This window comes from Bacteroidales bacterium, assembly GCA_035299085.1.
In the GTDB taxonomy this organism is placed as follows: domain Bacteria; phylum Bacteroidota; class Bacteroidia; order Bacteroidales; family UBA10428; genus UBA5072.
Map to the genome: position 1 here is coordinate 1 of DATGXG010000052.1, position 115,343 is coordinate 115,343.

Consider the following 115,343-nt stretch of genomic DNA (forward strand, 5'->3'; position numbering starts at 1 on the left):
ATTTTGTTCATAGTGGTAAGAGTAATAAATGAGTAATAAAGTTAAGAAATATTTGATTTTGGGTACCTCTTAATGTATATTTATTTTATGGAATTGCCTATAAAACAAAAGGATTGAAGTTTATTACTTCAATCCTTTATAATCCTAAGAGGTCTCTGGCGGATTTGAACCGCCGTACGCGGTTTTGCAGACCGCTGCCTAACCCCTCGGCCAAGAGACCAATCAATAAGGTAATCGCGGCAAAGATAAAAATTAATTTGATTTGGAAGTCCGTTCACGGAATTTCAAAAGCACTCCATCAATTTTCTTTGGTTATTGGCCTCTTAATTACTATTATTGAGCAGATTCCGGTTCCATTTCACTTTCATCACATGAAAAAATTAACCTTTCTTTTCGTCCTGTGCTCTTTGTCGGTTTATGCATTCTCTCAACCTGCACCCGACTGGAATGGAAAGGTGATGACAGTCCGCGGTCTCATTTCACCGGATTCTATGGGAATCACACTTCCCCATGAACACCTCATCATCGTTCATAAATATAACTACCTCGACCTTACCGATGAAAACATTGCCATTGAAGAACTCGGATATTTCACCGGTGCCGGAGGAAAAACAGTGGCTGACGCTTCCGCAATCGGTATCGGAAGAAACCCTGAAAAACTGAAAACGATTTCCACGGCCACCAATACCAATGTGATTATGTGCACGGGCTACTATAAAGACCAGTGGATTCCCGATTCGATAAAATGCAAATCAGTTGAGCAATTAACTGACATCATCATTAACGATATTTTCAATGGCATTAACGGCATTCATGCGGGTTTCATCAAAATCGGCATAAGTAAGCCGATCACCGATTTTGAAGAAAAGGCCGTCAGGGCTGCAGCACGAGCACAGAAAATTACCGGAGCCGCTGTAGAACTTCATTTCGACGGTGACAGGGCAACCTTTGCAGAAAGAAACCATGTACTCGATGTGATCGAAAATGAAGGCGCCGACCTGCACAGGGTTATTATGAATCATTGCGTACCCTATGTTTACTGGGTAAATGATTATATTACCATAGCCAACCGGGGTTGTTATATTGCCTTTGACATGATCGGGCTTGAAGTGCGTGTAGGTTACATTGATGTGCTCAGGTTGCCTGAAACGCTGAATGCATTGATTGACGCAGGTTATCTGGATCATCTGCTGATCTCACAGGACGTCTGCTTTTCGGTATGCTACGTCAGAAACGGCGGTTACGGGTACGGGCATATCTTGAACGATATTGTCCCTGAATTAAAAGCAAGCGGGATTACAGATGATGAGTTGCATACTATTATGGTGGATAACCCCAAACAAATATTCCCTTTCAAAAGTACTCCTGATGCCGGTGGTTGCGTTTCAGCAACATACACAACCACTTCGGGAAATGTTACCGACAACAGCGGTGCATCGGATTATACCAATAATCTGACCTGTTCCAAGCTGATCCAACCGGAAAACAGTGGATCGGTAACCCTGTTTTTTAATTCCTTTAATACGGAACCTGATCATGATGTGGTCAGGGTTTACGACGGTGAGACTACATCATCACCCCTCATCGGACAATTCAGCGGTAATTCACTTCCACCAGCCATTACTTCTTCCGGAAGCAGTATGCTGGTTGTTTTTACCACCAATGGAAGCGTTACCCGACCGGGATGGAGCGCAACCTATTACGGCAATGCCCCTGTTGGTTATAACGGGCCCTGCGTAAATCAGTTTTTTGCTGAAGAAACCGGTGTAATAACCGATAACAGCGGAGGTTTGAATTATTATACGAATATGGCGTGCCAGAAGCTGATAAAAGTTCAGGAGGCATCAGGAATCGAACTGAAATTCGGTTCTTTTGCTACTGAGTCAGGATATGATATTGTGAGGGTATATGACGGTGAAACAATTTCTTCGCCTTTACTTGGAGAATTCAGCGGTACAAGCATACCTCCCGACGTTACCTCTTCAGGGAACAGTATGCTGATTACCTTTACTACTGATGGCGGAGTTGAACTGGCCGGATGGAGCGCTACATACACTGCCAAATTATTAAAGTTCCGTCCAGTTTCTGATACTGTGGGTGCGAATTCAGGAACAACAACTGTTTCTGTTCATTCAACCGTCGATTGGTCACCCTCTGAAAATGAATCCTGGTTGAATGCAGTAAAAACAAATGATACCACATTTTCTGTGGTGTATGATGAAAATTTCAGCCTGCAACCCCGCTCAGCGATCATTATGATTTCAGGAGACGGGGTGAATCCATGCCTTTTTACAATCAATCAGAAGGGAGCCGAGCCGTCGATTTCCGTATCCCCCGATTCACAAATCGTGGATTATCATGAAGGTAATACTCAATTTTCGGTCGTGTCAAATATCGAATGGACCGTTAATGAAACTGCTTCGTGGTTAACGGCTGGAAAATCAGGTAACAATATTACTGTTGAGTTTGAAGAAAACAAAACAATCTCCGAACGCTTGGCTGAAATAATTGTAAGTGGCGAAGGTGCCGAGTCACAAGTGGTAACTGTTACACAGCAGGGAGGCCCTCCTTTCCTGGAAGTGAGCCCGGACACACAAACAGTTGCATGTGATACTGGAAGAATACTATTTTCTGTTGAATCCAATATCGACTGGTTTGTAACCCCGGAAACTGAATGGATTCTTGCTGAAAAAGTAAATGACAGCACGATACTCGTAAAGTTTACGGCCAATCCCCTGGTTTTGAACCGGAATGCGGTGATATGGGTTGGTGGTGAAGGCGTTTCATCGCAGGCATTTGTACTGGTACAATCCGGTGCCCTGCCTGCACTGAGTGTTTTACCGGCGTCCAGATCAGTTGAATCTCTTTCAGGAACCACCAGTTTTATGGTTTCATCCAATATCAACTGGAATGTTGAGGATAAGGCAGGTTGGCTGGCCGCATTAAAGCAGAATGATACCACAATCAGTATCATATTCCAGGAAAACCCGGATACCGCTAACCGGTCTGCTGAAATTCTGGTGACCGGTGAAGGAGTGGATACGGTTTCATTGCTTGTTGTACAGGACGGAGCGTTACCGGATCCGGTTGTGTCTGAGGATGCTGACCATTCGCTAAAAGTCTATCCTAATCCTGTTTCGGGTAGTGCATGGTTCGTATATGAAAGCGGAGTGGCAGTGATGATTGCCTTATATGATCCGGCAGGTAAAATGATCATGCAGGTGAATGATGAAGATAGTAACGGTGCCTCGGAAATTGATCTTTCAGACTTAAATCCGGGGATATATATATACCGCGTTACAGGCGGAAAGGGAGGAATAAGTACAGGCAAAATTGTGAAGAAATAATTCAGAACGCCACAGTGTCAACTCTGCGGCTCTGCGAGGAATTTCTCGCGTGAGTTACTTAGAGCAATACTTCTGATACCTGCGGCATCGTTGGATTTCTCGCAGAGTCGCAGAGTCGCAGAGTATGTGTGCTTCGCACACATCGAAGAGACGCAATTATATACTCAGTGAAAACGTAGAGTTTCTAAATTTTATATTTATATTCTTATGTTAGAAAATGAGTTATCAGGAATGATAGTTGATTGCTGCTATCGTATTCATTGCGAACTTGGCCCGGGTTTGCTGGAATCTGTTTATGAAAGCGCGTTGTGTTATGAATTAAAACAATCCGGATTTAATTTCATTCAACAACAACCTATTCCGGCTTTTTACAAAGGTGTAAATCTAAATCTTGGTTTTCGGGCGGATATTATAGTAGAAAATAAAGTTCTGATTGAGATAAAAAGTGTAGAAATCCTGATGCCAGTGCACAAAAAGCAGTTGCTCACGTATCTGAAATTGTCCCGTCTAAAACTTGGTCTGTTAATCAACTTCAATGAAGTGCTGATTAAAGACGGAATTACCAGAATTGTCAATAATCTGTAAATTATCCAACATCAAGACGCCGCAGACGTCAACTCTGCGTCTCCGCAGCTCTGCGAGGAATTTCTCGCGAGAGTTACTTGGAGCAATACTTCTGATGCCTTCGGCATCATTGGATTTCTCGCAGAGCCGCAGAGGCGCAGAGTATGTGTGCTTCGCACACATCGCAGAGACGCAAATATTATTATTCAAATAATTTCTGGTAGAATTTAAGAGAATATGCGAGTTAAACTGAGACGCCGCAGGCGTCAACTCTGCGTCTCCGCGGCTCTGCGAGAAATAAAGTGCGCAGAGCCGCAGAGGCGCTGAGAAAACGCAGAGTATTAATTACTCTGTGAGATAAATGTGCTAACTTGGAGTATAATTCTGAACCTATGAACCGGTCAATATTATTACTCCTGGTAATCCTCTTTACCGGCTGCTCCCGCGAGAAAAAACCCGCCCTCTACCTTCAGAACCGGGCACCCCTCATTGAAAAAACCTATCTCGAACTACCCCTTGGCGCTATAAAACCCCGGGCATGGCTACTCGACCAGCTCATCCGCCAAAAGAACGGCCTTACCGGACACCTCGACGAAGTGTATTCACAGGTTGTTGGTCCCCGTAACGGCTGGTTAGGGGGCCACGGTGACGGATGGGAGCGCGGTCCTTACTGGATCGACGGTCTCCTGCCTCTCGCCTATATTCTCGATGACTCTGTGCTTAAAGCCAAAGTAAAACCCTGGATCGAATGGACACTCAATAACCAGCGCGAAGACGGTTACCTCGGCCCTGTTCCGTTTAAAACGGAACCTCCCTTTGAACCGGGACTGCAGAAAAGCCAGCGCGAGGACTGGTGGCCCAAAATGGTGATGCTGAAGGTACTGATGCAATATTACAATGCTACATCCGATCCCAGGGTTATCAAAGCCCTTACGGCCTACTTCCGGTACCAGTTGAAGACACTGCCGGAGACTCCACTGGATCACTGGACTTTCTGGGCTAACCAACGTGGAGGCGATAATATGATGGTCGTTTACTGGCTGTATAATATAACCGGTGATCCGTTTCTGCTTGAACTGACTGATTTGCTTGCCAAACAGACTTTTCCATGGACAACGGTTTTTTTAAACAAAGAAAATTATACAGAACTGACGTCCCCCTGGCAATATTTCGACCTTAAAACCTATCCGTTTGACACGGCCCAGATCAACAGCCTTACCGTTTCACAGATGGGCGGAATGCACGGTGTTAACCTTTGCCAGGGCATTAAGGAACCGCTGGTATATTACCAGCAACATCCGGACAGGAAATATTACAACTCGGTAAAGAAAGCATTCCTGGATATCCGTAAATATCACGGCCAGCCGCAGGGTATGTTTGCCGCTGATGAAGGCCTTCATGGAAAAAACCCTGTGCAGGGAATTGAATTCTGCTCCATCGCCGAAATGATGTTCTCTCTTGAAACCATGCTGGCTATTACGGGCGACATGGAATTCGCCGACCAGGTCGAAAAGATCGCTTACAATGCACTGCCAACCCAGGCATCCGATGATTTTAATACCCGGCAGTATTTCCAATCGGCCAACCAGGTGGAGCTTTCCGACAGGCTGTCGGTTTCCTATCTTACAACCGGTCATCAATACACCGATTATGTTTTTGGATTGCTCAGCGGGTATCCCTGCTGTACTTCAAACATGCACCAGGCATGGCCCAAGTTTGTGCAGAATATGTGGTATGCCACTACCGACAGGGGAGTGGCAGCATTGCTCTATGGGCCGAGTGAAGTCAGTCTTCTGGTGGGCGACAGTATCAAAGCTCATATCATAGAAACCACCGGCTACCCGTTTTGGGATAATATACGTTTTTCAGTGAAACTTGACAAAAGCGGTAGATTTCCTTTTCATCTCAGGATGCCGTCATGGTCTGCAAAAGCAGAAATTTCAATTAATAACACCCCCTGGAATGGAGAAATAGTGAACCATGTGGCGATAATAGATCGGGAATGGAAGAACGGTGATGAGATTTACCTTAAACTTCCTATGCAGATGAAATGCTCAAGGTGGTACGATTTTGCTGCTTCCATAGAAAGAGGACCGCTTGTTTATGCATTGAAAATTGATGCGGAATCAAAAATCAGGGACAGGAAAGATCAATTCGGGCCGTTTACAGAATTTTACCCGACAAGTAAATGGAATTTTGCTCTGTATAGCAGCGACCTGCTGCATGCTGATTCAGTTTACCAAATACAAGAACGTCATTGGGAAGGCGACGTTTATCCCTGGAACCTCGAAAACTGCCCGGTATCGATAATTGCCCGGGCTGCCGATTACCCCGAATGGCAATTGCAGAATGGAATTCCTGTCTTCCCTGCATGGTGGGGACGAAAGGCAGATGAAAAGGAATTGGTGCCCGTAACGCTTGTGCCCTATGGATGCACAACGCTGAGGATTACGGAATTTCCGGTGTTTGAACGAAGCAATTAAGGAATTAAGTTTTTAAGGCCTAAGAGATCCGGTAAATGCTGGGAATAAATGGTAGCTGTGCTAGGCGAAGTTTTCAACTTCGTCTGAACGGAACATCATTTATAAGTTAATTAACTTTCTGTTACGTATAGACGAAGTCACAGACTTCGTTTAGCACTGGTATAGAAGAATCGCTCCGTTCGGCCGAGGTTCTACCTCGGTCGGACATATCTATTCAGACTACGCCTGAATTTAATTGATTTAATCAGGCAGAGCCTGATAAGATATGTTCGACTAAGGCAGAGCCTTAGCCGAACGTGGGGGTATAGACGAATCGCTTAGCACAGACAATGGTCCTTTGAAATGGTTTGCCTGTGCGGGCAGATTGCTTCTGACCGTAGGAACCGGTCATCGCAATGACGGCTGGCTTAACGTTTCTCTCACTTCCAGATTCACTTTCCTCACCCGTTCCTCATTCAGCTTTATTACTTTGCGGTCATAGGTCATCAGGCCGTTCACTTCGATTTCCACATCAGTGGTTTGGGTGTAAATAGCGGCTGAGTAACAGGTCGGCACAAGCGCTTTCAGTTTTTCTGCAAGCTTTACATAGGCATCCGTGGCTTCTTCGGAAGTCTTATATTGAACATATCCCCAGTTACGGCCGGTTTCCCAGAGATGACCTTCCAAAGCGAGCCCAATACCGCCGTACTCACCCAGCACGCAGGCACGTTTGCCATCGAACATGGCCATTACCGGATCAGGATAATTGTGAATGTCGAGCATGTCACCGGTGTCATAATGATTGCCGCCACTTGCGGGATTCACAAGACGTGAAGGATCATAGATCTTTGTCCATTCCACAATTTCAGGGGTTTTAAACTGGCCCCAGGCTTCGTTAAATGGAACCCAGGTTACCACACATGGATTCGAGTAACACAAATCGATGATCTCTTTCCATTCTCTCCTGTAATTTTCTTCAGACACGGCTGAGCGCTGCATTTCCTTTCCATTGAAGTAATTTCTTGTCTGCCACTCCGGGGAGTCATCACCACTAGGCATATCCTGCCATACCAGCATGCCAAGCCTGTCGCAATGATAGTACCAACGGGCCGGTTCAACCTTCACATGTTTGCGGATCAGGTTAAATCCGAAATCCTTTGTCTTTTGTATGTCGAATGCAAGAGCTTCATCGGTAGGCGCGGTATATAAACCATCCGGCCACCATCCCTGGTCGAGCGGCCCGTACTGAAAATAGTTTTTATTGTTAAGCTGTAACCTCACCACTCCCTTGTCATCTCTTTTAACCGAAATCTTACGCATGCCGAAGTAACTTTTCACCAGGTCGGCGGCAACTCCGTTCCTGATCAGTGAAACCTGGAGATCATAAAGAAATGGGGTCTCAGGGCTCCAGAGTTTAGCCCCGGGAACGGTGACAAGTACTTCCTGACCTACGGCTGCTTTAGCCGTGCTAACCAGCTTTCCCTGGTCCAGGATTTTTACTTCCACTAAATCTCCGGGCATCATGCCCTGAATTTCAGGCTTCACAGTCAATGTACCGCCGTCAATATCCGGAACTGTTTTGAGACCTGAAATATAGGCAGTATTCACCGGTTCAATCCACACCGTCTGCCAGATGCCGGTAACCGAAGTATACCAGATGGATTGCGGCTTTTTAACCTGCTTTCCATGAGGCTGGTATCCCTCATCCGAAGGGTCCCACACTCTTACAACCAGCTGTTGATTCCCGGTTTTATTCAGCCATGGGGTGAGATCTATTGAAAAGGGCGTATAACCTCCTGAATGCGATCCGATCTTCACATTGTTGAGCCACACATCGGCTTTCCAGTCGACCGCTCCGAAATTTAACATGATGTGTTTCCCTTTCCATGGGGCCGGAACTGTAAAAGAACGACGATACCACAATTCGTTTTCAGGTCCCACCTTACCCTGGACCCCCGAAAGGCTCGATTCAATGGCAAATGGTACCAGAATACTTCCTTCATATTTCTCAGGTGTACCGTGCCCTTTCGGAAGCACGGCGAAATCCCATAAACCGTTCAGGTTTTGCCACTGATCCCTTACAAGTTGGGGCCTCGGATACTCAGGCAGGGGATTGACGGGATCAACTTTATCTGACCATATTGTCCGGATTCTTGTGCCGACGGGTTTCCACTGTTGGGCGGGTGTAACTAATGCAAGAAATGAGAAGAACATGAAAAGCAGGATACGCAATGAGTTCATTGTATAATAATTAAATTAAGGGTTGAGGAATGAGGGATTGGACATCGAATATAGTGAAAAAACAGATACCGGATACTGGATATTTGATACTGGATGCCTTCGGTCTCATACGTCCCAAAGGTCACATAGGTCCCAGAAGAAACACCAAACACCGAACACTGATTTTTGATTTAAGAAGTTTTGGCTGGATGCAGGCAAAAAAAGGGGACCACATGGTCCCCCTTTCTGCAAATAAGCCACTAAAAACCAGGTTCATTACGGAACCATTACTTTCTGAACTTTATTATCTACACGGATGATGTATACACCTGTGTTTAATGAACGCGACATGAAAGTGCCCCGGGTGCGGACATTTTGTAATACGCGTCCCTGGATGTCAATTACGGCTACGTCTTTTTCAACACCTTCTACAACCACACTACCATTCTTTACATAAATATGATTGGTAACATTATCGGTTTCCTGAACAGGGGTAGGAGTTTCATATACGGCCTTCCAGAAGGCAACTGTAATGTCAAAAGTAGGTCCGTCAAGGAATGATGCAGTGCGATCGGCAACTGATTCTCCTGCTTCATTTTTGGCTTCTTCCCAATCCCAACCCGGATGATTGTATACTTTGAACGAAATATCAGCTGCATGAATCGTAATAGTGTATGTTGTATCCGTTACTTTAGTTGCCTGTACAGCATTGTCGGGATTCCAGCTTACAAAATCGCCAATGATCCAAACTTCAGGAGTTCCTTCGGGAACTTTGATGTTCAGAACAATATCTCCTACATTATTAGGATTGAATATAGCGTCGAATTCCTCGCATGTAACCACATTCCCGTCCATGTATTTATAATTGGCGTCATTCGATTGCTGATATGACCATCCTGGTCCTGCAACAAATTTGAATTCTAAGGCTGTGGTATCGAGTGTATAAATTTTAAGCATGAATTCCTTGCCATCAGCAGTAGAATCTACCATTTCCATAGGATTGGCAATTGGATCCCATCCATTAAAATTTCCGGTAAGATTCAGCTGAAACACTTCAGCAGGCACCAGAACATCAATGGTTACAGAATCGGCAAGGGTTGTGTCATAATATGCCTTAAATTCATCAACACGTGTAATACTGTCAGTAGAATACCTGAAATTAGCAGCCTGAACCTGCTCATACTTCCAGGCCGGACCTGTAAGGAATTTGAACTCAATACCTGCTGTGTCGGCTGCTTCAAAATCGTATGTGAACGTTGTATCGGTTACCCGCGTCATCAGGGTACCCGGCTCACTCCAGTTGTTGACTGTACCGGCAATGTAAACTACCTGTACGCTATCGGCAACAGTCACCTGTATCTGGCGTGACTGTGCAAAGCTCATTGTGGTGAGCAGCGTTAAAATCAAAAATGGTAAAATTCTTTTTTTCATGTTTAATGGATTTTTAGTTAGTAAAAGGAATTAGTAAAAAATTATTTTTTCCACCTGCATGAGGCAATGCTCTTCGGCGGAATGGTTATCGGAAATGAATGACTACCGTCTTCAATCGTCATTTTAACCTGACTTGCATTTTCGTTCAGCAATACCACACCATAGGTACCATCCGTATTTTCAGCCGCCGTCATAGTCAATCCGTCAGCTTTGTAACCATTAAAGCCAATCCGGTGTGCACCAGTTGATATAGCCTTCGATAAGCCGGCAATAACATAAAAATGGGTTTTCCGGTCAAGTGTGGCATAGTCTGATGACCTGATCTCTATGGCGCCGAAACAGGTGTTACAACCGCCGGGCCGGTTAGGAGCACCGTTTTCATCAAGAAGAAGATTCCATACAATCACAGCTTTGTTGAAATTATTAAGGGTGCCAATACCCAGTTCACGCATACTCCAGATCAGGTCGCCCTCAAAGGAGTAATTCCAGGTGCCGATTGACATTTCTGTGAAGTATAAGTTTTTATCCGGAAAGGCATTATGGACATCAAGCATTTCAGCCTTATCACCGCCGTAGGCATGATATGCTGCGCCATCCACGTATTTGGCCGCATCAGCAATGGCATATATTTTCTTGGGGTAATCGATCTGATCGGCCACATTATCGTAGTTGTAATTGTGATCAAAGACAATGATTTTTGTTTTAATCCCTGCCTCTTCAAACTTCGGGCCCAGTGCGCTTTTTATAAATTCAGCCTGTTCCTGCCAGGTCATGTAAAGTGACATGGAATTTCCCCGGTTCAAGGGCTCATTCTGAATGGTGATGGATTCAATGGGAATCCCTTCCTGTTCCATAGCCTGGATGAATTTTACGAAATACGTAGCGTAATCCTGGTAATAGGCAGGATTCAGCTGACCGCTTGTCCAGTGATCATAAGGCTGTTTATCAGCCAGGTTGTTCACTTTCATCCATTTGGGACAACTCCAGGGAGAACCCATAATCTTTAACCGGGGATTGATGGCAAGGATTTCTTTCAGAACCGGGATCAGGTCACGTCTGTCTAATTCAGGCATCTTGAAATTATCAATTCCCGGAGTATCCCACCATGTATATTCATTGAGCGAAAAGTCGGATGCTCCAATGGAGATCCTTACATAACTGAAGCCGGCGCCATTCACTGTATCAAAAACTTCATGAAGAAGTTTGGAACGGTTTGCTTCAGTCATATGAAGAAGGTTATAACACGTTGAACCTGTAATCGCTGCTCCGAATCCGTCAATTTCCTGGTAACGGTTAGCCGGGTTCAGTGTCACAGTGGTGGCAATGTCCATATTGGGTGTAGTGTTGAAATGCAGGTCAACAGTATCGAACAACCGTGATTTATCAGCGGAGGTTATATACATTTTGCCGTCGGACTTTACCTCAGGATCATTACCACTATTTCCCTTGTCATTTCCCCGTTCACAGGTCGGTGAAAGCAGACCGACAAAGGCAATAAGACTGATAATCAGAAAATTCTTCATTGAGCTATAATTAATTAATCTTTACAGGAGTCATTGTCTTATTATTCATGTCAAGGGTTACACGGTATACCCCTTCGAATGCTGTTGTCCCGCCATTCACGTTTCCGTATTTCCCTTCAACCCATAAACCGTAAAGTGGTTCACCGACAGTATACAGTGAGGCGTTAATTTCGTGGTCGGCATCCCACCAACCCCGTTTAAAGAAGTATTTAAAATCGAGGGTGCCATAGCTTCCATCCGGAGTGTTTTTCATATAAGCCGTAAACTGGTAAACGCCTTCGGAAATCCTGACGCAAGGCACGTAATCAAACGGTGTGTTCCAGTTCCAGCTCGTGGTTATGGTGTACGGAGATGAAGGCCTGCCAAGTCCGGTACCGCATACCCACAGAGCTTCGGGATAAATTACCTCGGATTGGGGTTCAACATACAGGTAATTGCCGTCGACATAATAGTAGGCTTTATAAATGCCTGTGGGACCAATGAATTTTGCGGTGTTATCACCTGTGACTTCAAAGTAATCCGGAGCCAGGCTGTTACTAAGGTTTGTAATTCCGGTAAAGGTTATTTCAAGATCTTTGCCGAAATAAACATTTCCGCCTTTAAAGTTTTTTCCCGCCATTAACATCGATGACAAATCGTTGCTGATATCCAGTGTTGTCACCGGTTCAAGCGGCTTTCCGGTGAAAGTGGTTGTCAGTGCAATGGCATCAAATGTGATTTGAGTTATGCTTATCAATCCAGGGTCAGAAATTTCGATATAGTCGTCATCAATAGTAACGAGGTTGATCCCCCCGTCTTTAAACCCGAATACGAGACCGGTCCAGTCGACTTTATTGAATTTATTGATCTTTGTGGCCAATCGGAATTTAAGGGTCGAACCATATGACATGTTGGTGCCCCTGAAGATTAAGTTTGCAGAATCCACCAATGCCATTTTATAGGTGGTTCCTGTTTCCGGAACAATATACAACTGTGTAATCACCGGGCGTTTCGCAACCGTGCTGCTGATGATGGTGTCTGTTGTGTAACCGTCAACATTTATCGAGGTGAGGTAAACTTTCACTGCAGAGTTGTCAAGCGCATCGGGACCAAACGGTATTTTATACTTTCGGGTAACCTGGCTTTCATTTCCTTTGGTTCTGACACTTTCCTGAGTAACTACCTCATTGTTCAGTACAACCTGTACCTCAAGCGTTGAAAGAGGGGTTACCCTGTCGGAAAGCTGAACGGATAGTGTTATTGAATCATTATAATTTATGGTTGATTCCGCCACTTCGGCCTGTGTAAAGACAGGGAAGGATTTGGGATAGGTCACCAGTTCCGGGTCTTTTTCACAACCGGCAATGAAAATCGCCAGAATTAACAATGCAGTCGCCTGGTATATATTTTTCATAAAATGTTGATTTATTCGTTAATTTCTAATATCCCGGATTCTGAACAAGAGATGGGTTGATATCAACCTGCGATTGAGGGATCGGTAAATAGATTGAGTTTTCGGTAACCGGATCCATGGCTAACCTGCCCGGATCACGCTGGTTCAGTGTATTCAGCACATCATAAACCTTTCCGGTTCTGACAAGGTCAAACCAACGCTGGCCCTCAAATGCAAGCTCAAGTCTCCTTTCGTTGAGCACAGCATTCATCATAGCGTCCTGAGTGCCTGTTTGTGCGGATCCTAAAGGTCCAAGCCCCACCCTGGCTCTTATTCTCCTTACAATATCAGCAGCTGCGGTTAAATCTCCAAGAGCCGTATAAGCTTCAGCCTTTAAAAGCAGGATATCGGCAAGCCTGAGTTTGATTATGCTGTTGAATTTTGAAGGGAATTTATGCATGAACCAGTATTGATCGGATGGATAATGATTACTCCATGCAACACTGGCTTGTACCATTGTAATACGTTTTCTGACTATATCACCCTGTTTATCGAAAGCAGCAATCAAATCACGGGTAGGCGTCATCCATTTTGCCCAATCGTATACACTGGCCGGATCGGTTTCATCCACTCCAAACATCCAGGTATTCCAATTGCCACCGTCTGCAAACGTGATTTCAAAGATTGACTCTGACGAATTTCTTAACCGTACGTCGGTCTTTGAATCATTCACCAGGAACAAGTCACCGTAACTTGATACAAGAGAAACATCGGGTTCAACCAGTTCACAGTATTCAATAACTTTATTGTAATCTCTTACCGGCTGTTCAGCATACACCTTAGCCAGCAGGGCATTTGCAACTGTTCTTGAAAATTTGAATTTATTCGAAGGATCTATTGGCGGCGCTCCACCCGGTTCAAGGGCTGTTTCAAGGTCCGAAATAATCTGTGCATAAACTTCCTCAACAGTGTTTCTTGGAGGGTAATAAAGCGGATACACTTCCTCGATATTGCGGGAATTAATGGCAGGGGGCTCTGTCAGAATCATCGGAATTCCACCCCAGAGCCTTACCATATCAAACATGATCCAGGCACGCAGAATAAGTGCCTCTGACTTCCATTGTTTACGTTCTGCTGCAGTTAATGCAGGATCCGGCACCGAATCCACGTATACAATCACACTGTTTGCGTTACTGATCATTTCAAGGTAAGCTTTCCAGTCGCGTTCAATGTTTTTATTGATCCCATTCTGTTTTTGTTGTTCAAGCTGTGTGAGCTCTGCATCTGTTGCACCCCGGTATGCGTTATCAGAATGAGTCTCGGTATATACAAGGAAGTCGAGATTCCAGTTTTCAAGACCGTGATTTCCTTTAAGCTGGTTATAAACACCCTGGTACTGGGTAAACATATCCGCCCTTGTCCTGAACTTTAGTGTTCCCGATGTATCCTGACTGCCAAATACTATTTCACTGTAATCTGAAATAGGATCCTCGTTGAGGGAGCAGGACAAAAAGGGAGTTGCCAGAATGAAGATAAGTATATAATTAAATGTGTATTTCATCTCAATCCATTTTAGAATTCAAAATTTAAACCGAATACATAGCTTTTTGAGTGGGGATAGGTGCCCCAGTCGATTCCTTGCACGGTGGCATTGTCGGCATACTGGTTTACCTCAGGGTCAAAACCCTTGTAATTGGTGAAGGTGATCAGGTTTTCCGCAGTAAAATAAGGCTGAACATAAGAGAATCCGATTTTCTTAAGAAGCTTGCCTGTATACATGTAGGATATAGTTAAAGTTTTCACCCGGAGATAACTGCCATCCTCAACAAAGCGGGTGGATGCCACCAAATTGTCTTTTGCCGATGTGGCCTTTGGCATATAAGTTATTTGTCCGGGCCGGCGCCAGCGGTCGAGTACTTTTGTCGACTGGTTTTTGGCATCATACATGCCTTCCGTTTCCATGCGTGAAGCATTGTAAATATCATTTCCCTGTGATCCCTGAAGTAAAATCATTAACGATATTCCTTTCCATGAAAAATTATTGGTCATTCCATAAATGAAATCAGGATTGGGATCACCGATATAAGTCTTATCCGAGAGAGTGATCTTACCGTCATGATTGATGTCCCTGAACTTCAGATTACCTGTTTCCGGATCAACGCCGTCGCTTATAAGGCCCCAGAATTTACTAATGGACTGTCCCGGAGTCATCCTTATGACATACTCACTCGTTGCTTCAGAGGTGTTTCCATAATAATACACCGGCTGAAGATGGAATTTTTCAACTTTGTTTCTGTTGAATGAAATATTGAAATCCGTTTCCCATTTAAATGCGTTCACAGAATTCTTTGTATTCACAGAGAATTCAATTCCTCTGTTTGACATCTCTCCTTCATTACGCAGGAGTGGATCCCAGGGTGCAGCCATTATGATATTGAACAGAAGGTTCTTCGTATATTTATAATATGCATCGGTTGACATAGTGAGCCTTCCTTTTAACAGGCTTATGTCCAATCCGAGGTTTGTTGTTGAAGTGGTTTCCCAGGTAAGATCAATGTTCTTCATATTGCTTCTAACCGGGTTAGGCACTGCATTGCTCTGTCCGGTATCCCACCATGCTCTTCTTTCAATACTATACATTTCAAGATAACCGTAATCGGGCAGCCCTGACTGATTACCGGTCTGTCCCCAACCTCCCCGTAGTTTCAGATCATGAAGCCAGGTGAATTGCTGCATGAAAGGCTCGGATGATATACGCCAGGCTGCTGAGAATGATGGAAAATATCCCCATTTATGACCCGGTGCAAGCTTAGAGGAGCCATCTGCCCTGAAATTCGCCGTAAACAGGTATTTGCTGTCGAAGTTATAGGTGAGTCTTCCTAAATACGACATAATATCCCAGTTGGATCCCGTAGTTCCTGTTCCCCACGGATCGATCTTGTTCCCTGCATTGAGTGTTTTAATCGCAGAATTCAGAAAATGAGAGGCCCCCATGTAACTCAATGACCATTTCGAAGACGTCCACGAAGTCCCAGCCATCAATCCGAGAGTGTGTTTGCCAAAAGCTTTGTCGGCAGTCAAAATATTGTCAAAAGTCAGCACAGTGTTAAGAGAACGGTTATCGGTGGCATTGCCGTACAAGCTCCTTCCATACGAAGTCTTTTTTGGATCAAGGAATGTTGAACCATGATTATATATCCGGTCGATGGCCATCGTGGATTTAAAATTCAGCCACGACGCAATTCTGAAATCTCCGCTAAGCGATCCGACAAACTGATTGTTGCTGTCTCTGTCATCTTCAGTTCTTGACATATTCTCAACTGGATGTGTAACCTGCGCCCCGTAAAAATTATTATAATATTGTCCGGGATTATTCGCGTCCCAAATAGGGGCGTATTTCGGAGTGTTTATAACAGACAGAATAACACCTGCCCTGTTTGAACCCGTTCCGGAAATGATTCCATTTTTTGCGTAATCGGAATAAGCTATATTGGAACTTACTTTGAGCCAGCTTTTTAACTGATTTTCGAAATTGGCTTTGAAATTGTACCTTGAAAAATAGGCTACTTTGATAACGCCAACTTCATTCAGATAACCTCCTGACAGGTAGTAGTTCATTTTTTCATTTCCTCCCGTAAATGAAATCTGGTAGTTCTGCACGGTTCCAAGGCGGTAAGTTTCATCAAACCAGTCGGTCTGATCGGTAAGTCCTTCGGGGATTGTAGCAGCCCCTATTTCATCCATGAGATCCTTATACTGTTGCGTATTTAACGACTTTATTTTCTCCTGTACCTGATTGAAGCCAAGACTGGAATTGAATGTGACAGAATTCCTGCCCCGCTTACCGCTTTTTGTAGTTATCAGCACTACGCCGTTGGCAGCTCTCGAACCGTATATTGCAGCAGATGAAGCGTCCTTAAGGATCTGCATCGATTCAATGTCATTCGACGACAAAAAACTGATTTCACTCATCGGAATCCCATCAACCACGTACAGAGGGTCATTGCTCGCGTTAATAGACGTATTGCCCCTGATTCTTACAACCAGCCCGGCTCCTGGTTCGCCGCTTGGCGACATCACCATGACACCTGCGGCTTTTCCCTGTATGGCAGAAGCAGCTGAAGACATTGGCCTCTCCTGGAGGTCGGATGTCGAAACCACCGCAACAGAGGTAGTGATATCTTTTTTCTTAACGGTTCCATAACCGATTACTACTACCTGTTCAATTTCATTTACTGCTTCAGAAAGAGTTACGTTTATATCTGCACTTCCATTAACAGTAATTTCCCTGGTTGTGTAACCGATCATTGAAAATGAAATGATGCTCTGATCAGGTACTGTAAGCGAAAATTTACCATTGATGTCTGTGATTTTCCCGTTATTGGTGCCCTTCTGAACAACAGTAACACCAATAAGAGGTGCATTGGCAGTGTCTTTGACCGTACCGCTAACCGTTACCTGCTGGGCAATAATTGAAGCGGACAGAAAGATGAATAAAAGAAAGAGTATATTTCTTTGCATAGACTTAGATTTATTTCAAAAAATCAAGAACGGTCGGGTTAATGGTTACAGTAAAACCGGATTTTTATAAAGGTAGAAGCGTCCCCACCGGTTTCAGTTTTCAGGTGGCTGAAATATAGATTTTTTGAACCCTTAACGAATATAACAATCAAGCAAAGAAATAGTTATTAGAATGGCAATATAGATTTTCTATAAAAGAAAGATGGGGAGAATTGGAGAGTGGGAGTGTGGGAGTCAGGGCCTGAATAGGGTGATCAGTAATATCGGTAATCGGTAGTTGTAAAATTCGTTTGTATAACAAGGACAAAAAAGATCAGAAGACCAACAGACCAGAAGACCAACGGACCAGGAGACAATTACGCTTCAACATTGATCCCTATCATTTTTACCTTTCGTTCAAAATCATCCCTGGGCATCAGGGCTTTGTTACGGATGCGTGTTCTATAATTATAAATGGTGTTCACCGAGTAACGAAGGAAGCTGGCTATTTTAGAACTGTCGGTGACACCCAGCCTGATGAGTGCGAATATACGCAGCTCGGTTGTCAGAAGCTCGTCATTCTTAATTTCAATCCTTTCGTTTTCAAGCAGAAGGGCATTAAACTGCTCTACAAAATTCGGAAAGAGGTGAAGGAAAGTATTATCAAAATTGCTGTAAAACTCTTTCAGTTCGGAATCAAAATAGTGGCTTGATTTCGTTACCTTGAAAAGATCTTCATTTTGTCCTGATGTTACTTTCCTGTGTACGAATTTCCTGAAGTCATCGAGCTTGTCGATATACGTAGAACACAGGTTCAGGAAGAAACCGATGTGTTCTTCCTTTGTACGGTTCGATTCGAGTAATTCGTGGTTCAGCGATTTCAGCTGGGCATTTACCCGTATGAGATCCTCATGCAGTTTCTGCATGGTAAGGTTGGCATCCTGTAAACTTTGCCTTGCCTTTGAAAGCCTTTTCATCTGGCTGTAAAGAAATATACTGGCGATTATAAGCGATATAGCCAAAAGAGTTATTACCAATGCATATAAACGAAGCTGCCGTTGCTGCTTTTCATTTTTAAGGCGGAAAGACTCGCTGATAAGGGGAAGGATCTTTGAGATCTCCACATACCGGAGCCGTGAATTGTAAAATTTGGCATCCTCAAGGGAATACATGATATAACGGTAAGCCAGGTCGATATCGTTTTTTTCATACAGGAGCACGGCCAGCAGGGTAAGGGAGACATTGTCCTTCACCGCGTTTTTTATATCCGAAATAGCAGATTTGATCAGGTACTTTTCCTCATCGACCGTATTTCCCTGTATCCGGAATGAAATGGCCCTGAGAAAAGCATACAGGGCATAATCTTCGCTTCCTTCCTTAACTCCGGAAATGAGGCGTGAATTAATCTTACGCGATTGTTCGAAATCACCTTTGTCCTGTAAGATCGCGGCCTGCCAGCGCAATGATTCTGATGATTTCGGATCGAGCAGGGCTACCAGGGTGTCGCGATAGGCGAAGGAAAGGATGTTGTATTTTTCAGCATTTGCCGGTAGGGCACTGTACAGGCCTAATTCAGCATATAATTGCTGCATGCATGCATAGTAATCGGTCAGTTGGCCGGGATTGAGATCCTGCTTCTTTACCTGTTTCAACACGTCAAGCGCTTCGAAATACATTCCGGAACCTGAAAATATCCGGGAAAGAGCGAAGCGTGATTCGTTGATGAGATCCGTGCGTTTCACTGATTCCGCCAGTTCAAGGTTTTTATTCATATAATGAAGGGCCGAATCGAATTTAAATTTGAGGTATTCTTTGTAAAGAAGTGAGTTTATGGCATAATGCTGCTCGGGCGACTGTTGTTTTGTTTCGAGCAGGGCATAAAGGCTTTTCAGCCGGCTTTCTTTCTGATGCATGTAAGTTCCGGCTGATTCCATTGTTTTATCCAAAACCTTAAGCAGGGAATCAACTTCGGATTGGCAAAAGCCTGCGCCGGACGAAAAAATCAGCAGCGTCAAAATTGCAACGGTTCTGAACATGTTACCGCAGTTTGAAACAAAGATATTTCTATTTTTAAAAGTTTAGAAGTTTAGTAGTTCAGAAGTTCATGCATTCAGTTCTCCATATCACTTCTTAATTCAGACGCTGACAGGCTTCCATAATCCAGACGCTGACAGGTCTTCGACGCTGTCAGGTCTTCCTCCGTACTCCCTACTCCCTACTATACTTCCCTAAACACTGGGGGCAAAGGCAATCCTTATAGGTATTCATGATCTCTTTCATCTCTTTGGCATGAATCCTTACCTTCTCGCACCAGCAGTCATCCTCACCCTGGCAGGTGAAAAACCGGCCACAGGCCGGGCACCGTTTCAACTTACCTTTATCTACTTTCATTTTGTAATGATTACGCTGAACCGGCTCATATGTCCCCCGATAGCGGGATTGAGCTTGGATACGGTAGCGGAGACTTTTTGAATATTTCCCGACACAGCATATACAGCATCCACAATCCGGGCAGCCAGGTGCTCCAGCAGGTTTGACGGAATGGCCATCTGAGCTTTCACTGCTTCGTATATTTTACTATAATCCACTGCATCATCCAGGTTATCCGATTCAGCAGCTTTTGTAATATCGGTATCGATTACCAGGTCAACACTGAACCGTCCACCGATAATCTGTTCCTCCTTAAAATGGCCATGATGAGCATAAAATTCCAAATTTTTCAATACAAGCTGTCCCATTTCCGGCATGATTTTTATACAGATACAAAAATAAACTTTTATTTACCGGAAATCGGTGATGAGTTTTTTTTACTTTTGTTCGCTTACAAACGCTGTTAATCATTCATATATATGGACTCCGATAACTCAAAGACGCTTAATTTTATTGAAGAAATTGTTGAAGAAGACCTTCGGTCAGGTAAAAACGGGAGCAGGATTCATACCAGGTTCCCCCCTGAACCTAACGGTTATATCCATATCGGTCATGCCAAGGCAATCTGCCTGAGTTTCGGAATAGCCAGGAAATATAATGGAAAATGCAACCTGCGCTTTGATGACACCAACCCGGTTACCGAAGATGTGGAATATGTCGATTCAATTAAAGAAGATATTCAGTGGCTTGGATTTAACTGGAACGGCGAGGCCCGCTACGCATCCGATTACTTTGACCAGCTTTTTGATTGGGCTGTTAAGCTCATAAAAATAGGAAAAGCCTATGTAGATGAAGGTTCAGCCGATGACATCTCCGCCGAAAGAGGCACTCCCACACAGGCCGGTAAAGAAAGCGCCTATCGGAACCGGTCGGTTGAAGAAAACCTGGACCTTTTCATACGCATGAAAAATGGTGAATTTCCCGACGGATCCAAGATCCTCAGGGCAAAGATCGACATGACCTCACCGAATATGCATATGAGAGATCCTGTTATGTACAGGATTAAACACGCCCATCATCATCGTACAGGCGATAAATGGTGCATCTATCCTATGTACGACTGGGCTCACGGGCAGTCGGATTACATTGAAGGCATCACGCATTCATTATGTACCCTTGAGTTTGAAGTCCACAGGCCGTTGTACGACTGGTGCCTCGACCAGATCGTGGAAGGCGAATACAGACCGCGACAGATTGAATTTGCGCGACTTAACCTGAATTACACCATCATGAGCAAACGCAAAATGCTTCAGCTGGTGAATGAAAAATATGTGAGCGGCTGGGATGATCCCCGGATGCCCACAATCTGCGGTCTCAGAAGAAGAGGATTCACACCCGAAGCACTCAGGAATTTTGCTGAAACCGTAGGCATTGCCAAACGCGAAAATATAATTGAACTGGCCCTCCTGGAACATATTCTCAGGGAAGATCTGAATAAGTCAGCTCGTCGCGTGATGGTGGTTTCCAATCCCCTGAAAGTGATCCTTGAAAATTACCCTGAAGGAAAAGTGGAATTCATGCAGGCTGAAAACAATCCGGAGGACGAAAGTGCAGGTTTCCGCGAGATTCCGTTCAGCCGGGAACTTTACATTGAACAGGAAGATTTCATGGAAGATCCCCCGAAGAAATTCTTCAGGTTGTCACCTGGCAACGAAGTAAGGCTTAAAAACGGGTATATCATAAAATGCACCGGTGTGGTAAAAGATCCTGCCACTGGAGCCATTCAGTATTTAAAATGCACTTACGATGAAACCACCCGCAGTGGTCTTGAAGGTGCCAACCGTAAAGTAAAAGCCACTATACATTGGGTTTCCGCGGCTCATGCCCTGGATGTGGAAGTAAGACTTTATGACAGGCTGTTTTCGGTTCCTGATCCGGATGAAGTAGAAGAAGGAAAGGACTGGAAGTCGAACCTGAACCCGGATTCACTTAAAGTAATTACGGCTAAAGCTGAACCCGGTGTGAAGGAAGCCAAACCGCTTGAAAAATACCAGTTCCAGCGTACCGGATATTTTTGTGTTGACAAAGATTCAACTCCTTCCAAAATCATCTTCAACCGCACGGTAACGTTGAAGGATGACTGGGCTAAAATAGCTGCAAAGGCTTAGTGGGATCGCTGCAGTGTTCCCGCTCATGGTTAATCAGCCATCGTTTTCGTTCTAACCCGCCTCCGTAACCGGTGAGTTTACCGTTTGAGCCGATGACCCGGTGACAGGGGATAATAATGGCAATTTTATTAAGTCCGTTGGACGCTGCCACGGCCCTTACTGCAGCGGGCATTTGCAGAGTAGTGGCCTGTTCCATATAAGATACCGTTTTTCCGTAGGGGATATCCATCAAAATCGTCCAGACCTTCTTCTGGAAATCGCTTCCTATCGGGTCGAGGGGCACATCAAAATGCTGGCGGGTGCCGGCAAAGTATTCTTCGAGTTCTTTTTTAACTTGTCGGGTGTATTCATTTTCACCCGGGATAATCCGGGCATTCAGTGATTTCTGGAGATCTTTCAGTTCCGTTTCAAGCATCCGCCTGTCGGTGAATTCAAGCATGCAAACCCCTTTATCGGTAACGGCAACAAACATCGGTCCAAGGGGAGAAGCCAGCCGGCTTATTAAAATGATTTGTGTTTCAAGACTTTTCATAGGTGATCGGCCAATATATTTCTTAAAAGTATAACCAAAACCGCTTAATGATTCGTAACCCGAATCGAAAGCCGAATGGGTAATTTTCGTGCCTGTTTTGAGTTCGGTAAAGGCGTTGTTGATCCGGTACATACGCTGGTAGGCGTGGAAAGTCATGCCGTAGTTTTTCAAAAACCAGCGTCTGATTTGTTCGGGGCGGATATTGTTTTCCCTGAGCATATAATCGGGTATCTTTTGTTTGGGGTTTGAGCGGATGAGGTGAAGTGCCTGTTTAACCGGTTCGGGTGATTCAAAGGCGTTTTCAGCGGGACGGCAGATTTTGCAGGGCCGGTATCCGTGGTCAAAAGCATCCTTGACCGAAGTGAAGAACTCAATGTTTTCCGGCTTGGGCTTACGGGCTCGGCAGTTCGCAATGCAAAAGACCGAAGTGGTTTTAACCCCGGCGTAGAAGATGCCGATATAGCTGTCGTCGCGGTTAAAGAGGGCCGTATAGTAGGTGTCGATTGTTTTCTTATCCGTCACGAGCATATTCCTTAATCTTTAATCCTGATGTAAAATTGAGGAATAAAAAGAGGCTGAGCAACCGAAAAACAAACAAGTAATTTTTCTTTTGGGAATTCAAAATTACTTTATACTTTTGCGTCTCTTAAAAAAGTTACTGCCCTGTAGTGTAATTGGCTAACACGTCTGACTCTGGATCAGAAGAGTCTAGGTTCGAGTCCTAGCAGGGCAACAGAAACATGAGATAAGCGCTTGAAAATCAAGCGCTTTTTGTTTTTGTGGTGGCAAAGTTGGTGGCAAATTATATAGTATAACTCCAATTGTCAAGAATTAAATTGAAATTTTTTACTTTTTAATTATTTTGGCTTCAAAGTTTAAAGAATCATTGAATAGGTGAATGATGTATAGACCGGCTTTAAGGAAAGTCAGATCGATTGTGTTTAAGCCCTTTTCAAGGGATTTGGATAAAACCGGCTTCCCGTTCAAGTCATATATAATCATATTGTTCTTAACTTCCAATTCAATATAAATAAGTGAATTTGATATGTTGGGATAAAGGTTTATAACACATTTTGGTATATCATTATTACTAATAGTATTTATTGGAAAATATTCATAAGATTTGTTCCTAACAACCCAATTATTATCTTCATTAAAATCATAAAAAATAGTGCAATTGAGCTTTTTGACATCATCATAACTACAAGCCGTTTTATTAGCTACTTCCCATATTGAGTTTCGAAACATATAATGTAGTTCAAGAATAAGGTTGCCTTTCTCATCGTATTCATATTCGACCTTATCCCAATAATCCCAGCGATTATTCGATACGTTCCATAAATATCCAAACTGAAGTTTATGTAGTTTACCTTCAAAATTCTTATACTCAATTTTTGAGGCATAATAACCATTATACCAAGATTGGTAACATTGTTCAATAAGATTACCCTTATCATCACTAATTTCTGAATAAACGTCATAAAGAATCCATTCAGATAATTGTTCATTCCAAGATTTTGTTGTGTCCACATATAAACGACCATCATCAAAATTTGAATATTTTTTATCTTTAATCCAAGTTGATAAATCATAATCCCAATGTGAACATATTGATGTACTATCAAATTGATTGATAAATATTTCAAATCTGTTTTCTGAAATTACAAACCAAAAGTTAGAAATATTATCCTTTTGATAGGTAGTCTCAAAAAATACTTCTGAAGAATCACGGTTAAATACTATTTTTTGATAGAGGAACCACACATTCTTTATAGTATCCCAATTTGAAATATATTGGGTACTTAAGTTACCATAATCATCATATTCAAAATTAGATTTAAATTTACCTTTCCAGTTGTTTTGGAAAATATCCCACTCAAAACAAGTGTAAACAGTATTCTTACCACATTGATTCCATTCACGATCTTCCCTAAAATTTCCCCTCCACTTTTTTCTGATATCGTCCCACAAATAATAGGCTTCCATTTTTACCTTGCCATCTTGATTCCAATTGTATACTACTTTCGTATTCGGAATTGAATCTTTATTGGTCAAGAATGTATAATATACGCATGAATCAGGCTTTTCAGAAGGAAAGCTTTGATTAGTTGAGTTTGTATTAGATTTAAAATTATTATAATGTAAGTGGTGGAAGTTATCAGGCTTTTTCACTTGAGCATTTAAGATACAATCTATTGAAAGCAATGAGATAACTGAGAAAAAGTAAACAATTGAAATTTTCATGGAAGTTGAAATTTTAATAAATATGATAATATATCTATTGTTAAGACAATCCTAAAAAAACCTATATATATAAAATTTAATTTATTAGTTTTTATTAAAGCCATTTCAAGCCAATAAATTTTCATTTGTTAAAATAAGAAAAAGTTTCAGACTAGAAGAAGATAATCTGTGAGCAATTCAATTTTTAGAAATTGCTCTACGGGCAAATTATAACTCTTATCAAAATGGAGGGAAAGCTAACCACTATGAATATTGTTAAACAACTAATCCGGTTATCACAAAACGGAGAAAGTAAACAAGGGATATATATTTTGAATTGAATCTGATTAAGTTCAATATAAGGATGATCTATCTTGGCCTTATCTTATTAGTTTATAAGTTTATAAGAATTGTTTTGATAAATTTATTTATCTTTATAATTCGCATAAAACAATATTACAGATGAAAATTTCCAACCCTACCTATAACATCTTTATTTCCTATCCAAGTAGCGAATTGGTAATTGTCACTCAATTTTATGAGATACTGACAAATCTAAATTATAATGTTTTCCTTGATACTAACTCGTTACAATGCGGAGATAAATGGCGGGAACAAATTACTAAGGCTCAGAAACGGTCCTCCATTACTCTTATCCTTATTTCTGAAGAATCAGCAAAATCTCATTATCAGCAAGAAGAGATAATATTAGCTATTGAATTAATGCAAAATTCAAATCATAAAATTATCCCAATATATTATATATCAGATAAAAGTTTTAAGGAGATTATTCCATTTGGCCTTCATTCTATTCAAGGAATCATTGTTCAAAAAGATTCTATAAGTTCATTCAATAATGGATGCATTAAGTTGAAGAAATTATTGCAGGAACAAATAAGAAACCCTAAAGGAATTAAACTTAAGAGCAAAAGCTCATTTTATAGTGGTGAAGAATTTATTTTTCAAAAAGATCCTCATTTTAAGGAAAAAGCGGCTTTTAATTTTACACAAAATCTATCGGCTTTCTTCAATTCTCAATTATTTACAACCATTTTTAATTCTACAATGATTTATGTTGATATTGATCGTTTTGGAGCAATAAATCAGAAATATGGAAACATTTGCGGTGATACGGTTATAAGTGAAATACTCCAAATTATGCATCTCGCTTTTAATCGGGAGAATGAAATCAATAATAACGTTTTTATCAACAGAATTTGTGGTGATCAATTTGTCATTTGTCTGTTAAACTTTTCTGATGATCTGATTCAAGTTTATACAAATAATTTATTGAATAATATCAGAACCTATAATTGGGATAGTGTTACGTATTCTTTATTTGTAACGGTCAGTATTGGGGTCGCTAAGATTATTGTGAATAAACGAATTGTCGATTCTTCTGATATGGATTTCAATCCACTGATAAATGAATCTATGCAGAGATCAATGGCTTGCTGTCAAATATGTAAAAGACAAGGTGGTAATATTATTAATTATGCACCAGCCGTAACATGTTCCAATTTAGTTAGCTCCTATAATTGGTATTATGATCTGTCGTAATATTCATGATGTGTTCTTGTTTACCCCATCCTCCAACTTCATTCTTGGCATGAAAATCTATACAGCAGCGTATCTTTGAGCTTATGCATGTTTACATATTTCTTTTGTTTAATTTAGTCAGTCAGTCAGTTGATCTGTTAGTCTGATTATTGTCGAGGTAATGCCACCTCAATCAGCAACCAGAATCGTATATCAATCAATAATAAAGCATAAATTTTTTCTGACTATTCCCTGATCCTCGGAGCATTTGATTTATACCCGTTGAAATCAATATTTGCTGAGTTTACCAAACCGTCATTACTAATAATAAACCATACCCGGGCATTAACTTCTTTTGGAAAGAATTCGGTTTCTGATACAGGAAGAAGCTGACAAACCGGAAGTCCCGGAGTTCTTCCAAACAACTTATCGCCTTCTTTATAAACCTCAATAATCTGATTGTTATCACCCATGTATTTTCCAACGTATTTATCATAAATTACCGGATCCACTTTTATAATATTTTCATCAGACAGTCGCACTGGCTCAAACTGCATTCCATTCTGACGGTGAACGAGGTGGATAACCTTTCCGGTCTCATCTTTTATAAATTTCAAATGTGCTTCAACCACTTTAAGAAAGAACTCATCTTCTGATGACGGGAATATGGGCAATTCGGGCTGACCTGTATATTGAATATACAATTGACCATCTTTATATGCTATAATACTGATTGTGCCATCTGTATAAGCATACCGGCCCACATAGGATTTTAAAATGCCTGAATCTACTTTTATTTCCTGATCCTGATTGTTGGTTTGTCCCCACACTGAAGACATTCCGTATACCATACCAGAACAAAGAAGAAGCACAAGAAATAATTTTTGGGTTTTCATAATGGATGTGTTTTTTTTTGTTCTATAGATGCACGGAATGTTTTATTTCCATAATCAGTCTGTAAGTCTTTTAATATTTTACCTGATACCGAAAACTCCATTTGGTCATCACCTGAAATGGTCGCAGACTGACTAGCCTGCGACCATACTGGTATAATTTAATTAGTTTCAATTATAGGATAAGCCATCCCCGAAATTGAAAGCCTTATTAGGGGCATCAAAAGGAACGTCCTCTTTTTGATTTTTAACATCTTCCATGGATGCCGGGATTTCAAACGGAAGTTTCCCTTTTGGATTGAAGACGCCAAATACCACATCCAATAAAGCATTATCAAGTGCATCGAAAACCATGATCGAGCCATTCGTCACCTCTTTCAGGTCGCCGGGAAGCACAACGCTGGATCCGCTAGGATTGAACGCGACAACTATTGGTTTTCCGGTCTGATGTAATCTTTTAATATTTCCCCAGATTTTATCAGGAAGGTTAAGATTTACTTCTCTTTCATTCATTCTTTTCATCGCTTCTTTCATCATTTTCTCCATCTCTTCCCTGGTAGGCTGTTTCCCATCTTTAGCTGCACCCCCAAATCCCGGGAATCCCGTATCTTCGGCAGTGCCTGTCCGGACAAGAATAAGATCTGCATCTTTCGGATTCTCCACAATAGTTCCATAATTGGCTGCTATTTGCTTATCGATACCTTCGGTATATAACTTAATACCCTTTTTTGCAGGAAGCAGTCCGTCGTTTGTTAGCAGTACAATCGATTCAAGCTGGGCCTGGTAACCGTCCTTCTGATTCTTTTCACTTTGAAGTATTTTAACAGCAGCATCCGGATCAACATAAGGATCCTCAAATAATCCTAATAGGAAATGCCATTGAAGAATGTGTTTTGCCGCACGATTGATCCGATCTTCTGTTACTCTGCCCTCCTTTACCAATTCTATCAGTAGTTCGTTTTCAGTCTCACTTCCCATCTGGTCGACACCTGCATTGACAACCATTGCCATATTGTCTTTAAGGGTTGTTTTACCGGCGAATCGTGGATTCATCGGACCTACGCGTCCTACAACACCCCAATCCGTGCAAATGGCACCCTTGAAACCCAGTTGATCGTACAGGACCTTGGTTGACCAGTATGGAGAGAAACAAACATTGAAAGTGTCCACATAAGTCCCGCTGTAGTACCCCATAACCGCCAGCGCTCCTTTTTCAATGCCCTTTTTCCATGGCAGGAGCTGGTAATCCAGGTTGTTTCCCGGATAAACAAGCCATTCTCCTTTGCCGTCTTTGTGCGGACCTGATCCCGGCCAGTGTTTTAAATGAACCAGAATTTTGTCCGGACCTACTTTTGCACCCTGGGCTCCGTCCATAAATGCGGCCAGCATTTCAGCAGTCAATTCAGCATCCTCTGAAAAGCAACCCATATTACGGCTCCACCGGGGTTCGGTCATAAGATCTATCTGGGGCCCGAGGATCATATGAAGTCCGACTGCCCTGTATTCTTCAGCAACAGTTTCTCCGAATTTCTTAAGAAGTCCGGTATCTCGGGATGCAGTGATTCCAACCTGCCCTTCCTTACTGGGCCATTGTGAAAAATACTGTTTGCCGCTGACATGTGCACCTAAAGTGGCGCCATGACGGGGATCCGTGGAGAACATGATAGGAATGCCCAACCGCGAAGCCTCGGCATATTCCTGCATCGAGTTAGACCAAATGGCAAATTCTTTGGGAGGTGCAACCCCGTTGTTCAGGATATTGCGAAAGTTCTTTTCTTCAATGAAAGTTTTAGCATCAGCGCCAACCTGCATCTGACCCATACCCATTGCTTTGCCACCCTGACCTCCTGGGCCAACAGGGCCGGCATAGGCTTCATTTCCCAATTCTTTCCTTGAATCATAAACTACTTTACCATCGGCCGGAACCGCTATGTTTGGATGAAACATCAAACCAACCTTTTCTTCCAGTGTCATCAGGCTAATGAGGTTATCGATGCGCTGATCAACCGGTAAACGCCAGTCTTCGTAAGGATCTAACTTCTCATTTTTATTCAGATCCTTAAATTCATATCCTCCTTCTTTTATTATGGGGGCTTTTCTAGCCTCCAGTTTTACCTGCGTAAACTCGGGTTTACCGGTACAATTGTACAGTACGCCAAGTGAAAGGATTCCCGCATAAAGAATTGATTTTCTCATTTTGCATTGTTATTAATAGTAAATAGGATATCATCGATACAAAATCCAACAATATTAGATTTATGAAAAAAATTATATGTCTCTGATGTACTTGCTTATCGCCTTTTTAAATAACTTTTTAGGGTCTTTCCCTTCAAAGCCCGGCGGAAGCCCCATTTGTTTCACGTTATATATATATCCCTGCTGTAAACACATATAGCTGAACATCGCCTCAGGTGCGATTTTTTCATCGCCAACCAATTCCGTGAATATGGCATGGAATTTTTGAATCAATGAAATCACTTCCTTATCCGGAATTTTGCTGTTAAGACTGAACATAAGCTGGTACAATTCCTTATTTTCAAATGCAAAATCCCAGAATTTCATTGAGAAAATCATCAGGATCTTCCTGGAATCCGTTTCATTCCCTATAGCGAGAATTGCACTGTCCGTCAGTCTGCGATGACCTAACAGAACCAATTCATTAAAAAGATCTTCTTTATTTTTAAAATGTTCATAAACTATAGGGGGCGTATATTCAATGGCATCAGCAATCTTTCTGATTGTGACGGCTTCCCAACCTTTTTTAGTGGCAATATTAAGAGCGGATTCAATAATTCGCTTCCTGATTCTCTCTTTCTCTCTTATCCTTCGTTCAATATGTCCCATTCGATGTTATAAAATCTAACATTGTTAGATAAAAGTAGTATTTATTTCTATTTTATTTCAAATGCCTGAAAATATTTTAGTGAATTTGTGGAATTACCAACCCTCTGTCATCTATAATTCACTAACTTCTTGCCCTCAACCACTAATGATTAAAATCAATGAAAACGAAAGCTTTTAAATTGCTCATTGCAGCCACACTGCTTGGCTGTTTCTATCTTACCTCGAATGCCCAGATCCCCGATGCATATCTCGGAAAATGGAAATGGAATGATCCCTCCCTGGGTGATGCAGCTACCGGATACCTGGAATTGAAGAAAGATACCATCCTCGTTAAATACGATGCCATTAATGAATTCATCACCGCTTATGATCTCCAGGTGAAAAGTGATTCTGTCCTTTTTAAATATTCATTTAGTGGTTCAGAGGTTAGAGCCATCCTTGTATTGGATGATTTGAAAAAAATCAATGCTTATGCAACCAATGATTACGGGAGTTTCATCGTGGCGCTCATAAGGGAAGAGTAGGGACTTTAGGGACAATAGGGACGCCAGGGACAGGGAGGGGATCCGGAGTTCAGAGTACGGTTGTGCTAATTTTGCCCAAATAGTTGACTTTGGCGATACATTGCCGTACATTTGATCAAACTAACTAAATCCCTGAATCATGAAAAAATTAACCCTTCTGATGATCATCCCGATCATTCTTTTGTCTTTTAAGGCTGAAACCCCAAAAGTTCTTATGTTTATCCAGGATAATTCCTATGATACCGGGTATATGCTGAAAAATGAGGCGGGTCTGATGAAACAAATTCTCCAGGAATCAGGCTTCACTGTTGAAATAGCTACCCTTTCAGGTGAATTATTAAATTCAGATTCAATTTCAATTCAACCCGATTTAAAGCTAAGTGAGGCGAATGTTAAGAACTATGCGGGTTTCATTATTCCATGCATGGCAGCTAAGGATACGGTAATTACACCTGAAGAGAGAAGATTTGTAAAAAGTATTACCGAACAGAATAAACCTCTTGCTGCTGAAACGGGAGCTGTTTTAATCCTTGCCAAAGCCGGACTGCTTAAAGGTAAGAAGTATGCTTTCGTTGAATCTTATGTCAATCAATGGAAGACTGATTTTGAAGGCGCAATATTCAGCGGAGAAGGAGTTATACGGGACGGAAATATTATGACTTCAGGAATTTGCCCGATGCAGACAAAAATGTACGGGAAAGCCAACGGAACGGCAGAACTAACTAAGATGCTGGTGGAGGCGATGAAGGCAGAGAAATAGTCTGCTGGTCTGATGGTCTACTGGTCTGTTTGTCCAGGGACTATAGGGACTTTAAGGACTTTAGGGACACTAAAGACAACCAGTCACCAGTCACCAGTCACCAGTTACTGTCACCAGTCACTGACTACAATCCTGCGAAAAGTAAACATTCGGACTGCCTTCCATATTCAATATAAATCCGATCGGCGGGAAAGGCGTTCTGAACACACATACTTTTTCGAGTGTGGGCATATTGCTTATGTCCAGGTAAGCTCCGCCACCACAGCCACCTGATTCTCCAAGCCCGATCGAAAGATTTTTTGAGATATCAAGAGATGTAAGCTGGTTGCCCCCGCAATACAAAAACAGCAGGCCGGTATTCATTGATACATCCAGGTTAGTAAGCTGGTCACCGGTACAATCGAGTATCGTAAGTGCTGCATTACCTGTAAGATCAAGGCTGGTTATCGGGTTATACGAGCAATTCAACCAGTCGAGACGCTTAACCCCGCATAAATTCAGTGTGGTTAGTGATGTATGATCACAGAAAAGTGAGAAAAGGGAATCATTGTCAAGTTTCAGCGTTGTGATCGGGTTGTAGGAGCACCCCAGAAAACTGAGTTTTGAATTATACGTATTCGAAACTGTTATAGAAGTGATTTTATTTTGGGAACAGGAAAATCTCTCCAGAACCGGGTTATCGGTTATGTCAATTTCCGTCAATTCATTGGCGTCACAATATAAGTTTTCCAAAGCCAGATCACCCGAGGCATCCAGGGAGGTTAACCTGTTATATGAACAATCAAGATATTCCAGCTTTGCCTTGTTTTCAGTCTGAAGAGTTTTTAATTCATTGTTGTGACAGCTTAATGTATTCAAGTCAGAATTATGCGATACATCCAGCGACGTGAGCTGATTGTAACCGGTATATAAATACCTGAGTTCCGTGTTTTTTGAAATATCCATTTCGGTTAATTTGTTGCCTTCACAGGCAAGCGTTGTCAAAAGGGGATTATGTGAAACATCGAGACTGATCAGTTGATTATAATAACAAATTAAAACTTTCAGATTCGGATTTCCTGAGAGGTTTAGCCGGGTTAACTGGTTACTGCTGCAATAAAGCGTATCGAGGTTAATGAACTGCTCAATGCCGCCCAGATCCATAATCCCATAGCCTGCCGCATCTATTGTTTTCACAGCAGCAGCTTCCTGTAAACTGATTTTATTATCATGGTTTACATCAATTCCTGATTGAATCAGAACATTAAAAAAAACCGAATCTGTAATCCCGGAAACGGAATCGATATCTTCCTTTTTGCACTGTGTGAAACAAACCAGCATAGCCAGAAAAATAAAGGATCGCAGGCTCATATCTGTAAAATTAAAAATTACACTCTGTTGAAAACTGAATGTTCGGACTGCCGGAGAGATTTACTCGAAAACCGGGATAAGGGAAAGGCACTGACCAGACACATACTTTTTCAAGGCCGGGCATATCGTTCAATTCCAGAAAGTACGGAATTCCTATATAGACACCTATACCCAGGTAATAATTTTCAGAAAGATCGAGACTTGTAAACTGGTTTCCGCCGCAGGCAAGAATTCGTAAGCCGGGAAGGCCAGATGTAATCAGGTTTGTCAGCCGGTTATTCTGACAATAGAGGTTCATGAGATCTATGTTTTGCGAAATATCCAGGGATGTGAGATTATTGTTATTGCAATGCAGATATACCAGATTCGTATTTTTTGAAACATCCAGTGTTGTCAATTGATTGTTCTGGCAGTATAATGAATACAATTGGGATTGATTAGAGATATCCAGCTGAGTTAACTGATTGCTGTCACATCGCAGAAGTTGCAACTGGGTTAAGTTCGGAATAGAAAGCTCCGTCAGCTCGTTATTGCGACATTCCAAAGATAACAATCCGTTCTGATGACTAAGTTCGAGGGAGGCAATGGTATTATCATTACAATTCAATTCGTATAACGAAGATAGGTTGCTGAGATCAAGGGATGTGAGATGGTTGTAACTGCAAAAAAGACTTGAAATATTTTTATTTTCAGACAAATCAAGTGTACTCAAATTATTCCCTCCACACCAAAGTGATATCAAATCCTTATTATGTGACAGATCAAGGCTGCTGATCCGGTTATTTGTGCAATTCAAATTGGATAGCCAATGGTTCTCTGACAAATCAAGTGATGTAAGATGCATATTCCATATGCCCAGATAACTTAATAGGTTATTATGTTTTACATCAAGAACTGAGATCGGGTTATATCCTATAGTAAGATCAGCAAGGGCATAATTTTTCGAAACATCAATAGTTGTAAGTTTATTCCCACTTAAATTCAGACTTGAAAGATTTCCCAAGGCAGTCAAGTCTATGGATGCTATCTTATTATAACTGCAATCCAAAAACTTCAATGCCGGATTTTGTGAAACGTCCAGTCGGGTAAGGAGGTTGCCTTCACAATAAAGATATTCCAATTCTGGAAGTGCTGATATGTTAATGGTTGTGATCTGGTTATAGCTGCAGATCAGATCTTTAAGGTGAATAAACATCTCAATACCGCTCATGTCGTTTATACCCTTCGACTGCAAATACAGTGAAGTAATTTTTGAGGCTTCAGCCGGACTTATGATACTGTCGCCGTTTAAATCGATGTTCAGATCAAGCAGGGAGTGAAGTAAGTTTACATCTTTAATGACATAATTGGATTGAATGTCCTCGTCTTCTTTTTTGCATCCGTTGAGAAGGAATAAAAAAAGAACCAGAAAAGCGAAGAAGGTTTTCACGTTGTGGGAGTTGGGAAAAGAAAGATAGTAAAAATTTACGATTTAACGATTTACGAATGAGAAATAGTGAATGGTGACTGGTGACTGGTGATTGGTGACTGGTGATTGGTGACTGGTGACTGGTGATTGGTGACTGGTGACTGGTTGTCCTTAGTGTCCCTAAAGTCCCTATGGTCCCTATAGTCCCTGGACCAGAAGACCAGAAGACCAGAAGACCAAAAGACCAACCTCAAACCTCCTTAATCATCCATATGTTGCAATTGAAATGGCCACTGTTGCCCAGTCTGCAGGAGAGGTACCGGAAACCGGCTTTTTCATACATGCCAACGGCCTTTGATAATTCAGGCAGTGTTTCAAGGTAAAGCTGGCGGTACCCCATTTCTTTTGCCGATTCAAAGCACTTTTCCATCAGTTTTAATCCTATGCCCTTTCCACGGTATTCGGCAGATACATATAATTTCACCAGTTCGGCACATCCTTCAGGAAGGCCCGGAGTGGGGTAAATTCCGCAGCCGCCGAGCATTTTTAATTGTATATTGTTCGACAACGCTGACAGGTATGGCGACGCTGTCAGGTTGTTAGGCGACGCTGTCAGGTTGTCTTCCCAGGCAATCCAGTAACATGAGCCGGCAGTGCGGAAAAGTTCATAAAGGCGATCGGTTGTGGGATCTGTAAATACAGTTCCGGGCCTGTCGATTTTAAATTCACGGAACACTTTCCGGATAAGTTCGGCAATGGCGGGATTATCGTTGGGTGAGATGGGTCTGAATGATATCATATGAGATAATGTGCTAATGTGCTAATGTGCTAATGTGCTAATGTGATAATGTGATAATGTGATAATGTGCTAATGTGATAATGTGCTAATGTGCTAATGTGCTAATGTGCTAATGTGCTAATGTGATAATGTGATAATGTGATAATGTGCTAATATGCTAATATGCCAAAGTACTGTTTTAATAGCCCCGTGCCTTTAGGACGGGGTGACCCTAATTGACTCTCTGATTATTTGTTCGGGCTTTCAGGCCTTTCCTATTAGGGATTATTGGAAGCAAAGGGTCATATCAAAGGTAAAGTTTTTCTGAAAAATCTTTGCTAGCTTTGATTATCAGTTAAATAATAGCCTGTCATGAAACTCCTGCAGAATCTCCCTATTGCTTTAATATCATTGCTTTTCATTTCAACGGGCCTTCTGAATGCCCAGGAATTCGAGGTTACTCAAAGCAGAAATGACATACTAAACAGCATCATCAAAATGCACCAGGTATTCGGACATGATGCCGAAAGGTACTATGTCATGAAATTTACGGGAACACAGTATTTCATTGAGAAAATGGATAATCATCTGAATTCAGTCAATGAAGAATCCATTAAACTGTTCCAGGGATTGAAGACATACCAGTTGCAGGCCGCATTTCATTTTTACAACGAATTGTATATTTTCTTTTCCCATACACGCATAAATGATATAACGCTATACTACCAGAAGATTGATAAGAACAGCCTGCTTCCGCTTACAGAGCCGATCACAATTACAACAATCAAAAATATCAAAGGAGCCTGGGCTGATTTTCATTTTGCCCTTTCGAAGAATGAAACAAAACTACTTGTTGCCTGCAGGACAAAACTAACCTGGTCGGGTTCCCAATTCAACGAAATGTATGTATTTGGTGAGAATCTTGAGCTTATCTGGAAAAGGAAGGATTCATTTGAATTCAGGGGTCAGGGGCCAAGGGACAATCTCTACCTGGTGGACGAAACCGGTAATGTCTCGGTGCTCAGCCTCATGAAAAGGGAATCGATCATATCACTGATCCGTGATTACCGTAACATGTACGCCATTTACAGGTATACCCGTGACGGCAATGATTTCAATGAATACCCCATCACACTGAATGATAAATATATAAGGGGAATAAGGATAATAGCCGGCGAGAACGGGGACCTGATCTGTGCCGGATTGTATTCTGAAATATTTAAAACCGGGATAAGAGGAACTTTCTTCATGCGGATCGACGGCATTACTTCACAGATCGTGGATACACAGCTGAATGCTTTTGACGATGCCACCATGGCAGAACTGACAGCCATGAACGAACCTACTATCCGTAATGAAGAGTTGCTGAGTTATGTCATTACGGATATCCTTCTGCGAAACGACGGAAAAATGATCCTCATTGCCGAACAGGTTTTTCATCAAACCTATAACACGTACAACAATATCATAGTCACCAATTATGATTTAAGCGGACAGGTGTACTGGACCCGTATCATTGCAAAAAGGCAGAATTTCAATTATAACAATATTTCAGCCCCTGATATAGACCTGGTTGATTACCGCGATTTTATAAGGGGGACGGGATATATGGATGCCAGTGCCAATAACCTGTGTTCCTATGCACTGATGGCGCCTGTAGACGGGAATAAAATTGTATTGTTTTACAACGACGATATCAGGAACATGAATAATCCGGCGGGTAAGGCATTCAGCCGGCCTAGAAAATCATACCTACTGGCAGTAACCATCGACGAATTCGGGAATGTATCAAAACAAGCCCTGGTACCCTGGAAAAAGAAACAATTATTCCCCGAACCGATTAGGTTTTATGATACTCTCCATGAAACCATTGTTATACCTGCATTCCGGAACAGGAGCATCAGTTTTTATAAGATTACCGCAAGATTTTAACAGGGCATTCTTTCGCCCTTTCAGGGCTGAATAAACCCATATAACCACAACCACAGGGTTTCACCCTGGTGTCTTGCACCCTTTCAGGGTGACTCTCCCTACAGCCATTATTATATCCATTGCCGTTAGGCAGGATTAATTACCCATTGTACTTACAAGACCATGAATAAATACTGACGTCAACTTGTCACAAAATAGCTCTGAAAGGGCGGTATAACCCAGCACAGGGTGAAACCCTGTGATACAGGTTGATTAATAGTCAGCCCTGAAAGGGCGAAAGAATAGGAATTATTGATTCCATGATTTCACAAGATCAATGAAATCGCTCCTGTTGCCGTAGGGATCAAAATTGTAATTCAAATCTCCAAGATCAAGAATCATCTGTCTTGTAAGGGTGCCCTTATACATGGATTGTTTCATAAGCAATCCGAATCCTGTAATGGCAGCCGCAAATTTCATTTCCTGTGATGCGGTTTCAATGCTTACCGGATTATAGTTAACGTCAATGGATACCAGGCGACTTTGTTCTTCTCCCGGTTTTTTGTACCTGAAATCAAAACGTGCTGTTTTTCCGGTTGCGTCCGGGGCAGGTATGATTTCATACAATGCCGTAATAGTTTGCGATGCGCCAATTTCGCCTGCATCCACAGTGTCATTTTGAAAATCGTCCTCATTCAGGCTCCTGTTTTCATAACCAATCAGCCTGAATGAATCCACCGCAGATGAGTTAAATGTGATCTGGATTTTTGAGTCCTTTGCTACTGTATAAAACTTTGAACGTTCCTGGATGAATACCTTCTGTATTTGTTTTGCATTGTCAATGTACTCGTAATTACCGTTTCCTTTATCCGCAATTTGTTCCATCATATAATCGTTCAGGTTTCCCTCACCTACTCCCAGTACGGTCAGATATATTCCGCTTTTTCTTTTCTCTTCGATAAGGCTGATCAGTTCATCGTTTGATGAAGGGCCTACATTAAAATCGCCGTCTGTTCCAAGTATCACCCTGTTATTCCCGTTTTCTATGAAGTTTTCCTGTGCAATTTCATAGGCTGTAGTCAGTCCTGCCGCGCCCGCTGTGCTCCCTCCTGCACCAAGTTTTTCAATGGCATCAATTATCTTCTGCTTTTCATCACCTCCGGTTGAAGGCAGCAATACACCCGACTGTCCTGCGTAGGTTACTATGGCCACCTTATCCTTATCCCTTAAATTTGCCGCCATTGTAATAAATCCTGATTTAAGGATACCAAGCTTGTCTGAAGAGGCCATGGAACCTGAAACATCAATCAGGAAAACATAGTTAGTACCCGGAATTTCATCTTCGGGAATATCTATTGCTTTAATACCAAGCCTGAGCAGATGGTGACCCGGCTGCCACGGACAAGATACCATTTCGGCATTAAGACCTATGTTTTCTCCTGCTTGTGGCTGAGGATAATCAAACGTGAAAAAATTAATGTACTCTTCAACTCTTACAGATGCTTTGGGAGGTACCTGTCCCAGGTACATGAAACGGCGCATGTTGGTATATGATGCACCGTCGGCGTCAATTGAAAAAGTTGAGACCGGTTGTACGGATGTCTTTATGAAGGGATTTTCGTCGTAATCCTTATATTTTTCACCGCCAACAAATCCGTTTTGAAAATAATCTCCGTCATTAAAATTGAGATCGGCACTGCCATCATACTTGTCACACTGTGCGAAAAGAAGAAATGCAACTAAGGTTTTAATCAGGGTTTTCATAACTTTTGGTTTTGATAGATGGATGAACAATATGGAATTTTCGTTGCGTGACTAGTCGAATTTCTCTATCTTAAGCGCTTTCTAAATGCCTATGCAAAAGCTTCTGTCATTGCCGGAGAACCTGGTTTCATCATTTTTTGAAATCACCGGGAATTCTCAAAAAGATTGGTTTGTTACCAGTGATCCAGCGGGATCAAAAATCGGATCGGGCGGAGGAACGGCTTATCTTCTGGCTGAACACAGTAAGCATTCTGAGAAGGATTTCATGCATTACATCGGCTCGGATAAAAAAATAATCATTCATGCCGGAGGACAAAGTCGCCGGCTTCCTGCCTATGCCCCTTCCGGAAAAATACTTACTCCTGTCCCAGTGTTCCGCTGGAGCCAGGGACAGCGACTTGACCAGACTTTGCTTGACCTTCAGATGCCACTGCTATCACGTATCATGGAAGCATCAGCTTCGCATCAGCATGTGATGATTGCAGCAGGCGACGTTCTCATTCAATCCTCCGAAGTCTTCTATGACCTGCCGGAATCCGATATTGTATGTTTCGGCATGTGGGCCGATCCACATCTCGCTTCCAATCACGGTGTGTTTTTTACAACCCGGAATGCCCCGTCGGAACTTGATTTTATGTTACAGAAGCCGTCACATGCCGTTATTGAGAAGCTTTCCTCTTCGCACCTGTATCTTATGGACATCGGCATATGGATTCTCAGTGACAGGGCCATTGAGATTCTGATGCAAAAATGCGGGTGGACCGGCGAGTCTTTTAGCAATATTAGACCTGCTTATTATGATTTATACAGTGCTTTCGGAACCTGCCTGGGCCGGAACCCGTCCTCCGCAGATTGCGATATCAGCGGCCTGTCCGCATCCATTGTTCCCCTGAATGACGGTGCTTTCTATCACTACGGAACTTCAACGGAGCTGATCAGTTCCACTGAAAAAATTCAGAACCGGGTACAGGACCAGAGAAACATCTGGCATAACCGTGTAAAACCTCATCCTTCACTTTTTGTGCAAAATTCAATTGCAGATGTAAGCTGGGAAAAGCATCACCATCATACGTGGATTGAAAACAGTCATGTGCCCTCCTCATGGAAACTCAGCCATGATCATATCATTACCGGGGTTCCGGGAAATGACTGGGAGATTGAACTGAACCCCGGAATCTGCCTTGATGTGGTTCCTGTAGGTGAAAGCTCTTTTTGCATCAGGCCTTACCATATTTCCGATACGTTCAGAGGTGAATGCGGAAAGCAGGAAACGTTGTGGTTAAACAAGCCTTTAAATGACTGGTTCAAAGAGCGTAGGCTTGATTTTGAATCCGCCGGTATGAATAAGACAGGCGATATACAGTCGGCCCCCTTGTTCCCGGTTACAGGAAATATATCAAAGGCCGAAGAACTTGTCAAATGGATGATCGGACAATCCGACAGGGACGATTCAGGGCAATTATGGCTTAAATCCTCAAGGCTTTCTGCAGATGAGCTTTGCTCAAATGCTGACTTAAAGCGGCTAAACAGACAGAGAACAGCGTTTCGTCAGAAAAACATTGAGAAGCTCACCCTGAACTACCGGCATAGTGTTTTTTACCAGTCGGACCTCAAGCACACGGCTGCAGAATTTGCCGGGACCGGCATGACGGTTCCCGGTCCGTTGCCGGAAACGGATCCTGCCCTTCTGCAATGCCGAAATCATATGTTCCGTTCTGAGATTCTCAGGTTAAAAGGACTTGATGGTTCAACCGAAGAAAGTTCTGCTTTTGGCGCTCTCAGGTCATCCATACTTAACACAGCACCCCGCAATTCGGTTCCTAAGATTAATATTTTTTCTGACCAGATCATTTGGGGCAGAAGTCCTGCCCGTCTTGACCTGGCCGGAGGCTGGTCAGATACACCGCCATACTGCCTTCAGAACGGCGGCAGTGTGCTCAACATGGCCGTTGAACTGAATGGGCAGCCACCCATCCAGGTGTTTATCCGTCTTTCAAGTGAAAAGAAAATCATTCTGCGGTCTATTGACAACGGCGTATCTGAAATTATTGAAACGTATGAACAACTCGCCGGCTTCAACCTTGTAGGTTCTGCCTTTTCAATTCCAAAAGCGGCACTGTACCTGGCCGGTTTCCATCCTGATTTTTGCGGGACTTCCTATTCTTCACTTAAGGAACAACTCGATGATTTCGGAGGCGGCTTTGAAATCTCTTTGCTTGCAGCCATTCCAAAAGGTTCCGGACTAGGCACAAGTTCGATATTAGCAGCTACAATACTCGGAACCATCAGCGATTTCTGTTCGCTCAACTGGGATCACCGTGTGATTTGCCACCGCACCCTTATTCTTGAACAGCTTTTAACCACAGGCGGAGGATGGCAGGATCAGTATGGAGGTATCCTTGCGGGTATCAAGCTTCTCGAATCCGAGCCGGGAATCCAGGACAAGATCAGTGTTCGCTGGATGCCCGACAGGTTATTTACCCAACCTGACAATAAGGACAGCTGGCTGTTGTATTATACAGGTACAACGCGCATTGCCAAAAGCATCCTGGCTGAGATTGTACGGGGAATGTTTTTAAATGAAGGAACACGCCTGCGGATCATCGGTGAAATTAAACAACATGCGTCATACCTGGCACAGACCATACAACAGTCGGATTATCTTCATACAGCCCGCATGGTAGCGCATTCGTGGAAACTCAATAATGCGCTCGACAGCGGAACGAATACACCCGATGTACAGCGGATTATAGATGTCATCGGAGATTTCACGGCTGGTTTTAAATTGCTGGGAGCCGGCGGGGGCGGGTATATGCTCATAGCGGCCAAAGATCCGGTGGCGGCGCTGAAGATCAGGAAAGTACTGAATGAAAATCCTCCGAACCGCACCGGCAGGTTTGTTGAAATGAATGTCAGCCAGACGGGATTCCAGGTTTCGAGGTCGTGAACAGCCCTGGCTGTCATTATTTTATCCCCAGCTCTGTTGGAGGAATGGGCGCAGGAACCACGTTGTTGATCGGCTTGGTGCTTTTCAGGTAAGCATAGATAGCATGCAAATCGTCATCTTCGATAACTGCAAAATTCTGCCAGGGCATAGGTGGTAGTAATATCCTGCTGCCTTCAAGTCCTTTGAATTTACCCTCTTTAACGGCACGGGTGAAATTCTCCAGGGTCCAGTTCCCGATACCGGTCTGATCTGAAGTCAGGTTGGCAGAAAACGACTGTCCCCAGGGCCCGGCGGCTGTTGTAAGGTCCATTGTAATGAGTGCCCATCCGTTTTTCACGCAACTGCCAGTCGGTTTGGCAGCCGGTTTATCCGCCTGGTAACCCGAAAGCAACCGGTCGGTTATGAGGGTTGCACCCTGCGGTGTTACGTTTTTCGGAGAATGGCAATCATGGCAACCCATAATGGTCACCAGGTATTCTCCACGTTTTACCGTGTCCATCGCCGTGGGTTCAGGTCCCTTCTTTTCATCATTGGCCTTTTTGTTTGAACAGGCAAAAAGAATTCCCAAAGCCAGCAATAGCGGCAATACATAAATAAACTTTTTCATAGTGGTTCGGTTAATACAGTTAATTGTTAGTTTGGAAAGCGGTCAATTTACTGACAACTACACCACATAAAAAGTTCATTTAACCGTTAAGTAAATTTTTTACTTTTTTGTAAAAAGGTAGGGCGTATATTCAATGAAGTCAGCCACTTTTACTGTCACTGATTTGACCATGCCTTCTTCAACTGTAAAAGGAAATACAGCGGTTTCAAACTCGGGATCTGAAAAAACTGCATAAAAACGATTTCCTCCCAACGGGCCAAGCGTTACATCAAATTGGTGATGACTGAATTTCATATGAAGCTCGTTATTTTGAAGCAGCACTGTCATCTTCCCATATACATCGTTTACGTATTCTCCTGTATATTTTTCAAGAGGAAGGGCAGTTTTCAGATGCATCGAAACCGAATCTTCCTTTTGTTTCCTGTAATGTGCGGTGGCAGTCATATCGCTTCGTTCACGGTCATAGAAAAACTTTTCGTAATTCCTGTAAGGAAGCCCGAGAAATGCATCAGTGACCTCACCTGCCAGGGCGTAAAATAGGGTATTGCGGATAGAATTGGTAAGGATGACAATACCCAGCTTTTGATCCGGAACCAGGGTGACACTTGATAAATAACCTGTGACCCCTCCGGTGTGGGAAATAATAATTTGATCTTCATATTCCCTGATGCCGAACCCCAGGCCATATAGTTCAAAATGGCTCCTGTTAAACGGTGCACCTCCTGTGCCTTCAATTGAATGCGGATACCAGGCTTCATCAATTGCTTTTTCAGGAACAATTTGTTTTCCTTCAAAAGATCCTTTATTGAGCAGCATGATCATCCATTTCGACATATCATTTACCGAAGAAGAGATACTGCCGGCCGGTGCCATGTTATCAATCGAGCAATAGGGAACACTTACCACCTGCCCTTTCACGATATCATGTGGAACCGTCCTGTTTACAGCTGAAGGCATTTGAGCATTTAATGGCAGTGTACTTGTCATTCCAAGCGGATCAAATATCCGTTGTTTCACAAAATCCTCCCATTGGATACCTGTAGCACGGGGAATAATTTGTCCCGCCACTGTGAATGCCGCATTGCAGTATCCATAAACAGTCCGGAACGGGTATACTGCCTTAATATGACCCATTCGTTCGATCACATCTTCGCGGCTCAGATCGCTTTTCCAGTAGGTAAAGTCGCCCTGGAACGTCTTGAACCCGATCCGGTGCGACATAATATCTCGAATGATAGCCTGTTCACCGGCAGCTTTATTATCGAGTTTAAATTCAGGAATCCATTTTGTCACTTGGTCATTCAGTGTCAGCTTTCCTTCTGACTGAAGCATTGCCAGCGATATGGCCGTAAAAGCCTTTGTATTGGAGCCGATCATGAACAGGGTATTTTCATCCACCGGGTCATTTTTGCCCCATTCTTTCACTCCATAACCTTTTGCCAAAACCACTTTGCCATCCTTAACCACAGCAATTGCCAGGCCCGGTAGCCTTTCTGTCTTAAGTGAACGATTAATGTAATTATCGAGACTGTCGGTTATAAATGAAGGAAGGTTGCTCTGTGCAAACCCATTGAATACCAGATTCAGAAAAAGAATCATCAGAAATAGACGTGTACTTTTCATTGGAAATAATTTGAGATTTAAGATAGAAAAAATTCTTTTCCAGATCACTGATAATCAAAATTTTCGTTATATTTATTGTACTTCTTTTAAAACTTCCTTAACAATTCATTTTCTAAATCTCTAAATCTAACCGCATGAAGCCTGTATTATTTATTTTATCGCTTGCATCATTGATTGCCTGCAGCACCCAGCCAAAACCCATGACCGATACACAGCTGAAAGCCGTTATTGAAGAAGGACAGCCAGTGATTAAGGCCTATATGGATGCACTTAAAACATTTGATGTGCCAGAATTAATTGCTTTATCAGATACTGCGGATAGCAATTTCATGATGGTTGTTGTTGGCAATGTAATAAGAACAAAAGATATTACCGGAACAGTAGGCTCGCTGTCAGGACAGTCTTTTGTCACCAAAGAAGAAAAATATTTAGTGCTCAGCCCGGCTGAATTCATTTACTACTGGCACGGGGCCAATGATGTATACCTTAAAACCGGTGATACCATTAAAGTGCCTGAGTACTTCTCAAGTTGGTTTTTCCACAAAGTAAACGGTGAATGGAAAATATTATACGGTCATGAGTCACAGCCCTTACCAACAAGCGCCCTGGCAGCAGCCGATTCAACTGCAAAATAACATCAAAAATGCCGGTTTATATACCGGCATTTTTCATTAAAACCTTATTCTCCATAACATTACAGGAACTATTCCCATTTGAGAGGCCTCTTCAATTTTGCCTGAATCTGGGTTATACATATTGAAGAACCGGTTTTTATGGTTTGTAAGGTTGGTAATATCAATTGCCCATTCCTGACTGTATTTTTTACGGTTCATCTTGAATGCAATTCTCAGGTCGGCCCTGTAATAATCACTGTTTGGCTTGTCAAAGGCATGGGCATAATCGTAAACGGTTTCACCTTCCTGCTGTGACTGTGCAAAATCAATCGGTATCGAGCGCATCCCCCCTGCCCATGTGAATTTCAGATCAGCCGTAATTGCCTGTTGTTTTGGCAGCTTAAATTCATAACCACCCAGCACGTTCAACACATAGTTCCCGTTATAGGCGGTATTTCGCAAAACATTGTCGCTTCCCCTGTATTTCGAATCAAAAACCGAAAGGGTAGCCAGGTAATAATAATTACCCGACAAAAATCTTTCAAGCGTGAGTTCAATTCCCAGGTTTCTTCCTTTGCCTTTGTTCACGAGGCTGTCGAGGTTCATGTCGTAATAACCCCCATCGGAATTGATTACCGAAATGGAGGACGGATACCTTTTAACAGGTATGTCATACAATGCCTGGTAGTATGCTTCGGTCTTCAGTCTCAGGTTTTCGTTGATCAGTACGTTGTAACCCAGCACCAGGTGCCTGCTTTTTGAAAATTTAAGGTCAAGATTCGGCTGGGTGTAAACACGGTTTATTGTATCGGTGAGGACTTCCCTGAAATATATGGTCCTGGGTTGCATCTGGCTGTGGAGACCGAATCCCAGGCTCAGCGAATTGGTTTCATTCATCTGCCATTGCAATGAAATTCGGGGTTCCAGTGCCAGCTCTTTGTTCAGGTTAACCTTTTGCGCATGCAACCCCGCCACATACGAGAACTTGTCGGAGAATTTATGCTGCCATTGGGCATATGCCTGTACAAGGTTCACATTGCCGCTGTAATCATACAGATGAACAAAAACGAAACTTTCTTTCAAATAGGTACTGTCAAGGTATCCCATTGAAATGGCCTCAAGATTGATTCCTGCAATCAGGTTATCCTTTGAGCCCAGTTTGCTTCGCAATTCCTCCGAAACAAACAGCTTTGATTCATGAGAATCATTGCCATAATCAGTATCCTTGATATCATTTTTAAAAGAATTGCTGTTTGTGCTGTTTCCCGAATAAGTTCCGGCAATTGTTGTTTTAAGTCTTGAATTTTCTTTAAACCTCAATATATGGGAAACGCCTGCTACACCGGTTGTTGAAGCATAATTGGTATAGGTGCTCCGGTTGTACTCGTTTTTGTCTTCACTGAAAGTAATGTGATTTTTACCGCCAAGGGCAAATACGGATATTCTTCCCAACTTTGCAGAAGGAATGTCTATCTTCAGCGCAAGATCCTGGTAATACGGCACGGCACCTACGCCGATATCAATTCCCAGGGCATCAAAAACGCCCATTGTTGAATACCTGTAATTGGCGAGGTACGAAGCATTTGATTTTTTCGAGAAGGGCCCTTCAGCACCGAGTTCGAACCCGTTAAATCCCACCTGCCCCATGTATTCTCTCTTTTCGTTATTTCCATTGCGGATTCCGAGATCAAACACACCTGAAAAAGCATTTCCATATTGAGACGGAAAGGCACCGCTGAAAAAATCGGAATTGCTGAGCACGTTGTTGTTGAGCATGCTGATGGGGCCGCTTGTGGAACCCATGTCCCCAAAGTGGTTGGGATTCGGAATCGGCACTCCTTCGAGCTTCCAGAGTAATCCTGATGGGGAGTTACCTCTTACAATAATGGCGTTAACCTGGTCGGAACCCACCATCACACCGGCGAAATTCTGGGTCATCCTGGCCGGGTCGCCCCAGCTACCGGCATATCTTTCAGTTTGCTCAATCGTGAAGGAACGGGCGCTCACCATGGCCATATCGTTGAGCGGCTTGTCACGCCTGGAGTTTGCCTTTACAATGACAGCCTGTGTTTCGATCACATTTTCTTCAAGAGGTATTTTAAGCACAAGCTCTTTGCCGGAGATCAGTTCAATGGCTGACAGGGTTACAGTTTTGTAACCAATAAAGCTTACCTGCAGGGAAAGTCGGCCCACAGGTACCTTTTCAAGCCTGAATTGTCCTTTTTCATTGCTTGTAGTGCCGGTCAACGGGTTGGAATTCAGAATAACAACTGAGGCACCCACAACCGGTGTTTCTGTAGTGGCTTCCACAACAGTGCCACGGATTGTCTGAGTAATGGTTTGCGCCTGTGCATTGAGCATGATCGTGAGAAGGCAGATTATGCCTGTTAGAAATTTTGTCATGATAAGGGTTTTTAATTATGGACAAGATTTTTGCAACAAGGTTGCAGGGATTATTTACGATTTACGATTTGGGATTTACGATTTGGGATTTACGATTTGCGAGTAAAACTAATATCGTATTCTTGATGACGATAGGTCTAATCGGTAAGCTATGGAAAGTAAAAGGTAACCGGTATTTAGTAACCGGTATTCAGTAATCGGTAATCGGTATTCAGTAATTGGTATTCAGTAATCGGTAATCGGTAATCGGTAATCGAAAATCGGTTACAGGGAATAAACGAAGCGTAGTTGCAAACTACGCTCAGTGTTAACGCTCAGGGTGACCTTCGTTAATCGTAAATCTAAAATCGTAAATCTATTAGATTCCTTATAACCACGGATGCGCAGTAACATCCGAAAACCGGAGGCATATACGATATTGTGCCTACAACCGATCTTTTGTTTTCTTCACCGGTTACCTCACGGATGGCTTTTTTGCTTACCGGTTCGGGGGAATACACTACGGTTATGCCGTTGAAAATTCCCTGCCTGTGAAGGTATTTGCGTACCATATAGGCAAATTTGCAGTGATGCGATTCAGAAATGTCTGCAATGGCAACTGATTCAGGTGCGATTCTCCCTCCCGAGCCCATTGAGCTGACTACACGGTGTCCTTTTTTTACAGCCGCGGCAATCAGGAAGACCTTAGGAGTAAGTGTGTCGATGGCATCCACCACGTAATCGAACGGTTGATCCATGATGGCTTCAAACTTATCCTCTTTCAGGTATTCCGAAATAACATGCAATTTAATTCCGGGGTTAATATCGGTGAGCCTCGCAGAAAACAGGTCGGCCTTTTTCTTTCCTTCATTGCTTTCAAGGGCAATCACCTGGCGGTTCCTGTTTGAAATGGTAACCACATCCCCGTCAATGACAGTCATTTCACCGATTCCGGCACGGCAAAGCTGCTCTGCGGCATATCCGCCTACTCCGCCCAATCCGGCGACCAGTACGTGTGCCCGGTTCAGTTTATCCGTATTTTCCTTGCCTATAAGAAGCTCTGTGCGGCTTAACCAATGATCCATATTCTATAGTGTATGAAAACAGCGGACGAAGTTATCCATAATTTGTTTCTGCAAATCCGTAACGGTTGTATTTCTCAGCGATGCCGCCCTGGCATACACATCCTGTATGGAATACCCGGCATCATCGGTTTCAAAAAAGAGGTTTTCGGGAGGAATTTGCTGAAATAGCCTGAAGGCTTTGCTTCGTTCATTGAAAAGCATGTGGCCGAACGACAGGTAGCAGTTTTTCTTCATCAGCTGACGGGCAATTGAGATATCAGCGTTGAACCAGTGGAATATCCAGGGAATTTTGGGATCGAATGACTTACGGTAAGCGAGCATTTCACTGTAGGAACGCACACAATGGATGATTACGGGCTTTTTGACAGCCTTTGCCAATTTCAGATGCGAAGCGAATACCTCTTTCTGTAAATCATAATTCACTTCTATGGCCTTGTCCAGTCCCGTTTCCCCAATTGCAATTACATCTGCTGACTTTGAGAGGTGTTCAACCGTTTTCAACTGATCCTTACAGGTTGATTCAGAAAGATGCCAGGGATGGAGGCCAACAGACTTAGAGCATGGCAGGCTCATGTTTTCAGCCTGGTATGGAAACACATTCAGAACAACACGCGTACCCGGTGTGGTATACCAGGTATGAGCATGAATATCGATATAATATAAGGTCTGATCCATATGGTTGTTTGATTCAATAGCCCCGGCATTCACCAGCCCCGGCATTCACTTGTCCCTGCATTCAATAGCCCCGGCCTTCAGGCCGGGTTAGCAAAACCGGTACCACTAGTACCCGGCCTTCAGGCCGGATCCGGTTCCGATAATATGGTCTCCTTAATCACCTTCGGGAAATACTCATATTCGAGTGCATGAACCCTTTCTGCAAGACTTTCAGCGGTATCATCAGGGTGAACCGGGCATTTAGCCTGAAATATGGTGTCGCCCCTGTCGTATTCGGGGTCTACATAATGGATGGTTATTCCTGAGAATTTTTCTTTGGCTGCTATGACAGCCTCATGCACATGATGGCCATACATTCCTTTGCCTCCATAGTCCGGTAGCAGGGCCGGGTGGATGTTAATTATGCGGCGCTGATAGTGTTGCATAAGGTTGGCGGGGACAAGCCACAGGAATCCGGCAAGAATAATCCAGTCGATTTCTCTCTGTTTCAGATATTCAAGTACCGTATCGCGATGATAAAAATCATCGCGGTTAAAAATAAGGAACGGTACATTATGCTTCTTTGCACGCTCAATAACGAAGGCATCAGGACGGTTTGTACAGATGCATGAAACCCTTATCATTGGCTCGTTCTGGAAGTATGCGATTATATTCGCAGCGTTGGTGCCGGAGCCCGAAGCAAACAGGGCAAGATTGACTGTCTTCATTAACAAAATATTAAAAATCAATACAATATAATCAATAATACCGTCGATAACGGTCAGAAATCAAAGAAAAATTCAAATTTGTTTGTTTTTTCCTTATTATTGCATTTTCTTTGCACAACATTTTTAAAAATTAAGTAACAATTAAAATTTGGTATTATGTCAGACATTGCATCTAGAGTAAAAGCTATTATTGTTGACAAATTAGGTGTTGATGAAAGCGAAGTAACCCCCGAAGCCAGTTTTACAAATGATTTGGGTGCTGATTCACTGGATACCGTTGAACTGATCATGGAATTTGAAAAAGAATTCAATATCGGAATTCCCGACGATGCTGCAGAAAACATTGCTACCGTTGGCGATGCCATCAAGTACATTGATGAAAACGTAAAGAAGTAAATTTTATTTTTTCTCAAACTATCACTTTATGGAGTTAAAGCGAGTAGTGGTTACCGGCCTTGGAGCGGTGACTCCCTTAGGTAATAATGTGGATGATTATTGGAATGGTTTAGTTAATGGTGTAAGTGGAGCTGATTTAATTACTCGTTTTGACACTGAAAATTTCAAGACAAAGTTTGCCTGTGAAGTTAAAAACTTCAAACCCGAAGATTACTTCGATCGAAAAGAACAGAAGAAATACGACCTTTTCACTGTATTTGCCCTTGTAGCTGCCGACCAGGCAGTGGTTGATTCAGGTATGAATCTGGAAACTGTCGACAAGGACAGAGTTGGAGTAATCTTTGGTTCAGGCATCGGTGGATTCAATACTTTTCTGAATGAAGTCAGGGATTATTTCAAGGGTAATGGTATACCCCGGTTCAATCCTTTCTTCATTCCCAAAATGATCTCCGATATTGCTGCCGGGCATATTTCGATTAAATATGGATTCCGCGGTCCCAATTATGCCACCGTATCAGCCTGCGCTACCGCTACAAACGCCATTATAGACGCTTATAACCTGATCCGCTTAGGGAAAGCCGATATATTTGTAACAGGAGGTTCCGAAGCCGGTATTTGTGAGCCCGGGATCGGAGGTTTCAATGCCATGCATGCGCTTTCAACAAACAATGAAGAATATAAGACCGCATCCAGGCCATTCGACAAAACCCGCGATGGTTTTGTAATGGGTGAAGGAGGCGGAGCCCTGATTCTTGAAGAATACGAACATGCCAAAGCACGCGGTGCTAAAATTTATGCTGAACTCATCGGAAGCGGACTTTCAGCAGATGCTCACCATCTTACTGCTCCTCATCCCGAAGGTATTGGTGCCACGCTGGTTATGAAGCATGCCATTGAAGATGCAGGAATAAAACCTGAGGATATAGATTACGTCAATGTTCACGGCACATCCACACCGCTCGGTGACATTTCGGAAACAAAGGCTATTATTTCGGTTTTCGGAGAACATGCCTATAAGCTGAACATCAGTTCAACAAAATCAATGACCGGACATTTGCTTGGTGCTGCAGGGGCAATTGAAGCCATAGCTGCTATCCTTGCGATAAAATTTAATACAATTCCGCCAACAATTAACTTTTCTCATCCGGATGAGGAAATCGATGCCAAACTGAACCTTACTTTTAACAAAGCGCAGCAACGTACTGTAAATACTGCACTCAGCAATACTTTCGGTTTTGGCGGACATAATACGTCGGTTATATTCAGAAAATATTCTGCTTAACAGTGTTAAAATCCCTGATTCGAGCCAATCGTTACCTGTTCCCCCCCGAAAAAAGCTTTGTCAGGCAACTTAAAAGAATCCTGGGTTTCAGACCCCGAAATCTGAAGCTCTATCAACTTGCTTTCGTTCATAAATCAGCCTCGCATATTGTTTTCAACGACGCCAAGCTGAACAATGAACGGCTTGAATTTCTCGGCGATGCCATCCTTGACGCCCTTGTAGGCGAATACCTTTTCCGGAGATTTCCCGATAAAGAAGAAGGGTTCCTTACTCAAACCCGTTCCAAACTTGTTAACCGTGATAATCTGAATCACCTTGCCATTAAACTCGGGATAAGCGAGATGATCATTTCTAAATTATCCCGTGACAATCATAAATCGGTTTACGGCGATACGCTAGAGGCGCTTATTGGTGCCCTGTACCTGGATAAGGGTTATGTTAAGACAAAAGAAATTGTGCTTGAAAGAATAATCCAGAGCGATATAAATATTAACCGGCTGCTTTCTACGGAGACTGATTTCAAAAGCCGGGTTATTGAGTGGGGCCAGAAGAATAAAAAGGCAATCAGTTTCACCAGTTTTGAGGAAACCGAGGAACAAAGCAATTCCCCGCTATTCATTACTCATCTCTTTGTAGTGGACGATGTGGTAGGAAGAGGCAGCGGATCATCCAAAAAAGAAGCCGAACAAAACGCCGCACGTCAGGCGTTGCAGTTGTTGGAATAGGGTGCATATATCCCCGTCATTGCGAGGAGCATGGCAAATCATTGATTATAATAGTAATAAATGCGACGAAGCAATCTGCCGGCACCAGCAGAGCGTTGCAAAAACCGGTTACTGAATTTCGAATACTGCTTTTTTTAAGGTACTGCCTGTTCAGTGCAGATTGCTTCTGACCGTAGGAACCGGTCATCGCAATGACGTGCTATTTATTATATTTGTACTTTAATTCTCCTCATGCCCGAACCAAACGACAAAAAGAAGACTGTAAAGCTTAAAGTGGCTAAGGATATCCATTTTAAGATGATCGGCATTTCGTGTCATGAAAACGACTACAGGCTTGTTTGGGCGATCAATGAAAATATGAAGTTACAGTTCCTCAGGATCGGCAACCTTGTCGTTCACAATACAAAAATTCAGGAAGACCTTGAATTCAGCCGGTACCTCTTTGATGACGAAGACCGGTATATGAAATACTACCTCATTGCCAACCGTTGTCCCGATGGATTCTTATTCCCTGAAGTACGTAATCTTGATTTTGTACTGCAGATTGTTGGTGAAATCACTCCGACAGAACTGAAGGAACTTGAAACAAAGATCAAATCGATTGATGTAGTTTCAACGGCGTTTATACTGCAGCCGGAGAAAATAAAGGGAATTAGGGAGATTACATTTGAGGTGTGAAAACAACCTGACAGCGTCCGGAGGATCTGTAAGCGTTGTTTTTATAAATCTATTTGAGTCCGGTTGTTTTTGGTTTCAGAACCATTAATTACAATACAGGTGCTAAATTTCGAGGACAATAATCACAACGCTGACAGGTTCTCCGGACGCTGTCAGGTTGTGATTATTGTCCCCCCGTCTTTTCCGTTGCAAGGATCATTTTGATCCCGAGGTTGCTGCCTATTTGCAGTACATCCACAAGATCCTGGATGGTCAATGTGGCATCGGCCCTTACAACGATGGTTACATCCGGCAGTTTATCCTTTATTGCCCCCAGTTCCGTTGTGAGATCCTGGTATATAACAGGCTTGTCGTCGATGTAATACATTTTATTTTTGGTAACGGAAAGGGTCATCTGCTTTTTGGCAATTGTCTGGGTTGAATTGGCCTTTGGCAGGAATAACCTGATGACATGAGGATTGGCAAACGTTGACACAATCAGAAAGAACAGCAGTAAAAAAAACATGATGTCATTCAGAGAGGCCGTTGCCACTTCCACCTTAAACTCGTGTCGTCTTTTGATCTTCATATTTACTTGCTCACAATGTTCATAAACTCGAACGCCTCTTCCTCAACCTGCGAAATGAACCGGTCAATTCGCATATTGAGGATGTGATAGCCGGTAAACGCTATGATACCCACAATAAGTCCGCTTCCGCTTGAGATCATCTTTTCATACAAACCACCTGAAATAATTCCGATACTTATGTTATCGGTGAGCGAAATGTTATAGAATATCTTTATAATACCTGAAATGGTTCCGATGAATCCAAGCATCGGCGCAATTCCGGCGATAAGGCCCAGATAACCGAGATTCCGGCTTACTCTTGCCACTTCGATATTGCTTGCTGATTCCAGAGTACTTTCAATTTCATCGGGTGATTTGCCTATCTTATGGATCACTTTGCTGAATATTCGGGAATAGGATGACTGATCCTGGTTAAGATGTTTTTCAGCAGCTTTCAGATCGCCTTTCCTGAGCTGATCATTGAAGTAATTCACAAAGCCCGGATCAATTGCAAGTGAATGCCGCAGATCGAGCGATTTTTTAACGATGAGATAAACTGCAATTATGGATAAAATAACGATGGGGATCAGAATATATCCGCCCTTCAGAAATAACGAAAGAAAAGAGATCTGACCGGTAGCGGATTTGTTTGAAAGTTCAACTGCGTATTCGGAACCTGTGGATTGTGCAAGAAGCAAAATAGTGGTAATCATATTTTAGTTTTTCAGTTCAGTAATAACGTAAATTTTCAGGTTGGAGGTACAAAAATAATAAACTGTTTTTCAGTTCAACCTGCAGGTATGAAATTAATAGGCATTCTGAACATGAAATTTATTGGTTTGCCACGCATCATGCCGGGTTTCCAGGGAGGCATGTTCTGAATGGTTTTAATGGCTTCCTGGTCGATTATCGGATTTACTCCCTTTTCAACCTTAACATTGGTTACTTTACCCGATTTATTTATGACGAAACTGACAATCACAACGCCGTGAATTTTCTGCTTTAAAGCCAATGGCGGATACCGTAAATTCTTTTCCACATAAAGGGTTACATTTCCTCCGGAAAATTCAGGTATACGGTCAAATGCCCCGCTTCCTCCCATTCCGCTGCCGTCACCCGGCAGAAATCCGCCAAATGCCGTGCTGTCATCCACGAACAACCCTCCCAAATCATTTTCCACGCTGGCATCTTTGGGCTCTTCGGGAGGAGGAATGAACTGCTCAACAGGCGGCTTATCCGTGATTATAAAATTCTTTTCAGATTGCGAGGGTTTGCTTGCAGGTAAGTCCTGTGGAAGCTTCTGACTCCGCCCCATATACGCATCCAGCTCTTCTTTTGTCAATAGCGATCCGGGCACAGTTTTAAGATAAGGTGAATTGCCTGATGCCACATAAATGTTCTCATCGCCAGCCACATTATAATACCAGTAAGAAATCAGTGAGATCGAAAGGAAAACAGTGAGTGATACGGCAAAACCAATACCCACGCGGATATAATATTTTTTTCTGAGCCTGTAGGAACCATACTCTTTGTTCCTGTTCTCAAAAACCATATCATCTATGCTGTCTCTTCCCTGAGATCTCATCTCTTACAAACGGGTACTCTAATCAATCGTAAATGTATGTAATGCCATCAAATTTCGTACAGAAAATTATGTATAATTAAAAGCCCCGCCTTCCTGACGGGGCTTTTTCACCCTAACCATACCGGTTAATTTATACAGATAACGTATTATACCAAAAAACAACATTTTCGGGGAAGAAAATACTGTTTATAACAAACTTATTTGTTTGCTTAGCTAAGTTAATACTACTTATAACCCTTTGAATGTCTTAACTGTTAAAGTTTGTTAAATGCTTAAAGAGAAAATGTTATAGAAGTATCTTTGTTTACATGAGTAAACGGTTAATCTGGATTGTCACGGTTTTCATGAGCCTTGCCATGGCATCCTTAATCATGGTTCAGGCATATTGGATTAAAAACGCATATGCTGTAAAAGACAAACAGTTTGAGCAGCTTATTACACGATCCATGATCGACATTACAAATGAAATTGAAACGCTTGAAATAGCCAAAATTTCCTCCCGACTTTCGCATCCGTTATCCGATTCGGTAAACATTGGTTTACAACAATCGGGCCAGCCGGTGAAAGCAAACCCCGCAGCAGCAGGTAAAAACAAGGACACACGCGAATTGCTTAATAACCGCAGGGAATTTATTGACCGGATTATTACATCCATGTACTTTGCTTCTCCCGACATTGAGAAAAGAATCAGTAAACAGGAAATGGAAGGGGTGATCCATAAAGTACTCACAGAATCCGATATTGACATTCCTTTCGAATATGCAGTGGTTCGCTGGAACAACGATACCGCTTACCAGTCGGACGCGTATGATCCGTTTGCACCTGAAGAATATTACACGGTTCAGTTGTTCCGCAATGCATCGTATGTGAACCCCAATTATCTTAAAATTTACTTTCCCGACAAAAAAGAATTCGTATTTCAGTCACTCGGCTATCTTGCCATATCCTCGCTGTTGCTTACGATGGCTATTCTTTTCAGCTTTGCCATTACGGTATTTATCATGTTCAGGCAAAAGCGGCTTTCTGAAATCAGGAACGACTTCATCAGCAACATGACACATGAACTGAAGACACCGATTTCAACCATATCCCTGGCCTCACAGATGCTGGGAGATACCAGCATTCCGGTTGAACTCAAAAATACTTCGCAGATATCCAAGATCATTTCGGAAGAATGCAGGCGACTTGGAAGCCAGGTTGAAAAGGTACTGCAAACGTCGGTATTCGATAAAGGCAAGATCAGGCTGAGGTTAACCGAAGTCAACATGCATGAAATCATTTCAGGTGTGGTGGATAACTTTTCGATACAGGTAAAAAGCAGGAGCGGAAAAATCACCACCTCTCTGAACGCTCAGAATTTTATCCTGCATGCCGACCAGGTTCATGTAACCAATGTGATGTCGAATTTGTTAGATAATGCCATCAAGTACACAACAAGGGAGCCTGAAATTTCAGTTGAAACCGAAAATGTTATGGAATTCTTTGTGATAACTGTAAAAGATAACGGAATTGGGATTTCAAGGGCAGATCAGAAGCGCATATTTGAAAAGTTCTACAGGGTTCCCACAGGAAACATCCATACTGTAAAGGGTTTCGGATTAGGATTGAGTTATGTTAAGATGGTAACAGAAGCCCATAATGGCTATGTTGAGGTTCAAAGTGAATTATACCAGGGAAGTGCTTTTAAAATTTTCTTACCTTTAATAGATATTGAAACACATGCAAAAGGTTAAAATTCTTCTTGCCGAGGACGATGAAAATCTGGGAATGCTTCTGCGCGAGTACCTCATCGTAAAGAACTATGATGCCGACTGGTTTATTAACGGGGAAAAGGCATATAAAAGCTTTGTAAAGACGCATTATGATTTGTGTGTCCTTGACGTTATGATGCCGGTTAAAGACGGTTTTACACTGGCCCGGGAGATCAGGATGACCAACTCGGATATTCCGATTATTTTTCTTACTGCGAAATCTCTTAAGGAAGATATCATTGAAGGATTCAAGTCGGGTGCTGATGATTATATCAGTAAACCTTTCAGCATGGAAGAATTGCTGTTCAGGGTTGAGGCCGTGCTTCGCCGCACCAAGAAAGACCTTTCAGGCGCAGCACAGACCGAATACAAGATCGGCGATTATATGTTCTATCCGAACACTCAGCTTCTGAAACACGGAAATGAAGAGCACAAGCTCACAACCAAGGAATCAGATCTTTTAAAACTCCTGTGTGCCAATAAGAATACAATACTCGACAGGAATTTTGCGCTGAAGACAATCTGGGTTGATGACAATTATTTCAACGCGCGCAGCATGGATGTGTACATTGCAAAACTCCGGAAATTCCTGAAGGAAGATCCAAAGGTTCAGATTATAAATGTGCACGGGAAAGGGTTTAAATTAATAGAAAGCTAATGTGCTATTGTGCTAATGTGCTAATGTGCTAATTCGTCGCACAGTTTCTAACCCCCTAAACAGCTAATAAGCTAAACAGCTAAAAAAAAACCCCGCAAATGCGGGGTCTTTTTTTACATCATTCCACCCATTCCGCCGGGACCGCCCATAGGGGCAGGGGCTTCTTTTTCGGGTTTCTCAGCCACAACACATTCGGTGGAGAGGAACATTCCGGCGATGGAAGCAGCGTTTTCAAGAGCTACGCGGGCTACCTTGGTAGGATCGATAACTCCTGCTGCAAATAAAGGCTCGAACTTATCATCCTGGGCATTGTAGCCAAAGTCATTCTTGCCTTCTTTAATTTTCTGAACAATTACTGAACCTTCGAGACCTGCATTTTCAACAATCTGCCTGGCGGGTTCTTCGAGTGCCCTCTTAATGATGGCAATACCTGTGTTCTGGTCTTCATTGGATCCGGTCAGATTCTCAATTGCTTTGATTGAACGGATATAGGCAACACCACCACCCGGTATAATTCCTTCTTCAACAGCTGCACGGGTTGCACTCAAAGCGTCTTCAACGCGGGCTTTCTTTTCCTTCATTTCAACTTCGGAAGCAGCACCTACGTAAAGGACAGCAACACCACCGGCTAATTTCGCAAGCCTTTCCTGCAGTTTTTCCCTGTCATAATCTGATGTGGTAGTTTCCATCTGTGATTTAATCTGTTTGATGCGGCCTTCAATGTTCTTCTTGTCGCCGGCACCATTCACAACGGTTGTATTTTCCTTGTCGATTACCACTTTTTCAGCTTTACCGAGCATATCCAGTTTAGCACCGTCGAGGGTCAGACCTTTTTCTTCAGAAATTACAACACCGCCTGTAAGGATAGCAATATCCTCAAGCATTTCTTTTCTCCTGTCGCCAAAGCCCGGAGCTTTAACAGCAGCAATCTTGAGTGAACCTCTCAGTTTGTTTACAACCAGGGTGGCGAGTGCTTCACCATCGATATCCTCGGCAATGATAAGGAGCTGACGGCCCTGCTGAGCAATAGGCTCAAGAACCGGAAGCAGATCTTTCATTGTGGAGATCTTCTTATCAGTGATCAGGATGAGTACGTTCTCAAGAACAGCTTCCATCTTATCGGAATCGGTGATAAAATAGGCTGAAATATAGCCGCGGTCAAACTGCATACCTTCAACAACATCCACATGGGTTTCAGTTCCTTTTGCTTCTTCAACGGTAATAACGCCTTCTTTCTTCACTTTGCCCATGGCTTCAGCGATAAGTTTGCCGATATTGTGGTCATTATTTGCTGAAATAGAAGCAACCTGCTCAATCTTGGTGATATCTTCACCAATGGCCTGTGATTGTTTCTTCAGGTCCTCGATAACTGCCAAAACGGCTTTGTCAATCCCTCTTTTCAGATCCATCGGGTTTGCACCGGCTGTAACGTTTTTCAAACCTACAGTTACTATCGACTGGGCAAGAACAGTCGCTGTTGTGGTGCCATCACCTGCATCATCATTGGTTTTAGAAGCTACTTCTTTCACAAGCTGAGCGCCAATATTTTCAAAAGCTTCTTCAAGTTCAATTTCTTTTGCTACAGTAACTCCGTCCTTGGTAACGAGGGGAGCGCCGAACTTCTTGTCAAGAATGACATTGCGGCCCTTGGGTCCAAGGGTAACCTTAACTGCATTGGCGAGCTGGTCAACACCTTTTTTCAGTTGTTCACGAGCTTCAATATTAAATTTGATTTCTTTAGCTGCCATTTTATAGATTATTTAAGAGGATTATTATTCAACAACATAAAGTATATCCGACTGATTCATGAGCAGATAGTCATTTCCTTCGATTGTAAGTTCAGTGCCGGAATATTTTCCGTAAAGAACCACATCACCTGTTTTTACAATTACAGGCTCGTCTTTCTTCGGTTCACCAACCTTAACAACTTCACCTTTCTGCGGTTTTTCTTTTGCAGAATCAGGAATGATAATCCCACTGGCTGTTTTTTCTTCGGCCGGGAAAGGTTTTATCAAAACCTTGCCTGCATTAACTTTTCCTTTAATATTTGCCATGTTATAATTGATTTTAGAGTTAAACTTTCCAGTCTAAAGGTTGCAAAGCATTTATCGAATTTTATGCCAAATGTAATTTTTAAGAATTTTCGGCTTTTCGAATGTCAGAATTACAGCCGGACCCTAAGTATATTACAGGCAAAGTTACGATAAGTTCAAGACAATCAGTATGAAATCAAGCAATACTTCATTTACAGGGAATAAAAAAAAAGTGTCAGCATTATGACATACTGACACTCGGCTCATATGATGTTTTTGGTTTATTTCTCAGGTTGAGGCTGCTCAGTACCCTGTTGCTGTCCCTGCTCAGGTTGTGCAGGAGCTGTAGGATATGCCGGAATGTTTGTGCCCGGATCTGCTGCTGTATGCTCATCAATCTGTTCCTGGATCCTTGATTGTCTGCCTTCAACTTCATCAGTTCCACGAGGCATCAGAGTAGCCAGGATACTCAGTACGATAACTGCTGCTGCAAGGCCCCAGGTAGTCTTTTCAATAAAATCAGCCGTACGCTTAACTCCCATGAACTGGTTTGAAGCGGAAAAACCCGATGCAAGTCCGCCACCTTTTGGATTCTGAACCAGAACAATGAGGATCAGAAGAATACATGCAAAAACGATTATGCCAATTATTAGTCCGAACATTTTGATTTACTGTTTATTCGTTAATTTTTTAATTTCTTCAATTTGACTCGCAAAGTAATCACTTTTTTCCGGATATTTCAAAATTAATTTTTCGTAAGCAAATATGGCTTTGCTGTAATATCCCTGTTTGATATAGATCTTTGCCAGGGTATCGGTAAATATGCCATCATGCTCTTTTACGCTGTCTTCTGAAATATCTATATTGGGCCGGCCGTCTGTTACCGGCATGATGCGCGGATTGCTTTCAATGAATTTTTCAATAAGCTCATCCTTGTCCGGAACAATTACCTTTTCCTCCGGTTTGTCATCGGTTTCAATTATGAACAAATCTTCATCAGTTGCCGGCTCTGCATATTCTTTATCAAAATTGATGCCGATTTCAGGCACCAGTTCTTCTTCTGCAGGATTAACCAGTTCAAGCTCCTCAAGTTGCCAGGAAAGCAGGTTGGATATGTTGCTTCGCAATGTATGACTATCTGATTTCAGCTCAGCCTGTTTTTCTTCAACCGGTTCTGTTGTTTCAGCTGCCGCTTCCGAAATAACGGGATCAAGTTCAACTACATTCTCCTCTGACTCTTCATTTATCTGTTTTGTCTCCTGAATTTCTGTTTGAAGCTCGCTTCCCTGTGGATCTTCGGAATCTTCATTCAACTCCGGATTTCCGGCAGTTTCCGTTTCATTTTCAGCAGGATGGATTTCAATTTCTTCATCCATCGGGTACAAGAGATCATACAATATCTTCCGGTCGGTTACATACACTGCCGCCGACTGCATCTCTGATTCCCAGTCCGGGCTTCCCATGAGGAACTTCTTTCTGACTGTTAAAAGCCTTGCCGTCTGGAAATACGGATACTGTTCCTTTAATTCCTCAAGTTCTCCGAGACTCAAATGATCGAGTTTCCCGGGGTCAGCCATTAATTCAATAATCGTTTCCCTTTGCATACGGGGTTTACCAGTTTACAAATGCCCTTTTATAGATGTCATCCAACAATTCATCCATTATTTCTTTTGTCAGCTCAGACTTTACACTTTCAAAACCTGATCCTGAAACATTGTAAAGTTTATATCTCGAAAAGCTGGCTTCAAAATCAAGGTCGGGATTTACATTGCATGTATATCTGACCTTTATGGTAATGGTGAATTTGTTTTGAGCAGCCTGATCGCCGGCAACAACGGTTGAAGGAGTGCTTGGCTCGTAACCGGTGATAACGGCTTCAAAATCATTATCTCCGGTATTATTTACCATGATCAGGTTAGTGTTATTTCTGAGGTAATCCTTTAATGAATTGGTTACATCCTGGCTCAGTCCCGGTTCCACCAGACGCGCCTGGTTCTCTACAAACTGCACTGAGAAAGTTTTGCCGGGGATCTGTCCTCCTCCTTTTGTATCGTATTTCAGACTGAAACATGAACTGCCCAGCATTCCGGAAAGGATGATCAGCAGAAAAGATGTGATGTGTGAAACGCTGCAACGCATAATGTTATTCGATGTTATATTCCTTTATTTTCCGGTAAAGTGTTCTTTCTGATATTCCAAGTTCAGCGGCAGCATATTTTCGTTTGCCCCCGTGACGTTCAAGAGCTTTCCGTATCAATTCAATCTCTTTATCAGCAAGCGATAATGATTCCTCAATGATCTCCTGTGTATCTTGTATATCGTGAATTTCACGGGGCATATCAAATCTCCTGCTCTGCTTTTCCTCAGGAATAATAGGCTCCACATCATGAACGTACTTGGGTATCATATGAGCGGCAGTTTCCTGGTCGGGACCTTTTACAATATTTTCATGCACCAGTTTCTTAAGATCGTTCATGTCATTGCGCATATCGAAAAGGATCTTATACAGGATCTCCCTCTCTGTTGCAAATGTCTTGCGATCCACACTGTCAAAAATAGCAGGCAGTTTCGAATCGGAATAGTCGGGCAGATACCGGTTCAGTACGTCGGATGTGATAAGCCTCTTTTCCTCAATAACGGAAATCTGTTCGGCTATATTTTTAAGCTGCCGTATATTGCCTGGCCAGCGATAGTTCGAAAGCATATCAACTGCATCTTCGGTAAGTGAAATCGGCGGCATACGGTTTCTTTCGGCAAAATCTACTGCAAATTTACGGAACAGCAGGGTTATGTCTTCCTTACGGTTTCTGAGAGGAGGAATCTCAATGGGAACTGAGCTCAGCCTGTAGAAAAGATCCTCACGGAAGCGGCCCTGCTGGATAGCGGACTGTACATCCACATTGGTGGCTGCGATAACCCTTACGTTTGTTTTAATCACTTTGGATGATCCTACCCGAATGAACTCACCGGTTTCAAGAACTCGCAGAAGCCTTACCTGTGTAGAAAGCGGCAGCTCGGCCACTTCGTCAAGAAAAATGGTTCCCCCGTTGGCTTCTTCGAAGTATCCTTTCCTGCTTTCATAAGCGCCGGTAAAAGATCCTTTTTCATGGCCGAATAATTCCGAATCAATTGTTCCTTCGGGAATGGCGCCGCAATTCACGGCTATATAGGTCCCATGCTTTCTCGAACTGTATTGGTGAATGATCTGGGGCATTACCTCTTTCCCTACACCGCTTTCCCCTGTAATCAGAACCGATAGATCGGTTGGTGCAACCTGCACGGCAATGTCGATTGCCCGGTTAAGAGATGGTGAATTTCCAATGATTCCGAAACGTTGTTTAATTTTAAATAAATCAGGTCTTTCCATGAATTGGTGACAATTTCCCGTTAAAATCTGACAAAATTACACATAATATTCGTTTTTTTGCATTTCATATCTGTCAAATATTCATGCTCTGGTATGGCAACTGACTTGAAATACATCGGGATCATTCCCGCGCGTTATGCATCCAGCCGCTTTCCCGGTAAGCCGCTGGCCGACATTAAAGGTAAATCAATGATCCGGAGGGTCTATGAACAGGCTTCAAAAGCACTGGAGGCTGTATTCGTAGCCACCGATGACCAGCGTATTTTCGATGCCGTAAAGGCTTTCGGGGGCAGGGTAGTGATGACATCACCTGAACATAAAAGCGGAACTGACAGGTGCACCGAAGCTGTGGTCAAAGCTGAAATTGAAACAGGAATTCATTATGATGTGGTGCTCAACGTGCAGGGCGATGAGCCATTTATTGCACCGGAACAACTTGAATTAGTGAAATCCTGTTTCGTTGAGCCGGATACCCAGATTGCCACGCTGGTTAAAAAAATTACTGATGAATCGGTACTTTTCGATCCTAACCGGCCGAAGGTGGTTGTCAATGCTGCAAATGAAGCTATTTATTTCAGCCGTTCCACCATTCCCTATGTCCGGAATTATGAATCGCAGAACTGGCTGAAGCACCATACCTATTATATGCATATCGGGCTGTATGCCTTCAGGCGTGATGTGTTGCCACAGATCACCTCGCTCCCGCAATCTCCGCTCGAACTGGCCGAATCACTTGAGCAGCTCCGGTGGATTGAAAACCGTTACCGCATTGCGGTAAGAGTTACGGAACATGAGAGCTTCGGTGTTGACACGCCGGAAGACCTTAAGAAGTTAAATGTTTGATGTTTATGGTTTGAAGTTTCACGCCATAACCCCAAACCTCAAACCCCAAACTTCAAACCTCAAACCTCAAACCCCAAACTTCAAACCTCAAACCTCAAACCTCAAACATAATACACTTTCCAATGAAAAATTTCAGGTTAACAATTATCGTAGTAAGTTTTGTTTTGTCTCTGTGGGGATGCAAACCACAGCCGGTATCAGAAATTAAGGAACGTCCGGTATGGTCAAAACAACAGGCGGCAGAATGGTATATTCAGCAAGGGTGGATGAGAGGATGCAACTTTATTCCCAGCACAGCTATCAACCAGCTCGAAATGTGGCAGGCTGAAACATTTGATACCGCCACAATCAATAAAGAACTGGGATGGGCTCATCATATCGGTCTGAACACCATGCGCGTCTTTCTTCATCATGTGGCATGGCAGGTTGATTCAGCCGGATTAAAGAAGCGAATTGGCACTTACCTCACCATTGCGGAAAATAATGGGATCAGAACAATCTTTGTATTGTTTGATGACTGCTGGAATCCGACATATGCGGCAGGTAAACAGCCGGATCCCAAACCCGGAGTGCATAATTCAGGATGGATACGTGATCCCGGAGACCTGCTTTACCAGGATACAGCATTGTTTGTTGTACTTGAGCATTACGAAAAAGACATTCTGCATAGTTTTGCCGGTGATAACCGTATTGTCATGTGGGATTTATACAACGAACCCGGGAATTCTGGATATGGCAACAAGTCATTGAATCTTCTGCAAAAGGCCTTCAAATGGGCACGTCAGGTAAATCCTTCACAGCCCGTTACATCGGGGGTTTGGAATATTACATTGCAGGATTTAAATAAATACCAGCTTGAGAACTCAGATGTCATCACATACCATGACTATAAAACAGATACCATACACAGGAAGACAATCGATTCGCTCAGGCTTTACGGCAGACCCCTTATCTGTACCGAATATATGGCGCGGAAACATAACAGCCGTTTCGATAATATAATGCCCATGCTGAAAGATGAAAATATCGGGGCTATTAACTGGGGGCTGGTAGCAGGTAAGACAAACACAATGTATGCCTGGGATGAGCCTATGCCTGATGGTTCCGAACCAAAATTGTGGTTTCATGAAATATTCCGAAAAGACGGAACCCCGTATAAGCAGGAAGAGGTGAATCTGATTATGGAACTAACCGGTGTGGAAGTTCCTGTGGAGGCCAAATAAAGTGTTTGAGGTTTGAAGTTTATGGTTTGAAGTTTCGACCCCCAACCTCAAACCTCAAACATTTTTCTTCAGGTAACTCACGATTTTTTTCGTAGCCCCCGAATTGGCGTACACATAATCACTTGCCCTTGATGATGCCAGGTCAAGGTTTGAATGAGATTCGAGGAGATTGTTGAGTACCGACTTAAGTTCTTCATAGGTGCCGGTGGAAAACGCACCACCGGCAGCTATTAATTCAATTGCTTCCCTGAATTTATTGAAGTTGGGACCGAATATCACGGGAAGTCCGAATACGGCCGCCTCCAGGATGTTATGAATTCCCTTTCCGAATCCGCCGCCAATGTAAGCGATTTGTCCATACCGGTATAGGGATGAAAGCATGCCGATGTTGTCGATTATAAGAACCCTGCTTTCTGAAAGCCTAGCTTCGTCAGCTTCTGAAAATAACACCGGCTCAACAGGAAATAGTTTAATTAGCCGGTTGATATGGCCGGCATCAATTTCATGAGGAGCTATAATCAATTTCATACGTTGCGGGGCTTCATTCATATAGGCCGAGAGCAACGCCTCATCCGGAGGCCAGGTGCTTCCGGCCACCAAACACGCGGATCCTTTACTGAAAAGTTTTGCTTTTTCAATATCGGTTGTTTTTGCAGCATTGGCGATCACCCTGTCAAACCGCGTATCTCCGGTGATTGTAACATTCTGAAAACCGATCCGGAGAAGGAGCTTTTCCGAAGAAGCATCCTGTACAAAGAAATGATTGAAAAACCCGAGTTCCTTCCTGAACCAGACAGCAAACCTCCTGAAAAAAACCTGGTTTTTCCTGAATTTGGCTGAAACCAGGTAAACCGGAATGCCTGACCTGTACAATTCCCTCAGGTGAAAATACCAGAACTCGTATTTTATAAAGAAAACAGCCCGGGGATTTACAATCCTTACAAATTCACGTGCGTTGTAGGCCGTGTCAAGCGGCATATAACAAACCATATCGGCTTTCGGGTAATTCTTCCTGATTTCATAACCCGAAGGCGAGAAAAAGGATAACAGGATACGCGCCTGAGGTATTTCAGCTTTAATGGCTTCAATTACCGGAATTCCCTGCTCAAACTCACCTAGTGAAGCGGCATGAATCCAAAAGACCGGGTTGTCGCCGGGTTGCCATTGTTTAAGTTTTGACTGCCAATCTTTCCTTCCTTTCATCCATAACCTGAGCTTCGGCCTGAAAAATGAAACCGGCCATAAAAACGCGTAAAACAGGTGTATTATTAATGTATAAAGCAGGGTCATGAGGTTAAACAAAAAATTGTACTGTGATTATTTTATTAAACTTTATGGTTAAACAAATGTTATTCGGTTAATGTTATTTAGAATAAATATAAATAGTATAAACAATTAAAATTAAAAATAATCATGGCTTTTGAATTACAACCTCTTGGATATGATTTTGCAGCTCTCGAGCCGCATATTGATGCCCGTACCATGGAGATTCACTACACCAAACATCACCAGGCTTATGTAAATAACCTTAACAATGCAGTTTCAGGAAGCGAATGGGAGAATAAAAGCATTGAGGAAATTTTAGCCAATGTTTCGAAACTGGCCCCTGCTGTGCGGAATAATGGCGGAGGACACTACAATCATACTTTTTTCTGGAAATTGCTTAAGGTTAATTCAGGGTCAGGTCCCTCGGGAGCTCTCCTGGATGCCATCAACGGGAGCTTCGGATCGGTTGATAAATTCAAGGAGCTATTCACCAATGCAGCCATGACGAGATTCGGATCGGGCTGGGCATGGCTTGTGAAAACAGGGAATGAACTTAAGGTTACTTCAACGCCTAACCAGGACAATCCTCTGATGGATCTTGCCGAGGTTAAGGGAACCCCTCTTCTCGGAGTTGATGTGTGGGAGCATGCCTATTACCTGAAATACCAGAACCGCAGGAATGAATATTTAGCTGCTTTCTGGAATGTTGTGAATTGGGAAGAAGTAAGTAGGAAACTTAAATAATGGGGCTATCCGCCCCCAGCCCTGCCTTCTTTGCGATGACCGGTTCCTACGGTCAGAAGCCCTGCCTGCCGGCAGACAGGAATCTGCCGGCATAGGCACAATATAATTCAAGGGTATAATTTCGCAAAAAATTTAATAGTTCTTGCAGTGAACCCTCCAATTGTTTAATTTTAAGGTATAAATCCTTAAACTATGCCATTTAAACTGCCAGAACTGCTGTATGCGCCGGATGCGCTGATGCCTGTTATTTCGAAGCAAACCATCGAATTCCACTATGGGAAACACCATCAGGCTTATGTAAATAACCTGAATAACCTGGTTACAGGAACCCCGTTTGAAAACGCTTCGCTTGAAACCATTATTAAGGAGGCGGAAGGCGGAATCTTCAACAACGGCGCACAGGTATGGAATCACACTTTTTATTTCGAATCCTTTTCACCATCCGGACCCCGTGAACCGATCGGGCACCTGGCCAGTGCCATTGACGCCACATTCGGTTCATTTGCCTCATTTAAGGAACAATTTGCCAAATCGGCTGCCACATTGTTTGGCTCCGGATGGGCATGGCTTGTAAAGGACAAGGACGGAAAACTCCGGATTGTTCAGGAATCCAATGCCGGCAATCCTTTACGTAATGGCATGACGCCGATTCTGACATGCGATGTATGGGAACATGCTTATTATCTTGATTATCAGAACCGGAGACCCGACTATGTCCAGTCCTTCTGGAATATTCTGAACTGGGAGGCTATAGGAAAACGATTCTGATCAGAAGGTAAATCCGAAGTTCAGGTACCATGTAAGATTGGGTTCTTTATTGTTTACAGCGAAAAAAACACTGAAAGGCCCAAGCATTGTATTATAGGTTATGCCGCTTCCATAACCCAGGAATGTGTTTTCACTTTTCAAAACAAATGTTGATTCAATGAGGTCATTAAATGTCTGACCCATTGTCATACCGTTAATCATTGCCTCCAGCTGAAAATTCCGGTAAAGCCTGTAATTAAAGCCCACTTTGACAAGAAAAAAGTCGGGAGCTATCACTTCGGCCAGGTTATAGCCAACAAACGGAATATGATTGCGTCTGAGGTTATTTTTATAACCGCCCAGGTAGTAATTATCGGAAACAACAAACTGGTTCGTGCTTAACCCTGTTGAAAAGGCAGAGTTCAAACACAATTTAGGGCCCAGAGGTTTGAATCCCTCAAAACTCATATACAGTTTGGCGAATGAATTCAGTTTTTCCTGGTTTTGCTCTGCATTTTCAAGATACCTGACATCGGTAAAAGGTTTTAAAATGCCCTTGAGACTAATATTGATCACGCTTCCTACAAAGGGATACATAAGATCATTGAGTGTATTTAATCCGTAGGTGCCTTCCAGTCCGAATCCGGTAAATCCGTTACGCCTGTAATTAAAATCTGCAGGGTACAGGGTTTGCATCGATTTGCTCGGATAAACACCTGATGTTTCAAACAACAGCCCTGTGCCCAGTTGCTGGTTCAGGTCAATTACCCTTTTTATTGAAAGCGAGGATGTGAAATGGTATTGTTTCAGGTACCCGATTTCCTTACCCTGGATATAACCGGGTATCAGGTTTGATTCATAATAAATCTCAAAGCCAGCCAGCCCGTTCATTTTTGCACCTGTGTACTTTCTGTAATTCAGCCTTGCCTGCGGGAATTCGCTGAAATCAGCCACCGCCGTCAATCTTGTACCAGATATCAGCAGGTTACTTCTTGTGTAATTAACAACCAGTCCGGCTCCATAGAAATTATCATAATGAACGGAAACCTTAATTGAAGCTGGCGGCTTTTCATGAGCATTCATTTTGAGGATATAGCCCTTACCCTCCTTTTCAAAGGAGTAGGTGAGCTTATCAAAATATTGTGTTCCGAAAAGCCTTTCAATGCCGGTTTGAAGTTTTTCTTTTGTCAGCCATGAATTGCGGTTGACATTGATTTTACCATAAGCCAGGCTCTGGTCATAATACTGCAGGTTATTCACCGAAACGCGGGTAATAAAAATGCTGTCGATTTCAGGAAGCGGAGCCGGCTTTTTTCTTAAGCCCAGATTGTTTAAACTGTCAGCCAATGCCCTGAGCTGAGTAATTTTTTCACGGGCTGCCATCTCACCGGCCTTTTCAATTTCAATACCCCGGGTAAAATCAGCAGACGTATAACCGGACAAATCAGGCGTAATAAGGATATCCACTTTCTTAGCCTGTTCCCTTGAATCGGCAATGCCATAAACAGCGGCTGAACGGCTAAGGATCTTATCCAATGAACTGAGTTCACCTGAAGTAATGTGATCCATAAATCCGGTGTAAACGCCGATGATGATATCGGCTCCCATGTCAATGGCTTCCTGTACCGGAAAATTGCGCATCACGCCTCCATCCACAATTACCCTTGTGCTGTCGAAAACAACCGGTGAAAAAACGCTGGGTATGGCCATGCTGGCCCGCATCGCCGCTGCCAGGTCGCCATCCCTGAAATCAACAATTTCACCGTTTATGATTTCAGTTCCCACACATCGGTAGGGAAAAGGAAACCGGTCGAAAGATTCAATACCTGCAGTTCGCCAGGTGAGTCCGGACAACAGCAGGGCAAGGTTTTGTCCCTCGAGCATTCCCGATGGCAGCATAACCTTTTTCCCCCGGATGGGGAGTTCCACAAACGACCGCCTGTATTCTCTCTTTTCGTCAAGGGCAACGTTTTGCAGGGGCACATCATCGGAGAGAAGGATGTTCCAGTCGACACTTTTATTTAATGTTGAAAGATCTTCTGCCGTATAGCCGATAGAATATAATCCACCAACAATGCTTCCCATGCTGGTGCCTGTTATATAATCAGGCACAATTCCGGCTTCCTCGAGTACTTTCAGAACCCCTATATGGGCAAGACCTTTAGCTCCGCCGCCGCTGAGAACAAGTCCTATTTTGGGTCTCTGGTTTTTAACCTGCTGTGAATGGATTATAGAAAAAGGGAAAAGGAAAATTATGCAGGCAAAAATGATTGTAAATAACCTCGGCATGGTGAAAACGGGTACTAGTCTTTTCTGTACATATGAACAAATCCGGATTTTGTATACACTTTGTTTGGATCACCTGTAATGGCTTCCAATGTGTAAAAGTATACGCCGGTTTTAAGTTTGTCACCTGACGCGGTTTCTCCATTCCACGCAATGACAGGACCTTCTGCTTCATATACAAGGATACCTGTGCGGCTATAGATTTTAATTCTCAGCGGTATATCGCCGGCGCTTTGAACAATGAAGTAATTGTTTTCTGTATCATCTCCTCCTGGCGTAAAGACATTTTGAACTGTGACGTGTTCAAGAATGGGTATAATTTTTGTCTGTGAAGCTGAACAGGTATAAATATCTGTAACGGTAAGAGTTACAGAAAACGTGTCAAATCGGGGAAAATCAACATTCACCGAAGCGCCCGTCCTTGATCCGATATCCTGGATATCCCAGTCAAATGTATAAAAACTTCCTGTATCGGTGACCCCGTTTTGTTGAAGGCGCACGAAATACGGAGTCTGCGAAGGATTATCATAATTAAATGATGCAACGGGAGAACTATGGACGATCACTGAATCGGGCTTAACAATCCATAATTCCGACCCGCTGGAAAATCTCAGAATCAATGTGAGGTCGTATGTTCCTTCGGTTTCATAGGTAACTGTATCGGGATCGGCCAACAGGCTTGTAGATCCGTTTCCGAAATCCCAGTAATAAGTATCCACTGAATCGGCAGACGCCGTGCTCTGAAAGCTGAACTTTACCTTCATGGGTGTACAGCCTTCGGCATCGTCAATAGTAAAATTATACTGACCCTTAACCTCAAAGGATAATGAAAAAACAAAGAGGAATATTGCTATAAGAGGCTTGCCAGGTCGCACGTTGTCAGGTATCATTGGTTAATTCGAAGCACAGGCTGTCTGATAAACGGCTAAAAATACTAAAAATTTGATGTTGTCTTAATGTTAATATCTTAAAAGAAATCAACACATGTAAATAACTTTAACCTGTGATTCTTAAGGATAACCTGTCAGTTTGCTATTTTTGCCTAAAATTCCGGTATCAATGATACAATATCTTAACCTGCTGCAACACGTGCTTGATCATGGAGCTGAAAAAAGCGACCGGACAGGTACCGGAACCTACAGCGTTTTCGGTTACCAGATGCGTTTTGATCTGAAAGATGGTTTTCCCGTTCTTACAACTAAAAAGCTGCACCTTCGTTCCATTATCTACGAATTGCTCTGGTTTCTCAGGGGAGAAACCAATGTAAAATATCTTCATGATAACAAGGTCAGCATCTGGGATGAATGGGCTGATGCCGAAGGTAACCTGGGCCATATTTACGGATACCAGTGGCGCAGCTGGCCTGCTTACAACGGAGGATCCATTGACCAGGTAGCTGCAGTCATCAATAGTATCAGGAACAATCCTGATTCACGTAGACACATAGTTAGCGCATGGAATGTAGCCGACATCGGTAACATGGCCCTTCCGCCCTGTCATGTTTTGTTCCAGTTTTACGTGGCTGATGGCCGGCTTTCATGCCAGCTCTACCAACGAAGTGCTGATATTTTCATCGGGGTGCCTTTCAATATTGCATCTTATGCCCTGTTGATGATGATGGTGGCTCAAGTTACAGGACTTGTTCCCGGTGAATTCGTGCACACCCTGGGAGATGCGCACATCTATAAAAATCATGTAGAACAGGTAAAGCTTCAGCTGAGCCGTGAACCGCGCCCGCTGCCAATAATGCATATAAACCAGGATGTAAAAGACATCAATGATTTTAAATTCGAGGATTTCACCCTGTCAGGTTACGATCCTCATCCTCATATAAAAGGTGATATTGCAGTGTGATGAAAAAACACATCTCCATCATTGTTGCCATTGCCGAAGATTTTGGCATAGGAAAAAATAATCGTCTGCTGGCCCATATTCCGGGAGATCTTCCCCGCTTCAGGCAAATAACAACGGGGCATACCGTTATCATGGGTAAGAATACTTTTCTTTCACTACCGGGAGGTGCTCTGAAAAACAGGCGGAATATTGTTATCACCGATAACCGTTCCGATCAATTTGAGGGTTGTATTCATGTGTATTCCGTTGATGAAGCCATTCAGCAGTGCGAAGATGATGCTGAAAACTTCATTATTGGCGGAGCATCAATTTACAGGCAGTTTTTACCTTTTGCCGATAAGTTGTACCTGACGCTGATTCATAAAAAATTTGATGCGGATACCTTTTTTCCTGAAATCCGCTATGATGAATGGAATGAGATTTCACGCGAGGAACAAAAGGGTGACGAATTTGACTTCGAATACGTCATATTAGAGAGAAAAAATTAACTTTATTCTAATTATTATCACTCTAATAGATACCATTATGAAGAAAAACATTCTGATTTCACTGTGCCTGCTGTTTTTTGCATCAACCGTTTTTTGCCAGGCCGACAAAATTGTAGGGATTTGGAAGCCTGCAAAAGGCACTTCACAGGTAAGAATTTTTAAAGCAACCAACGGCAAATATTACGGGAAAGTTGAATGGCTTGAAACCGATAAGGATAAGCTGGATGTAAACAATCCAGATGCTGCCCAGCGGAACAAGAAGATATGGGGGCTCATGATCCTTAAGGATTTCAGTTATAATGCAGATAAAAAGCGCTGGGAAGGCGGTACCGTATACGATCCGGATAACGGAAAAACTTACGATTGCTACATGTGGTTTGAGGATAATGATAATGTGATGACCCTTAAAGGTTATGTGCTCGGTATGAAATTCGTGGGCCGCGCAGAGGATTGGACCCGTGAGACAGAGCTGAAAAAGTAGAAGTACATTGATCATTTGGTTTTTAAACTTCGGCAGAAGATTTTCTTCAGTTGATCAATAAAAACCAACCTGTCACCGGCTGACCCGTTAATACAAATGAAAGAAGTATTTAGGATCAGCAAAATGAAATGGTATATAATAATATTGGTTTTATTTGCTTTCAGTTGCAGCCACAAAACTGTGGTTTATACCGAAGAGCAGATTGCCGGAGATATTATCTATATCCATAACACGTATAAGCCTTTTTCAGGTACCTGTGTAGTGTTTTTCAGAAACACGGATAAGGTTAAAGAGGTATTCACTGTAAAGAGAGGCCGTTTGAACGGAAAGACACAGAGCTGGTATCCTAACGGCAATCTTTGCAGGAAAGGAAGTTATAATAAAGGCCACCTCTCCGGTAAGTGGGAGTTTTATAACCGGGATGGAAAGATAGTGAAAGAGGCTACGTTCAAAAATGATTCACTTGATGGTACTTATCTTTCCTATTATGAAAACGGCAAATTAAAAGAAAAGGGAAATTATAAAACCGACAGAAAGACAGGAGAATGGCATTATAGCACAGAACCTTAAGGCAAAGCATTTGTTGCTGTAACAAACATACGGTTCTGTTCGTCATTATGATAAACACCCTAAACATGAATCTACGGTTTATCTGGCCTGTCGTACTTTTTATTTCTATCCTGTTTCCATCCGTTACACAATCACAAAGCATTAAAGGCAAAATAACAGATACTAGGAACGTTCCCGTGCCCTTTGTCGTTGTTTATGACGAAACATCATTGTCAGGTACTACGGCCAATGCCGAAGGATTCTATGAACTGAAACTTGATTCAGGCCGCCATTCCATTGTTTATAAAGCAATGGGATATTTTTTACTCCGTAAAAATATTGAAGTACAGCGCAAAACGGTTGAATTCGATGTAGTGCTTTCCGAACAGCCTGTACAGGTGAAGGAAGTGATTATCAGGCCCGGTAAAGAAGATCCGGCCTATGCCATTATGAGAAAGGTCATCGGCCTGGCGCCCTATCACCTCAATCAGGTTAAGCAATATGTTGCCAATGTTTACCTGAGAGGTACAGCGCATATTATAAAGATGCCGAAATTCATATCAAAACGTACAGCGGTTAACGGAGAACCCGCCATGTTCAAAACAGGTGATGTATACATGGAGGAGTCGGTCAATAAGATCACCTTCACGGCCCCTGACAACTACGAACAAAAAGTGATTTCGATCAAAAGTACGTTTCCCTGGAACAGTGACGATATAAACCCGATGGGCCTTATTAATTCGAGTTTGTATGAGCCCAAGGTGGAAGATTTTATTTCTCCCCTGGCTCCCAAGGCATTTCAGTACTATACTTACCGGTACGAGGGTTTTATTGAAGAAGGCGGGCAGGTAATCTTTAAAATATCCGTTATACCTAAACACAACAGCCAGCAGTTGATGCGGGGCACCCTGTTTATTGTTGACAGGCTGTGGTGTCTTCATTCAGCCGATGTAGCCGTTAACATGTTTTTTGGTTCACTGAAATATAAAACAATTTATTCTCCTGTAAAAAATACCGCCTGGCTGCCGGTGAGCTACCAGTTTTCAGCTGATGCCTCGATGATGGGAATTAAAGCATCATTTAATTATGCAAGCTCCGTAAAATTCGACGAGGTAGTACTGAATGAGAAAAACGCAGAAATCCGTCCCGTTCAGGAACCTACTGCTGTTGCAGCCGAAAAAGCCGCGCCAAAAACAAAAAACCAGCAGCAGATCGAAAGCCTTTTATCCAAGGAGGATCTTTCGAACAGGGATGTCGTGAAACTATCGGCTCTTATGGCCCGTGAGGCTTCTCAGGATACGATTAAGGAGAAGTCTCTCGAAATCAAGCCGGAGGAAAATCATACAAAGGTAGTTGTTGAAAAGGGAGCGTTAAACAATGATTCCACTTACTGGAGCTCGGTCAGACCGATTCCGCTAAGTAAACTCGAATCTGAGGTAAAACCTGTGAGCAAAGCCGCCGGGAAACAAAGCTCCGGGGACACACTTTCGCTTGGCATCAATACCGCGAATAAGGACAAGCCTTTTTCTAAAGTTTCCCGCTTCCTCACCCAGGGTGCCGGATTCATGATGTTTGATTCAACCCTGCATGTTCAGTATGAAGGCCTTATAGGTCTTAAAAAAGTCGATTACAATACTGTGGATGGTTTTGTTTACAAACAGGCATTCACTCTGCAGCAAACAATCGATTCAACACATAAACTTATAATTCAGCCTGGTGCTGCATATGGTTTCAGCCGTGAACGCATGATGTGGTGGACAAAAGCAGAGTATGACTATGCCCCGATGCGCGGAGGAAGTCTTACTTTTAATATTGCCAGCCAGTCGGCCGACTATAACGGTGAATCCGGTATACGTTCACTGGCCAATACGGGTGCTTCGCTTATATTCAGGAGAAACTACTTGAAGGTGTACCAGCAGAACCTGATATACCTTGAAAACAGGATTGACCTGGCCAACGGATTGAATCTGAAGGCGCAGATTGGTTACAGAACAGCTCAGCCTCTGCACAATCATTCAGATTTTTCGTTTTTCTACAGGAAAACAAGGAATTTTTCTGCCAATATCCCGGGTGACAGGTTGGAAGTCTTACCACGAAATCTCTATAACGAGGAAGCATACTGGGATGCGACAATCGAATATACACCGCAATACCATTACAGGATATGGGGAGGTGCGAAACACTACGAATACTCAAAGTTTCCTACTTTTTACCTGCGGAACCGGATGGCACTTCCCGGAATAGTTAAAAGCACGGCGGATTACGATTACCTTGAAGCCGGAATACGGCAAAATATCAGTTGGCAGATGATGCATTCGTTTTCATGGAATATACAGGGCGGGATTTTCCTTAACCGGAATAAGATATATGCCATGGATGACAAGTTTTTCAATAACCAGGATCTGCCCCTCATATTCAGCTCAAGCGCCAAAGGTGCTTTCAGACTGCTGCCCTTTTACAAATTTGCTATAACTGACAAATATGCCGAAGCTCACCTTGAATATACAACACCGTATCTTCTTTTTAAATATCTTCCTTTCCTGAGCAATAAATTGTGGGTTGAAAACCTGCATCTGAATTACCTTGCCGGTGGAGGTGGACTTCATTACTGGGAGGCCGGTTACAGCATGGGCCAGATTTACATGATAGCTAACGTGGGTGTTTTTGCGGGCTTTAACAAAGATATGTTCCGTTCATGGGGTATACAGGTAACCCTGACTCTCTGACATCAATGCAATCTGTTTCACGGATGAAGGAAGTAATCAAATAAATGCTATATTTACTTCATCTCTCAATTTATACTCATGCGGCCATTACTACTGAGAAACGGCGTTTTCTTGATGCTATGTATCTCAGTATTATTTCCGTTTAAGACCTCCGCCCAGGATTTACAGCTGAAATTTAAGCACCTCGAAGTAGATAACGGTCTTTCCCAGGGAACAATCACCGGCATTCTGCAGGATAAGATGGGTTTCATGTGGTTCGCCACTGAAATGGGTATCTATCGTTATGATGGTGCCGACTTTGTGAATTACAGGCATGATGCATCGGATTCCGCCGGGTTGCCTTCGAATTATATACTGAAAATTTTTGAAGACAGTTACGGAATATTGTGGCTGGGAACTCCGGGCAGCGGGCTTTGCCGGTTCGACAGGGAAAGGGAGATTTTTAAAAACTACACGTACGATCAGGCAAACGAAAACTCGATAAGCTCGAACGATATCCGTTGTCTGTTTGAGGATTCCCGTAAAAACCTGTGGATTGGCACTTCAGGTGGCGGACTGAATCTGTATGACCGGAAAAGTGATACGTTTATCCATTTCTATCATGATTCACTATCAACCAACGATATTGGCAGCAATTACATAACAGGCATCGGGGAGGATAAACAGGGCTTCCTCTGGCTTGCATCATCCGAAGGAGTTTTAACCCGCTACAATACGGTCACACAGATAGGTACTTTTTATAGCCTCTACGACAGAAATCTTACAGACAGAACTACCACCACTTTCGGGCATCTTTATGTGGACCTCGAAAGCAATATATGGTACTGCACTGAAAACGGGTTGTATTTTTATAACCAGAAAACCCTTGAATTTTCACATTTTCAAAAAGGTCCAGGAAACAAAAACCTGAATGAAAATGCTGTTGCCGATGTGGCGGAACTCGGGGGAGGGATTTTTCTTGTCGGTACGGATCACGGTGGTGTGAACTTATACAATCAGAACACCGGCACCTTTACCTATCATAAAAACCGGAGGTACGATCCATCTACAATCAGCAACGACCAGATTTATACAGTATATAAATCGCCCGAGGGTGTCATTTGGATAGGTAACTATAACGGGGGAATCAATATTTATGATCCTCTTATTAAGAAATTCAGCAATGATACGGAGCTGCCCAGGTTACCCGGTACAGAATTCAGTGTGGGATCAGTCCTTTGCATGGCAGAAGATAACAAACAAAATTTATGGCTTGGATACGATGGACAAGGTATAGATGTGTATAACCTGAGAACAAACACCATTAAGCATCTTCGATATAATCCGGAAGATATCAATTCAATCCGCAGTGACAATGTGGTTGATATTTTCAAATCGGCTAACGGCGACATGTGGATAGGCACATACCTGGAGGGACTGACAAAGATTGATGCCGTTACAGGGAAATATACCCATTACCAGTTCGAACTAAAGAATAAGACAGGTATAGGGGGTACGAATGTCTGGTCGGTTTGCGAAGACGATAATGGGATGATGTGGATCGGATTTATGGGTGACGGAGTCGACCGGTTTGATACCCGCAATAACCGCTTTTACCATTACCTGCATAATCCCGCCGATTCACACAGCCTGAGTGATAACAGTGTCTACAAGGTTTTCAAAGACAATGACGGAAAGATATGGGTGAGCACACAAAACGGGTTAAGCCTTTATAATCCTGACTCTGATAATTTTATTAACTATGTTTCAGGAAATAATGTCAAATCCGGAATCTACGGTAATTGTGTCTATGATATTTTTCAGGACGCCAGGGGGCGTTTGTGGGTTGGGACAGAACAGGCTCTGAATCTTTTTAATCCGTTTACCAAAGGCTTTGAACATTTTAAATTAACGGATCAGCCTGGAGGAACTGCTGTTCTATCCATTACGGCCGACAACACGGATAATCTTTGGATTTCTACGAATATAGGATTGGTGCGATTCAACACGGTGGATCACAGTGTCCGTCATTATGATGAAGCCGACGGCCTGCTTACCGATGAATTTAATTATGTCGCCTCACTCAGAAGCTCGGATGGCAGAATTTTCCTGGGAAATAAGAGCGGGTTCAATTATTTCGATCCGGAACGCATAAAGGATAATTCACGTATTCCGCCTGTTTATATTACTGAATTGAATATTGAGGGACGGACCGTGGATCCCTGGTCATTTCCTTCGGTTACGGATAAAAATATCTCATTTGCCCGGTCGGTTAATTTGAATTCTGGTCAAACGGCATTTACCATTCATTTTGCGGCACTTAATTTCTCTAATTCGCATAAGAATCTTTATTCTTACAAGCTTGAAGGTTTTGACACACAATGGAGCAAACCGGGTACCAAGCATGAGGTTACATATACCAATTTAAACCCGGGTCGCTACACTTTCAGAGTTAAAGGATCAAACAATGATCAGTTGTGGAATCCAAAGGTAACCACACTTGAAATCATTGTGCTTCCGCCATGGTGGAAAACCTGGTGGTTTAGGGTTCTTTTATATGCCTTACTGCTATTATTACTGATTTCAATATTTTACCTGAGAGTTCATTTTTACGAGAAACAGAAAAACAAGCTCACGCGGCTTGTAAGCGACAGAACGCTGCAACTTGAAGAGGTGGCTGTGGCACTCGAAGAAAAGCAGGAAGAGATCAATTCGCAAAATGAGAAACTGGTTGCCCAGCGCGATGAACTGGAGAATACCAACCGGATGCTGACTGAGCAGAAGCTGCATATTCTTGCCCAGAACAGTGAACTTGATTTTCACAGGAACCAGCTGGAGACTATAGTTGAAGAGAGGACAAGGGAATTAATCGAGGCAAAAAACAAGGCTGAAGAAGCCGACCGGCTGAAATCGTCATTTCTTGCCAATCTTTCGCATGAAATACGCACCCCTCTGAATGCCATTCTTGGATTTTCATCCCTGCTGAGCGAAAAAAACCTGACCGATAATGATCGCCAGGAATACAACAGGATAATCCAGGGCAGCAGCAATACCTTACTTGAGTTGATCAATGACATCCTTGATATTTCGAAGATTGAAGCGGGACAGCTCGAGCTTGACCTGCGAAGTGTTTCACTCGAAATGATAATCAATGACCTGGCCGGTATCTTTGATATGTTCATGAAAAGGGATGATCTCGGTTTAAATAAGCAGGTAGAGCTGAAAGTAAATATCGAAGAAAGCCTTCAGAAATCTCATATTGTAACCGACAGCCTTCGTGTGACCCAGGTAATTTCGAACCTGATCAATAATGCCATTAAATTCACTGCAAAAGGATTTATTGAAGTCGGCTGCAGTCAGATTAAAGATGGCGGGATGCTCAGGTTTTACGTGCGTGATACAGGCGTTGGAATTCGGGCAGAACACCAGCAACTTGTTTTTGAACGATTCAGGAAACTTGAAGAGGATAACCTGCAACTTCACAGGGGAACCGGTCTTGGCCTTGCCATTTCGTACCAGCTTGTGCACTTGCTGGGAGGAACCATGTGGCTTGAATCGGAATACGGTAAAGGCTCCATATTCTTTTTCACCATACCGTTTATGAAAGGATCTGCAGGCATTTCAACAGTACTTAGAAAAAAGCAGGAAGAGATTATGCCCGATTTCGGTTACCAGGTTATACTGGTAGCAGAGGATGATGATTCAAATTTCAATTATCTCGATAAGATACTTAAAAATGCCCGTATAAGGGTTCTTCGCGCCATCAACGGCAAAGAAGTCATTGATTTGGTGATGAAACATCATGATATAAAGGTCGTTCTCATGGACATAAAAATGCCCGTGATGGATGGAATTGAAGCCCTGCATGCATTGCGTAAAGCCGGTTTGATAGTACCGGTAGTTGCCCAGACAGCCTATGCGCTGTCGGATGAAGTGGTCAGGCTTAAAAAAGAAGGATTTGACGAATACATTTCCAAACCGATAAAACGGCAGGAACTATATTCCATTCTTGTCAGGTACCTGCAATGATTGATTAATAGAGACCTGCAGGCTTTTTTTAATGATTTATTTTAAAAACATCAAAAGATAATTAAATTTGCGCCTCCATATGGTGGTCGTAGCTCAGTTGGTTAGAGCGCCAGATTGTGGCTCTGGAGGTCGCCGGTTCGAGCCCGGTCTTCCACCCGAAATCCCGATACAGAATGTGTCGGGATTTTTAATTCTTATCGATTTTTAAATAGGTATTTCTATCAGGTTATTATTTGAAAAAGAATAGTATTTTTAGCAGTATCCGTGATATTAACTTATGCCATCGCTTGAAGCGCATTTTGAACCTTTCAGGCAACAGATCATTGGAGAAGGAGCCTGTTTTGAATCGCCTTACGGGACGAAGCTGATCCGGTATTTCGACTGGGTGGCAGGCGGACGCCTTTATAGACCGATTGAAGACAGAATTGCCACGGTTTTCGGCCCTTTTATTGCCAATACCCATACTGAAACAAGTGAAACAGGCAGCAGGATGACGCAGTGTTACCGGTATGCACATGATTTCATTAAAAAGCATGTGAATGCCGGACCCAATGATATTATCATAACCGCAGGATCAGGCATGACAACGGTTGTGAATAAACTTCAGCGAATCCTTAGCATGCGGTCGGGTAATAAAAGGGGGAAATCAGATTTTACCGATATCAACGAAAAACCGGTGGTTTTCATAACCCACATGGAGCATCATTCCAACCATACCTCGTGGTATGAAACCATCGCCGATGTGGTTATGATTCCGCCAACGCCTTCGTTACTTATTGATCTGTCGGCGCTGGAGCGTTCTCTTGAGGAGTATAAAAACCGCAGGTTTAAGATCGGCGCCTTTACGGCCTGTTCCAATGTAACAGGTATCATTACGCCTTACCATGAAATGGCTGCCATTATGCATAAGCACCAGGGTTTATGCTTTGTTGACTTTGCTGCATCGGCACCCTACGTTCACATCGATATGCATCCGGATGACCCGATGCAAAAACTGGATGCCATCTATTTTTCACCCCATAAATTCCTGGGTGGTCCCGGATCATCGGGTGTACTTATCTTTGACCGCTCACTTTACCAGTCGGAAATTCCGGATAACCCCGGCGGAGGCACCGTCGACTGGACGAACCCATGGGGAGAGTACAAATATGTGGATGATATTGAAGCCCGCGAGGATGGCGGGACTCCCGGGTTCATTCAGGCTTTCAGGGCAGCCCTGTCCATGGAACTGAAGGATAAAATGGGCGTCGATAAGATGATGCAGCGTGAGGAACAGCTTGTGGAGATAGCTATGAAAGGCCTGAAAACAGTTCCCGGCCTTAAAATTCTTGCCGAAAACAATATTCACAGGCTCGGGATCATTTCGTTCTATCATGCAAAAATCCATTTTAACCAGATGTGCCGGATGCTGAGCGACCGTTTCGGAATCCAGGTGAGGGGAGGGTGCGCCTGTGCCGGAACTTACGGGCATTTCCTGTTAAAAGTTACCTATGACCGGTCGCACGCTATTACCGAGAAGATTAACCAGGGGGATCTGTCGGACAAACCGGGTTGGGTAAGACTATCGCTGCACCCCGTCATGAAGGATGAAGACATATATTTCTTTGTGGACGCGATGAAGCAGATTGTTTCAAATTTCCCCGAATGGAAAAAGGATTATATTTATGATCCCAGGAAAAATGAATTTCAGCATAAATCGCAGAAGATTTGTGACAATAACTGGACTGAAGAATGGTTTAAATTATAACCCATGATTATCACAGAAGTAAAAGACAAGCAAACGGCAAAACAATTTCTCGAAGTTCCGAAAATCCTTTACAGGAACGATCCACACTGGACTTGTCCGTTGGATATTGAAATTGATAATACCTTTAATCCGGCTAAAAATTCATCGTACAAAAACGGCAATGCCTGCCGGTGGATTCTTAAGGACGGTGAAGGCAACCTGGTTGGCAGAATCGCAGCTTTTTATGATAAGAACAAAGCCTTTCATAACACGCAACCAACAGGAGGCATCGGCTTTTTTGAATGCATCAACGATCAGTCCGCCGCCAACCTGCTTTTTGATACCGCCAAAGCGTGGCTCGCTTCAGAAGGGATGCAGGCAATGGACGGCCCTATCAATTTCGGTGAAAATTTTGTGAACTGGGGACTGCTTGTCGAAGGTTTCATGCACCAGGCATACGGTATGCCCTATAACTTTCCGTATTATAAGACGCTTTTTGAAGAATATGGTTTCAAGACCTATTTCGAAATGTACAGTTTCCACGACACCTTCAGCCGGCCGTATCCCGAGCAAATGCGTAAGTTCGGTGAACGTTTCTGGAGGAAACCTGAATACTCGTTCAGGCATTTTGAAATGAAGCATGCTGAAGAGTTCCTCAAGAACCTTGTTTGGATGTATAATAAAATCTGGTCTGACTTCCATGAAAATTATACACCGCTTGCATACGAGGATATCAACAGCATCTTCCAGGATGCGCGCACCATTCTCGATGAAGATCTTATATGGTTCGCCTATCATAACAATGAGCCGATAGGCTTTCTGATCGTGTTCCCCGATGTAAACCAGGTTTTGAAGAAACTGAAAAACGGCCGCCTTACTTTTATGAACATCATTAAGCTGTTCTATTATAAAAAGAAAGTGGTCAAGCGCGGCAGGCTTTTGCTGTCGGGTGTCATTCCCGAGTACCAGCGAACCGGTGTTGTTGGCGGTATTTACCTTAAAATTACCGATACAATGCGCCAAAAAGGTATGGAAGAGCTTGAACTTTCGTGGGTTGGCGATTACAATGTTACCGTAAATCGAATGTATGCCCAGTTTGGTGCTGAAAAGGCAAAGACGCATATAACCTACCGTTATATGTTTGACCCGAATGCTCCATTCGAGCGTTTCAATAACCTTAGCCATAAAACCATGAAAGATCTTAAAAAGACCTAAGGAAAATTTTGATCTTTTAAAATCATTATTTATCTTTGCAACCCGATTTATAAAGACAGAATTATGAAAAAAGGAATACATCCCGAAAGTTACAGGCTGGTTGCCTTCAGGGATATGTCAAACGGTCATACTTTTCTTACAAGGTCAACAGCTGCTTCGAGAGAAACAGTTACCATGGAAGACGGAAAAGAATATCCGTTGATCAAACTTGAAATTTCAAATACTTCCCATCCTTTTTACACCGGTAAGATGAAACTGGTTGACACTGCAGGACGTGTGGATAAGTTTATGAATCGTTATAAAAGCCATTACGATAAGAAAAAACAGTAATTGAGGTTGTTTTTGTTCGATAATAATCCGACTCCGTTTTCATATTCCTGAAAACGGAGTTTTTATTTATATTTGTATAACACTGTGACTTTTATGTCAGCTGATAACCGTAGTTATATTCTATTTGATGATTTGTACCGTGATCACCTGCTGCCGCTCACTTTTACACGGCCGGTATGCGAACTCAGGATTGGCATCCTGACCATTCGCGAGAAATGGGAAAAATGGACCGGTCAGTCATTCTCTTATTTAACTGTCAATTACCTCCGGGAGAAATACAATCTTGTAAAATCAGGTGAAAATTTGGTGATCAACGGCTCCGTCACTCCCAACAGATCTCTTGTGGATGAAATCTTAAGCCTGTCGGGCGGCGAGGTTCTTATGAAAGGCAATGTGTTTGTTGCCGGATGCATTACTGCTAATATCCTGGATGAATTTGACGGACTGCCCCCGAAGGGATATACGGTTCGTGAAGCCCAATCTGATTTCAATCACATTGCCAGGCTATGGCATATATACAGGCTTAACGGTTCAGAGCTTCTGTCAGATTACAGGTTGCTCACCGAAGGAAGAATTTCCGCACCAGTTAACAGCAGCAATAACCTTATTAATCCGGGTAACATCTTCATTGAAGAAGGTGCGGTGATGGATTGTGTGACAATTAATGCCAATCCCGGTCCCGTTTACATCGGCAAAAACACAGTCATTATGGAAGGATCCCTGATCAGGGGCCCCCTTGCACTCTGTGAAGGTTCCATTCTTAAAATGGGCACCATGATCTATGGTCCCACCACAATCGGCCCCTATTCAAAAGCAGGCGGGGAGATCACCAACTCGGTCATTCTCGGGTATTCGAACAAAGTACATGAAGGTTATATAGGTAATTCGGTTATTGGTGAATGGTGCAACATCGGCGCCGGTTCCAACGCATCCAACCTTAAGAATAACTTCGGAAATGTGAAGCTTTGGGATTATGCAACCGGGAAATTTGAAGATACCGAACTTCAGTTTTGCGGCCTGTTTATGGGCGACTATACTCGTTGTGGCATTAACACAATGTTTAATACAGGCACGGTGGTGGGTATATCGGCAAATATATACGGATCCGGTTTTCCAGGCAGTTTTATCCCGTCGTTCTCCTGGGGAGGAGCAGCCGGTTTTGAAACTTATCGCCTTTCTAACGCCCTGGATACGATTGAAAAGTGCATGGCCCTTCATCAAAAGCCGTTGGATGAAAATGACAGGAATATCATCAGCCAGCTGTTCACTCTTACAGGACGTTATCGTAAAACAATCTGATACTGGTAATTGCTTAAAATATTTTCATGGCATAGAGATTGTTACGTCTATTGGGATTATTTTAATCACCGATTGCTGACAATTTGTCTTTTTTTTTGTTTTAAACTCTCAGGAGGAAAAGTTACATTATGAGTAATTCGCACGTAAAGAAGGCCGCAGATTTGTTTTTATTACCCAATGAGGATACTGACTTCATTCCGTTGATTTCGGAAGAGGATGAAGAAAGTATTTCAATGACGAAAGTTCCCGATACGCTTCCCATATTACCTCTTCGCAATACTGTTTTATTCCCGGGGGTTATCATTCCCATTACCGTTGGCCGTGAGAAATCAATGCGGCTTGTCAGGGAAATCTACCAGAAAAATAAAATTATAGGAACAGTGGCTCAGAAGGATCCGAATATTGATGACCCTGAACCGGATGAAATGTATAATGTGGGTACAATGGCCCAGTTGCTGCGCATACTGGAAATGCCTGATGGATCCACATCGGTGATCATACAGGGAAAACGGAGGTTTGAAATTGACGAAATTGTCAGTACAGAGCCTTATTATGTAGCACGCGTTTCAGCCCTCGAAGATGTCAAGCCAAAAAGAAAGGACCATGAATTCGAAGCCATCGTCGGTTCGCTGAAAGACCTTTCGCTCAAAATGATCAAACTTTCAAGCAATATACCCCCTGAAACATCATTTGCTGTTAAGAACATAGAAAGCTCATCTTTCCTGATCAACTTCATCAGTTCGAACAGCGATATCCGCATGCATGAAAAGCAGCACCTGCTTGAACAAAACAATCTTAAAAAACGGGCCACAGCGCTGCTTCAATACCTGTCGAGAGAAGTGCAGATGCTTGAGCTGAAGCATGATATCCAGACCAAGGTTAAGATTGATATGGATCAACAGCAGCGCGAATATTTCCTGCACCAGCAGATGAAAACCATCCAGGATGAACTGGGTGGCAACCCTATTGAACAGGAAATTGAGGAGCTAAAGAACAGGGCTAAGAAAAAGAAATGGAGCAAGGAAATGGGCGTGTCCTTCATGAAAGAAGTAGACAAACTCAACCGGCTTAACCCGGCAACCGGCGAGTACTCCGTACAGCTGAATTATCTGCAGACGCTGCTGGAGTTACCATGGAACGAGTATACAAAAGATAATTTCGATCTGAAAAGAGCCCAGCGCATACTGGACAAGGATCATTTCGGACTTGAAAAGGTTAAGGAGCGGATCATCGAACACCTGGCAGTTCTTAAGCTGAAAGGGGATATGAAATCACCTATCATCTGCCTTTACGGTCCTCCGGGGGTGGGTAAAACATCGCTTGGCAAATCGGTGGCAAAAGCCCTGAACCGCAAATATATCCGTATGTCGCTCGGTGGTTTACACGATGAGGCTGAAATCAGGGGTCATCGCAAAACCTACATTGGTGCCATGCCCGGCCGGATTATCCAGAGCATCAGGAAAGCAAAATCATCAAACCCGGTATTTGTGCTGGATGAGATCGACAAGGTGGGAAAAGATTTTCATGGTGACCCTTCATCAGCGCTTCTTGAAGTACTCGATCCCGAGCAGAACAGCGCGTTCTATGATAATTTCATAGAGCATGAATTCGACCTTTCGAAAGTGCTTTTCATTGCCACGGCAAATACTACCACTACAATCAACCCGGCTTTGCTCGACAGGATGGAGCTTATCAATGTAAGCGGCTATATAATTGAAGAAAAGGTAGAGATAGCACGGCGACACCTGGTGCCCAAAGAACTTAGCAATCATGGACTGGACCCTGAAGCTGTGATCCTGTCGAAAAAGATACTGGAATACCTTGTCGAAAACTACAGCCATGAATCCGGCGTTCGCGAGCTGGATAAGACACTTGCCAAAATTATCAGGGTAATCGCCCGTAAGGTGGCCATGGAAGAAGATTTCAACAAACGGCTTACCGAGAAAGATATAGAGGAAATCCTTGGTGCACCGAAATATCTGAAGGATAAATACCAGGGTAATGAATTTGCCGGCGTGGTTACAGGACTTGCCTGGACAGCGGTAGGCGGAGAAATTCTTTTTGTTGAAACCAGCCTCAGTAAGGGGAAAGGCAACCTGACTCTTACCGGTAACCTGGGCGATGTGATGAAAGAATCGGCCGTCATTGCCCTTGAGTACATCAAGTCGCACAGCGACATGCTCGATCTGAAACCCGAGCTTTTTGAAAACTGGAATGTTCATATTCATGTTCCAGAAGGGGCCATACCCAAAGACGGTCCATCTGCCGGTGTTACAATGGCCACATCCATTGCTTCGGCCATGACTCAGAGAAAGGTTAAAGAAAATATTGCCATGACCGGTGAAATCACCCTTCGTGGCCGTGTTCTGCCTGTAGGCGGAATTAAAGAAAAAATCCTGGCAGCAAAGAGGGCGGAAATTAAAGAAATCATCCTGTCGGAAGACAATCGCAAGGATATCAGGGAAATTAATGAGATTTACCTTAAGGGCCTGAAATTTCATTATGTGAAGAATGTGATGGAAGTATTTCAGACAGCGCTGCTTAAGGACCAGGTAGCTAAACCTGTAATTTTTGCATAATACCGGTTATAAAACCTGATTCACCGATTTAAGGTTTGATTTGGGATACAATACGCCTTATTTTACACCTAAATTTTAAACTCTATGAAAATGGCACCAGGATTATTTTGGGGTGTGTTGCTGGTTCTGATTGGATTGGCAGCTATATTTCGCGTTGTTTTTGACGTGAACCTGTTCGGAATTCTATTTGCGTTCTTCCTTATTTTTGTCGGAATCAGCCTGCTTGTCGGCAAACCCTGGATGTTCAGGGGAGGGTATCATCACGACGAAAAAAATACAATGTTTGAGGAAAGAGCGGTGTTTGATCAGCCAAAAGATAATTCGGAATACAATGTGATCTTTGGCCGGTCGGTTTACGATTTTACCAATGTGCAATTTCCCGACAACGAACCTATCCGTATTAAAATCAACACAATCTTTGGAAATTCAGTTATAAAAATAAGCAAGAACTCTCCTGTAAAAATAAAGTCCGATGCAGTATTTGCCGGAGCAACCATGCCTGACGGCAACACCGTGGCCTTCGGTACTATTCAGTATAACACCGACACTTTCGGAGTAGCTCTTAACCAGCTCATTATTGACGCTCCTGTTGTTTTCGGAGCACTTCAGGTGAAGGCGGAGTGAAAACCTGCAGCATCGAAGACCAGTCAGCGTTTGAACATCCCGGGTGAAGTCTGTAATCGGTATTCGGTAATCGGTATTCGGTAATCAGTAATCGGTAATCAGTAATCGGTAATCGACAGTAATAGGCAGGATTAAAAGATGCAGGCGGCCCTTGCGGCCGCCCTTGCGTTTTATTATTTTTATATACCTTTACCCTTACTAATCATAGTTACTATGTACGATGACAAAATAAAGATAGCCATTTTCCCCGGTTCATTTGATCCGTTTACTATAGGACATGAATCGGTTGTCAGGCGTGCTCTCGATATGTTTGATAAGGTGATTGTGGGTATCGGATACAATACGACTAAAAACCGGTTTATACCCATAGAAGTTACTTCGGAAGGAATTCAGAAGGTTTTTGAGGATACAGGCGGGAGAGTGGAAGTTAAAATTTTCAAGGGACTCACTGTCGATCTCTGCCGCAAAGAACAGTCGCGTTACATCCTCAGGGGACTAAGAACGGCTGCCGATTTTGAATATGAGCGTGCCATTGCACAGACAAACAAAGCCATGTACCCCGAAATCGAAACGGTTTTCCTGTTGACCCTTCCGGAGCATACTCATGTAAATTCTTCTATTATCAGGGAAATCATTAAACAGGGCGGCGATGTGCGCCAATTTGTGCCTAAAAACTACGTAATTAAATAGGATGGGATTAAAATTCGCTGTTTCAATACTCGCGATTCTCAGCACATTATCTTCTTTTGCAGCCAGAGTCACACTTTATGGCAATGCACCGTCATATTCCGGCACAGAGCTTACATTTTACCGTGTCTCCGACTGGATTACCGGTACCGAGGTGAAGGCCGGTTCCTGTATTGTAAATGAAAAAGGGAATTTTACGACCGATATCGATCTGGATTTCACCTCCCAGATCATTACCTATATCGGCATTTACCAGGGATATTTTTTTGCCGAGCCTGGAAAATCATATGAGCTAATACTTCCCGAAAGGCGCGACAAATCGCCCGAAGATCAGCTGAATCCTTATTTCGAACCGGTAGAGATACATCTTGGCATGGCTAATTTCAAAAGTGATGATCTGAACATGCTCATCGTCATGTTTGATGATGCCTACATTCCTTATTATGATAAGCATGTGAACACCATTTATACCAAACCCGACTTCAAACAGATCGATAAAGATATAAGCCAGATTGAATCAGCCTTTTCGACATATGATAATTCATATTTCAAGAACTACAGGCTCTATCACTATGGAATGCTGAAAATGCTGGCTAACCGCCAGAGAGTTCAAAGCCTGTCCGATGAGTATTTCAATAATCACCCGGTTTTGTATAACAACACAGCGTATGGCGATTTATTCAACCAGGTGTTTGAAAAATATTTCATTCTGTTCAGCCGAAGTGATTTGGGTAAGAATATTTATGATGACATCAACCAGAAAGGCAGCTATCATGCTTTACTTCATACCCTTTCAAAATCAGGAAATTTCAGCAACGATACCCTGACAGAAATGGTTATCCTGAAAGAGATTCACGATGAATTTTATGGAACCCAGTTCTCACGCAACGGGTTGCTGAAACTTCTGGATACTCTCATACAGGTGACCCGAATTGGTGAGCATGAGATCATCGGAATGAATATCAGGCATAAAATCACCCGTCTTCTGGCTGGCTACGAGCCTCCGCCTTTTGAGTTACAGGATACACGAGGAAACCTCGTAAAGCTTTCCGATTTCAGGGGGAAATATGTCTACCTTAATTTCTGCACATGCCAGAGCTACAGCTGCCTGAATGAATTCAATATGCTGGCATCCATGCATCAGAGGATTGGGGATAAGCTCACCATCATTACAATCTCAACCGATCCGCAGGAAGAAGTGCTGAACCAGTTTTTACAAAAGAACAAGTACGACTGGGTTTTTCTGCATTACGACAAGCAGCCCGGGGTCATAAAAGACTATGATGTCAGGGCATTTCCAACGTATTTCCTGATAGGACCTGATGGTAAGCTGATTTACTCCCCGTCCGCGTCCCCGGCAGAGAATTTCGAGCAGAAGCTTTTTGATGTAATGAAATCGAGGGGCGATCTATAACAGGTTGGCATACTTAAGTACATCGATAATAGCCATGTAGGTATTATCAACAATACTTTTCAGTTTTTCTTTTTTTACCCACCGTATTTCTGAAATATCCTCATCGGTTTCAGGTATCGGTTCCTCATGACCGTCATATAGCATGTCAAACCATGCCGTACGTTTAAGTATCGGTTTTTTATCGATATAATAGCAGTGGTAGGTGGAGAGCAGCGGAGTGATATTTTCAAAACTGCTCAGGCCGGTTTCTTCAGTGACTTCACGGATTGCAGCCTTTTCAATAGTTTCGTTCTTATTTACTTTTCCCTTGGGAAGATCCCATTTGCCGCGACGTTTCATCACAAGGTATTCTCCTTCGGTGTTATGGATAAGCCCTCCGGCTGCATGTACCATTTCAAAGCACGATTTAAAGCGCTCCCTGAGCTGATCGATATCATGATGAAAAACAAAAAGAGTGTCAACCTGCTTTAAATTCCAGTAGAAATCAAGCAGCTCACCCAACTCAGCAACATTTCTGTATTTATAGAATAAACCATACTTTGTCTGAAAGTTCCGGATGAAATCATCCGTCAGCAGCACAACCCGTTCGTTGAAAAAAACTTTGTACATTTACAATATGAAAAATGTCCACAAATCCGTTGCAGGCCTCTTACTTCAGTGTAATGCCATAAAACTGAGTCCCGATAAGCCTTTTCAATGGGCATCAGGCTGGAAATCGCCCATCTACTGTGATAACCGGAAAACTCTTGGTTTCCCCGAAATAAGAAACAAAATCAAAGATAGTTTTGTAAAGGTTATACGGGAAAATTATTTATCAACAGAAGCAATTGCCGGTGTTGCTACTGGCGCCATTGCACAGGGGGCACTCGTGGCAGACGCACTGGGCTTACCGTTCATGTATGTGAGATCGGAAGCAAAGGGACACGGTCTTGAAAATCTTATAGAAGGCCATTACACAAAAGGCCAAAAAGTGTTAGTAATTGAAGATCTAATATCTACCGGGGGCAGCAGCCTCAAGGCAGTGAAATCATTGCGCGATGCAGGCTGCGAGGTGACAGGCATGGCTGCCATATTTACTTATGGCTTTCCAAAGGCTGAAGAGGCTTTCAGGGAGGCAAACTGCCCTCTGATCACCCTTAGCAATTACGAAGCACTTATTGAACTGGCCGTTGAAACAGGATATGTTTCGGAAGAACAGGTTGAAACGTTGAAAGAATGGAGAAAATCTCCTGAAAACTGGAAAAAATAAAATATTATGCTGAAACTTACGAGTAAGACAGGAAAAGCCAATGCGAAACAGGAAGTTGTTTTCAATTACATAAGCGATTTCAGAAATTTTGCCAATCTTCTTCCGGCCGACAGGCTTGAAAACACTGAAATAACAAAAGATTCAATCCGATTCACCTTGCCGGGAATGGGTGATATCGGGCTTAAAATTGCTGAAGAGCATCCTTTCGATCAATTGGTTATTAATGCCATTGAGGGAACGGCCGCTGATTTTACTTTCTGGATCAATATTCTTCCTATGGTTGAAAATGCATCGCAGGTAAATGTAATTCTGAACGCCAATTTAAACATGTTCATGGAGATGATGGCAAAAGGGCCGCTTCAGCAGTTTCTTGACCTGATGATTGACAAGGTGGAGCATATTAAATTCGAAGCTGTCTGAATTTATAATTCAAAAGAAATTTCTTTAAATCCGTAATTTTTAACATTGCCGTTACGCAGAAGCACCATCAGCTCGCCTGAATCGGCCACATCGATGATTCTGCCTTCAAATTGACCTGTGTCGTCAGTACAGTAGGTCCATTTATTGAGCCCTGACAATTTGTTCAGGTAAGCTGTCCTTATGATTTCAAGCTTGTTATCATACAACAGATCGAGTCCGGTGGCCAGACTTTGGAACAGTTTTTCACGGATTTCTGTCAAATCATAAACAATTCCTGTAATCTGCCTCAGTGAAACAGGATTTGGTATATGAGCCGGGAAAAGGGTCTGGTTGATGTTCAGGCCAATACCGATTACACAGGTATTCAGGTATTCACCCATTATTGTATTTTCAATCAGGATTCCTGCAATCTTGTTTTTGCCAACCAGGATGTCATTCGGCCATTTTATACTGACACCTGTTGTCAAAACCGATAAAAACACTGCCAGGCTGTGTGAAATACACATCGACAGATAAAACTGCCTGTCGGCAGGTAAGAACGAAGGTTTAAGAACAAGGCTGAATAACAGGTTTGAAGCGTTGTCGCTTATCCATTCCGAGCCTCCCTGTCCTTTACCGCCAACCTGGTGGTCTGCCAAAATTACAGTGCCTTCCTGAACTTCACCTTTCTGCAACAACCGTGAAGCATATGCATTTGTTGAATCCACTGTTTGCAGGTGAATCAGGGGAATGCCCGGAATAAAATCTCTCATTTTTTCTAAAAAAATCTTAATATTTGACTTACCTGTTTATTTGGTATTGAAATTGTAATAAAGTTACAGATAATTTTGCCATGGGGATCAATAACAGTGAAGTTGAATTCCGGGCCTAATTATTTAATTCACTATTTTTGTATTAAAATAAGAAGCATCAGCTTGGGAAGTAACGATCAATTGATACAAACAATTATTGAAGGAATACTCGGGAAAAAGGGCAGGGAAGTTGTAAATATGGATTTAGCAAAGCTGGACTACGCTGCATGTGACAATTTTATTATATGCCACGGTGATTCGGTAACCCAGGTAAGGGCCCTTGCTGATTCAGTTGAGGAAAAGTTGGAGGAGAAGCTGAGAATCAGTGTATCTCACCGAGAAGGTATTGAAAATGCACAATGGATACTGCTGGATTATGGTACGGCAGTAGTACATATATTTTTAAAAGAAGCCCGTGATTACTACAAACTTGAAGATCTTTGGGGTGACGCGGAAATAACCATGATTCACGAAGAATAGGAGATTCAACAGCATGGAAGAAAAAAAAGAAACAAAGCGCAAAGAGGAAGAAAAAAATACTACAAATAACAATAACACTCCCAAGCAGCCAGGTAATATGTTGGGCGGAAAACGTCCCAAATTCAATGCCATGTGGATATATGCCCTGATTGGCATTTCAATTATCCTGATCTATTTGTTCGATTCGGGACAGGGACCTGTTCCTATTGACTGGAAGTTCTTCCAGAATGAACTGCTTTTAAAAGGGGAGATTGACAAGATCGAAGTGATAAACGGACGCTATGCCCAGATTTATATCAAGCAGGAGAAACTCAGCGAACCTAAGCACCAGAAGAATTTCAGCAAGGGATTCAACACGTTTTCGAAGGCAGGTCCTCATTACACAATTCATGTAGGCTCAAACGATATTTTTATCAAGCAACTCGATGAGGCACAGGCGAATCTGCCGGAATCAGAGAAAATCTATCCCGAATTCCTCGAGAAACGCACTTTTGGTGACACACTGTATATATTGCTACCGTTAATTGTGCTTGTTATCATTTATATGGTCATATTCCGCAGGGTAAGTGGCGGTGGTGGAGGAGCAGGCGGCACAAATATATTCAACGTGGGTAAGTCAAAAGCCCGTATATTTGATAAAGACGAAAATATAAGGATTGATTTTAAGGATGTAGCCGGGCTTGAAGAGGCAAAAATGGAAGTAAAGGAAATAGTCGACTTCCTTAAAAAGCCCAAGAAATACACTGACCTTGGAGGTAAAATTCCTAAAGGCGCACTGCTTGTAGGTCCTCCGGGTACCGGAAAGACTCTGCTTGCCAAAGCGGTGGCAGGGGAAGCCCATGTACCTTTTTTCTCGCTTTCCGGGTCTGATTTTGTTGAAATGTTCGTGGGTGTCGGCGCATCCCGTGTACGCGACCTTTTTAAACAGGCCAAGGAAAAGGCGCCCTGTATTGTATTCATCGATGAAATTGATGCTATCGGGCGGGCCAGGGGCCGTAACCCGAACCTGGGTGCCAATGATGAACGCGAAAACACCCTTAACCAGCTTCTCACTGAAATGGATGGTTTCGCTTCAAATGCCGGTGTGATTATCCTGGCAGCCACCAACAGGGCAGACATTCTTGACAAAGCCCTTCTCAGGGCCGGCAGGTTCGATCGCCAGATATATGTTGAATTGCCTGACCTTAACGAGAGGAAGGAGATATTCAAGGTACACCTGCGCCCGATTAAAATTGATAAAGAACTTGATGTTGATTTCCTTGCACGTCAGACACCCGGTTTTTCCGGTGCCGATATTGCCAATGTTTGCAATGAAGCAGCCCTGATAGCCGCCCGTAAAAATAAGAAAACGGTTCAGAGACAGGATTTCCTGGATGCTGTTGACCGCATTGTCGGTGGTCTTGAAAAGAAAAACAAGATTATCACTTCGGATGAGAAGAAAACCATCGCCTATCACGAAGCCGGCCATGCAACGGTAAGCTGGATGCTTGAGCATGCAAGCCCGCTTGTTAAGGTTACCATAATCCCCAGGGGAAAATCACTGGGTGCTGCATGGTATCTGCCCGAGGAACGCCAGATAACAACCCGCGAACAGCTTCTTGAAGAAATGACTGCCACGCTCGGAGGCCGTGCTGCTGAAGACATAACATTCGGCCGTTTGTCAACCGGCGCTCTGAACGATCTCGAAAGAGTGACTAAACAAGCCTATGCCATGGTTACCTACTTCGGTCTCAGCGATAAGATCGGAAACCTGAGCTATTATGATTCTTCGGGACAAAGCGATTACTTCTTCCAGAGGCCCTATAGCGATAAAACCGCTGAAGTTATTGATTCAGAAGTGAAATCGATAATTGACGAGCAATATGTGCTTGCCAAGAATATCCTCACCGATAACAGGCAGGGATTGGTTCAGCTGGCAGAACAACTTCTTGAGAAGGAAGTGATTTTTACCGAAGACCTTGAAAGGATATTCGGAAAACGCAGGAAATCCGGTCAGGAAGCTGAATTGGCCGAAGTTCCCAGGACTACTGAATTAAATGCCGAAGGAGAAGATACGTTACAAAAAACTGAAAATTGAAAAACCTTTTTCAGCGAACTCTATCCGGTATTGTTTACCTGGTTCTCATTATAGGTTCACTCTTTGCAGGCAGGTATGCCTATGGCAGCGTTTTCATGTTGATCGGCATACTGGCCATGCTGGAGTTATACTCCATTTTTAACCTGGAAAAGAAGGGTCTCGTTACTCTGCCGGGACTTATCCTTACAGCATTAGCTTTTATCATTGGATTCTGCGTATCCTCAGGTTTATTGCCTGCAGAATATGCTGCAATAGCCCTTGTTTTTGGGATTTTACTTCTCATCACCGGACTTTACGTGAAGGACAGCGATGCAACAAAGATAATTCTTCCGGTAGTTACCGGACTGGTGTATGTAGCCCTGCCTTTTGCTTCAATGAACTATCTTGTCTTTCCACAAACTACGGGACACCAATATACGCACCGGATTATTCTCGGAATTTTCACACTCATCTGGATCAATGACACCGGCGCTTATGTAACCGGAATGATGATTGGCAGACATAAAATGTTTCCCAGGATCTCACCCAAGAAAACGTGGGAAGGACTGGCAGGCGGAACAGCGTTCACCCTTGTTGCATCGATCTGGATGAACCGGTTAATGGGAATTCTTGAGCCTGCCGATTGGATCGCTCTCGCAATCATCACCTCGATTTTCGGAGTGTATGGCGACCTCACCGAATCATTGCTCAAACGCAATGCAGGTATTAAGGATTCAGGAAATCTCATTCCCGGCCATGGCGGTATCCTCGACCGGTTTGACTCAATCCTTTTTGTGGTGCCGGTGGCGGTGATTTACCTTATGATAAGGGGAATTTAACGTCAAACCTCAAACCTCAAACCTCAAACGGTTTATTTAATCACCCCCAGCTCTTTCCCTATCTTCACAAACGCCTTTATAGCTTTATCCAGGTGCGCACGGGTATGAGCAGCTGAAAGCTGAACTCTTATCCTGGCTTCGCCTTTGGGTACAACCGGGTAATAGAAACCGATCACATAAATTCCTTCCTCGAGTAATCGTGAAGCAAACTCCTGAGAAAGACGGGCATCAAAAAGCATTACAGCTACAATAGCTGATTTTGAAGGCTTAATGGTGAATCCGGCCTTGATGATTTCATTCCTGAAATAATCTGTATTTTCATGAAGCCTTTCCTGCAATTCGGAGGTCTCTGACATCATATCGAACATGGCTATGCCTGCCTTTGTAATCATGGGAGGCAGCGAATTTGAGAACAGGTAAGGCCTTGAGCGCTGTCTCAGCATTTCAATGATTTCCTTTCTTCCGGTTGTAAAGCCGCCAATAGCGCCACCGAAAGCTTTACCCAGAGTTCCGGTTATAATGTCAACCTGTCCCCTGATATTGTAAAGCTCTGTCACGCCTCTGCCTGTATTTCCTACTACACCTGCCGAATGGCATTCATCAACCATAACAAGCGCATCATATTTTTCAGCCAGTTTGCAGATCTGGTCAACCGGGGCTACGTTTCCGTCCATGCTGAACACACCGTCGGTTACAATAATTTTAAACCGGTTAGCTGAAGCTTTTTTAAGCTGCTCCTCCAGGTCGGCCATGTCGGCGTTTGCATAGCGGTAACGCTGTGCCTTGCATAATCTCACGCCATCTATAATGGATGCATGGTTAAGCGAATCGGAAATTATGGCATCCTCTTCACCCAGCAGAGGTTCAAATACACCGCCATTGGCATCAAAGCAGGCGGCGTAAAGTATGGTATCCTCGGTGCCGAAGAAATCTGCAATTTTTTGCTCGAGTTCCTTGTGCAATTCGGTGGTTCCGCAGATAAAACGTACTGACGACATACCGTAACCGTGGTTGTCAAGTGTTTCATGAGCAGCCTTAATCAGTGCCGGATGTGAGGATAACCCGAGGTAATTGTTGGCGCAAAAATTCACCACCTGTTTGCCGTCGGCAAGGCGGATATCGGCATCCTGCGGCGAAACGATAATCCGTTCTTTCTTATATAATCCTGCATCTTCAATCGATTTTAATTCCTGCTGAAGATATTGTTTTATTCTTCCGTACATGGCTGTTTTGTTTGAGGTTTGATGTTCTTCTTAAATCGTAAATCGGTGTTCGGTGTTCAGTGTTAATCATATGACTATGTGACCTATGAGACACATATGACGAATGGTCCGGAGGGCTTTTTGCATTGTCCTGCCTGTGCCGGCAGATTGCTTTGCACCGTAGGAACCGGTGCTCGCAATGACGAGCTATCACCGGTTCCCATTCACCGGCTTCTTCCTTATTTCTTCAATCATCCTGTCGGTTATATGCTGAAGATCGTACTTCGGTTTCCATACGATACTTGTTCTCAGTTCACTGTCATCAATGCTGTTCGGCCAGCTTTCGGCAATTGACTGCCTGAAATCGGGCTTATAGGTAATGTCAAAACCGGGTATATGCCGGCGGATATCTACAGCAGTTTGCCTGGGTGTCAGACTGGGTCCTGTAATATTATAGGATGAATGACAGTTCAGGTTGGCCTTATCGGTTTCCATTAGACGGATAGTAGCCCCGATGGCGTCTTCCATAAACATCATCGGCATTTCCATACTTTCCGAAACAAAACAGGTATAGTTCCTTTTACGCACGGCTTCATAGTATATTTCAACAGCCCAGTCGGTAGTGCCGCCTCCGGCCTCAGTCTTATAACTGATGAGCCCGGGATAACGCAAACTTCTTATATCAATTCCGTATCGTTTGCTGTAATATTCGCACCAGCGTTCACCGGCAAGCTTACTGATACCATAAACAGTTGACGGTTCCATTATGGTCAGCTGAGGTGTCTTATCTTTTGGTGTTGTAGGTCCGAACACTGCTATAGAGCTTGGCCAGAATATTTTTTTTACATCCTCAACCAGCTTGGCAACCTCTAGAATATTCATGAGGCTGTCCATATTGATATGCCAGGCCTGCGTGGGTAATTTTTCCGCGTTGCCTGACAGTACGGCAGCCAGGTGATAAATCTGTGTGATTTTATTTCGAATTACGAAATGAATCAGGTGCTTGTCGTCCATGACATCAAGCAACTGAAAAGGCCCGCTTTCCTTAATATCCGACGGTGCGTCCTTGACATCCGTTGCAAAAACATTTGAATTGCCATAGATCTTCCTGAGTTCAAGCGTCAGTTCTGATCCAATCTGACCGGCAGCTCCTATAATAAGTATTCGTTCCATTATGCAGTAAATTCGGTCGAAGTTAACTCAAAATGAAAACCAAAAAAAATGACCTTTGGCATGAAAAAAGCCCGAAACCGGGCCGGATCAATTTTAATATGACGAACGCACTTTATAAATTGCCGATAATGTAATAATTTTATAACCCGGGAAAACAAATAAAAATATCCAGAAAACTATGCAGTATAACAAGTCCAGTAAGGTAGAAGAGTACTTCAGCAGTATTCACACGGATTTCAATTTAAGTAGCCAGTATCATAAGATTCCTGTAATTGTGGTGGAGAATTATGTCGAGTTAGGACAGCTGTCTGCACTGCGGTTCCTGGAATGGGTAAGCCTGAACCCGGGCGGTGTGATAGCACTTCCCACGGGCAGAACCCCTGAATTTTTCATCCGGTGGGTACAGTTCTACCTCAACAATTGGAAAAAGGAAATGGATAACGGAATCCTGGCTAAAATTGGGCTTGACAAGAAGCTTATGCCTGATATGAAATCATTGCAATTCTATCAGCTTGATGAATTCTTCCCCATTAAGCCTGAACATGAGCGTTCATTCACCTACTTTGTCAAGAATTTTTATATTGACGGGTTCGGGATGGATCCGAAAAAGGTTCACCTGATCAATACATATGATATACCTGCACAAGCCGGGGCTGAATTCAGCCGGTTTCATAACCTTGATGAGATTTTCCCCGACGGGGTGATTGACCTGAGCTTGCGTATAAAGAAACCGAAAACTGAAAAGGACCAGCTGAAACAGAAAGCCATCAAATTATATGATCAATTCTGCCAGGATTATGAAGATTCAATCGAGCGGCAGGGTGGCATTGGCTTTTTCCTCGGAGGAATCGGGCCCGACGGGCATGTTGCATTCAATGTAAAAGGATCAGCGCATCATTCCCATACCCGGCTTACCAATATTAATTACGAAACGCAGGCCGCTGCTGCGTCTGACCTTGGAGGCATTGAAGTGGTTCGTAAAAAGGCTGTAATTACAATCGGCCTGAGAACTATCACCCAGAACCCCGATACCGTGGCTGTCATTATTGCTGCCGGCCAGTCAAAGTCAGAACAGGTACGGAATGCCGTTGAGCTTGACCCGACAATAACTTACCCGGCCACCAGCCTGCAGAAACTTAAAAGCGCCCGTTTCTTCATTACACAGAGCGCAGCTTCATTATTACGCCTGAGCGAGGGCAATATCAAACAACTTTATAAAGCCAAAAAGCTTCCGGTAAGCTATTATGAAAAGCTTGTCCTTGACGGTGCTGAAAAAAACAATCTTTCGCTTGTGGAAGCCTCAAGGCTGGATATCAGCAAGGTTTCAAAGGAAATCCCGGAATGGAAAATCGCTTGTGATTTAAGCGGCAAGCCTTTTGACGCACTCAGCGGTGAAATAATCCGTTCGCTGTTTGATAAAATTCAGCATGGACTTAAAGTTCCGGATAACCAAAGGATCCTGCATACGGCTCCGCACCACGATGATATTGAGCTTGCCTATTTCCCGCTTTTACATCACCTGGTTCGTTCACCCAATAACGAAAATTATTTTGTATACTGCACCAGCGGCTTTACTGCGGTTACAAACCAGTATGTGATTGAAAGACTTGAAAATCTTCAATACCAGATCCTTTGCAATAATGGAATCGACAATAACGATATTGAAAACCTGGCTGATTACAGTAATGCCCAGGAAGACATAACAGGTTACCTGAACGGGATTGCTTCGCAGGAGCCGGATATCCAGGATTATTTCATCAGCAGACGCCTTACCAGGTTGTTCTTAAATCATCTTAAAACAAAAGACCTCACTAAGCTTTCCGAATTTGTTGCGAAGCTTATCAGTGACCTTAAAGTGATTGAACCGGGCAGGAGCGAACCCCCGATTTATCACCTGATAAAAGGCTGGCTTCGTGAGTATGAAGCAGAGCTTGTATGGGCCTATTTCGGCATTGACATGGATCATGTAACCCACCTCAGGCTTCCATTCTATTCAGCCAATATTTTCCCGCAATACCCCAATGAAGAGGATGTGCAGCCCATTGTGGACCTGCTTGAAAAAATAAGGCCGACTATAATTACCCTGGCACTTGACCCGGAAGGAAGCGGACCCGACACGCATTATAAAACACTCATTGCCCTGGCCGATGCAATCGACAAGTATGCCTCAGAGCACCAGACGATGGATCTGCATATCTGGGGATACCGGAATATATGGTCACGCTACCAGATTCATGAAGTGAACAAGATTGTCCCCGTATCGCTGAATTCATTTGCTGTACTTCACAACATGTTCAACAGCTGCTTCCTGAGCCAGAAATCGGCTTCATTCCCAAGCTATGAACTTGACGGAACATTCAGTGAACTGGCACAAAAGATATGGGTGGATCAGTTCGACAACCTGACAGAGCTTTTAGGAAAGGAATATTTTTACGAAAGTACAAGTCCCATGATGCGTCGCAGCTACGGGGCTATTTACCTGAAAGATATGACGTACAAAGAATTCTGTGATTACCTTGTACCGGTACGCAGTCTTCTGAAAGCCAAAGAATCGCTGGGCGGGGAATAAAACCAACCTGTCAGCGTCCGAAGGACCTGACAGCGTTGGTTTTATTCAGAAGACGTCTATAACGGTCCGCTCGGAGGGACCTGACAGCGTTATTTATTTGAATCAATCCAATGAAGATAAATCCTAAAACGCTGACAGGTCTTCGACGCTGTCAGGTTTTACACCGGATCTAAAACAACAAAAAAGGCCGCTCAATTGAGCGGCCTTTTTGTATTATTTGTGACCGATATATTCTAGTAGAACATTCTCCTGTTATCCTTTACCTTGGCCAATTCTTTCAATGCTTCAAAAGCATAGTAATTGGTACGGGCAGCATAATTACGTTCAACAAAGTTCCGGTTCATATCAACCTGTGTATTGTTTTCGGTTGACTGAGGTGCAACGACGTTATTTACGTAAAGAACATAAACTCCGTTTTCACCGATAATGGGCTTTGAAACAACGCCTTTTTCCAATGAAAGGGCTGCCGCAACAACTTTCGGTTCAACACCGGCATTTCCGAGTGTGGATGATGAGAATTTTATTCCGCTTACGGGCTCAACTGAAAGGCCCATACTGCCAGCAAGGTCATCCAGCGATTTGGCAGAACCTGACTTTTCATTGAACTGCGCTACGAGTGTTTCAGCTTTCTTCTCCTGCTTTACCCTGTTTTCTACATCAGCTTTAACCTCTTCGAGAGGAGCAATGCCTTCTTCCCGAATGTTTTCAACTGTAGCTACCACATAGCGGTCTTCAATTTTAAACACGGTTGAAACATCCTTTTTCTCGGCTTTATAGGCCCAGCTCACAAGCTGACGGGCAGATTGCATATCATTTACCCTTTTGTCCATAGGAGCAACGTTCAATGCGCTGCGTACGGTGAAACCTTTGGGATTGGCTACAGCCTGAACAAATTTGTCATAGTCATTATTCATGCCAGCAAATTCGTTGGCCTGCATATAGTAATCATGGTCGGTATTCTCACTGGCCGTAACCTTTTTTACAAGGGTAGCCACCTGAACCTTACGGGTAGGTTTCGACTGGTCAGTAACCTGTATTACATGGATTCCAAATTGTGTGGGAACCACTTTAACTTCGCCTTTCTTTGCAAGGAAACAGGAATCACTGAAGGGTTTTACCATTTTGCCTTCTGTAAACCAACCTACATCACCGCCAAGCTGTGCTGAGTTGTCGGAAGAGTACATCAGGGCCAGCTTTGAAAAATCTTCGCCTTTTCTTACAAGGGTAGCCAGACTGTCAGCCAGTTTAAACATGGCCTGTGCATTGGCCTGTGTGGCACGTAATAAAATATGCCTTGCCTTCACCGAGTCGGGCAGGTAGTTCACAGCTGCCAGCCGGGAGATACGGTATGAATTGTCAGTGAAATAAGGGCCAAAAGATGCACCAACCGATGCATTGAACAAGGCCTTATTGAGTGTGTCAGAAAGCTCGCCTTCTTTATAATTTTTCTGATCAAAAGGAACGTCAGATTCGGTATTTACGAACTGAACCGGATTATCAGCTTTTTCAAAATCAGGGGCAATGTCATTGATCCATTGCTCAGCATATTTGAAATCGGCCTGTGAAGGAACCACTTCATAATATACATATCTCAGGTCACGTGATTCGCTCTGTTTAAACAGGTTTTTATTCTCCTTGTAATACTTTTCAAGGTCGCTTTTTGAAACCTGTATCGATGAATCAGAAACTGTACTGAAGTTTTTAACGATGAAATTCACATCAGCGGTCTTTGATGATTCCATCTGCTGACGTTCTGCGTCAAATTTTGTGGCATATAATCCCTGCCGTACCAGGTTCAGGTATTTTATATTCTTTCTTTGCCTGTAAATTTCATCTTCAAGGAAGTTATAATACCTTTTCTCATCCGATGTTTCATCCTCGGCACTTACGCGTTGCAGGAAAGCACTTAATGCCTGCCGGTTCAAAATGCCTGTCTGAGGATCGGTAAAAAGCTGGGCAAGGGCCGGGTGCGGGTTTTCACCCATTATTAAATTAGCAAGCTCTTCGGACGAAACTTCCACGCCAAGACGGTTGTATTGTTTGTCGAGTATCATATCCTGGATCATATTATCCCACGTTACCGTGCGAATCTGATCCATTGTCTGTTCGTCAACACTCATCTGACCACTCTGGAGCTTCTGGATATCTTCCAGTTTTTTTACCTTATTCTCATATTCCGTATATGGAACAGATTTGCCGGAAACTTCGGCTATTTCATATTTGGAACGTGTAAACAATGATCCCGATGAATCGAGTAAATCGCTCAACACAAAAGCAAGCAATGCCAAACCAATTATGATAGCCAGTAAAAGTCCGGCTCTGACTCTCAGCTTTTCTAAAACTGCCATGTAAAACTCAGGTTAAAATGTTCAAAAAAATAGGGTACGAATATAGCAATTAATCTTATTTAAAAGAATGAAAATAAAAAATTAGCATCCATCGCAAACAGGTGAATTAAGGCATTTTCACCGGATTATTCATGTAACGATTTTACCTGTACCAGATCAATACGGGTGCGGCTTACTTTCAAAATCCGGAATTCAAATTTGTCCGTCACTATTTTATCATTTACTTTGGGAATGCTCTGGTGCTGGAAAATAATGTATCCTGCCAGTGTATCATATTCTTCCGATTCGGGTAGGTTCAGGTCATATTTGTCGTTCAGGTAATCAATCTCAAGCCGGCCTGAAAAAATGAACTGACCTTTTTCCGGATTCTTCTCGATAAATTCATCCACATCATGTTCGTCGTCAATCTCACCGAAAATTTCTTCCATGATGTCCTCAATGGTGATCAAACCTGAAATCCCGCCAAACTCATCAACTACCATGGCCATGCTTCGTCTTTCCTGGATGAATTTTTTAAGCAGTTTATTGGCCGCCATGGTTTCAGGCACATAGGAAATGCTCAGCAGCATCGACCTTATGTCACGAGGATTCTTAAAGAGGTCTTTTGAAGTCACGTATCCGATAACATCATCCAGGTCATTTTCAAATACGGGCATTTTTGAAAAACCGCTATCAATGAATTCATGCCTGAGAGTTTCAATTGAGTCCTTTGCTCCTACCGATACAATTTCTGTTCGGGGAATCATGCAATCCCGGATCCGTACATTCGAAAAATCAAGTGCATTCTGAAACAGCTTGATTTCATCCGTTTCTTCACTGTTCGATTCGCCCTTGTTGTCCTGGATTTCATCGATAAGGTGGTTCAGATCGACCTTGCCAAAAACCATCTGATCGTATTTGTTGACGGTGTCCGATCGGATAATTGATTTGAGGATCCAGTTAGACAACCTGTGAATAACGATGCTTACCGGGTAGAGCACAATGAAAATCAGCAAAAGAGGGAACGACATGATTCTTAGGGCCAGGTTCGGATTGATCCGTACGATTGCTTTCGGAAGAAATTCTGCAAGGAAAAGGATCAGTAAAGTGGATAAAAGTGTTTGTATGATCATAATTCCGAACTCCGAAGCAATGAACCGGCTCAGAAACGGCTGCAGTGAACGCGACATGAAAATACTGTATATAACAATGGCTATGTTATTACCCAGCTGGATGGTGGCGATATACTGTCCTGAACGTTCCTGGAAAATGTGAATGATCTTTGATGATATGAGTCCCTGTTTCCTGTCGAGTTCAAGCCGTAGCTTATTCGATGCCAGGAAGGCAATTTCCATTCCTGCAAAAAAGGCGGCAAGAACAAGCGTAAGTAAGATGGTAAAAAATGGATTCATATGATGAGTTACATTCCTGTATCGTTTTCTGCTGGAGTGTCATTAACCAGGACCTCTCCCTGGTAACCATTCATTCTGAAGTGGGTAAGATTTTCTTTAGCTTCAAACCCGTTTTCACCGGTAAAAACACCATCAGGATTTGTTATTTTCGAGAATTTATCGGAGTAGATTCGTTCTTCTTTGTGATTCCAGAATAGTTGTTCGGTTTCGATCTTTTGCCCGGTCACCTGGTTTTCGCCATAAACATGATTTCTGCCTTCCCAAAGGTCCTTTTTTGAATAGTATATGGCAAACCTGGCCTGGATGAAAGAAGTCTGCCTGCCGAGGGAATCATAAAATACCGCTTTCATGCCTTTCGGAAACTCATAATAGGGTTCTTCCTTATTATTGTATTGTAAAACCTCGGGAGCCAGGACTTTCCCCTTCAGCAAACCAGAATCGGTGTAGGACATCTGGATGTCGTACCCTGTAACATCAGGAAGGTTGGATTCACTTGTAAGGGCTTTGATGGTTTCAATGTCATTCTTACAGGAAGAGGCTATGATAAGAAAAACCCAGATCGCTATCAGTCCGGATATCTTTATGTTTTTCTGAATTGTCATGGTTGTTGCCCTGAAATATTATACTCAAGGATATAGTTCAATCCCTTCAGCACAAGATCAGGTATCGCAAATATCGATCTTTTAAGTTTAGAAACAAAAAAAGCAGAATCTCCCCCTGTAAGGATAAATTCGCAGGCTGGATATGCCCTTGAAAATTCATCCATGTAGCTGTTGATTTCATGAATTATTCCCTGCTGAACCCCGGCAATAAGGGCTGTTCTTGTATCGTAGCCGAATTCAGGAAATGAAGGATCAGCGGAAACAAGCGGAAGCCTGGCCGTAAATTCATGCAAAGCCCTGAAGCGCATCTGCATGCCGGGTGAAATATTACCGCCTTTAAATTTTCCTTCGGATGTGACAAAATCAATTGTAATAGCTGTTCCCATATCGGCAATCATAACATTGCAATAAGGGCATACATAACGTGCGCCTGCCGCAGCCGCGATCCTGTCGCGCCCCAGAGTTTCAGGCGTTTCATATGAAATGGCAACCGGCAAAGGTGTTTTATGACCGAGAATGAGCAATGAAATATTTGCTTCAACGAGCGTTTCTTCAATTGCCTTATCTGGTTTGCCTGTAGCAGAAAGTATGGCACGAGATGCCTTTTTTGAAAAGATGACGCTGCGTACCATTTCCGAATGGTTCTCCTCAACCCTTACCGTATCAATAAGCCTGCCATGATCAAACCATGCAAGCTTTGTATGGGTGTTGCCGACATCAATTACAAGATTCATCTTAAATAATAAGCAGCAAATTTACTGATTTCGTGGGTGTTTTCCAAGGCAGGTACTTCCGTGCTATTTTTCTGAAAGCAGCAGGGCACTGAAATCCTTAATTTTCATAAGGCCTAAAGGAAAGGACAGAATGAGGGCAAAAAACACATAAAGGAAAAAGGAATAATACCAGGTTATTTGAAGGTACCTCGAAAGAATGCTGGCTGCAGCAATCAATATAATAAAAAGTACAAGGCTGATCATTAACCGCCTGTCGGTTTTAAACCTGAAAATCTTCTTGGCAGTAATAATCTGGAATGCCCCGGTAAAAAGTTGTGTACAGGCATTGGCAATCGCCGCCCCGATGATTCCGAATCGTTTAATAAAAACCAGGTTAAGCGTAATATTAATCACAACAGCCAATGCAGCCATCGTATTCAGTATCCTGAGGTTGCCATTTGCAGTGAGCAGTGTGCCGAAAATATAGGTAATGCATATCCCCAGGAAACTCAGGGTGAGAATGGCAAAAGCATTTGCAGAATCCTGCACATGGCGGGTATACAGAATGTCGATGATTTCATTCCGGTAACTGATACAGCCGAAAACCACAATCAACGCCGGCACGATAAGCAACGTAAACGAAAGTCTTGTGAGATTCTGAACCGACTCATTCTGTTTGATCATTTTTGAAAAAACGGGAAGCAGGATCACAGTGAAAAGATAGCCATAGTTGGAAAGGATTTCGATAATCCTGAACCCCTGGGCATAAATTCCGGCCTGTTCCTTACCATTCACGAGCATTTTGCCTATAAGCACCGAATCGACCCTGAGATAAGAAGCCATAAGCAGAAAAAGCAAGGCAAAGGGAAGGCTCTGGGCCAGAAACGATTTGTAATACCTGAGATTAAACCTGAATTTGACCGAATCGGTTTTTGATAACACAAGGCTGGCGGACAAACTGGCGCTGATGAGATAAGCTGCAGTCTGCGCATAAACAAGCCATTCGATGCGAAAAACATGCCGCGTAACCGGATCAAGAAGCAAAAATCCGCAAATGACAATCACCACAAAGCGATCAATTACCGATACAATGCTGTCGGCACTGAACCAATGCATGCCTCCCAGGTTGGCCCTGAAATAAAGGATGAATGCCGCCAGGAACTGGTTCAGCAACATGATCAGCAATAGCCTGAATTCATTGTCTTTCCAGCCCATAAAATAGCCGATGGCCGAACAAACGGTAAAATAAATGGCACCCAGCAGAACTTTCAGCGGCAGGATATATGAAACATATTTGCTGAGCAGGTGAGTGTGACGGGCAATTTCTCGCCGGCTGAAGCTTTCAATACCCAGGTCAAGAATGATTTGGAAAATCAGCGTGAAGTTCAGCAGAATGAAGTAATTGCCGTATTCCGCAGCACCAACGGTATTCTGCACTCCTACATCAATTCCAAAAGCGTAAACTGGTTTAACAAGAAGATTTAAAAATAAAAGAAGGGCCAGATTTGTGACAAATTTTCTTTTCAAAGCCGCTGAAAAATTGTTTTCTTTACAAAATTAGAAAGAATTATCTATAACGATTGTTTTATTCGTAAAGAGGTGCTGAAAAGTTATCTGATACCGGGTATTTTTGAGGCGGGGTGTGATGAGGCCGGGAGGGGTTGCCTCGCGGGGCCTGTTTTTGCGGCTGCCGTTATTTTGCCTGATGACTATGAGAATCCCGATCTGAACGACTCAAAACAGTTGACTCCCGAAATGAGAGACATCCTCCGTAAAGATATAGAAAAGAATGCCGTTGCATGGGCCGTTGCATGGTGCGATAATAAAATGATAGATGAAATCAATATCCTCAGGGCATCCATTAAAGCAATGCATGACGCACTGGACAAGTTAACTCTTAAGCCCGGCCATGTGCTTATTGACGGTAACCGGTTTTACCCGTATGGCCGCATCCCGTATACCTGTATAATTAAGGGCGACGGCATCTATGCATCGATAGCCGCCGCATCAATACTGGCCAAAACCTGGCGCGACGAATACATGAACACCTTGCATAATGAAATAAACTGTTACTGCTGGGACACGAATAAAGGTTACCCTACACCCGAACACCGTGATGCCATCCAGAAATTCGGAATTTCATCCTACCACCGCAAAACCTTTTCACTGCTTGACGATCAACTTGAACTTGACTTTTAGCTATATGTATTCCTGATTCTTAATTAATACAATAAAGATTATGAAGAAGTGTTTTTCAATGATTTTGGGATTATCCCTTTTAATGAATTTTGCGGTAAAAGCCGATGAGGGAATGTGGCTTTTACCCCTTATCAAGAAGCTGAACATTGATACTATGCATTCGCTTGGTTTCAGGCTCACAGCTGAAGATATATACAGCATTAACCACAGCAGCCTTAAAGATGCCGTTGTGATTTTCGGCGGCGGATGCACCGGTGAAATCGTCTCGGATGAAGGTTTGATTCTGACAAACCATCATTGCGGTTATGACGCCATTCAGAATCACAGCACCGTTGAGCACAACTACCTCGAAGACGGCTTCTGGGCCATGAACCATAAAGAAGAACTTCCGAATGAGGACCTTTCGGTAACGTTTCTTGTAAAAGTGGAAGATATAACCGACCTCGTTCTGAAAGCAACTTCAGGCGTGACATCCGAAAAGGAAAGGGATGACAAAGTCCAGGCCGTTTCGGATTCAATCGTTAAGTCGGCAACCCGCGAAACGGATTACGATGCTGACGTAGAGTCGCTTTTCGGCGGAAACAATTACTATCTTTTCGTTTACCAGACTTATAAAGATGTCAGACTTGTTGGCGCTCCTCCCTCATCGATCGGAAAATTCGGCGGCGATACTGATAACTGGATGTGGCCAAGGCATACCGGCGATTTCAGTGTTTTCAGAGTATACAGCGCACCTGACGGCAAACCGGCAGCTTACAGTGATAAAAACATACCTCTCAAACCCAAATATTCGCTTCCGGTTTCTCTTAAAGAAAGGAAACTGAATGATTTCAGTATGGTTATGGGCTATCCCGGAACAACTACAAGGTATATGACTTCTTACGAAATCAAGGAACTCATGAACCTTACAAACGACAACCGGATAAAAATCAGGGGACTCCGGCTTGATATCCTGATGAAGGACATGAGAGCGGATGAAAAAGTAAATATTCAGTACGCATCCAAATATTACACCTCTTCGAATTATTATAAATATTCAATTGGCCAGAACCAGGGTCTTCAGCGTCTTCATATCATGGAAGACAAGCAAAACCAGGAAAAGGAATTCACTGCCTGGATCAGTAAGGATCCCCAAAGGACTGAAAAATACGGGCAGGCTTTGAATCTGATTAAAGATGCCGTAGACAAAAGAGCTTCCTATAAACATGCTGTTCAGTACGTGTATGAAAGCTTACTTACATCATCGGAACTTATTGCATTTGCCAACAGGGCTACAGGACTTTATAATGCTCTTGTTGCTGAGCCCGCAAATACCTCACTTGTGGATTCACTTTCAAAACTACTGAGAACAAGGTATGATGACTTTTCAAAGGAGTACAACCCGTCTACGGATATGAAAGTGATCCCCGCAATGCTCAGGCTTTATAAAGAAAATGTGTCAGAAGAATTTCTTCCGGATATGTACAAGGTGATTGCCTCCAGGTACAAAAACGATTACAATAAATATACAATCGACATGTTTTCGAAATCCATCTTTGCCAATAAGGATAAGTTGGATGCGTTTTTGAAGAAACCTACCCGGCAGGTGCTCGAGAAAGATCCGGCATTCAAGGCAGCACAATCGGTTATGGCAGTTTACCGCAAAGCCTATTATGGCCAGAATGCATCAAGTGATGATTTTAACAAGGGACACAGGTTGTACATTGCAGGTATCCTGGAAATGCATCCTGACAAAAAATACTATCCCGATGCCAACTTCACCATGCGCATGACTTACGGAACCATACAGGATTATAATGCCCGCGATGCCGTGCATTATGATTATATGACAACACTCAATGGCATTATGGAAAAGGAAGATCCGGAAAATCCCGAATTTGTGGTTCCTGCTAAACTTAAGGAACTTTATAAAAACCAGGATTACGGTGAGTATGGCAAAAACAACATCATGCCGGTTTGTTTCATTTCGAATAATGATATTACCGGTGGTAATTCGGGAAGTCCCGTGATCGACGGAGAAGGAGCCCTTATTGGTCTTGCATTCGACGGCAACTGGGAAGCGATGAGCAGCAATATAGCCTTTGAACCGGCTCTTCAGCGCTGTATTTGTGTGGATATACGGTATGTATTATTCATCATCGATAAATATGCGGGCGCCGGACATTTGATTAAAGAAATGAAAATAATAAGAGACTAAAGCAATTATTAATCAGGGATCAGTACTTTTGCTGATCCCTGATTTAATCTAAAACCAATGCATGTAAAGTTCATTGATATTATCACAGTGTTTATGGTGCTCTTTGCTGTGATCGATATTACAGGATCCATACCCTACATACTCGATATTAAGCGTCGCGCCGGTGATATTGATTCCATAAAGGCGACCCTTGTTGCTTATGTTATTCTTTTGCTTTTTCTTTTTATCGGTGAGCCATTCCTTAATCTTTTCGGCGTAGATATACATTCATTTGCTATTGCCGGATCTTTTGTGCTTTTATTCCTGGGACTTGAAATGGTTCTCGGAATCGAGTTTTTTAAATATGAATCACTTAAAAACACTTCTATCTTTCCCCTTGCTTTCCCACTGATAGCAGGAGCAGGCAGTATGACGACTATTATATCGCTTAAAGCCGAATACAGCCTTTGGACAATTTTTTTCGCTCTTACTCTCAATATGGTACTCGTATACATGGTTCTCAGGGCTACCCGATTTTTTGAACGGTTCCTGGGAAAAACCGGTATACTGATCCTGACCAAAGTTTTCGGTATTATACTGCTTGCCATTGCTATAAGGCTCTTCCTTTCAAATACCGGTATCAGGCTTCCCGATGCAGCATAGAATTGTGCTTTATACCGACGGTGCCGCCAGAGGTAACCCGGGCCCGGGAGGGTATGGTGTTGTGCTTTTATCAGGCCCCCACCGGAAGGAACTTTCACAGGGATACAAGCTTACAACTAATAACCGGATGGAACTGATGGCTGTAATCGCCGGCCTTGAAGCATTAAAATCAGACAACTGCATTGTCACTGTTTATACCGATTCAAAATACGTGGCTGACGCTATAGAAAAGGGATGGGTCCGTTCTTGGGAACAGAAACGCTTTGCGGGCAAAAAGAATGCAGACCTTTGGATCCGGTTTTTAAAGGTTTATCGCAGGCATCAGGTGAAATTTGTATGGGTGAAAGGACATGCCTCTATTACCGAAAATGAACGGTGCGATCAACTTGCAGTTGCAGCCAGCTGCGGTGAGAATCTGCCTGAAGATACCGGTTATCAGCCTGTGTAAAACTATTGTAACAATCTGTTTCAAAATCCGTTTGAATAAATGAGAACACTACATATTCTTCATTTTTGGATTTAAATCGGGCGGGTTGGAGACTACACTTATTCTAGATTATAAGGGCAGCATCAGGTACGAAACTATTGGTGAACTGATCCATAATTTCAAACAGAGTGTTCCGTCTTTGGGTATACCGGTGAGTATTTACAAGCGATTGTTGCTTATCATGATCGAATCGCTTGAAAATATTATGAAACACAGCGAGTGCCAGCCTGATCCGGAATTGACATGGCTCAGAATGGAACGTTGTGGCAACTGTTATACAATCACTAGTTCAAACCTTATGCAAAAAGAAAATGCAGACAGCCTGAAGCAGCGAATTGATTTGCTGAACAGCCTGGATGCACAGGGCGTTAAAGATTTTTATAAATCCACTATTACAAACGGGGTTTTTACTAAAAGAGGCGGGGCCGGACTGGGTTTGATTGAAATAGCTAAAATTTCCGGAAATCCTATAAAGTACAACTTCGAGTCATCAGGAGAATCTTGTATGCGCTATACCCAACAGATCACAGTTTACGAAAAATAACCCTCCGCTATTTCATTGCAAGGTCCTTGTCTTTTAAAATAATCTTCCATTCCGAAAGAGTATTTACTGCATGCTTGATTTCACGGCGGCATTCTTCTTCACTCATATAATATTTGCGGCGGAGTGATTCAAGCATATAGTTCATCGACTGCTTACGGTAAGCAGCCAGCAGAAGATCAGCATAAAAATCAGTAAATTGCTGTTTGAATTCGGAATGAGGATCTTTTGAAGTGACAAGCACTGAACCGTCAGATGCTCTTGTTATTTTATATTCCGGGTTTATTCTGATCTTCTCTTCCTGCCATTCACCTGAATAAGCAGGAATACTAACCAACAGGATTGCAAAAAATAAAAGAATTGAATGTTTTGCAGTTGCTGAGAAATTAAAATTCATATACAATGTTTAGGGTTATAAACAAGTACTGGTCGGATGTTGTTCGGTAATATCAGTTCAATTTACAAAATTGCATAATTTTTCTGACATGTTTGATTGCAAATCATCAGAAAATGAAATAGATTAATACGATAGTTCTGAAATTATGGAAGTTGCCATTCTCCATTATCATCTGAATCCCGGTGGTGTCACCAGGGTAATTGAGGCGCAGGTAAAAGGTCTTTTGACACAACCGGGGAAACTGAAATTATCCCTGATTTCCGGCACATCCGGTCAGAACTTTCATGAGCCTATGCCTGTTCATACATCAGATCTGTTATTCTATAATGAAGATGATGATTGTCCTGAAGATATATTGCATAAAGTGAATTCAGTGATTGATTTTCTCAAAAGAGTTACAACAAAACGAACCGTGTTGCATTGCCATAACATTAACCTGGGTAAAAACCCGGTTCTCACGCTTGCCATTTACGAACTGGCTTTGCAGGGCTACAGGATTTTGAACCATATCCATGATTTTCCTGAGGACCGTCCGGCTAACCTTTCAAGGCTGGGCCAATACGTGGCGGCCCATGGCAGTGAATCTGCCAGTGAAGTTTTATATCCTTCACTGAGCAATTACCATTATGCAGTGCTCACCATGTGTGATTATGAACGGATAGCCCTGAAGGATATATCCCCGTCAAGGATACACCTGCTTCCGAATTGTGTAATGCCTTCAGGCAAAGAAGCAGGCAGAGCCCACACATCAGGTATCCGCAAAACGCTCGGAATTGATCCGGGTAAAATATTGTGCACTTACCCGGTAAGAGCGATAGCAAGGAAAAACATCGGCGAACTGGTATTGCTGGCTGCATTATTTAAGGACTCATGCCGGTTTGCCATAACCCTGGCACCACTGAACCCTTTGGAGATACCTCTTTATTCGAATTGGAAAGCCTTTTGTGAATCCCGGGGCATTCCGGTTATTTTTGAAGCTGCTGAAAAGGTCAATTTCAATAAATTGCTGGCTTCATCTGATTTTTGCATTTCAACAAGTATCCGTGAAGGATTCGGTATGACATTTCTTGAACCCTGGCAGGCAGGAGTGCCGGTAATCGGGAGAGAACTTCCGTGTGTCATAAACGATCTGAAAGCAAAAGGTCTTATTTTCCCGCGACTTTACCCGGCAGTTCTTGTTTCGGTCGGTAATGAACCGGTTGATTTCGGGCATCTTTCTGCCGGCAATCAGGAGCTGATTGTACAAGGTATTATGGGAAATACCGCTGCCAGGCAACAAATTGTGACCGACAATCCTTTCCTGGAAAATTTCTTTGACCCTGTATCCCCTGAAATAATTGAAAATAACCGCTCAGTAATTCAACAGCATTTTTCTGCAGACCAATATGGAAGAGAATTATTCCGAATATATCGCGAGGTATCTTGTTAACCAGTCTGAAATCCTTCCCGAACCTACGGGTATGCAGCCTCATTTTCAAGCTGATCCTGATGTCAGGGCTGTGCTGTTTGATATATATGGCACTCTTGTCATTTCTGAATCAGGCGACATAGAAGAATCAACTATTACGGAAGAAAATCTCAGAACAGCACTTGATGAAGCAGGAATAACCATTAACTTGAACCCGGCTGATCAACGCCATATTTTGCCTGGTATGCTTACGCGTTTCAAAAAAGAAATCGGGAGGATTCATACAGAAAACCGGAGTGATGAAAAGCCTTATCCTGAAATTGATATCCTTGAAATATGGGAAACAATACTAACTGCCTATAAAAACGAGAATTTACTTCATCTTTCTAATTCTTTGTGTATAAAGTGTTTTACCTTTGTTTTTGAAATGCTGTCGAACAACATTTACCCAATGCCCGGTATGAAAGATGTGATTCAAAAACTGGCTGATAAGGGTATTCCGCTTGGAATAATTTCAAATGCACAATTCTATACCCCTGTTATTATGAATTTTTTCCTTAATAACAGGTTGTCCGAAGAAGAACTGGTGGAGCCGTTTGATCCGGATCTCACAGTGTTCTCATACCAGCATATGCGATCAAAACCCGACCTTTATCTTTTCGAACGGGTTAAGAATACATGCATGGCCAAATACGGTATCCGTCCTGAACAGATCCTTTTTGTGGGCAATGATATGTTCAGGGATATTTATCCAGCTTCAAAAGCGGGATTAAAAACAGCGCTGTTTGCCGGCGACAGGCGATCGCTGAGGCTCAGGACCGACAAACCCGGGATGGATTCTGTAAATGCTGATTACATAATTACAGACCTTTTGCAAATTCTGAAAACAGTAAACTGATGGATATATCGCACTTGAATTACGGTATCATTCATTCCCTCATAGGCAAAAATGACGGCGTGTCCATTGTAATCGACCAGTCGGTTAATGCCATGGTGAAGAACCTGAAGATCCCGCTGGGAAATATCTATTTCCTTGCAGCGCATATTTCACCGCGTTTCAATTCGCATACAAATGATATTCTCTGGCACAAGAATGACATTCACAAAACAATTTTAAGCCGGTTCAGCGATCCGCTTGAAGATGAAGCACTCGACAGGCTGATCCATGAAAACGCGCTTGTGGCAAGGGATATCATTGCTGATTTTGTACAGCAGAATAATATTGACCTTCTCATAGCCCATAATACATCACATGTGTATAATTTCATCACTGCCGTCGGACTTGGGTATTATTTTGAATCGCTACGTAGTCAGAACCTTTCATGGCCTAAAATTCTTGTGTGGTGGCATGATTCTTATTTTGAAAGAGAACAGTTTGCCAATCCCGGACCTGTTATCAGAAAATACCTTAAGTACCTGCCAGGCACATATGTCGACGGCATCGTTTTCATCAATTCAAAGCAACCTGCCCTGGCTCAGAAGGTATTTGAAAAGTACCATGCTAACCGTAGCGGGAATTTTTTTAATGACAGAACCGCAATTATACCGAACACTCATGATCCGCTGTGGGAATGGAAAAGCCTGGATTGGAACAGCAACAGGCTGTTATTCCCGCCACAGGATAATTACAACCGATCTTTTTTCAAAAATGTTGGTGTCACAGCTGTTATTGAACAGGCCGGATACCAGATGAATGAGACACTCATCCTGTTGCAGCATACGCGTGTTGTACCACGAAAAAAAATTGAATTTGCCATCGATCTCGCATTCGGCATGCAGAAGAGTTTCACGGAATCGGGATTGCGAAAATGCATTGTTGTGCTTATATCAGGTCACTCGGGCGACGAGCAGGTATTATATAAAGAGTTTCTGACGTCTTATTTCAATCTGAAGAAAAAGGAGCACGGAAATGTACCTGTTTTCATGATATTCGGCGAACATGTGATTTTATCGCACAGGGACATCATCGTGGATAAGAAATACTACAATTTTGCCGAAATTCCCTCCATAGTGTCTGCCGTGGGAGGGATAGGTACTTATTTCAGCGAGGTTGAAGGGTTCGGAAATAACCTGCTTGAAATGCTTGCAGCCGGCCTGCCTGTCCTTATTAACCGGTATGATGTGTATAAATCCGACCTTGAACCGTTGGGCTTTGACCTGCCATACATAGAAGATAATATTATGGGCTCCGGATTCATTGATACGGCATGCAAAATTGCCACCGATATTCAGTTCCGCAACAGGCTTGTCTTCCACAATCTTTCGGTATTATCTGAAAAACTGGGGAATAAGGTGATCGCTGATTCACTGGGCCGGCTGATCAATAACATATTTACGAAAGGACTCTGCTAATTTCTTGTCTGATGACCGGTCAACGTGGCTCATACCGTATAGTTCCTGATACC

95 protein-coding genes and 3 tRNA genes (1 of these 98 running past the window's edge) are annotated in these 115,343 nt (G+C 43.0%); 51 read left to right on the forward strand and 47 right to left on the reverse strand.

What is annotated here, in order from left to right; genetic code table 11:
• Nucleotides 1–149: 149 nt before the first annotated feature.
• Nucleotides 150–220 (reverse strand) — tRNA-Cys (locus tag VK179_17315).
• A gap of 151 nt (nt 221–371) precedes the next feature.
• On the opposite strand from VK179_17315, the gene VK179_17320 reads away from it, so the two are divergent.
• From VK179_17320 to VK179_17330, 3 genes are all read left to right on the forward strand, one after another.
• Entirely contained in the window at nt 372–3,347 is a 2,976-nt protein-coding gene (locus VK179_17320; protein ID HLO60515.1) for a CUB domain-containing protein, read from the forward strand.
• Between the two features lie 207 nt (nt 3,348–3,554).
• The gene (locus tag VK179_17325) at nt 3,555–3,932 is read left to right on the forward strand and encodes a GxxExxY protein (protein HLO60516.1); all 378 of its coding nucleotides are present in this window, start codon (nt 3,555–3,557) and stop codon (nt 3,930–3,932) included.
• Nucleotides 3,933–4,303: 371 nt separating this feature from the next.
• Nucleotides 4,304–6,394 (forward strand): beta-L-arabinofuranosidase domain-containing protein, encoded by a 2,091-nt coding sequence (locus VK179_17330; GenBank protein HLO60517.1) that lies wholly within the window; start codon nt 4,304–4,306, stop codon nt 6,392–6,394.
• Nucleotides 6,395–6,781: 387 nt separating this feature from the next.
• On the opposite strand, the gene VK179_17335 is transcribed toward VK179_17330, so the two are convergent.
• From VK179_17335 to folB, 9 genes are all read right to left on the reverse strand, one after another.
• Nucleotides 6,782–8,614 (reverse strand): glycoside hydrolase family 2 TIM barrel-domain containing protein, encoded by a 1,833-nt coding sequence (locus VK179_17335; GenBank protein HLO60518.1) that lies wholly within the window; start codon nt 8,612–8,614, stop codon nt 6,782–6,784.
• Nucleotides 8,615–8,869: 255 nt separating this feature from the next.
• On the reverse strand, nt 8,870–10,024 hold the full coding sequence (locus tag VK179_17340) for a T9SS type A sorting domain-containing protein (GenBank protein HLO60519.1): 1,155 nt from the start codon (nt 10,022–10,024) through the stop codon (nt 8,870–8,872).
• Nucleotides 10,025–10,065: 41 nt separating this feature from the next.
• A complete protein-coding gene (locus VK179_17345) occupies nt 10,066–11,547 on the reverse strand; it encodes a glycoside hydrolase family 30 beta sandwich domain-containing protein (protein ID HLO60520.1) in 1,482 nt (493 codons plus the stop codon).
• A 10-nt stretch (nt 11,548–11,557) separates the two neighbouring features.
• On the reverse strand, nt 11,558–12,940 hold the full coding sequence (locus VK179_17350; GenBank protein HLO60521.1) for a DUF5016 domain-containing protein: 1,383 nt from the start codon (nt 12,938–12,940) through the stop codon (nt 11,558–11,560).
• Between the two features lie 25 nt (nt 12,941–12,965).
• Nucleotides 12,966–14,480 (reverse strand): RagB/SusD family nutrient uptake outer membrane protein, encoded by a 1,515-nt coding sequence (locus VK179_17355; protein HLO60522.1) that lies wholly within the window; start codon nt 14,478–14,480, stop codon nt 12,966–12,968.
• Between the two features lie 11 nt (nt 14,481–14,491).
• Nucleotides 14,492–17,440, reverse strand: a complete 2,949-nt coding sequence (locus VK179_17360; GenBank protein ID HLO60523.1) for a TonB-dependent receptor — start codon at nt 17,438–17,440, stop codon at nt 14,492–14,494.
• 356 nt (nt 17,441–17,796) lie between these two features.
• Complete coding sequence (locus tag VK179_17365; protein HLO60524.1) at nt 17,797–19,455, reverse strand: DUF6377 domain-containing protein; 1,659 nt, start codon at nt 19,453–19,455, stop codon at nt 17,797–17,799.
• Nucleotides 19,456–19,627: 172 nt separating this feature from the next.
• Entirely contained in the window at nt 19,628–19,810 is a 183-nt protein-coding gene (locus VK179_17370; protein HLO60525.1) for a cysteine-rich CWC family protein, read from the reverse strand.
• Nucleotides 19,807–20,166, reverse strand: coding sequence for a dihydroneopterin aldolase (gene folB / locus VK179_17375; protein ID HLO60526.1), 360 nt, complete (start codon nt 20,164–20,166; stop codon nt 19,807–19,809). Before folB ends, VK179_17370 begins: the two co-directional genes overlap by 4 nt.
• A gap of 102 nt (nt 20,167–20,268) precedes the next feature.
• Between folB and VK179_17380 the strand changes: the two genes are divergently transcribed.
• A complete protein-coding gene (locus VK179_17380; protein ID HLO60527.1) occupies nt 20,269–21,957 on the forward strand; it encodes a glutamine--tRNA ligase/YqeY domain fusion protein in 1,689 nt (562 codons plus the stop codon).
• Here VK179_17380 and VK179_17385 read toward each other — a convergent pair.
• Nucleotides 21,935–23,011, reverse strand: coding sequence for a methylated-DNA--[protein]-cysteine S-methyltransferase (locus VK179_17385; GenBank protein HLO60528.1), 1,077 nt, complete (start codon nt 23,009–23,011; stop codon nt 21,935–21,937). The two genes, VK179_17380 and VK179_17385, sit on opposite strands and share 23 nt — an antisense overlap.
• A gap of 137 nt (nt 23,012–23,148) precedes the next feature.
• Here VK179_17385 and VK179_17390 point away from each other — a divergent pair.
• Nucleotides 23,149–23,222 (forward strand) — tRNA-Gln (locus VK179_17390).
• A 113-nt stretch (nt 23,223–23,335) separates the two neighbouring features.
• Here VK179_17390 and VK179_17395 read toward each other — a convergent pair.
• Nucleotides 23,336–24,733, reverse strand: coding sequence for a T9SS type A sorting domain-containing protein (locus VK179_17395; protein ID HLO60529.1), 1,398 nt, complete (start codon nt 24,731–24,733; stop codon nt 23,336–23,338).
• A 441-nt stretch (nt 24,734–25,174) separates the two neighbouring features.
• On the opposite strand from VK179_17395, the gene VK179_17400 reads away from it, so the two are divergent.
• Nucleotides 25,175–26,272, forward strand: a complete 1,098-nt coding sequence (locus VK179_17400; GenBank protein HLO60530.1) for a TIR domain-containing protein — start codon at nt 25,175–25,177, stop codon at nt 26,270–26,272.
• 224 nt (nt 26,273–26,496) lie between these two features.
• Here VK179_17400 and VK179_17405 read toward each other — a convergent pair whose 3' ends face one another.
• The 3 genes from VK179_17405 to VK179_17415 form a co-directional block, all read right to left on the reverse strand.
• Entirely contained in the window at nt 26,497–27,147 is a 651-nt protein-coding gene (locus VK179_17405; protein ID HLO60531.1) for a DUF3471 domain-containing protein, read from the reverse strand.
• Nucleotides 27,148–27,315: 168 nt separating this feature from the next.
• Nucleotides 27,316–29,340, reverse strand: coding sequence for a glycoside hydrolase family 3 N-terminal domain-containing protein (locus VK179_17410; protein ID HLO60532.1), 2,025 nt, complete (start codon nt 29,338–29,340; stop codon nt 27,316–27,318).
• A gap of 72 nt (nt 29,341–29,412) precedes the next feature.
• A complete protein-coding gene (locus tag VK179_17415; protein HLO60533.1) occupies nt 29,413–29,988 on the reverse strand; it encodes a TetR/AcrR family transcriptional regulator in 576 nt (191 codons plus the stop codon).
• Nucleotides 29,989–30,146: 158 nt separating this feature from the next.
• Here VK179_17415 and VK179_17420 point away from each other — a divergent pair, with 158 nt between their 5' ends.
• The gene (locus tag VK179_17420; GenBank protein ID HLO60534.1) at nt 30,147–30,512 is read left to right on the forward strand and encodes a hypothetical protein; all 366 of its coding nucleotides are present in this window, start codon (nt 30,147–30,149) and stop codon (nt 30,510–30,512) included.
• A 139-nt stretch (nt 30,513–30,651) separates the two neighbouring features.
• Entirely contained in the window at nt 30,652–31,272 is a 621-nt protein-coding gene (locus VK179_17425) for a DJ-1/PfpI family protein (GenBank protein ID HLO60535.1), read from the forward strand.
• 117 nt (nt 31,273–31,389) lie between these two features.
• Here the strand turns inward: VK179_17425 and VK179_17430 are convergent, their stop codons facing one another.
• From VK179_17430 to VK179_17440, 3 genes are all read right to left on the reverse strand, one after another.
• Entirely contained in the window at nt 31,390–32,622 is a 1,233-nt protein-coding gene (locus VK179_17430; protein HLO60536.1) for a hypothetical protein, read from the reverse strand.
• 10 nt (nt 32,623–32,632) lie between these two features.
• Nucleotides 32,633–34,051 (reverse strand): leucine-rich repeat domain-containing protein, encoded by a 1,419-nt coding sequence (locus tag VK179_17435; GenBank protein HLO60537.1) that lies wholly within the window; start codon nt 34,049–34,051, stop codon nt 32,633–32,635.
• Nucleotides 34,052–34,280: 229 nt separating this feature from the next.
• Nucleotides 34,281–34,829, reverse strand: coding sequence for a GNAT family N-acetyltransferase (locus VK179_17440; protein HLO60538.1), 549 nt, complete (start codon nt 34,827–34,829; stop codon nt 34,281–34,283).
• Between the two features lie 351 nt (nt 34,830–35,180).
• Between VK179_17440 and VK179_17445 the strand changes: the two genes are divergently transcribed.
• Nucleotides 35,181–36,740, forward strand: coding sequence for a hypothetical protein (locus tag VK179_17445; protein HLO60539.1), 1,560 nt, complete (start codon nt 35,181–35,183; stop codon nt 36,738–36,740).
• Between the two features lie 288 nt (nt 36,741–37,028).
• On the opposite strand, the gene VK179_17450 is transcribed toward VK179_17445, so the two are convergent.
• Entirely contained in the window at nt 37,029–38,483 is a 1,455-nt protein-coding gene (locus tag VK179_17450) for a von Willebrand factor type A domain-containing protein (protein HLO60540.1), read from the reverse strand.
• Nucleotides 38,484–38,574: 91 nt separating this feature from the next.
• Here VK179_17450 and VK179_17455 point away from each other — a divergent pair, with 91 nt between their 5' ends.
• On the forward strand, nt 38,575–41,430 hold the full coding sequence (locus VK179_17455; protein HLO60541.1) for a bifunctional fucokinase/fucose-1-phosphate guanylyltransferase: 2,856 nt from the start codon (nt 38,575–38,577) through the stop codon (nt 41,428–41,430).
• A gap of 16 nt (nt 41,431–41,446) precedes the next feature.
• Here VK179_17455 and VK179_17460 read toward each other — a convergent pair whose 3' ends face one another.
• Nucleotides 41,447–42,037, reverse strand: coding sequence for a hypothetical protein (locus VK179_17460; GenBank protein ID HLO60542.1), 591 nt, complete (start codon nt 42,035–42,037; stop codon nt 41,447–41,449).
• Between the two features lie 99 nt (nt 42,038–42,136).
• On the reverse strand, nt 42,137–43,660 hold the full coding sequence (locus VK179_17465) for a serine hydrolase (protein HLO60543.1): 1,524 nt from the start codon (nt 43,658–43,660) through the stop codon (nt 42,137–42,139).
• Between the two features lie 134 nt (nt 43,661–43,794).
• On the opposite strand from VK179_17465, the gene VK179_17470 reads away from it, so the two are divergent.
• Nucleotides 43,795–44,295 (forward strand): hypothetical protein, encoded by a 501-nt coding sequence (locus VK179_17470; GenBank protein HLO60544.1) that lies wholly within the window; start codon nt 43,795–43,797, stop codon nt 44,293–44,295.
• Nucleotides 44,296–44,331: 36 nt separating this feature from the next.
• Here the strand turns inward: VK179_17470 and VK179_17475 are convergent, their stop codons facing one another.
• From VK179_17475 to purN, 4 genes are all read right to left on the reverse strand, one after another.
• Entirely contained in the window at nt 44,332–46,677 is a 2,346-nt protein-coding gene (locus tag VK179_17475; GenBank protein ID HLO60545.1) for a TonB-dependent receptor, read from the reverse strand.
• Between the two features lie 341 nt (nt 46,678–47,018).
• On the reverse strand, nt 47,019–47,741 hold the full coding sequence (locus VK179_17480; GenBank protein ID HLO60546.1) for a tRNA threonylcarbamoyladenosine dehydratase: 723 nt from the start codon (nt 47,739–47,741) through the stop codon (nt 47,019–47,021).
• Nucleotides 47,742–47,744: 3 nt separating this feature from the next.
• Nucleotides 47,745–48,416 (reverse strand): TatD family hydrolase, encoded by a 672-nt coding sequence (locus tag VK179_17485; GenBank protein HLO60547.1) that lies wholly within the window; start codon nt 48,414–48,416, stop codon nt 47,745–47,747.
• A 119-nt stretch (nt 48,417–48,535) separates the two neighbouring features.
• Nucleotides 48,536–49,123, reverse strand: coding sequence for a phosphoribosylglycinamide formyltransferase (purN, locus tag VK179_17490; protein HLO60548.1), 588 nt, complete (start codon nt 49,121–49,123; stop codon nt 48,536–48,538).
• 156 nt (nt 49,124–49,279) lie between these two features.
• On the opposite strand from purN, the gene VK179_17495 reads away from it, so the two are divergent.
• From VK179_17495 to VK179_17510, 4 genes are all read left to right on the forward strand, one after another.
• Entirely contained in the window at nt 49,280–49,519 is a 240-nt protein-coding gene (locus tag VK179_17495; protein HLO60549.1) for an acyl carrier protein, read from the forward strand.
• A gap of 28 nt (nt 49,520–49,547) precedes the next feature.
• A complete protein-coding gene (gene fabF, locus VK179_17500; GenBank protein ID HLO60550.1) occupies nt 49,548–50,801 on the forward strand; it encodes a beta-ketoacyl-ACP synthase II in 1,254 nt (417 codons plus the stop codon).
• Between the two features lie 2 nt (nt 50,802–50,803).
• Complete coding sequence (gene rnc, locus VK179_17505) at nt 50,804–51,526, forward strand: ribonuclease III (protein HLO60551.1); 723 nt, start codon at nt 50,804–50,806, stop codon at nt 51,524–51,526.
• Nucleotides 51,527–51,757: 231 nt separating this feature from the next.
• On the forward strand, nt 51,758–52,204 hold the full coding sequence (locus tag VK179_17510) for an IPExxxVDY family protein (GenBank protein ID HLO60552.1): 447 nt from the start codon (nt 51,758–51,760) through the stop codon (nt 52,202–52,204).
• A 163-nt stretch (nt 52,205–52,367) separates the two neighbouring features.
• On the opposite strand, the gene VK179_17515 is transcribed toward VK179_17510, so the two are convergent.
• From VK179_17515 to VK179_17525, 3 genes are all read right to left on the reverse strand, one after another.
• Nucleotides 52,368–52,772, reverse strand: coding sequence for a biopolymer transporter ExbD (locus VK179_17515; GenBank protein ID HLO60553.1), 405 nt, complete (start codon nt 52,770–52,772; stop codon nt 52,368–52,370).
• Between the two features lie 2 nt (nt 52,773–52,774).
• Complete coding sequence (locus VK179_17520) at nt 52,775–53,464, reverse strand: MotA/TolQ/ExbB proton channel family protein (protein ID HLO60554.1); 690 nt, start codon at nt 53,462–53,464, stop codon at nt 52,775–52,777.
• 74 nt (nt 53,465–53,538) lie between these two features.
• A complete protein-coding gene (locus tag VK179_17525; GenBank protein ID HLO60555.1) occupies nt 53,539–54,336 on the reverse strand; it encodes a TonB family protein in 798 nt (265 codons plus the stop codon).
• Nucleotides 54,337–54,644: 308 nt separating this feature from the next.
• Between VK179_17525 and VK179_17530 the strand changes: the two genes are divergently transcribed.
• Entirely contained in the window at nt 54,645–56,069 is a 1,425-nt protein-coding gene (locus tag VK179_17530) for a HAMP domain-containing sensor histidine kinase (protein ID HLO60556.1), read from the forward strand.
• A complete protein-coding gene (locus VK179_17535; GenBank protein HLO60557.1) occupies nt 56,056–56,745 on the forward strand; it encodes a response regulator transcription factor in 690 nt (229 codons plus the stop codon). Before VK179_17530 ends, VK179_17535 begins: the two co-directional genes overlap by 14 nt.
• Before the next feature lie 113 nt (nt 56,746–56,858).
• Here the strand turns inward: VK179_17535 and groL are convergent, their stop codons facing one another.
• The 6 genes from groL to VK179_17565 form a co-directional block, all read right to left on the reverse strand.
• Entirely contained in the window at nt 56,859–58,493 is a 1,635-nt protein-coding gene (groL, locus tag VK179_17540; protein HLO60558.1) for a chaperonin GroEL, read from the reverse strand.
• Between the two features lie 24 nt (nt 58,494–58,517).
• The gene (locus VK179_17545; protein ID HLO60559.1) at nt 58,518–58,799 is read right to left on the reverse strand and encodes a co-chaperone GroES; all 282 of its coding nucleotides are present in this window, start codon (nt 58,797–58,799) and stop codon (nt 58,518–58,520) included.
• Between the two features lie 260 nt (nt 58,800–59,059).
• Nucleotides 59,060–59,440, reverse strand: a complete 381-nt coding sequence (gene secG, locus VK179_17550; GenBank protein ID HLO60560.1) for a preprotein translocase subunit SecG — start codon at nt 59,438–59,440, stop codon at nt 59,060–59,062.
• Between the two features lie 6 nt (nt 59,441–59,446).
• Nucleotides 59,447–60,382 carry a tetratricopeptide repeat protein gene (locus tag VK179_17555; GenBank protein HLO60561.1) on the reverse strand — a complete coding sequence of 312 codons (936 nt, stop codon included), beginning with the start codon at nt 60,380–60,382 and terminating at the stop codon, nt 59,447–59,449.
• Between the two features lie 7 nt (nt 60,383–60,389).
• The gene (locus tag VK179_17560) at nt 60,390–60,917 is read right to left on the reverse strand and encodes an LptE family protein (protein ID HLO60562.1); all 528 of its coding nucleotides are present in this window, start codon (nt 60,915–60,917) and stop codon (nt 60,390–60,392) included.
• A 4-nt stretch (nt 60,918–60,921) separates the two neighbouring features.
• Nucleotides 60,922–62,145, reverse strand: coding sequence for a sigma-54 dependent transcriptional regulator (locus VK179_17565; protein HLO60563.1), 1,224 nt, complete (start codon nt 62,143–62,145; stop codon nt 60,922–60,924).
• Nucleotides 62,146–62,238: 93 nt separating this feature from the next.
• On the opposite strand from VK179_17565, the gene kdsB reads away from it, so the two are divergent.
• The gene (gene kdsB / locus VK179_17570) at nt 62,239–62,988 is read left to right on the forward strand and encodes a 3-deoxy-manno-octulosonate cytidylyltransferase (GenBank protein ID HLO60564.1); all 750 of its coding nucleotides are present in this window, start codon (nt 62,239–62,241) and stop codon (nt 62,986–62,988) included.
• A gap of 122 nt (nt 62,989–63,110) precedes the next feature.
• Entirely contained in the window at nt 63,111–64,211 is a 1,101-nt protein-coding gene (locus VK179_17575; GenBank protein ID HLO60565.1) for a cellulase family glycosylhydrolase, read from the forward strand.
• A gap of 54 nt (nt 64,212–64,265) precedes the next feature.
• Here the strand turns inward: VK179_17575 and VK179_17580 are convergent, their stop codons facing one another.
• Complete coding sequence (locus VK179_17580; GenBank protein HLO60566.1) at nt 64,266–65,501, reverse strand: glycosyltransferase N-terminal domain-containing protein; 1,236 nt, start codon at nt 65,499–65,501, stop codon at nt 64,266–64,268.
• 123 nt (nt 65,502–65,624) lie between these two features.
• Here VK179_17580 and VK179_17585 point away from each other — a divergent pair, with 123 nt between their 5' ends.
• Nucleotides 65,625–66,221 (forward strand): superoxide dismutase, encoded by a 597-nt coding sequence (locus tag VK179_17585; GenBank protein ID HLO60567.1) that lies wholly within the window; start codon nt 65,625–65,627, stop codon nt 66,219–66,221.
• A gap of 192 nt (nt 66,222–66,413) precedes the next feature.
• Nucleotides 66,414–66,989, forward strand: a complete 576-nt coding sequence (locus VK179_17590; protein ID HLO60568.1) for a superoxide dismutase — start codon at nt 66,414–66,416, stop codon at nt 66,987–66,989.
• Here the strand turns inward: VK179_17590 and VK179_17595 are convergent, their stop codons facing one another.
• Together VK179_17595 and VK179_17600 are read right to left on the reverse strand one after the other, a co-directional pair.
• The gene (locus tag VK179_17595) at nt 66,990–69,257 is read right to left on the reverse strand and encodes a patatin-like phospholipase family protein (GenBank protein ID HLO60569.1); all 2,268 of its coding nucleotides are present in this window, start codon (nt 69,255–69,257) and stop codon (nt 66,990–66,992) included.
• 14 nt (nt 69,258–69,271) lie between these two features.
• The gene (locus tag VK179_17600) at nt 69,272–70,144 is read right to left on the reverse strand and encodes a PKD domain-containing protein (protein HLO60570.1); all 873 of its coding nucleotides are present in this window, start codon (nt 70,142–70,144) and stop codon (nt 69,272–69,274) included.
• A gap of 169 nt (nt 70,145–70,313) precedes the next feature.
• On the opposite strand from VK179_17600, the gene VK179_17605 reads away from it, so the two are divergent.
• The 15 genes from VK179_17605 to VK179_17675 all read left to right on the forward strand — a co-directional run bounded on the left by VK179_17605 (nt 70,314) and on the right by VK179_17675 (nt 89,234).
• Nucleotides 70,314–71,108: a thymidylate synthase gene (locus tag VK179_17605; protein ID HLO60571.1), complete on the forward strand. Its 795-nt coding sequence runs from the start codon at nt 70,314–70,316 to the stop codon at nt 71,106–71,108.
• Nucleotides 71,108–71,596, forward strand: a complete 489-nt coding sequence (locus VK179_17610; GenBank protein ID HLO60572.1) for a dihydrofolate reductase — start codon at nt 71,108–71,110, stop codon at nt 71,594–71,596. Before VK179_17605 ends, VK179_17610 begins: the two co-directional genes overlap by 1 nt.
• A gap of 37 nt (nt 71,597–71,633) precedes the next feature.
• On the forward strand, nt 71,634–72,077 hold the full coding sequence (locus tag VK179_17615; GenBank protein ID HLO60573.1) for a DUF2147 domain-containing protein: 444 nt from the start codon (nt 71,634–71,636) through the stop codon (nt 72,075–72,077).
• 96 nt (nt 72,078–72,173) lie between these two features.
• Nucleotides 72,174–72,647, forward strand: a complete 474-nt coding sequence (locus VK179_17620) for a hypothetical protein (protein HLO60574.1) — start codon at nt 72,174–72,176, stop codon at nt 72,645–72,647.
• Between the two features lie 65 nt (nt 72,648–72,712).
• Entirely contained in the window at nt 72,713–75,352 is a 2,640-nt protein-coding gene (locus VK179_17625) for a DUF5686 family protein (GenBank protein ID HLO60575.1), read from the forward strand.
• A 78-nt stretch (nt 75,353–75,430) separates the two neighbouring features.
• Nucleotides 75,431–79,360, forward strand: coding sequence for a two-component regulator propeller domain-containing protein (locus VK179_17630; GenBank protein ID HLO60576.1), 3,930 nt, complete (start codon nt 75,431–75,433; stop codon nt 79,358–79,360).
• Nucleotides 79,361–79,441: 81 nt separating this feature from the next.
• Nucleotides 79,442–79,517: transfer RNA gene (locus VK179_17635), tRNA-His, on the forward strand.
• Nucleotides 79,518–79,637: 120 nt separating this feature from the next.
• Nucleotides 79,638–81,107, forward strand: coding sequence for an aminotransferase class V-fold PLP-dependent enzyme (locus VK179_17640; protein HLO60577.1), 1,470 nt, complete (start codon nt 79,638–79,640; stop codon nt 81,105–81,107).
• A gap of 3 nt (nt 81,108–81,110) precedes the next feature.
• Nucleotides 81,111–82,301, forward strand: coding sequence for a GNAT family N-acetyltransferase (locus VK179_17645; GenBank protein ID HLO60578.1), 1,191 nt, complete (start codon nt 81,111–81,113; stop codon nt 82,299–82,301).
• 63 nt (nt 82,302–82,364) lie between these two features.
• On the forward strand, nt 82,365–82,631 hold the full coding sequence (locus VK179_17650) for a type B 50S ribosomal protein L31 (GenBank protein ID HLO60579.1): 267 nt from the start codon (nt 82,365–82,367) through the stop codon (nt 82,629–82,631).
• 93 nt (nt 82,632–82,724) lie between these two features.
• Nucleotides 82,725–83,930 carry a putative sugar nucleotidyl transferase gene (locus tag VK179_17655; GenBank protein HLO60580.1) on the forward strand — a complete coding sequence of 402 codons (1,206 nt, stop codon included), beginning with the start codon at nt 82,725–82,727 and terminating at the stop codon, nt 83,928–83,930.
• Nucleotides 83,931–84,058: 128 nt separating this feature from the next.
• Nucleotides 84,059–86,509, forward strand: a complete 2,451-nt coding sequence (gene lon, locus VK179_17660) for an endopeptidase La (protein HLO60581.1) — start codon at nt 84,059–84,061, stop codon at nt 86,507–86,509.
• A 90-nt stretch (nt 86,510–86,599) separates the two neighbouring features.
• Nucleotides 86,600–87,133 (forward strand): LiaF domain-containing protein, encoded by a 534-nt coding sequence (locus VK179_17665; GenBank protein ID HLO60582.1) that lies wholly within the window; start codon nt 86,600–86,602, stop codon nt 87,131–87,133.
• 213 nt (nt 87,134–87,346) lie between these two features.
• Nucleotides 87,347–87,823: a pantetheine-phosphate adenylyltransferase gene (gene coaD, locus VK179_17670; protein HLO60583.1), complete on the forward strand. Its 477-nt coding sequence runs from the start codon at nt 87,347–87,349 to the stop codon at nt 87,821–87,823.
• A gap of 1 nt (nt 87,824) precedes the next feature.
• Entirely contained in the window at nt 87,825–89,234 is a 1,410-nt protein-coding gene (locus VK179_17675) for a TlpA disulfide reductase family protein (GenBank protein ID HLO60584.1), read from the forward strand.
• Here VK179_17675 and VK179_17680 read toward each other — a convergent pair.
• Nucleotides 89,229–89,843: an NUDIX domain-containing protein gene (locus VK179_17680; protein ID HLO60585.1), complete on the reverse strand. Its 615-nt coding sequence runs from the start codon at nt 89,841–89,843 to the stop codon at nt 89,229–89,231. The genes VK179_17675 and VK179_17680 overlap by 6 nt on opposite strands.
• A 7-nt stretch (nt 89,844–89,850) precedes the next feature.
• Between VK179_17680 and pyrE the strand changes: the two genes are divergently transcribed.
• Nucleotides 89,851–90,483: an orotate phosphoribosyltransferase gene (gene pyrE, locus VK179_17685; protein ID HLO60586.1), complete on the forward strand. Its 633-nt coding sequence runs from the start codon at nt 89,851–89,853 to the stop codon at nt 90,481–90,483.
• A 6-nt stretch (nt 90,484–90,489) separates the two neighbouring features.
• Nucleotides 90,490–90,903 carry a hypothetical protein gene (locus tag VK179_17690; GenBank protein ID HLO60587.1) on the forward strand — a complete coding sequence of 138 codons (414 nt, stop codon included), beginning with the start codon at nt 90,490–90,492 and terminating at the stop codon, nt 90,901–90,903.
• A gap of 2 nt (nt 90,904–90,905) precedes the next feature.
• Here the strand turns inward: VK179_17690 and VK179_17695 are convergent, their stop codons facing one another.
• Nucleotides 90,906–91,655 carry a biotin--[acetyl-CoA-carboxylase] ligase gene (locus VK179_17695; GenBank protein ID HLO60588.1) on the reverse strand — a complete coding sequence of 250 codons (750 nt, stop codon included), beginning with the start codon at nt 91,653–91,655 and terminating at the stop codon, nt 90,906–90,908.
• Between the two features lie 162 nt (nt 91,656–91,817).
• On the opposite strand from VK179_17695, the gene rsfS reads away from it, so the two are divergent.
• Genes rsfS through VK179_17710 form a run of 3 tightly spaced genes read left to right on the forward strand, consistent with a single transcriptional unit; the run spans nt 91,818 to nt 95,069 of the window.
• Nucleotides 91,818–92,174, forward strand: coding sequence for a ribosome silencing factor (rsfS, locus tag VK179_17700; protein HLO60589.1), 357 nt, complete (start codon nt 91,818–91,820; stop codon nt 92,172–92,174).
• A 13-nt stretch (nt 92,175–92,187) separates the two neighbouring features.
• Nucleotides 92,188–94,251, forward strand: a complete 2,064-nt coding sequence (ftsH, locus tag VK179_17705; GenBank protein ID HLO60590.1) for an ATP-dependent zinc metalloprotease FtsH — start codon at nt 92,188–92,190, stop codon at nt 94,249–94,251.
• A complete protein-coding gene (locus VK179_17710) occupies nt 94,248–95,069 on the forward strand; it encodes a phosphatidate cytidylyltransferase (protein HLO60591.1) in 822 nt (273 codons plus the stop codon). Before ftsH ends, VK179_17710 begins: the two co-directional genes overlap by 4 nt.
• Nucleotides 95,070–95,101: 32 nt before the next feature.
• On the opposite strand, the gene kbl is transcribed toward VK179_17710, so the two are convergent.
• Together kbl and VK179_17720 are read right to left on the reverse strand one after the other, a co-directional pair.
• Nucleotides 95,102–96,292 (reverse strand): glycine C-acetyltransferase, encoded by a 1,191-nt coding sequence (gene kbl / locus VK179_17715; GenBank protein HLO60592.1) that lies wholly within the window; start codon nt 96,290–96,292, stop codon nt 95,102–95,104.
• A gap of 189 nt (nt 96,293–96,481) precedes the next feature.
• Complete coding sequence (locus VK179_17720; GenBank protein HLO60593.1) at nt 96,482–97,444, reverse strand: NAD-dependent epimerase/dehydratase family protein; 963 nt, start codon at nt 97,442–97,444, stop codon at nt 96,482–96,484.
• Between the two features lie 178 nt (nt 97,445–97,622).
• On the opposite strand from VK179_17720, the gene VK179_17725 reads away from it, so the two are divergent.
• Nucleotides 97,623–100,013, forward strand: a complete 2,391-nt coding sequence (locus VK179_17725) for a hypothetical protein (protein ID HLO60594.1) — start codon at nt 97,623–97,625, stop codon at nt 100,011–100,013.
• Nucleotides 100,014–100,246: 233 nt separating this feature from the next.
• Here the strand turns inward: VK179_17725 and VK179_17730 are convergent, their stop codons facing one another.
• The 5 genes from VK179_17730 to VK179_17750 form a co-directional block, all read right to left on the reverse strand.
• Nucleotides 100,247–102,361 (reverse strand): SurA N-terminal domain-containing protein, encoded by a 2,115-nt coding sequence (locus tag VK179_17730; protein HLO60595.1) that lies wholly within the window; start codon nt 102,359–102,361, stop codon nt 100,247–100,249.
• A 125-nt stretch (nt 102,362–102,486) separates the two neighbouring features.
• Complete coding sequence (locus tag VK179_17735; protein ID HLO60596.1) at nt 102,487–103,752, reverse strand: hemolysin family protein; 1,266 nt, start codon at nt 103,750–103,752, stop codon at nt 102,487–102,489.
• Nucleotides 103,753–103,760: 8 nt separating this feature from the next.
• A complete protein-coding gene (gene lptC, locus VK179_17740; protein HLO60597.1) occupies nt 103,761–104,354 on the reverse strand; it encodes an LPS export ABC transporter periplasmic protein LptC in 594 nt (197 codons plus the stop codon).
• Nucleotides 104,351–105,088, reverse strand: coding sequence for a type III pantothenate kinase (locus tag VK179_17745; protein ID HLO60598.1), 738 nt, complete (start codon nt 105,086–105,088; stop codon nt 104,351–104,353). The genes lptC and VK179_17745 overlap by 4 nt, the downstream gene beginning before the upstream one ends.
• A gap of 63 nt (nt 105,089–105,151) precedes the next feature.
• On the reverse strand, nt 105,152–106,594 hold the full coding sequence (locus VK179_17750) for an oligosaccharide flippase family protein (protein ID HLO60599.1): 1,443 nt from the start codon (nt 106,592–106,594) through the stop codon (nt 105,152–105,154).
• 72 nt (nt 106,595–106,666) lie between these two features.
• Here VK179_17750 and VK179_17755 point away from each other — a divergent pair, with 72 nt between their 5' ends.
• From VK179_17755 to VK179_17775, 5 genes are all read left to right on the forward strand, one after another.
• Nucleotides 106,667–107,266 (forward strand): ribonuclease HII, encoded by a 600-nt coding sequence (locus VK179_17755; protein HLO60600.1) that lies wholly within the window; start codon nt 106,667–106,669, stop codon nt 107,264–107,266.
• Between the two features lie 40 nt (nt 107,267–107,306).
• Nucleotides 107,307–109,463 (forward strand): S46 family peptidase, encoded by a 2,157-nt coding sequence (locus VK179_17760; GenBank protein ID HLO60601.1) that lies wholly within the window; start codon nt 107,307–107,309, stop codon nt 109,461–109,463.
• A 57-nt stretch (nt 109,464–109,520) separates the two neighbouring features.
• Nucleotides 109,521–110,105 (forward strand): MarC family protein, encoded by a 585-nt coding sequence (locus tag VK179_17765; protein ID HLO60602.1) that lies wholly within the window; start codon nt 109,521–109,523, stop codon nt 110,103–110,105.
• Entirely contained in the window at nt 110,095–110,553 is a 459-nt protein-coding gene (gene rnhA / locus VK179_17770) for a ribonuclease HI (protein ID HLO60603.1), read from the forward strand. The genes VK179_17765 and rnhA overlap by 11 nt, the downstream gene beginning before the upstream one ends.
• Before the next feature lie 85 nt (nt 110,554–110,638).
• Nucleotides 110,639–111,136, forward strand: a complete 498-nt coding sequence (locus VK179_17775) for a SiaB family protein kinase (protein HLO60604.1) — start codon at nt 110,639–110,641, stop codon at nt 111,134–111,136.
• A gap of 7 nt (nt 111,137–111,143) precedes the next feature.
• On the opposite strand, the gene VK179_17780 is transcribed toward VK179_17775, so the two are convergent.
• Nucleotides 111,144–111,530: a hypothetical protein gene (locus VK179_17780; protein ID HLO60605.1), complete on the reverse strand. Its 387-nt coding sequence runs from the start codon at nt 111,528–111,530 to the stop codon at nt 111,144–111,146.
• Between the two features lie 145 nt (nt 111,531–111,675).
• On the opposite strand from VK179_17780, the gene VK179_17785 reads away from it, so the two are divergent.
• The 4 genes in view from VK179_17785 to VK179_17800 are tightly spaced (at most 11 nt apart) and all read left to right on the forward strand, a layout consistent with a single transcriptional unit that may run on beyond the window.
• A complete protein-coding gene (locus VK179_17785; GenBank protein ID HLO60606.1) occupies nt 111,676–112,959 on the forward strand; it encodes a hypothetical protein in 1,284 nt (427 codons plus the stop codon).
• Nucleotides 112,916–113,836 carry an HAD family hydrolase gene (locus tag VK179_17790; protein HLO60607.1) on the forward strand — a complete coding sequence of 307 codons (921 nt, stop codon included), beginning with the start codon at nt 112,916–112,918 and terminating at the stop codon, nt 113,834–113,836. The genes VK179_17785 and VK179_17790 overlap by 44 nt, the downstream gene beginning before the upstream one ends.
• Complete coding sequence (locus tag VK179_17795; GenBank protein HLO60608.1) at nt 113,836–115,290, forward strand: hypothetical protein; 1,455 nt, start codon at nt 113,836–113,838, stop codon at nt 115,288–115,290. The genes VK179_17790 and VK179_17795 overlap by 1 nt, the downstream gene beginning before the upstream one ends.
• Nucleotides 115,291–115,301: 11 nt before the next feature.
• A protein-coding gene (locus VK179_17800; protein ID HLO60609.1) for an alpha-amylase family glycosyl hydrolase crosses the window boundary here: on the forward strand, nt 115,302–115,343 show its 5' end (the start). The gene runs 1,686 nt beyond the window's last position; 42 of the gene's 1,728 nt are visible here — the first part of the coding sequence; it begins with the start codon at nt 115,302–115,304; its stop codon lies off the right edge, out of view.

Coding starts and splice junctions, on each gene's coding strand:
- purN (HLO60548.1), bottom strand. CDS start 49,123: ATGAAGACAGTCAATCTTGCCCTGTTTGCTTCGGGCTCCGGCACCAAC.
- VK179_17470 (HLO60544.1), top strand. CDS start 43,795: ATGAAGCCTGTATTATTTATTTTATCGCTTGCATCATTGATTGCCTGC.
- VK179_17625 (HLO60575.1), top strand. CDS start 72,713: ATGAATCTACGGTTTATCTGGCCTGTCGTACTTTTTATTTCTATCCTG.
- VK179_17735 (HLO60596.1), bottom strand. CDS start 103,752: ATGAATCCATTTTTTACCATCTTACTTACGCTTGTTCTTGCCGCCTTT.
- VK179_17345 (HLO60520.1), bottom strand. CDS start 11,547: ATGAAGAATTTTCTGATTATCAGTCTTATTGCCTTTGTCGGTCTGCTT.
- VK179_17340 (HLO60519.1), bottom strand. CDS start 10,024: ATGAAAAAAAGAATTTTACCATTTTTGATTTTAACGCTGCTCACCACA.
- fabF (HLO60550.1), top strand. CDS start 49,548: ATGGAGTTAAAGCGAGTAGTGGTTACCGGCCTTGGAGCGGTGACTCCC.
- VK179_17400 (HLO60530.1), top strand. CDS start 25,175: ATGAAAATTTCCAACCCTACCTATAACATCTTTATTTCCTATCCAAGT.
- VK179_17790 (HLO60607.1), top strand. CDS start 112,916: ATGGAAGAGAATTATTCCGAATATATCGCGAGGTATCTTGTTAACCAG.
- VK179_17605 (HLO60571.1), top strand. CDS start 70,314: ATGATACAATATCTTAACCTGCTGCAACACGTGCTTGATCATGGAGCT.
- VK179_17360 (HLO60523.1), bottom strand. CDS start 17,440: ATGCAAAGAAATATACTCTTTCTTTTATTCATCTTTCTGTCCGCTTCA.
- VK179_17565 (HLO60563.1), bottom strand. CDS start 62,145: ATGGAAAGACCTGATTTATTTAAAATTAAACAACGTTTCGGAATCATT.
- VK179_17475 (HLO60545.1), bottom strand. CDS start 46,677: ATGACAAAATTTCTAACAGGCATAATCTGCCTTCTCACGATCATGCTC.
- VK179_17325 (HLO60516.1), top strand. CDS start 3,555: ATGTTAGAAAATGAGTTATCAGGAATGATAGTTGATTGCTGCTATCGT.
- VK179_17655 (HLO60580.1), top strand. CDS start 82,725: ATGTCAGCTGATAACCGTAGTTATATTCTATTTGATGATTTGTACCGT.
- VK179_17560 (HLO60562.1), bottom strand. CDS start 60,917: ATGCGTTGCAGCGTTTCACACATCACATCTTTTCTGCTGATCATCCTT.
- VK179_17480 (HLO60546.1), bottom strand. CDS start 47,741: ATGGATCATTGGTTAAGCCGCACAGAGCTTCTTATAGGCAAGGAAAAT.
- VK179_17530 (HLO60556.1), top strand. CDS start 54,645: ATGAGTAAACGGTTAATCTGGATTGTCACGGTTTTCATGAGCCTTGCC.
- VK179_17615 (HLO60573.1), top strand. CDS start 71,634: ATGAAGAAAAACATTCTGATTTCACTGTGCCTGCTGTTTTTTGCATCA.
- VK179_17380 (HLO60527.1), top strand. CDS start 20,269: ATGGACTCCGATAACTCAAAGACGCTTAATTTTATTGAAGAAATTGTT.
- VK179_17445 (HLO60539.1), top strand. CDS start 35,181: ATGAAACTCCTGCAGAATCTCCCTATTGCTTTAATATCATTGCTTTTC.
- VK179_17725 (HLO60594.1), top strand. CDS start 97,623: ATGCAGTATAACAAGTCCAGTAAGGTAGAAGAGTACTTCAGCAGTATT.
- VK179_17510 (HLO60552.1), top strand. CDS start 51,758: ATGCCCGAACCAAACGACAAAAAGAAGACTGTAAAGCTTAAAGTGGCT.
- VK179_17620 (HLO60574.1), top strand. CDS start 72,174: ATGAAAGAAGTATTTAGGATCAGCAAAATGAAATGGTATATAATAATA.
- VK179_17680 (HLO60585.1), bottom strand. CDS start 89,843: ATGTACAAAGTTTTTTTCAACGAACGGGTTGTGCTGCTGACGGATGAT.
- VK179_17515 (HLO60553.1), bottom strand. CDS start 52,772: ATGAAGATCAAAAGACGACACGAGTTTAAGGTGGAAGTGGCAACGGCC.
- VK179_17520 (HLO60554.1), bottom strand. CDS start 53,464: ATGATTACCACTATTTTGCTTCTTGCACAATCCACAGGTTCCGAATAC.
- VK179_17425 (HLO60535.1), top strand. CDS start 30,652: ATGAAAAAATTAACCCTTCTGATGATCATCCCGATCATTCTTTTGTCT.
- VK179_17460 (HLO60542.1), bottom strand. CDS start 42,037: ATGAAAAAGTTTATTTATGTATTGCCGCTATTGCTGGCTTTGGGAATT.
- rnhA (HLO60603.1), top strand. CDS start 110,095: ATGCAGCATAGAATTGTGCTTTATACCGACGGTGCCGCCAGAGGTAAC.
- VK179_17590 (HLO60568.1), top strand. CDS start 66,414: ATGCCATTTAAACTGCCAGAACTGCTGTATGCGCCGGATGCGCTGATG.
- kbl (HLO60592.1), bottom strand. CDS start 96,292: ATGTACGGAAGAATAAAACAATATCTTCAGCAGGAATTAAAATCGATT.
- VK179_17330 (HLO60517.1), top strand. CDS start 4,304: ATGAACCGGTCAATATTATTACTCCTGGTAATCCTCTTTACCGGCTGC.
- VK179_17365 (HLO60524.1), bottom strand. CDS start 19,455: ATGTTCAGAACCGTTGCAATTTTGACGCTGCTGATTTTTTCGTCCGGC.
- VK179_17415 (HLO60533.1), bottom strand. CDS start 29,988: ATGGGACATATTGAACGAAGGATAAGAGAGAAAGAGAGAATCAGGAAG.
- VK179_17765 (HLO60602.1), top strand. CDS start 109,521: ATGCATGTAAAGTTCATTGATATTATCACAGTGTTTATGGTGCTCTTT.
- VK179_17420 (HLO60534.1), top strand. CDS start 30,147: ATGAAAACGAAAGCTTTTAAATTGCTCATTGCAGCCACACTGCTTGGC.
- VK179_17610 (HLO60572.1), top strand. CDS start 71,108: ATGAAAAAACACATCTCCATCATTGTTGCCATTGCCGAAGATTTTGGC.
- kdsB (HLO60564.1), top strand. CDS start 62,239: ATGGCAACTGACTTGAAATACATCGGGATCATTCCCGCGCGTTATGCA.
- VK179_17320 (HLO60515.1), top strand. CDS start 372: ATGAAAAAATTAACCTTTCTTTTCGTCCTGTGCTCTTTGTCGGTTTAT.
- VK179_17455 (HLO60541.1), top strand. CDS start 38,575: ATGCAAAAGCTTCTGTCATTGCCGGAGAACCTGGTTTCATCATTTTTT.
- VK179_17645 (HLO60578.1), top strand. CDS start 81,111: ATGATTATCACAGAAGTAAAAGACAAGCAAACGGCAAAACAATTTCTC.
- VK179_17545 (HLO60559.1), bottom strand. CDS start 58,799: ATGGCAAATATTAAAGGAAAAGTTAATGCAGGCAAGGTTTTGATAAAA.
- VK179_17440 (HLO60538.1), bottom strand. CDS start 34,829: ATGATATCATTCAGACCCATCTCACCCAACGATAATCCCGCCATTGCC.
- coaD (HLO60583.1), top strand. CDS start 87,347: ATGTACGATGACAAAATAAAGATAGCCATTTTCCCCGGTTCATTTGAT.
- VK179_17675 (HLO60584.1), top strand. CDS start 87,825: ATGGGATTAAAATTCGCTGTTTCAATACTCGCGATTCTCAGCACATTA.
- VK179_17370 (HLO60525.1), bottom strand. CDS start 19,810: ATGAAAGTAGATAAAGGTAAGTTGAAACGGTGCCCGGCCTGTGGCCGG.
- secG (HLO60560.1), bottom strand. CDS start 59,440: ATGTTCGGACTAATAATTGGCATAATCGTTTTTGCATGTATTCTTCTG.
- VK179_17760 (HLO60601.1), top strand. CDS start 107,307: ATGAAGAAGTGTTTTTCAATGATTTTGGGATTATCCCTTTTAATGAAT.
- VK179_17405 (HLO60531.1), bottom strand. CDS start 27,147: ATGAAAACCCAAAAATTATTTCTTGTGCTTCTTCTTTGTTCTGGTATG.
- VK179_17355 (HLO60522.1), bottom strand. CDS start 14,480: ATGAAATACACATTTAATTATATACTTATCTTCATTCTGGCAACTCCC.
- VK179_17555 (HLO60561.1), bottom strand. CDS start 60,382: ATGCAAAGGGAAACGATTATTGAATTAATGGCTGACCCCGGGAAACTC.
- VK179_17350 (HLO60521.1), bottom strand. CDS start 12,940: ATGAAAAATATATACCAGGCGACTGCATTGTTAATTCTGGCGATTTTC.
- VK179_17585 (HLO60567.1), top strand. CDS start 65,625: ATGGCTTTTGAATTACAACCTCTTGGATATGATTTTGCAGCTCTCGAG.
- ftsH (HLO60590.1), top strand. CDS start 92,188: ATGGAAGAAAAAAAAGAAACAAAGCGCAAAGAGGAAGAAAAAAATACT.
- VK179_17430 (HLO60536.1), bottom strand. CDS start 32,622: ATGAGCCTGCGATCCTTTATTTTTCTGGCTATGCTGGTTTGTTTCACA.
- VK179_17730 (HLO60595.1), bottom strand. CDS start 102,361: ATGGCAGTTTTAGAAAAGCTGAGAGTCAGAGCCGGACTTTTACTGGCT.
- pyrE (HLO60586.1), top strand. CDS start 89,851: ATGAAAAATGTCCACAAATCCGTTGCAGGCCTCTTACTTCAGTGTAAT.
- VK179_17495 (HLO60549.1), top strand. CDS start 49,280: ATGTCAGACATTGCATCTAGAGTAAAAGCTATTATTGTTGACAAATTA.
- VK179_17335 (HLO60518.1), bottom strand. CDS start 8,614: ATGAACTCATTGCGTATCCTGCTTTTCATGTTCTTCTCATTTCTTGCA.
- VK179_17630 (HLO60576.1), top strand. CDS start 75,431: ATGCGGCCATTACTACTGAGAAACGGCGTTTTCTTGATGCTATGTATC.
- VK179_17780 (HLO60605.1), bottom strand. CDS start 111,530: ATGAATTTTAATTTCTCAGCAACTGCAAAACATTCAATTCTTTTATTT.
- VK179_17580 (HLO60566.1), bottom strand. CDS start 65,501: ATGACCCTGCTTTATACATTAATAATACACCTGTTTTACGCGTTTTTA.
- VK179_17650 (HLO60579.1), top strand. CDS start 82,365: ATGAAAAAAGGAATACATCCCGAAAGTTACAGGCTGGTTGCCTTCAGG.
- folB (HLO60526.1), bottom strand. CDS start 20,166: ATGCCGGAAATGGGACAGCTTGTATTGAAAAATTTGGAATTTTATGCT.
- VK179_17410 (HLO60532.1), bottom strand. CDS start 29,340: ATGAGAAAATCAATTCTTTATGCGGGAATCCTTTCACTTGGCGTACTG.
- VK179_17450 (HLO60540.1), bottom strand. CDS start 38,483: ATGAAAACCCTGATTAAAACCTTAGTTGCATTTCTTCTTTTCGCACAG.
- VK179_17600 (HLO60570.1), bottom strand. CDS start 70,144: ATGATACCTGACAACGTGCGACCTGGCAAGCCTCTTATAGCAATATTC.
- VK179_17690 (HLO60587.1), top strand. CDS start 90,490: ATGCTGAAACTTACGAGTAAGACAGGAAAAGCCAATGCGAAACAGGAA.
- VK179_17640 (HLO60577.1), top strand. CDS start 79,638: ATGCCATCGCTTGAAGCGCATTTTGAACCTTTCAGGCAACAGATCATT.
- VK179_17525 (HLO60555.1), bottom strand. CDS start 54,336: ATGAGATCTCAGGGAAGAGACAGCATAGATGATATGGTTTTTGAGAAC.
- VK179_17575 (HLO60565.1), top strand. CDS start 63,111: ATGAAAAATTTCAGGTTAACAATTATCGTAGTAAGTTTTGTTTTGTCT.
- groL (HLO60558.1), bottom strand. CDS start 58,493: ATGGCAGCTAAAGAAATCAAATTTAATATTGAAGCTCGTGAACAACTG.
- lon (HLO60581.1), top strand. CDS start 84,059: ATGAGTAATTCGCACGTAAAGAAGGCCGCAGATTTGTTTTTATTACCC.
- VK179_17720 (HLO60593.1), bottom strand. CDS start 97,444: ATGGAACGAATACTTATTATAGGAGCTGCCGGTCAGATTGGATCAGAA.
- VK179_17665 (HLO60582.1), top strand. CDS start 86,600: ATGGCACCAGGATTATTTTGGGGTGTGTTGCTGGTTCTGATTGGATTG.
- VK179_17395 (HLO60529.1), bottom strand. CDS start 24,733: ATGAAAATTTCAATTGTTTACTTTTTCTCAGTTATCTCATTGCTTTCA.
- lptC (HLO60597.1), bottom strand. CDS start 104,354: ATGACAATTCAGAAAAACATAAAGATATCCGGACTGATAGCGATCTGG.
- VK179_17795 (HLO60608.1), top strand. CDS start 113,836: ATGGATATATCGCACTTGAATTACGGTATCATTCATTCCCTCATAGGC.
- VK179_17535 (HLO60557.1), top strand. CDS start 56,056: ATGCAAAAGGTTAAAATTCTTCTTGCCGAGGACGATGAAAATCTGGGA.
- VK179_17595 (HLO60569.1), bottom strand. CDS start 69,257: ATGCCGAGGTTATTTACAATCATTTTTGCCTGCATAATTTTCCTTTTC.
- VK179_17745 (HLO60598.1), bottom strand. CDS start 105,088: ATGAATCTTGTAATTGATGTCGGCAACACCCATACAAAGCTTGCATGG.
- VK179_17465 (HLO60543.1), bottom strand. CDS start 43,660: ATGAAAAGTACACGTCTATTTCTGATGATTCTTTTTCTGAATCTGGTA.
- VK179_17695 (HLO60588.1), bottom strand. CDS start 91,655: ATGAGAGATTTTATTCCGGGCATTCCCCTGATTCACCTGCAAACAGTG.
- VK179_17485 (HLO60547.1), bottom strand. CDS start 48,416: ATGGATCAGACCTTATATTATATCGATATTCATGCTCATACCTGGTAT.
- VK179_17785 (HLO60606.1), top strand. CDS start 111,676: ATGGAAGTTGCCATTCTCCATTATCATCTGAATCCCGGTGGTGTCACC.